The organism is Nocardioides marinquilinus, from assembly GCF_039543705.1.
Classification (GTDB): Bacteria; Actinomycetota; Actinomycetes; order Propionibacteriales; family Nocardioidaceae; genus Nocardioides; species Nocardioides marinquilinus.
In genome coordinates this window covers 1-95,901 of sequence record NZ_BAABKG010000008.1, presented here as the reverse complement: position 1 = coordinate 95,901, position 95,901 = coordinate 1, and the positions used below count along the sequence as shown (strand labels likewise).

Annotated in this window: 78 protein-coding genes, 1 rRNA gene and 2 pseudogenes; 49 read left to right on the top strand and 32 right to left on the bottom strand. The window is 74.1% G+C overall.

Features of this window, described 5'->3' with window-relative positions; genetic code table 11:
• Window position 1 precedes the first annotated feature (1 nt).
• Window positions 2–118 (top strand): 5S ribosomal RNA (rrf, locus tag ABEA04_RS22895).
• Between the two features lie 187 nt (window positions 119–305).
• A complete protein-coding gene (locus ABEA04_RS22890; protein ID WP_345464662.1) occupies window positions 306–689 on the top strand; it encodes a single-stranded DNA-binding protein in 384 nt (127 codons plus the stop codon).
• On the opposite strand, the gene ABEA04_RS22885 is transcribed toward ABEA04_RS22890, so the two are convergent.
• Complete coding sequence (locus ABEA04_RS22885; protein WP_345464659.1) at window positions 649–1,791, bottom strand: DUF1015 family protein; 1,143 nt, start codon at window positions 1,789–1,791, stop codon at window positions 649–651. The genes ABEA04_RS22890 and ABEA04_RS22885 overlap by 41 nt on opposite strands.
• Before the next feature lie 58 nt (window positions 1,792–1,849).
• Between ABEA04_RS22885 and ABEA04_RS22880 the strand changes: the two genes are divergently transcribed.
• The 12 genes from ABEA04_RS22880 to ABEA04_RS22825 all read left to right on the top strand — a co-directional run bounded on the left by ABEA04_RS22880 (window position 1,850) and on the right by ABEA04_RS22825 (window position 15,323).
• Entirely contained in the window at window positions 1,850–2,869 is a 1,020-nt protein-coding gene (locus tag ABEA04_RS22880; RefSeq protein ID WP_345464656.1) for an HAD-IIA family hydrolase, read from the top strand.
• A 9-nt stretch (window positions 2,870–2,878) separates the two neighbouring features.
• Window positions 2,879–3,097 carry a hypothetical protein gene (locus tag ABEA04_RS22875; RefSeq protein WP_345464653.1) on the top strand — a complete coding sequence of 73 codons (219 nt, stop codon included), beginning with the start codon at window positions 2,879–2,881 and terminating at the stop codon, window positions 3,095–3,097.
• Between the two features lie 22 nt (window positions 3,098–3,119).
• The gene (locus ABEA04_RS22870; protein ID WP_345464649.1) at window positions 3,120–3,959 is read left to right on the top strand and encodes a TlyA family RNA methyltransferase; all 840 of its coding nucleotides are present in this window, start codon (window positions 3,120–3,122) and stop codon (window positions 3,957–3,959) included.
• The gene (locus ABEA04_RS22865; protein ID WP_345464646.1) at window positions 3,956–4,915 is read left to right on the top strand and encodes an NAD kinase; all 960 of its coding nucleotides are present in this window, start codon (window positions 3,956–3,958) and stop codon (window positions 4,913–4,915) included. Before ABEA04_RS22870 ends, ABEA04_RS22865 begins: the two co-directional genes overlap by 4 nt.
• Window positions 4,912–6,600, top strand: coding sequence for a DNA repair protein RecN (recN, locus tag ABEA04_RS22860; RefSeq protein WP_345464643.1), 1,689 nt, complete (start codon window positions 4,912–4,914; stop codon window positions 6,598–6,600). The genes ABEA04_RS22865 and recN overlap by 4 nt, the downstream gene beginning before the upstream one ends.
• A 37-nt stretch (window positions 6,601–6,637) precedes the next feature.
• Window positions 6,638–8,329 carry a CTP synthase gene (pyrG, locus tag ABEA04_RS22855; protein ID WP_345464640.1) on the top strand — a complete coding sequence of 564 codons (1,692 nt, stop codon included), beginning with the start codon at window positions 6,638–6,640 and terminating at the stop codon, window positions 8,327–8,329.
• A complete protein-coding gene (locus ABEA04_RS22850) occupies window positions 8,326–8,943 on the top strand; it encodes an NUDIX domain-containing protein (protein ID WP_345464637.1) in 618 nt (205 codons plus the stop codon). The genes pyrG and ABEA04_RS22850 overlap by 4 nt, the downstream gene beginning before the upstream one ends.
• 56 nt (window positions 8,944–8,999) lie before the next feature.
• The gene (gene ald, locus ABEA04_RS22845; protein WP_345464634.1) at window positions 9,000–10,127 is read left to right on the top strand and encodes an alanine dehydrogenase; all 1,128 of its coding nucleotides are present in this window, start codon (window positions 9,000–9,002) and stop codon (window positions 10,125–10,127) included.
• A 25-nt stretch (window positions 10,128–10,152) separates the two neighbouring features.
• Window positions 10,153–11,097: a site-specific tyrosine recombinase XerD gene (xerD, locus tag ABEA04_RS22840; RefSeq protein ID WP_345464631.1), complete on the top strand. Its 945-nt coding sequence runs from the start codon at window positions 10,153–10,155 to the stop codon at window positions 11,095–11,097.
• A 20-nt stretch (window positions 11,098–11,117) separates the two neighbouring features.
• On the top strand, window positions 11,118–11,828 hold the full coding sequence (locus ABEA04_RS22835) for a DUF2314 domain-containing protein (RefSeq protein WP_345464629.1): 711 nt from the start codon (window positions 11,118–11,120) through the stop codon (window positions 11,826–11,828).
• 86 nt (window positions 11,829–11,914) lie between these two features.
• Window positions 11,915–12,568, top strand: a complete 654-nt coding sequence (locus ABEA04_RS22830; protein ID WP_345464626.1) for a hypothetical protein — start codon at window positions 11,915–11,917, stop codon at window positions 12,566–12,568.
• 175 nt (window positions 12,569–12,743) lie between these two features.
• Window positions 12,744–15,323, top strand: a complete 2,580-nt coding sequence (locus tag ABEA04_RS22825) for a DEAD/DEAH box helicase (RefSeq protein WP_425577067.1) — start codon at window positions 12,744–12,746, stop codon at window positions 15,321–15,323.
• 63 nt (window positions 15,324–15,386) lie between these two features.
• On the opposite strand, the gene ABEA04_RS22820 is transcribed toward ABEA04_RS22825, so the two are convergent.
• Together ABEA04_RS22820 and ABEA04_RS22815 are read right to left on the bottom strand one after the other, a co-directional pair.
• The gene (locus ABEA04_RS22820) at window positions 15,387–16,061 is read right to left on the bottom strand and encodes an ion channel (protein WP_345464623.1); all 675 of its coding nucleotides are present in this window, start codon (window positions 16,059–16,061) and stop codon (window positions 15,387–15,389) included.
• Between the two features lie 4 nt (window positions 16,062–16,065).
• The gene (locus ABEA04_RS22815) at window positions 16,066–16,722 is read right to left on the bottom strand and encodes a DUF1707 SHOCT-like domain-containing protein (RefSeq protein WP_345464620.1); all 657 of its coding nucleotides are present in this window, start codon (window positions 16,720–16,722) and stop codon (window positions 16,066–16,068) included.
• A 79-nt stretch (window positions 16,723–16,801) separates the two neighbouring features.
• Here ABEA04_RS22815 and ABEA04_RS22810 point away from each other — a divergent pair, with 79 nt between their 5' ends.
• The 3 genes from ABEA04_RS22810 to ABEA04_RS22800 are packed head-to-tail and all read left to right on the top strand — an operon-like array spanning window position 16,802 to window position 18,499.
• Entirely contained in the window at window positions 16,802–17,779 is a 978-nt protein-coding gene (locus tag ABEA04_RS22810) for an NAD(P)/FAD-dependent oxidoreductase (RefSeq protein WP_345464618.1), read from the top strand.
• Between the two features lies 1 nt (window position 17,780).
• Window positions 17,781–17,993 carry a ferredoxin gene (locus tag ABEA04_RS22805; RefSeq protein ID WP_345464615.1) on the top strand — a complete coding sequence of 71 codons (213 nt, stop codon included), beginning with the start codon at window positions 17,781–17,783 and terminating at the stop codon, window positions 17,991–17,993.
• A 2-nt stretch (window positions 17,994–17,995) separates the two neighbouring features.
• A complete protein-coding gene (locus ABEA04_RS22800) occupies window positions 17,996–18,499 on the top strand; it encodes a pyridoxamine 5'-phosphate oxidase family protein (RefSeq protein WP_345464612.1) in 504 nt (167 codons plus the stop codon).
• A 7-nt stretch (window positions 18,500–18,506) separates the two neighbouring features.
• On the opposite strand, the gene ABEA04_RS22795 is transcribed toward ABEA04_RS22800, so the two are convergent.
• Entirely contained in the window at window positions 18,507–19,133 is a 627-nt protein-coding gene (locus tag ABEA04_RS22795) for a TetR family transcriptional regulator (RefSeq protein ID WP_345464609.1), read from the bottom strand.
• Window positions 19,134–19,272: 139 nt separating this feature from the next.
• Here ABEA04_RS22795 and ABEA04_RS22790 point away from each other — a divergent pair, with 139 nt between their 5' ends.
• From ABEA04_RS22790 to ABEA04_RS22780, 3 genes are read left to right on the top strand one after another with little or no spacing between them, the layout of a single operon-like run.
• Window positions 19,273–20,550, top strand: coding sequence for a glycosyltransferase family 4 protein (locus ABEA04_RS22790; protein WP_345464607.1), 1,278 nt, complete (start codon window positions 19,273–19,275; stop codon window positions 20,548–20,550).
• A complete protein-coding gene (locus ABEA04_RS22785; protein WP_345464604.1) occupies window positions 20,537–21,304 on the top strand; it encodes a class I SAM-dependent methyltransferase in 768 nt (255 codons plus the stop codon). The genes ABEA04_RS22790 and ABEA04_RS22785 overlap by 14 nt, the downstream gene beginning before the upstream one ends.
• A gap of 5 nt (window positions 21,305–21,309) precedes the next feature.
• On the top strand, window positions 21,310–22,413 hold the full coding sequence (locus ABEA04_RS22780; RefSeq protein WP_345464601.1) for a prenyltransferase/squalene oxidase repeat-containing protein: 1,104 nt from the start codon (window positions 21,310–21,312) through the stop codon (window positions 22,411–22,413).
• 18 nt (window positions 22,414–22,431) lie between these two features.
• Here ABEA04_RS22780 and ABEA04_RS22775 read toward each other — a convergent pair whose 3' ends face one another.
• From ABEA04_RS22775 to ABEA04_RS22765, 3 genes are all read right to left on the bottom strand, one after another.
• Window positions 22,432–23,082, bottom strand: a complete 651-nt coding sequence (locus ABEA04_RS22775; RefSeq protein ID WP_345464675.1) for a class I SAM-dependent methyltransferase — start codon at window positions 23,080–23,082, stop codon at window positions 22,432–22,434.
• Window positions 23,083–23,173: 91 nt separating this feature from the next.
• Window positions 23,174–24,430 (bottom strand): alpha/beta hydrolase, encoded by a 1,257-nt coding sequence (locus tag ABEA04_RS22770; protein WP_345464598.1) that lies wholly within the window; start codon window positions 24,428–24,430, stop codon window positions 23,174–23,176.
• Window positions 24,431–24,515: 85 nt separating this feature from the next.
• Window positions 24,516–24,968, bottom strand: a complete 453-nt coding sequence (locus ABEA04_RS22765; protein ID WP_345464595.1) for a hypothetical protein — start codon at window positions 24,966–24,968, stop codon at window positions 24,516–24,518.
• A gap of 100 nt (window positions 24,969–25,068) precedes the next feature.
• Between ABEA04_RS22765 and ABEA04_RS22760 the strand changes: the two genes are divergently transcribed.
• From ABEA04_RS22760 to ABEA04_RS22750, 3 genes are read left to right on the top strand one after another with little or no spacing between them, the layout of a single operon-like run.
• The gene (locus ABEA04_RS22760) at window positions 25,069–25,719 is read left to right on the top strand and encodes a SatD family protein (RefSeq protein WP_345464592.1); all 651 of its coding nucleotides are present in this window, start codon (window positions 25,069–25,071) and stop codon (window positions 25,717–25,719) included.
• Window positions 25,716–26,429, top strand: coding sequence for a hypothetical protein (locus tag ABEA04_RS22755; RefSeq protein WP_345464589.1), 714 nt, complete (start codon window positions 25,716–25,718; stop codon window positions 26,427–26,429). Before ABEA04_RS22760 ends, ABEA04_RS22755 begins: the two co-directional genes overlap by 4 nt.
• Window positions 26,430–26,451: 22 nt before the next feature.
• Window positions 26,452–26,964: an MOSC domain-containing protein gene (locus ABEA04_RS22750; RefSeq protein ID WP_345464586.1), complete on the top strand. Its 513-nt coding sequence runs from the start codon at window positions 26,452–26,454 to the stop codon at window positions 26,962–26,964.
• On the opposite strand, the gene ABEA04_RS22745 is transcribed toward ABEA04_RS22750, so the two are convergent.
• Entirely contained in the window at window positions 26,901–27,308 is a 408-nt protein-coding gene (locus ABEA04_RS22745; protein ID WP_345464584.1) for a nuclear transport factor 2 family protein, read from the bottom strand. The two genes, ABEA04_RS22750 and ABEA04_RS22745, sit on opposite strands and share 64 nt — an antisense overlap.
• A 136-nt stretch (window positions 27,309–27,444) precedes the next feature.
• Here ABEA04_RS22745 and ABEA04_RS22740 point away from each other — a divergent pair, with 136 nt between their 5' ends.
• Window positions 27,445–28,440, top strand: a complete 996-nt coding sequence (locus ABEA04_RS22740; RefSeq protein WP_345464582.1) for a 5-oxoprolinase subunit C family protein — start codon at window positions 27,445–27,447, stop codon at window positions 28,438–28,440.
• Here the strand turns inward: ABEA04_RS22740 and ABEA04_RS22735 are convergent.
• Both ABEA04_RS22735 and ABEA04_RS22730 read right to left on the bottom strand, forming a co-directional pair.
• The gene (locus ABEA04_RS22735) at window positions 28,427–29,446 is read right to left on the bottom strand and encodes a GNAT family N-acetyltransferase (protein ID WP_345464580.1); all 1,020 of its coding nucleotides are present in this window, start codon (window positions 29,444–29,446) and stop codon (window positions 28,427–28,429) included. The two genes, ABEA04_RS22740 and ABEA04_RS22735, sit on opposite strands and share 14 nt — an antisense overlap.
• A 19-nt stretch (window positions 29,447–29,465) precedes the next feature.
• Window positions 29,466–30,806, bottom strand: coding sequence for a DNA polymerase IV (locus ABEA04_RS22730; protein WP_345464672.1), 1,341 nt, complete (start codon window positions 30,804–30,806; stop codon window positions 29,466–29,468).
• A gap of 217 nt (window positions 30,807–31,023) precedes the next feature.
• Between ABEA04_RS22730 and ABEA04_RS22725 the strand changes: the two genes are divergently transcribed.
• Together ABEA04_RS22725 and ABEA04_RS22720 are read left to right on the top strand one after the other, a co-directional pair.
• Window positions 31,024–32,010, top strand: coding sequence for a DUF4192 domain-containing protein (locus ABEA04_RS22725; protein ID WP_345464577.1), 987 nt, complete (start codon window positions 31,024–31,026; stop codon window positions 32,008–32,010).
• A 104-nt stretch (window positions 32,011–32,114) separates the two neighbouring features.
• A complete protein-coding gene (locus ABEA04_RS22720) occupies window positions 32,115–33,587 on the top strand; it encodes a glutamate-cysteine ligase family protein (RefSeq protein ID WP_345464574.1) in 1,473 nt (490 codons plus the stop codon).
• 41 nt (window positions 33,588–33,628) lie between these two features.
• Here ABEA04_RS22720 and ABEA04_RS22715 read toward each other — a convergent pair whose 3' ends face one another.
• The gene (locus tag ABEA04_RS22715; protein ID WP_345464571.1) at window positions 33,629–34,132 is read right to left on the bottom strand and encodes a hypothetical protein; all 504 of its coding nucleotides are present in this window, start codon (window positions 34,130–34,132) and stop codon (window positions 33,629–33,631) included.
• Between the two features lie 119 nt (window positions 34,133–34,251).
• Here ABEA04_RS22715 and ABEA04_RS22710 point away from each other — a divergent pair, with 119 nt between their 5' ends.
• From ABEA04_RS22710 to ABEA04_RS22700, 3 genes are read left to right on the top strand one after another with little or no spacing between them, the layout of a single operon-like run.
• Window positions 34,252–34,644 carry a universal stress protein gene (locus ABEA04_RS22710; RefSeq protein WP_345464568.1) on the top strand — a complete coding sequence of 131 codons (393 nt, stop codon included), beginning with the start codon at window positions 34,252–34,254 and terminating at the stop codon, window positions 34,642–34,644.
• A gap of 3 nt (window positions 34,645–34,647) precedes the next feature.
• Window positions 34,648–35,505 carry a VOC family protein gene (locus ABEA04_RS22705; RefSeq protein WP_345464566.1) on the top strand — a complete coding sequence of 286 codons (858 nt, stop codon included), beginning with the start codon at window positions 34,648–34,650 and terminating at the stop codon, window positions 35,503–35,505.
• A gap of 28 nt (window positions 35,506–35,533) precedes the next feature.
• Complete coding sequence (locus tag ABEA04_RS22700; protein ID WP_345464563.1) at window positions 35,534–36,094, top strand: AAA family ATPase; 561 nt, start codon at window positions 35,534–35,536, stop codon at window positions 36,092–36,094.
• Here ABEA04_RS22700 and ABEA04_RS22695 read toward each other — a convergent pair.
• Entirely contained in the window at window positions 36,091–36,996 is a 906-nt protein-coding gene (locus ABEA04_RS22695; protein WP_345464560.1) for an alpha/beta fold hydrolase, read from the bottom strand. The genes ABEA04_RS22700 and ABEA04_RS22695 overlap by 4 nt on opposite strands.
• 75 nt (window positions 36,997–37,071) lie before the next feature.
• On the opposite strand from ABEA04_RS22695, the gene ABEA04_RS22690 reads away from it, so the two are divergent.
• The 4 genes and pseudogenes from ABEA04_RS22690 to ABEA04_RS22675 all read left to right on the top strand — a co-directional run bounded on the left by ABEA04_RS22690 (window position 37,072) and on the right by ABEA04_RS22675 (window position 41,516).
• On the top strand, window positions 37,072–37,653 hold the full coding sequence (locus ABEA04_RS22690; protein WP_345464557.1) for an HhH-GPD-type base excision DNA repair protein: 582 nt from the start codon (window positions 37,072–37,074) through the stop codon (window positions 37,651–37,653).
• Between the two features lie 613 nt (window positions 37,654–38,266).
• A pseudogene (locus tag ABEA04_RS22685) lies at window positions 38,267–39,358 on the top strand (RNA polymerase sigma factor); the annotation flags it as partial.
• Between the two features lie 830 nt (window positions 39,359–40,188).
• Window positions 40,189–40,929 carry a thermonuclease family protein gene (locus tag ABEA04_RS22680; protein WP_345464555.1) on the top strand — a complete coding sequence of 247 codons (741 nt, stop codon included), beginning with the start codon at window positions 40,189–40,191 and terminating at the stop codon, window positions 40,927–40,929.
• 143 nt (window positions 40,930–41,072) lie between these two features.
• On the top strand, window positions 41,073–41,516 hold the full coding sequence (locus tag ABEA04_RS22675; protein ID WP_345464553.1) for a DUF5994 family protein: 444 nt from the start codon (window positions 41,073–41,075) through the stop codon (window positions 41,514–41,516).
• 97 nt (window positions 41,517–41,613) lie between these two features.
• On the opposite strand, the gene ABEA04_RS22670 is transcribed toward ABEA04_RS22675, so the two are convergent.
• Complete coding sequence (locus ABEA04_RS22670; RefSeq protein WP_345464550.1) at window positions 41,614–41,952, bottom strand: STAS domain-containing protein; 339 nt, start codon at window positions 41,950–41,952, stop codon at window positions 41,614–41,616.
• A 336-nt stretch (window positions 41,953–42,288) separates the two neighbouring features.
• Window positions 42,289–42,477, bottom strand: coding sequence for a hypothetical protein (locus ABEA04_RS22665; RefSeq protein WP_345464547.1), 189 nt, complete (start codon window positions 42,475–42,477; stop codon window positions 42,289–42,291).
• A 124-nt stretch (window positions 42,478–42,601) separates the two neighbouring features.
• Here ABEA04_RS22665 and ABEA04_RS22660 point away from each other — a divergent pair, with 124 nt between their 5' ends.
• Window positions 42,602–42,769, top strand: a complete 168-nt coding sequence (locus ABEA04_RS22660) for a hypothetical protein (protein WP_345464544.1) — start codon at window positions 42,602–42,604, stop codon at window positions 42,767–42,769.
• A 6-nt stretch (window positions 42,770–42,775) separates the two neighbouring features.
• On the opposite strand, the gene ABEA04_RS22655 is transcribed toward ABEA04_RS22660, so the two are convergent.
• Complete coding sequence (locus ABEA04_RS22655) at window positions 42,776–43,618, bottom strand: EamA family transporter (RefSeq protein WP_345464541.1); 843 nt, start codon at window positions 43,616–43,618, stop codon at window positions 42,776–42,778.
• Window positions 43,619–43,712: 94 nt separating this feature from the next.
• Window positions 43,713–43,940: a DUF7455 domain-containing protein gene (locus tag ABEA04_RS22650; RefSeq protein ID WP_345464538.1), complete on the bottom strand. Its 228-nt coding sequence runs from the start codon at window positions 43,938–43,940 to the stop codon at window positions 43,713–43,715.
• Between the two features lie 341 nt (window positions 43,941–44,281).
• Between ABEA04_RS22650 and ABEA04_RS22645 the strand changes: the two genes are divergently transcribed.
• The gene (locus ABEA04_RS22645; RefSeq protein WP_486348282.1) at window positions 44,282–46,345 is read left to right on the top strand and encodes a DNA gyrase/topoisomerase IV subunit B; all 2,064 of its coding nucleotides are present in this window, start codon (window positions 44,282–44,284) and stop codon (window positions 46,343–46,345) included.
• A 12-nt stretch (window positions 46,346–46,357) separates the two neighbouring features.
• Window positions 46,358–46,885 (top strand): GNAT family N-acetyltransferase, encoded by a 528-nt coding sequence (locus ABEA04_RS22640; RefSeq protein ID WP_345464535.1) that lies wholly within the window; start codon window positions 46,358–46,360, stop codon window positions 46,883–46,885.
• Here the strand turns inward: ABEA04_RS22640 and ABEA04_RS22635 are convergent.
• The 6 genes from ABEA04_RS22635 to ABEA04_RS22610 form a co-directional block, all read right to left on the bottom strand.
• Entirely contained in the window at window positions 46,860–47,909 is a 1,050-nt protein-coding gene (locus ABEA04_RS22635; protein ID WP_345464532.1) for a zinc-dependent alcohol dehydrogenase family protein, read from the bottom strand. The two genes, ABEA04_RS22640 and ABEA04_RS22635, sit on opposite strands and share 26 nt — an antisense overlap.
• A 25-nt stretch (window positions 47,910–47,934) precedes the next feature.
• The gene (locus tag ABEA04_RS22630; RefSeq protein WP_345464529.1) at window positions 47,935–48,153 is read right to left on the bottom strand and encodes a hypothetical protein; all 219 of its coding nucleotides are present in this window, start codon (window positions 48,151–48,153) and stop codon (window positions 47,935–47,937) included.
• Window positions 48,154–48,186: 33 nt separating this feature from the next.
• Window positions 48,187–48,681, bottom strand: a complete 495-nt coding sequence (locus ABEA04_RS22625; protein WP_345464526.1) for a beta-class carbonic anhydrase — start codon at window positions 48,679–48,681, stop codon at window positions 48,187–48,189.
• Between the two features lie 153 nt (window positions 48,682–48,834).
• The gene (locus ABEA04_RS22620) at window positions 48,835–50,610 is read right to left on the bottom strand and encodes an MFS transporter (protein ID WP_345464523.1); all 1,776 of its coding nucleotides are present in this window, start codon (window positions 50,608–50,610) and stop codon (window positions 48,835–48,837) included.
• Window positions 50,607–51,365, bottom strand: coding sequence for an LppX_LprAFG lipoprotein (locus ABEA04_RS22615; protein ID WP_345464519.1), 759 nt, complete (start codon window positions 51,363–51,365; stop codon window positions 50,607–50,609). The genes ABEA04_RS22620 and ABEA04_RS22615 overlap by 4 nt, the downstream gene beginning before the upstream one ends.
• Before the next feature lie 42 nt (window positions 51,366–51,407).
• Entirely contained in the window at window positions 51,408–53,879 is a 2,472-nt protein-coding gene (locus ABEA04_RS22610; RefSeq protein WP_345464516.1) for a DNA gyrase/topoisomerase IV subunit A, read from the bottom strand.
• Between the two features lie 147 nt (window positions 53,880–54,026).
• Here ABEA04_RS22610 and ABEA04_RS22605 point away from each other — a divergent pair, with 147 nt between their 5' ends.
• From ABEA04_RS22605 to ABEA04_RS22595, 3 genes are all read left to right on the top strand, one after another.
• Window positions 54,027–56,726, top strand: a complete 2,700-nt coding sequence (locus tag ABEA04_RS22605; RefSeq protein WP_345464513.1) for a bifunctional acetate--CoA ligase family protein/GNAT family N-acetyltransferase — start codon at window positions 54,027–54,029, stop codon at window positions 56,724–56,726.
• A 69-nt stretch (window positions 56,727–56,795) separates the two neighbouring features.
• Window positions 56,796–57,407 (top strand): DUF5998 family protein, encoded by a 612-nt coding sequence (locus ABEA04_RS22600; protein ID WP_345464510.1) that lies wholly within the window; start codon window positions 56,796–56,798, stop codon window positions 57,405–57,407.
• Window positions 57,408–57,426: 19 nt separating this feature from the next.
• Window positions 57,427–58,542, top strand: a complete 1,116-nt coding sequence (locus ABEA04_RS22595) for an alkaline phosphatase family protein (protein WP_345464507.1) — start codon at window positions 57,427–57,429, stop codon at window positions 58,540–58,542.
• Between the two features lie 14 nt (window positions 58,543–58,556).
• Here the strand turns inward: ABEA04_RS22595 and ABEA04_RS22590 are convergent, their stop codons facing one another.
• The 3 genes from ABEA04_RS22590 to ABEA04_RS22580 form a co-directional block, all read right to left on the bottom strand.
• Window positions 58,557–59,330: a hypothetical protein gene (locus ABEA04_RS22590; protein ID WP_345464504.1), complete on the bottom strand. Its 774-nt coding sequence runs from the start codon at window positions 59,328–59,330 to the stop codon at window positions 58,557–58,559.
• A gap of 76 nt (window positions 59,331–59,406) precedes the next feature.
• The gene (locus ABEA04_RS22585) at window positions 59,407–60,072 is read right to left on the bottom strand and encodes a thymidine kinase (RefSeq protein ID WP_345464501.1); all 666 of its coding nucleotides are present in this window, start codon (window positions 60,070–60,072) and stop codon (window positions 59,407–59,409) included.
• Between the two features lie 36 nt (window positions 60,073–60,108).
• The gene (locus ABEA04_RS22580) at window positions 60,109–60,285 is read right to left on the bottom strand and encodes a DUF6104 family protein (protein ID WP_345464498.1); all 177 of its coding nucleotides are present in this window, start codon (window positions 60,283–60,285) and stop codon (window positions 60,109–60,111) included.
• A gap of 48 nt (window positions 60,286–60,333) precedes the next feature.
• Between ABEA04_RS22580 and ABEA04_RS22575 the strand changes: the two genes are divergently transcribed.
• On the top strand, window positions 60,334–61,668 hold the full coding sequence (locus ABEA04_RS22575) for a serine/threonine-protein kinase (protein WP_345464495.1): 1,335 nt from the start codon (window positions 60,334–60,336) through the stop codon (window positions 61,666–61,668).
• Between the two features lie 3 nt (window positions 61,669–61,671).
• Here ABEA04_RS22575 and ABEA04_RS22570 read toward each other — a convergent pair whose 3' ends face one another.
• The 6 genes from ABEA04_RS22570 to ABEA04_RS22545 form a co-directional block, all read right to left on the bottom strand.
• Window positions 61,672–70,383 (bottom strand): Ig-like domain repeat protein, encoded by an 8,712-nt coding sequence (locus ABEA04_RS22570; protein ID WP_345464492.1) that lies wholly within the window; start codon window positions 70,381–70,383, stop codon window positions 61,672–61,674.
• Window positions 70,380–76,463 (bottom strand): carboxypeptidase regulatory-like domain-containing protein, encoded by a 6,084-nt coding sequence (locus tag ABEA04_RS22565; RefSeq protein ID WP_345464489.1) that lies wholly within the window; start codon window positions 76,461–76,463, stop codon window positions 70,380–70,382. Before ABEA04_RS22565 ends, ABEA04_RS22570 begins: the two co-directional genes overlap by 4 nt.
• Window positions 76,456–79,200, bottom strand: coding sequence for a carboxypeptidase regulatory-like domain-containing protein (locus tag ABEA04_RS22560; protein ID WP_345464486.1), 2,745 nt, complete (start codon window positions 79,198–79,200; stop codon window positions 76,456–76,458). The genes ABEA04_RS22565 and ABEA04_RS22560 overlap by 8 nt, the downstream gene beginning before the upstream one ends.
• Window positions 79,201–79,202: 2 nt before the next feature.
• Window positions 79,203–81,635 carry a carboxypeptidase regulatory-like domain-containing protein gene (locus tag ABEA04_RS22555; RefSeq protein WP_345464483.1) on the bottom strand — a complete coding sequence of 811 codons (2,433 nt, stop codon included), beginning with the start codon at window positions 81,633–81,635 and terminating at the stop codon, window positions 79,203–79,205.
• Between the two features lie 205 nt (window positions 81,636–81,840).
• Window positions 81,841–83,721, bottom strand: a complete 1,881-nt coding sequence (locus ABEA04_RS22550) for an ATP-binding protein (protein WP_345464480.1) — start codon at window positions 83,719–83,721, stop codon at window positions 81,841–81,843.
• Window positions 83,722–83,792: 71 nt separating this feature from the next.
• Window positions 83,793–85,460: an eCIS core domain-containing protein gene (locus ABEA04_RS22545; RefSeq protein WP_345464477.1), complete on the bottom strand. Its 1,668-nt coding sequence runs from the start codon at window positions 85,458–85,460 to the stop codon at window positions 83,793–83,795.
• A gap of 138 nt (window positions 85,461–85,598) precedes the next feature.
• On the opposite strand from ABEA04_RS22545, the gene ABEA04_RS22540 reads away from it, so the two are divergent.
• From ABEA04_RS22540 to ABEA04_RS22530, 3 genes are read left to right on the top strand one after another with little or no spacing between them, the layout of a single operon-like run.
• Window positions 85,599–86,189 (top strand): Pvc16 family protein, encoded by a 591-nt coding sequence (locus tag ABEA04_RS22540; protein ID WP_345464474.1) that lies wholly within the window; start codon window positions 85,599–85,601, stop codon window positions 86,187–86,189.
• Window positions 86,186–86,701 carry a septum formation family protein gene (locus ABEA04_RS22535; protein ID WP_345464471.1) on the top strand — a complete coding sequence of 172 codons (516 nt, stop codon included), beginning with the start codon at window positions 86,186–86,188 and terminating at the stop codon, window positions 86,699–86,701. The genes ABEA04_RS22540 and ABEA04_RS22535 overlap by 4 nt, the downstream gene beginning before the upstream one ends.
• A 32-nt stretch (window positions 86,702–86,733) precedes the next feature.
• Entirely contained in the window at window positions 86,734–87,123 is a 390-nt protein-coding gene (locus tag ABEA04_RS22530) for a DUF4280 domain-containing protein (protein ID WP_345464468.1), read from the top strand.
• 812 nt (window positions 87,124–87,935) lie between these two features.
• Here the strand turns inward: ABEA04_RS22530 and ABEA04_RS22525 are convergent.
• Window positions 87,936–89,003, bottom strand: coding sequence for a helix-turn-helix domain-containing protein (locus ABEA04_RS22525; protein ID WP_345464465.1), 1,068 nt, complete (start codon window positions 89,001–89,003; stop codon window positions 87,936–87,938).
• A 188-nt stretch (window positions 89,004–89,191) separates the two neighbouring features.
• Here ABEA04_RS22525 and ABEA04_RS22520 point away from each other — a divergent pair, with 188 nt between their 5' ends.
• The 6 genes and pseudogenes from ABEA04_RS22520 to ABEA04_RS22495 all read left to right on the top strand — a co-directional run.
• On the top strand, window positions 89,192–90,766 hold the full coding sequence (locus ABEA04_RS22520) for a phage tail sheath family protein (protein ID WP_345464462.1): 1,575 nt from the start codon (window positions 89,192–89,194) through the stop codon (window positions 90,764–90,766).
• A 106-nt stretch (window positions 90,767–90,872) separates the two neighbouring features.
• Window positions 90,873–91,349 (top strand): phage tail protein, encoded by a 477-nt coding sequence (locus ABEA04_RS22515; RefSeq protein ID WP_345464459.1) that lies wholly within the window; start codon window positions 90,873–90,875, stop codon window positions 91,347–91,349.
• Entirely contained in the window at window positions 91,346–91,888 is a 543-nt protein-coding gene (locus tag ABEA04_RS22510; RefSeq protein WP_345464456.1) for a hypothetical protein, read from the top strand. The genes ABEA04_RS22515 and ABEA04_RS22510 overlap by 4 nt, the downstream gene beginning before the upstream one ends.
• Before the next feature lie 21 nt (window positions 91,889–91,909).
• Window positions 91,910–92,083 (top strand): DUF6760 family protein, encoded by a 174-nt coding sequence (locus ABEA04_RS22505; protein WP_345464451.1) that lies wholly within the window; start codon window positions 91,910–91,912, stop codon window positions 92,081–92,083.
• A 29-nt stretch (window positions 92,084–92,112) separates the two neighbouring features.
• On the top strand, window positions 92,113–92,592 hold the full coding sequence (locus ABEA04_RS22500) for a phage tail protein (RefSeq protein WP_345464449.1): 480 nt from the start codon (window positions 92,113–92,115) through the stop codon (window positions 92,590–92,592).
• 1 nt (window position 92,593) lies between these two features.
• Window positions 92,594–95,901: pseudogene (locus tag ABEA04_RS22495) on the top strand (hypothetical protein); the annotation flags it as partial.

Genomic DNA, 95,901 nt, shown 5'->3' with positions numbered 1-95,901 from the left:
TTACGGCGGCCACAGCGGCAGGGAAACACCCGGTCCCATACCGAACCCGGAAGTTAAGCCTGCCAGCGCCGATGGTACTGCAACCGAAAGATTGTGGGAGAGTAGGACGCCGCCGGACAAACATTCCCAAGAGGGCGACTCGTGACGAGTCGCCCTCTTGGTGTTTTTCGGACCACTCGCGGTGGCCGAAAATGTCCCCGAACCGTCCACAAGGGCGCTCCGCGCCGCACTTCTCCACAGCCGCTCGAGGTGACGAGCCGGATTGTCGGTGCCGCGCCGCAGGCTGGCGTCAGGAGGTGAGTGCGATGACAGCACCACAGATGGACGCCGGCCCCACCGAGACCCTTCACGCGGCCGGCAGCAACGAGGTCAGGCTGGTCGGGCGGCTCTCGGAGCCGGCCCAGGAGAAGGAGCTGCCGAGCGGCGACCTGATCGTCACGTTCCGCGTGGTCGTGCCGCGACCACACCGGCGCGGGCGGACGGCGCGCGGAGCCGCGGTCGACGCCCTCGAGTGTGTCGCCTGGCTCGCGAAGCCGCGGCGAGCGGCCCTGAGGGCCGGCGCCGGTGACACCGTCGAGGTGGTCGGCGCGTTGCGCCGCCGGTTCTACGGGGCGGGCGCGGTCCGCGTCTCCCGCACCGACGTGGAGGTCAGCTCGGTGCGGGTGGTTCGTCGCGCCACGAGCGGATGAAGGCCCCGAAGGCCGGTTTCGGCTGGAACGAGGTCGCCTTCTCCGGGAACAGGCGTCCGGCCTCGACGACGCCTTGCACCTGGTCGACCGTCGGGGCCGGCAACAGCACCGCCGTGCCGTGACGGGGTGTCACGTGCTCGAGGGTGTCGGTGACGCTGTGGTGGTACGAGATGCGCGTCGGGCCGTGACCCAGGGCGGGCACAAGCGCGTCGTGCAGCACCTCGACCTCGACCTGGTCGCCGGCCGGCTCGACGCGCACCACCAGCCAGCTCTCGCCGTCGGTGGCGACGAGGTGTCCGGGGCCGAGGGCGGCGACGGCGTCGTCCGGTGCGGCGGGCCACGCGCTGATGCCCAGCGACGCTGCGGCCGAGGCCACGTCGCGCACCGACGTGCCGACGAGCACCCGGTGGATCGCCCCCAGGAAGAGCGGGGTGTCGTCCTGGTCGACGACCATCGCGAGGCCACGGTCCGCGGGCCCCCCGGGCGCCCGCTGCTGCAGGCGCAGGTAGGCGGCGTAGCGGTGGTGGCCGTCCGCGATGACGGCCGACGTGGGGCCGAGCAGCTCGTCGACGCGGCACAGCACCTGGTCGTCCGTGATCGCCCAGATGCGGTGGGCGTGGTCGACGCGGTCGGTGAACTGGTGGTCGGCCGGCGCGTCCGCACGCACCTGCGCCAGCAGGGCACGCAGGGGCGCGGGGGAGTGCTGCACTAGCAGGATCGGCGCCGGGTTGACCTGCATCTGCTCCATCCGGTCGGCGAGGTCGTCGGCCTGGGCGGGGTAGATGCCCTCGTGCGGCAGGATCGCGCGCGGTGTCGTGCCGGTCGCGCGGCGCGAGACGTCGACGGTGCCGACCAGGGCCCGCACGGTGATCCCGCTCGCGGTGTACTCGTGCAGGTACAGCGCCGGCTCGGCGTCACGCACCAGCTGGCCGCGTTCCTCCCACTGGCGCAGCCGCTTGGCGACGTCGCGGTACGGGCGGGCGAGGGCCCGCGCCGACGCCGGGTCGCCGACCCGTGCGGGGGCGAGCCGGATCGCGCGGAACGGCGCCAGCCGCAGGGGTCCCGCCGCGTAGGGCGGGGTCACCACGGCGGCGCTCTCCATCCGGGCAGCCTACGAGGGGCCGCTCCGTCACGTGTCCCCCGTAGGCCACACTGGTCCCGTGCTGTCGGCCTCTGACGGTCCCCTGTGGGACGCCTACGACCTGGCCATGCTCGACCTCGACGGGGTCGTCTACATCGGCGGCGACGCGGTGCCCGGCGCCGCCGAGCACCTCGCCGCCGCCCGGGAGGCCGGGCTGCGGCTGGCGTTCGTGACCAACAACGCCTCGCGGCCGCCGTCCCGGGTCTCGAGCCACCTGACCGAGCTCGGCGTCGAGGCCGAGGAGTCCGACGTGGTGACCTCCGCCCAGGCGGCCGCCAGCGTGCTGCGCGAGCGGCTCGGTGAGGGTGGGCGGGTCGTCGTGCTCGGTGGCGAGGGGCTGCACGAGGCGGTGACCGCGGCCGGGCTCGAGCCGGTGGCGGTCGACGCCGAGGCCGACGCCGTGGCCACGGGGTACGGGCCCGAGGTGGTGTGGGCCGACATCATGCGGGCGGCGGTGCGCATCCGTGACGGCCTGTGGTGGGTGGCGAGCAACACCGACATGACGATCCCGACCGCGTTCGGCGTGGCACCGGGGCACGGCGTGCTGGTCGAGACGCTGCGCCGCTTCGCCGAGGTCGAGCCGGTCGTGGCCGGCAAGCCGGCGCGGCCGCTGCTCGACGAGACGGTGCGGCGGGTGGGCGGCCGTCGTCCGCTCATGGTGGGCGACCGCCTCGACACCGACATCGAGGGCGCCGCCAACGCCGAGGTCGACTCGCTGCTCGTGCTCACCGGCGTGACCGGCCTGCCCGAGCTGGTGGCCGCCCGGCCCGAGGAGCGACCCACCTTCATCGGGGCCGACCTCGCCGCCCTCGGCACGGCGCATGCCGCGCCCCAGGACGACGGCGGGCGGTGGTCGCTCGAGGGCTGGGAGGCGTCGGTCGACGACGGGCGGCTCCGGGTGAGCGGCGACGGCGACGCCGACGACTGGTGGCGGGTCGTGGCGGCCGCGGCCTGGGCGTGGCGCGACGAGCACGACGCCGAGGTCGACACGGACGGCGTCGAGCCGCCGCGCTCCGGCACCGACACCGCCGGCCGGTAGCGTGGCGGCGTGACCGAGCACGCTGCCGACTCCTGGGCCGACGACGACGTCGAGGGCGCCGAGGCTGCCGAGGCTGCCGAGCGACCGGCGCAGACCGGCGTCGAGGACGTCGACGCCGTGGTCGACGCCGTGGCCGGGCTCGACGAGCTCGACCCGGCCGAGCACGTGGCCGTCTTCGAGGCCGCCCACAGCCGGCTGCGGGCCACCCTCGACGCCCCCACGGGCTGAGTCGGGTCGGACACCGACGACCGTGCCCCCACGGAGGCTGCGCCTGGACGCCGAGCTGGTGCGGCGCGGGCTGGCGCGCTCGCGCGAGCACGCCAGCGAGCTCGTCGCGGCCGGCCGCGTGAAGGTCGCCGGAGCGCCCGCCACGAAGCCGGCCACCGGCGTGACGACCGACGTCGCCATCGTCGTCGCCGAGGACGACGCGCGACCCGACTACGTCTCGCGGGGTGGGCACAAGCTGGCCGGGGCGCTCGACGCCTTCGAGCCGGCCGGGCTGCGGGTGGAGGGTCGACGCTGCCTCGACGCCGGGGCGTCGACCGGCGGCTTCACCGACGTGCTGCTGCGTCGGGGGGCGCGCGAGGTGGTGGCGGTCGACGTCGGCTACGGCCAGCTGGCCTGGTCGCTGCGCAGCGACGAGCGTGTGGTCGTCCGCGACCGGCAGAACGTACGCGCCCTCGACCTCGAGGTCACCGGCGGGCCGGTCGACCTGGTGGTCGGCGACCTGTCGTTCATCTCGCTGCTGCTGGTGCTCGACCCGCTGCTGGCCGTCACCGACGACGACGGCGACCTCGCGCTCATGGTCAAGCCGCAGTTCGAGGTGGGCAAGGAGCGGGTCGGCAAGGGCGGTGTCGTGCGCGACCCGGCGCTGCGCGCCGAGGCGGTCGTCGCCGTCGCCGAGGCCGCGGCGTCACGCGGGTGGGGAGCGCGTGCGGTCACCCGCAGCCCGCTGCCCGGGCCGTCGGGCAACGTGGAGTTCTTCCTCTGGCTGCGACGCGGTGAACCCGTCGTCGACCACGAGGCCGTCGCGGGGGCTGTGCACGAACCCCCGGGGGTGTCGGCGTCGGGTGAGAGGCTGAGGACGTGACCGAACCCGAGAGCCCGCGCCGCGTGCTGCTGCTGACCCACACCGGGCGTGCCGAGGCGCGCGAGGTGGCGACGGCGGCGCTCGACGCGCTCGTCTCGAACGGGCTGCTGGTGCGGGTGCCGGCCATCGAGCTGAAGGACCTCGGCGTCGACCCCGACCGCCCGGGGGTCGAGTGCGTCGACACCGAGCACGGCGCGGGCGACGGGTGCGAGCTCGCCCTGGTCGTCGGCGGCGACGGCAGCATCCTGCGGGCCCTCGAGCTGACCTACCACGCGCGCACCCCGGTGCTCGGCGTGAACCTCGGGCACGTCGGCTTCCTCGCCGAGGCCGAGCCCGAAGAGCTCGACGCGATGATCGAGGCCATCGTGCACCGGCGCTACGCCGTCGAGGACCGGCTGGCGCTCGACGTCCGCGTGGTGCACGACGGCGACACGCTCTTCCGCACCTTCGCGGTCAACGAGGCCAGCGTCGAGAAGGGCGCCCGCGAGCGCATGCTCGAGGTCGTCGTCGAGATCGACGGCCGGCCGCTGTCGCGCTGGGGCTGCGACGGCGTCGTGTGCGCCACCCCCACCGGTTCGACGGCCTACAACTTCAGCGCCGGCGGCCCCGTCGTGTGGCCCGAGGTCGAGGCGCTGTGCCTGGTGCCGCTGAGCGCCCACGCCCTGTTCGCCCGCCCCATGGTGGTCGGCCCCAGCTCGGTCATCGCCATCGAGACCATCGCCCGCACCGACGGCACGGGCGTGCTGTGGTGCGACGGGCGCCGCACCGTCGACCTGCCGGCGGGCACGCGCGTCGAGGTGCGACGGGGCGAGCACCCCGTGCGGCTCGCCCGGCTGCACCAGGCGCCGTTCACCGACCGGCTGGTCGCCAAGTTCGGGCTGCCCGTGGAGGGCTGGCGCGGCATCGGCGAGCGGCGGCGACGGCGCGACGACGCGGTGGCGACGGTGCTCCCGTGATCGAGGAGATCCGCATCAGCTCGCTCGGTGTCATCGACGACTCCGTGCTCGAGCTCGGCCCCGGGCTGAGCGTCATCACCGGCGAGACCGGCGCGGGCAAGACCATGGTCGTCACCGCGCTCGGGCTGCTGCTGGGCGGCCGCGCCGACAGCGGCGCGGTGCGCACCGGCGCCGCCCGCGCCCGGGTCGAGGGCGTGGTGAGCGCCGACGCGCTGCCCGAGTTCACCGCCGCCGTCGAGGACGCCGGCGGCACGGTCGAGGACGGCGTCGTCGTGCTCGCCCGCAACGTCGCCGCCGAGGGGCGCTCGCGCGCCTTCGTCGGCGGGGCGTCGGTGCCGGTGGCCACGCTGACGGCGGTCGCCGAGCCGCTGGTGGCCGTGCACGGCCAGTCCGACCAGCACCGCCTGCTGCTCCCGCGTCGCCAGCGTGAGGCCCTCGACCGCTTCGGCGGTGCGACCACGACGTCCCTGCTCGCCGCCTACGGCGAGGTCTACCGGGCGCTCGAGGTGACCGTCCGCGAGCTCGACGAGGTCAGCGCCTCCGCCCGCGAGCGGGCCCGCGAGGCCGACCTGCTGCGCTTCGGGCTCGGCGAGGTCGAGGCGGTCTCGCCCGAGCCGGGGGAGGACGCCGTCCTGGCCGCCGACGAGGCCCGCCTGGGGTTCGCCGACACCCTGCGCACCGCGGCCGAGCAGGCGCGCGAGGCCCTGTCGAGCGAGTCCGGCTCGCCCGACGCGCTGGCGGCGGTCGCCGCGGCGCGCAGCAGCCTCGAGGCGGTCCGCGACCACGACGACCAGGCCGCCGAGCTCGCCGACCGGCTCGCCGAGATCGTCTACCTCGTCTCCGACGTCGCCGCCGACGTCGCCTCCTACGCCGCCCAGGTCGAGTCCGACCCCACGCGGCTCGCCACCGTCTCCGAGCGCCGCGCCGCGCTCACCGCGCTCACCCGCAAGTACGGCGAGACCGTCGACGAGGTGCTGGCGTGGGCCCAGGAGTCGGCGGTCCGGCTGCTCGACCTCGACTCCACCGACGAGCGCATCGCCCACCTCACCGTCGAGCGCGACCGGCTGCGCGGCGAGCTCACCACGGCCGCGGCGGCCCTCACCGCCGCGCGCACCGAGGCCGCCGGGCGGCTCGGCCGCCAGGTCACCGACGAGCTGACCCTGCTGGCCATGCCGCACGCCGTCCTGACCGTGGCGGTGACGCCCGTCGAGCCCGGCCCGCACGGGGCCGACGACGTCGCGCTGCTGCTCGCCGCCAACCCCGGGGCCGAGCCGCGGCCGCTGGCCAAGGGTGCCTCGGGCGGCGAGCTGTCCCGCGTGATGCTGGCCGTCGAGGTCTCGCTGGCCGGCACCAGCCCGGTGCCCACGTTCGTCTTCGACGAGGTCGACGCGGGTGTCGGCGGTGCCGCCGCGGTCGAGGTCGGACGCCGGCTGGCCGAGCTGGCCCGCACCGCCCAGGTGCTGGTGGTCACCCACCTGCCGCAGGTCGCGGCCTACGCCGACCGGCACGTGCTGGTGCGCAAGTCCAGCGACGGCTCGGTCACCAGCTCGGGGCTGACGGTGCTCGACGACGCCGGCCGTGAGCGCGAGCTCTCCCGCATGCTCGCCGGGCTCGCCGACTCCGACACCGCGCTGGCCCACGCGCGCGAGCTGCTCGACCACGCGCAGGCCGCCCGCGGTTCGTGACCGGTCGGGCGAGGTGCCTGGGATAGGGTGGAGTTCCGTGAAGGCCCCGGTCGAGCAGTCCAAGCACGTCTTCGTCACCGGCGGCGTCGCGTCGTCGCTCGGCAAGGGACTGACGGCCTCGAGCCTCGGTCGTCTGCTGCGCTCGCGCGGGCTGCGGGTGACCATGCAGAAGCTGGACCCGTACCTCAACGTCGACCCCGGCACGATGAACCCGTTCCAGCACGGCGAGGTCTTCGTCACCGACGACGGCGCCGAGACCGACCTCGACATCGGTCACTACGAGCGCTTCCTCGACACCGACCTCGGCGCGATCGCCAACGTGACCACCGGCCAGGTCTACGCCAGCGTCATCGCCAAGGAGCGTCGCGGCGACTACCTCGGTGACACCGTGCAGGTGATCCCGCACATCACCAACGAGATCAAGGACCGCATCCTCGCGATGGGCGGACCCGACATCGACGTGGTCATCACCGAGATCGGCGGCACCGTCGGCGACATCGAGTCGTTGCCGTTCCTCGAGTCCGCCCGTCAGGTGCGCCAGCAGATCGGGCGCGCCAACTGCTTCTTCCTCCACGTCTCGCTGGTGCCGTTCATCGGGCCGTCGGGCGAGCTGAAGACCAAGCCCACCCAGCACTCGGTGGCCGCGCTGCGCCAGGTCGGCATCCAGCCCGACGCCGTCGTGTGCCGCGCCGACCGTGAGCTGCCCGACTCGATCAAGCGCAAGATCTCGCTGATGTGCGACGTCGACGAGGACGCCGTGGTGTGCGCCGCCGACGCGCCGTCGATCTACGACATCCCGAAGGTGCTGCACCGCGAGGGCCTCGACGCCTACGTCGTCCGCCGGCTCGACCTGCCGTTCCGCGACGTCGACTGGACGGCGTGGGACGACCTGCTGCGCCGGGTGCACCACCCGAGCGAGGACGTCACCGTCGCCCTGGTCGGCAAGTACATCGACCTGCCCGACGCCTACCTCTCGGTGGTCGAGGCGCTGCGCGCCGGTGGCTTCGCGCACGAGGCGAAGGTGCGGGTGCGGTGGGTGCCGTCCGACGAGTGCCAGACGCCGGCCGGCGCGGCCCGCCACCTGCACGACGTCGACGCCGTGGTGGTGCCGGGCGGCTTCGGCATCCGCGGCATCGAGGGCAAGCTCGGGGCCCTCACCTACGCCCGCACCCACCAGATCCCGACGCTCGGCCTGTGCCTGGGCCTGCAGTGCATGGTCATCGAGTACGCCCGCTCGGTCGCCGGGCTGGAGAAGGCGGCGTCCACCGAGTTCGACCCCGACTGCCCCGAGCCGGTCATCGCCACGATGGACGAGCAGAAGTCCTTCGTCGAGGGCGCCGGCGACCTCGGAGGCACCATGCGTCTCGGCCTCTACCCGGCCGAGCTGCGCACCGGCAGCGTGGTGCGCGAGACCTACGGCGAGGCGCGCATCGAGGAGCGGCACCGCCACCGCTACGAGGTCAACAACCGCTACCGCGACCAGCTCGAGGCGGCCGGCCTGGTGTTCTCGGGCACCAACCCCGACCTCGACCTCGTCGAGTTCGTCGAGCTGCCGCGCGAGGTGCACCCCTACTACGTCGCCACCCAGGCCCACCCCGAGCTGCGCTCGCGCCCCACGCGCGCCCACCCGCTGTTCGCCGGTCTCGTCGGCGCGGCCATCTCACGCCAGCGCGAGCTGCGCTTCCCGCTCGACGAGCGGGGCCTGCGGGCGCGCGCCGAGGCGCCGTGACCGACACCGGTCCCGACGCCGACCCCGACCCCGACCCCGAGGCCGGCACCCTCGCCGACGTCCCGCAGGCGTGGCCGGTGGCCGGGTCGACCGACCTGCACCGCGACGGCTGGGTGGTGGCGCTGCGCGCCGACATCGTCGAGACCCCCGACGGGGGGCAGGCGCGGCGGGTCGTGATGGAGCACCCGGGCGCGGCCGTCGTCCTCGCGGTCGACGACGAGCGGCAGGTCGTGGTCCTGCGGCAGTACCGCCACCCCGCCGGACGCCGGTTCGTCGAGCTGCCCGCCGGTCTGCTCGACGGCGACCCGGGGGAGGAGCCGCTCGACGTCGCGCGCCGCGAGCTGCGCGAGGAGGCCGGCCTCGAGGCCACCGACTGGACCCACCTGGCCTCCACCTGGCCCTCGCCCGGCATCAGCGCCGAGGTGCAGCACCTCTTCCTGGCCCGCGGGCTCCGCGAGGTCGACCGCGACTTCGAGCCCGAGCACGAGGAGGCCGACATGGAGCTCGTACGGGTGCCGCTCGACGCGCTGCGCGACGCCGTCCTCGAGGGGCGCGTCTCCGACGGCCCGCTGGTGCAGTGCGTCCTCCTGGCGGGGGCGCGCGGCCTGCTGTGACGGTGTGAGAAGGTCGCCGGGAACGTGCACCAGCCCGGCCGGAGAGAGGTAACCCCGTGAGGATCGGCGTCCCGAAGGAAGTCAAGAACCACGAGTACCGGGTGGCCATCACCCCGGTCGGCGTGCACGAGCTGACGGCCCACGGTCACGACGTGCTGGTGCAGGAGGGCGCGGGCCTCGGCTCCCAGATCGAGGACGCCGAGTACGTCTCCGCCGGCGCGACGATCGTGGCCACGCCCGAGGAGGCGTGGGGCACCGACGGCGGCGTCGACATGGTGCTCAAGGTCAAGGAGCCCGTCGCGGAGGAGTACCACCGCATGCGGGAGGGGCTGACGCTGTTCACCTACCTGCACCTCGCCGCGGACAAGCCGCTGACCGAGGAGCTGCTGTCCCGCAAGGTCACCGCGATCGCCTACGAGACGGTGCAGCTGCCCTCGGGCGGGCTGCCGTTGCTCTACCCGATGTCGGAGGTCGCCGGCTGCCTGGCCCCGCAGGTCGGCGCGCACGCGCTGCTCAAGGCGCAGGGCGGTCGCGGTGTGCTGATGGGCGGCGTCGGCGGTGTCGCCAACGCCAAGGTCGTCATCATCGGCGCCGGTGTGTCGGGCCAGAACGCGGCCAACATCGCGCTCGGCATGGGCGCCGACGTCACGCTGCTCGACACCGACCTCGACAAGCTGCGGATGTCGTTCTGGCGCTACGACAACCGGGTGCACGGGCTGGCGTCGTCCAAGCTGGCCATCGAGCAGCAGGTCACCGCGGCCGACATGGTGATCGGCGCGGTGCTGATCCCGGGCGCCGCGGCGCCGAAGCTGGTGAGCAACGAGCTCGTCTCGCGCATGAAGCCCGGCTCGGTGCTCGTCGACATCGCCGTCGACCAGGGCGGCTGCTTCGAGGACACCCGCCCCACCACGCACTCCGACCCGACCTACCCGGTGCACGGCTCGACGTTCTACTGCGTGGCCAACATGCCGGGCGCGGTGCCGAACACCTCGACCTACGCGCTCACCAACGCCACGCTGCCCTACACGGTGGCGCTGGCCGACCGCGGCTGGGTCGAGGCGTGCCGCGCCGACCACTCGCTCGCGCTCGGCCTGAACACCCACGACGGCCGGCTGACCAACGGGCCCGTCGGCGAGGCCGTCGGCATCGAGGCGGTCGACCTCGACGCCGTCCTCGCCGGCTGAGCCAGCGAGGGACGGACCAGCGCGGGTGGACGCCGTCGCGCGGGCCGTGCGCACCTACCTCGACCACCTCGCGGTCGAGAAGGGGCTGGCGGCCAACACGCTCACGTCGTACCGCCGCGACCTGCGCCGCTACCAGGCCTACCTGGCCGACCGGGGCGTCGAGACCCTCGACGCCGTCGACGAGGCCACCGTGACGGCGTTCCTGGTGCGGCTGCGCGAGGGGGACGCCGACCACCCGCAGCTGGGCGCGTCGTCGGCCGCGCGCACCGTGGTGGCCGTGCGCGGGTTCCACAGGTTCGCGCTGGCCGACGGGTTGAGCGCGCACGACCCGGCCGCCGCCGTCCGCCCGCCGACGCCGGCCAAGCGGCTGCCGAAGGCGCTGCCGCTCGCCGACGTCGAGGCGATCCTCGACGCCGCCGGCGCCCCCGGCACGAGCCTGGCGCTGCGCGACCGGGCGCTGCTCGAGGTGCTCTACGGCACCGGCGCGCGCATCTCGGAGGCCGTGGGGCTCGACGTCGACGACCTCGACCCGGTCGACCACACGGTGCTGCTGCGCGGCAAGGGCGGCAAGGAGCGGGTGGTGCCGGTCGGCTCGTTCGCCCGCGAGGCCGTCGAGGCCTACCTGGTGCGCGGACGCCCCGAGCTGGCCACGGCCCGCTCGAGCGCGGGCGCGCTGTTCCTCAACGCGCGCGGCGGGCGGCTGTCGCGGCAGTCGGCCTGGGCGGTGCTGACGCGGGCGGCCGACCGGGCCGGCGTCACCCGCGACGTCTCGCCCCACACCCTGCGCCACTCCTTCGCGACGCACCTGCTCGACGGCGGGGCCGACGTCCGCGTGGTGCAGGAGCTGCTCGGCCACGCGTCGGTGACCACGACTCAGGTCTACACGCTGGTCACCGTCGACAGCCTGCGCGAGGTCTTCGCCGCGGCCCACCCGCGCGCCCGCGACGACGGCCTGGCCCCGCACGCATGAGGCGGGTCAGGGCGAACCTGGTGCCGCACGACGACCCGGCGATCGAGGTCGCGAGCCGTCGGGCGCGGGAGACGTTCGGCTACTTCTGGCGCGAGGTCTGGTGGGAGCGCCGCCGCATCGTCGGCGGTCTCGACCTCGCCGCGGTCAAGGCCGCCTTCGTCGAGGGCGACGCCGTCGAGCACCTGTGGGTGGTCGACGTCGACTTCGACGGCCTCACGGTGACCGGCACGGTCGTCAACGAGCCGCTCGACCTGACGGGGGTGCGACCCGGCGACCGGGTGGACGTCGAGCTCGACGAGGTCGAGGACTGGCTCTTCGCCGTCGACGGCCTCGCCCACGGCGGCTTCACGATCGCCGCCATCCGCGCCGGTCTGGGGCGGCTCGCGCGACGTCGGCACGACCGGGCGTGGGGGCTGCGGTTCCCCGACGAGGTGCTGCTGGTGCACGGGCAGAGCGCCGACCCCGCCCGGTTGGACGACCACCCGCTGTGCCTGGCCTCGCGCGCCGACCTGGCCGCCACGCTGCAGGTCGACCGCTCGCTCGCCATGGAGCGCGACGAGGACGGCTTCACGCTGCTGCACCGCGAGGCCATCGCGGGCGACGCGCCGCTGGTCGTGCTGCTGCTCGCGTTCGGCGCCGACCCGGCCGCGCGGAGCCCGCGGGGACTCACCGCCGAGGAGCACGCCGAGCGGCTCGGGTGGACCCGCGTGGTGGAGGCCATGCACGCGTGAGGAGTGGGGCCCGGGCCACCGGGGAACGGTCGTGACCGGCCGCCCGTCAGACTGCAGTACCCGAACCGGCAAGGAGCCACCTCCCCATGAACCGAACCCTGACCGCCACGATCGCCGGCCTCGTGCTCGGCGGCGCCCTGCTCACCGGGTGCGGCGGTGACGACGAGGGCGAGGCCGACGACCCCGGCACCGAGACCTCCACCTCGGTCACCGAGAGCACCTCGGAGTCCGCGCCCACCGAGGACACCTCCACCGAGGCCACCGACCCGAGCGAGCCGGCGGAGACCGGCGGCACCGACGACACCGACGACACCGGCGGCACCGACGACACCGACGTGCCGGAGCCGACCGACGGGCCCGAGACCGACGACACCGAGGGACCCGACGACGGGCCCGCCAACCCCGAGGCCGCCGAGTTCTGCCTCGCGTTCGAGACCGCCTTCGACGCCATCGAGGAGCTCGGCGAGGACTTCTCCGGTGAGCCGGGCGACCAGGTGCCGCCCGCGGTGATCGACGCGCTGCGCACGTGGGGCGACGACCTCGCCGACGCCGACCTGCCCAGCGACCTGAGCCCCGACGCGCGCGCCGGCGTCGACGTCCAGGTGCAGCTGCTGCAGTCGATCCCCGACCGGCTCACCTTCGGCGAGCTCGACGGCCTCGAGTCCGACCTGTCGCCGCAGGAGTCGAAGCAGGCCAACGCGACCACCGAGTACGCCACCACCACCTGCGACCTGTTCTGATCTAGGACGGGCGGCCCTCCGCGAGGCACGAGCGGAGGGCCGGTCCCGGCCAGGTCGAGCAAGCCCCGCGGGCGAGGAACGAGGCCGCGACGGGCGGGTCGAGACCACCGGTCGTCAACGCGACCGCGACCCGGGCGTCGTCCCTCGACCTCGGCCCGGCTGCGAGACTGACCCCGTGGCCGTGGACACCGACTGGGACGCCGTCTACGACGCCATCACGACCCACGCGGCCGGCCAGGGCCTTGAGCTCTATCCGCACCAGGACGAGGCGGTGCTCGAGATCCTGGCCGGCAGCAACGTCGTCCTGGCCACGCCGACGGGGTCGGGCAAGTCGCTGGTGGCGCAGGCCGCGCACCGGGCCGCGCTGGCCAGCGACCGGGTCTCGTTCTACACCGCGCCGATCAAGGCGCTGGTGAGCGAGAAGTTCTTCGACCTGTGCCAGGTCTTCAGTGCCGACGACGTCGGCATGCTCACCGGCGACGCCTCGGTCAACGCCGACGCCCCGATCATCTGCTGCACGGCCGAGGTGCTGGCCAACCTGGCGCTGCGCGAGGGTGCGGCGGCCGACGTCGGCCTGGTGGTGATGGACGAGTTCCACTTCTACGCCGAGCCCGACCGCGGCTGGGCGTGGCAGGTGCCGCTGCTCGAGCTGACCGGTGCGCAGTTCGTGCTGATGTCGGCCACGCTCGGCGACGTCACCGAGCTGGCCGCCGACCTGACGCGACGCACCGGCCGCGAGACCGCGGTGGTCGACCAGGCCGAGCGGCCGGTGCCGCTCAGCTTCAGCTGGGCGCTGACGCCGCTGGCCGAGACGCTCGAGGAGATCGTCACGACCCGGCAGGCGCCGGCGTACGTCGTCCACTTCACGCAGAAGGACGCCGTGGAGCACGCGACGTCGCTGCTCAACGCGCCGTGGCTCGGCAAGGGCTCGTCGCCGGCGGCCGAGGCGATCCCGCCGGGGTTCCGGTTCGGGGCCGGGTTCGGCAAGACGCTCTCGAAGCTGCTGCGGCGGGGGATCGGCGTGCACCACGCCGGGATGCTGCCGCGCTATCGGCGGCTGGTCGAGCAGCTGGCGCAGTCGGGGCTGCTCACGGTCATCTGCGGCACCGACACGCTCGGGGTCGGCATCAACGTGCCGATCCGCACCGTGCTGTTCACCGGGCTGGCCAAGTACGACGGCAGCCGCTCGCGCATCCTGCGCACCCGCGAGTTCCTGCAGATCGCCGGCCGCGCGGGGCGGGCGGGGTTCGACACGGCGGGCTACGTCGTCGTCCAGGCGCCGGAGCACACGATCGACAACGAGCGGGCCAAGGCGAAGGCGGCGGCCAAGAACGCCAAGGACCCCAAGAAGAAGTCGAAGGCGCAGCTGCGCAAGCCACCCGAGGGCAGCGTGGTGTGGACCGAGCAGACCTTCGACAAGCTGGTCGCGGGGGTGCCGGAGCCGCTGGTCTCACGCATGCGGGTCGACAACGCGATGCTGGTCAACGTGCTCTCCCGCGAGGAGGACGCGTTCGGCGTGCTGCGGCGGCTGCTCACCGACAACCACGAGCCGCGCAAGCAGCAGCTGCGGCTGGCCCGGCGGGCGGTGCGGCTGGTGCGCTCGCTCATGGTCTCCGGCACCGTGGTGCGCCTCGACGACCCCGACGAGCACGGACGGCGCTACGTGCTGGCCGACGACGTCCCCGACGACTTCGCGCTCAACCAGCCGCTCTCGCACTTCGCCCTGGCCGCGCTCGACCTGCTGGACCCCGAGTCGGAGGACTACACCCTCGACATCGTCTCGGTGATCGAGGCGACGCTCGAGGCGCCGCGGGCGATCCTGTTCGCGCAGCAGCACGCCGCCCGCGGCGAGGCGATCGCGGAGATGAAGGCTGACGGGCTCGACTACGACGAGCGCATGGCGCTGCTCGACGACATCACCTGGCCGCAGCCGCTGGCCGAGCTGCTCGAGGGCACCTACGAGATCTACCGCGAGCGGCACCCGTGGCTGCGCGAGGACGCGCTGGACCCCAAGTCGATCGTGCGCGAGCTCTACGAGCAGGGGATGTCGTTCACCGACTTCTGCTCGCGCTACCAGCTGGCCCGGGCCGAGGGGCTGGTGCTGCGCTACCTCACCGACGCCTACCGGGCGCTGCGGCAGACGGTGCCCGAGGCGCACCGCACGCCCGAGCTGGACGACCTGCTCGAGTGGCTGGGCGAGGTGATCCGCCAGACCGACTCCTCGCTGCTCGACGAGTGGGAGGCGCTCACCGACCCCGACCGTGCCTCGCGCACGGTCACCGAGCACGAGCCGCCCACCTCGCCGCGGCCGATCTCGAAGCAGGAGCGGGCGTTCACGGTCATGGTGCGCAACGCGATGTGGCGCCGCGTCGACCTGGTAGCCCGAGACGACCTCGACGGCCTGATGCGCCTGGAGCGCGAGGCGGCCGAGCGCACCGACCCGCCGCGGGAGGTCGTGATGACCCGCTCGTCGTGGGACGAGGCCATCGAGGGCTACTACGCCCAGCACGAAACGGTCGGCACCGACGCCGACGCGCGCGGACCCGAGCTGCTGCGCACGACGCCCGCGACCGGCGTCCCGGCCGGAGTGGACGACGACGCCCCGCCCGCGCGGCTCTGGCACGTCGTCCAGACCCTCGCCGACCCCGCCGGCGACCGCGACTGGGTGATCGAGGCGACCGCCGACCTCGACGCCTCCGACGCCTGCGGTGAGCTGGTGCTCGCCACCACCGCCCTCCGCTGCCTCACCGACTGACCCGTCGGACATGTCTGACGGGTCAGCGCAATCCCGGTCGACCCGTCGCTTATAAGCGACGGGTCAGCCTCGGCGGGCGGTGAGACCGACGAGGCGGGCGACGACGAGGGCGACGTAGAAGACGCCGGCGACCTGCTCGAGCATGACGAAGGAGCGGGCGTGGTCCTGGATCGGGTAGACGTCGGAGAGGCCGACGCTGGTGAGGGTGGTGAAGGAGAGGTAGAGCAGGTCGAACCAGGCGCGGTCGCCCTCGCCGCTGTAGCCGACGAACGAGCCCGGCCAGACCACCTGCACCGCCGCGTAGACGTAGGCGAAGGCCCAGGCGACCACCGTGAAGGCGGCGCCGGTGGCGAACAGCTCGTCGCGGGTGACCTTCTCGTCGTGGAACAGGTAGCGGATCAGCGCGTAGGACACGAAGGCGTAGAACGGCACGTGCAGCGCCGCCGAGACCAGCACGATCCAGTCGACGCCGGCGAAGAACGCCTCGAGCACGCTGAAGACCATCGCCGGGGCGCCGAAGCCCACCGCGACGTAGGACAGCGTCGGGGTGCGACGCACCGCCCAGGTGGCGACGAGGACGACGGCGACCTGCACCGCGCCGAGCACGGCCCGGCCGGTCGTCGAGCCGTCGAGGAAGGGGTAGGCGAGCACGGCGAGCAGCTGCAGCGCCAGCAGCAGCGCCGACGGCTGGCCACGCACCTCGCCGTGGTCGCGCGTCGTCGCGCTGAGCAGGCTCACCGGTTCACCGGAGCCCGCGGCGACGCCGCTGCTTGCGCTGCCGGCTCTCGAGCCGGGCCCGCTCGTCGGCGACGATGCGGGTGCGTCCGGCCACGGTGAGGCCGACGTTGAGGCCGAAGGCGCCCATGACGACCAGCGGCCACAGGAACGACGGCGCCCCGGTGATCGCCCACAGCACCCAGGCGATCGCCGAGGCGGTGGCGAGGATGACCAGCGACGCGCGGCGCCGCTCGCGCCACGCCTCGAGGGCCTTCGCGTCGAGCTCGGCGGGGCTGCTGCGCACCAGCTCGCCGGGCCCGCGCAGCCGGTCGGGCACCAGGTTGCGGGCCGCCCGACCGACGTCCTCGCGCGAGCGCGGCAGCGAGGCCGGCAGCCCCGAGAGGCCCGACAGGCCGCCGGGCACACCGCCTGCGAGCCCGCGCGGCCCCGCCGACGGCACCAGGTCGGCGACCAGGCGTGGCAGCTCGCCGAGCGTGCGCGCGGCGGTGGCGGACGTCGTGCGCGCGTCGAGCTCGTCGTGGGTCAGCCGACCGTCGGCGAAGGCGTCGGCGAGCGCGGCCACGATGCGCTCACGGTCGGCGTCGGAGGCCCGCAGCTCGGCGTTGTCGCGGCGGCGCGGGTCGTGCGGGAAGGCGGCCCAGAAGTCGCCACCGCTCACCACGCCGACATCCTAGGGAGCCGCGCGAACCCGCGCCCGTCGTGCCGGACACGGCGTGCCGGTCCGTGGCAGGATCGCGACCGTGAGCGAGCCCACGGTCGAGACCGACCTGGTGGTGATCGGTGCCGGTCCCACGGGACTGTTCGCCGCCTACTACGCGGGGTTCCGCGGCCACCGCGTCGCCGTCGTCGACTCGCTGCCCGAGCTGGGCGGCCAGATCACCGCGATGTACCCCGAGAAGGCGATCCTCGACGTCGCGGGCTTCCCGAGCGTCAAGGGTCGCGACCTCGTGGCGGGCCTGGTCGAGCAGGCCAACACCGCACGCCCCGACTACCTCCTCGACCGCACCGCCAGCACGCTCGCCACGGACGACGACGGCGTCACCGTCGGCCTCGACGACGGCACGCAGGTGCGCGCGGGCGCCGTGGTCATCACCGCCGGCATCGGCAAGTTCTCGCCCCGCCCGCTGCCGGCCGGCGAGGAGTGGGTCGGCCGCGGGCTCGAGTTCTTCGTGCCCAGCTTCGCCCCCTACGCCGGCAAGGACGTCGTCATCGTCGGTGGCGGCGACAGTGCCTTCGACTGGGCGCTCCACCTCGAGCCGATCGCCGCCACCGTCACCCTCGTGCACCGCCGCGACGCCTTCCGCGCCCACGAGCGCACCGTGCAGCAGGTGCGGCAGACCTCGGTCGAGATCCTCACCAAGGCCCAGGTCAGCGCCGTGCGCGGCAACGGCGTCGTCGAGAGCGTCGAGATCACCGGGCCGGACGGCGTCCACGAGCGGCCCTGCCAGGCGGTCGTCGCCGCCCTCGGCTTCGTCGCCGACCTCGGGCCGCTGCAGGAGTGGGGCATCGCGGTCGAGAAGCGGCACGTCGTGGTCGGCCCGTCGATGCAGACCAACCTGCCGCGGGTCTTCGCGGCCGGCGACATCACCGAGTACGACGGCAAGGTGCGGCTGATCGCCGTCGGCTTCGGCGAGGCCGCCACCGCGGTCAACAACGCGACCGTGGCGATGGACCCGAGCGCGAAGGTGTTCCCGGGCCACTCCAGCGAGGGGAGCTGAGATGCGGATCGAGGTCGACCTCGACCTGTGCGAGTCGAACGGGTTGTGCGAGTCGATGGCGCCCGAGGTCTTCGAGCTCGACGACGACGACTACCTGCAGCTCGCCACGCACGAGGTCACCGAGGAGAACCGCCGCGGCGTCGAGCGGGCCGTGGCGGCCTGCCCGCGGGCCGCCATCTCGCTGGTCGACGGGCCTGTCGGCACGGGCGGCTGAGCGTGGCCAACCAGCGCGCCCAGGTCGTGATGGACGACGCCGAGGTGACCGCCTTCCTCGCCGCCCAGCGCAGCGCCACCTGCGCCACGCTCGGCCCGCAGGGCCGTCCCCACCTCGTGGCGATGTGGTACGCCGTCCTCGACGGGCAGGTGTGGATCGAGACCAAGGCGAAGTCGCAGAAGGTCGTCAACCTGCGCCGCGACCCGACGCTGTCGCTGCTGGTCGAGGCCGGGCACACCTACGACCGGCTGCGCGGCGTCTCGCTCGAGGGCCGCGGCGTCGTCGTCGAGGACGACGAGGTGGTCTGGCGGGTGTGCGTCGACCTCTGGGAGCGCTACCACGGGCCCTACTCCGAGGAGGTCCGCCCGCTGGTCGAGCTGATGGCCCGCAACCGGGTCGCCGTCCGGCTCGACGTCGACCGGGTGCGCTCGTGGGACCACCGCAAGCTCGGCCTCGACCCGATGCCCCTCGGGGGGACGACGGCCGCCGCGGTCGACGAGGGCTGAGGGCCCGTCACTCCCGCAGCAGCAGCTGCACCGCCGTCTCGAGGTGGGCGGCGGTCTCGGCGGCGCTCGAGCGGCCGGTGACCCAGGCGACCAGCGCGGCCAGCCACACGTCGCCGATCACGCGGGCGATCGCGTCGTCGTCCGCGGGGGAGCGGGGCGACCGGGGCTGCATCGCGCGGGTGAGGATGCCGGCCAGCAGCGTCTCGACGACGCGGATCTCGGCCGCCACGGAGGCGTCGGCCGAGACGAACGCCCGGGTGAGCGCCTCGATGAGCCGCGGGTCGTCGTGCAGGCCGCGGGTGGTGCGGCGCATCACCCAGCCGACCCGGTCGGCCGGCGTCGCGCCCGGGATCGCGCCGAGGCCACGGAACCCGGCGTCGGCCCGCTCGAACTCGCGCGCGAGGGCCGAGACCAGCAGGTGCACCTTGGAGGGGAAGTAGCGGTAGAGCGTGCCCAAGGCCACGTCGGCGCGCTCGGCTACGGCGCGCATCTGGACGGCGTCGAAGCCGCCCTCGCGGGCGAGCGTGACCGTGGCGTCGAGGATGCGCGCGTGCCGCTCGCGCTGCGCCGGCGAGTCGAGGTCGGCGGCGGACAGCGAGCCGGTGCTCGGCGCGGTGCTCGAGGTGGTGGTCATCAGGAGGGGGCGGGGGTCGCGGACGGTCGTGGCGGAGGTGCCGGAGGCGCCGTCTAGGCTAACGCTGCCGGGCCGAGGAAGAACACGTTCCAGTTCGCGCGGCTCTCTCGCCCCACCACCGGAAGGGTCCGCGCTGCCGATGCGAATCGCCATGCTGTCCTACCGCAGCAAGCCGCACTGCGGCGGCCAGGGCGTCTACGTGCGCCACCTCAGCCGCGAGCTCACCGCGCTCGGCCACGAGGTGGAGGTCTTCTCGGGCCAGCCCTACCCCGAGCTCGACGAGGGCGTCGCGCTCACGAAGGTGCCGAGCCTCGACCTCTACCGCGAGCCCGACCCGTTCCGGGTGCCGCGACCGCGCGAGTTCCGCGACCGCATCGACGTCGAGGAGTTCCTCACCATGTGCGTCGGCGGCTTCCCCGAGCCGCGCACCTTCTCCAAGCGCGTCAGCCGGCTGCTGGCCGAGCGCGCGGACGAGTTCGACGTCGCCCACGACAACCAGGTGCTCGGCACCGGCCTGCTCGACGTCGAGGGCTACGGCCTGCCGCTGGCCACCACGCTGCACCACCCGATCACCTTCGACCGGCGCATCGACCTCGCCGCCGCCCCGAGCCGCTGGCGCCGCCTGACCCTGCGCCGCTGGTACGGCTTCCTGCGCATGCAGGGCCGGGTGGCGCGTCGCGCCCGGCTGGTCATGACGCCGTCCGAGGCCTCCAAGCGCGACATCGCCACCGACTTCGGCGTCGACCCGGCCCGCATGCGCGTCATCCAGCTCGGGGTGGACGACGTGTTCCGGCCGCCGGCCTCGCCCGCGACGCGCGTGCCCGGCCGCATCCTCGCGATGGCCAGCGCCGACATGCCCGTCAAGGGCATCGCGACGCTCCTCGAGGCCTTCGCCAAGCTGCGCACCGAGCGCGACGTCGAGCTGGTGCTGGTCACCAAGCCGCAGGCCGGCGGTCGCACCGAGCAGCTCATCGAGCGGCTCGGCATCGGCGGCGACGTCCGGTTCGTGCACGGTGTCAGCGACGCCGAGCTCGTCGAGCTGATGGGCTCGGCGCAGGTGGCGTGCGTGCCCTCCCTCTACGAGGGGTTCTCGCTGCCGACCGCCGAGCTGATGGCGTGCGCGACGCCGCTGGTGGTCTCGCGCGCGGGCGCCATCCCCGAGGTGGTGGGCCCCGACGGCGAGTGCGCCGACCTGGTCACCCCCGGCGACGTCGACGAGCTGAAGGATGCGCTCGGCCGGCTGCTCGACGACCCCGAGCGACGCGCCCGTCTCGGCGCCGCCGGACGTCGCCGCGTCGAGCGGCTGTTCTCGTGGCGGGCGGTCGCGGTGAAGGTCGCCGAGGCCTACCAGGACGTGATCGACGACTACCGGGCCGAGCAGGCCGAGGAGAAGGAGCGCCCCCGTGCTGACCGTTGACTTCGACCGCCTCGGCCTCCAGCCCGGCGACCGCGTGCTCGACATGGGCTGCGGCGCGGGCCGGCACGCCTTCGAGATGTACCGCCGCGGGGCCGACGTCGTCGCCTTCGACCAGGACGGCGACGAGCTGGCCGGCGTCCTCGAGCTGTTCGGGGCGATGAAGGAGGCCGGCGAGGTGCCCGACGGCGCGCAGGCCGACATCAAGCAGGGCGACGCGCTGTCATTGCCCTTCGCCGACGGCGAGTTCGACCGGGTGGTGGCCGCCGAGGTGCTCGAGCACCTGCACGACGACGTCGGCGCCATCACCGAGCTGGTGCGGGTGCTGCGGCCCGGCGGCACGCTCGCGGTCTCGGTGCCGCGGTGGCTGCCCGAGGTGGTCAACTGGCGGCTCTCCGACGACTACCACAACGCCGAGGGCGGCCACGTCCGCATCTACACCGACCACGAGCTGATCGACAAGGTCACCAAGGCCGGCGCGCCCAACGACGGCGGGCCGGGCACGGCCATGGCCTACGAGGGGCGCGGCTACGCCCACGGCCTGCACTCGCCGTACTGGTGGATCAAGTGCGCGGTCGGCGTCACCAACGACGACCACCCCGCCGCGCGGGCCTACCACCGGCTGCTGGTGTGGGAGATCATGAAGCAGCCGCGCGCCCTGCGCCTGGCCGGCCGCGTGCTCGACCCGCTGATCGGCAAGAGCCTCGTGCTCTACTTCCGCAAGCCCGTGCGGCTCGGGTCTCCCACCGGTGGCTGAGGTCGATGGCTGACCGGCTGCCGCACGTGCGCGGCGTCCTGACCGCCGAGCAGGTCGCCGACACCGCGGCGTCGATCGCGGCGATGCAGGAGCCGTGCGGCGCGGTGCCGTGGAGCGTCGGCGAGCACGTCGACATCTGGAACCACGTCGAGGCCGCGATGGCGCTGCTGGTCGGCGGTCAGGTCGAGGCGGCCGAGCGGGCCTACGCCTGGGTGCCCACCATGCAGCGCGCCGACGGGTCGTGGCCGATGAAGATCGTGGCCGGCGAGGTCGAGGACGACCGTGGTGAGACCAACATGAGCGCCTACCTCGCCGTCGGCGTGTGGCACCACTGGCTGGTGCGGCACGACCTGGGCTTCGTGCAGCGCTACTGGCCCTCGGTGCGGGCCGGCCTCGACTGGGTGGTCACTCAGCAGGTCGGGTTCGGCGGCATCAACTGGACGCCGACCGAGCGGCTCTGCCTGCTCGCCGGGTCGTCGTCGGTCTACCACGCGCTGCGCGCCGGCGTGGCGCTCGCCGACCTGCTCGACGACCCGCAGCCGGAGTGGGAGCTGGCCGGCGGCCGGCTCGGCCATGCGCTGCGGCACCACCGCGACGTCTTCGCCGACAAGTCCACCTACTCGATGGACTGGTACTACCCGGTGCTCGGCGGTGCCGTGCGCGGCCCGGCGGCCCGCGCGCTGCTCGACGCCCGCTGGGACGACTTCGTCACCCCCGGCCTCGGCATCCGCTGCGTCGACACCAACCCCTGGTACACCGGCGCCGAGACCTGCGAGCTGGTGCTCGCCCTCGACGCGGCCGGCGACCACGAGCGGGCACTGGAGGTCTTCGCTGACGTGCAGCACCTGCGCGAGGACGACGGCCGCTACTGGACCGGCTGGGTCACCGGTGAGGCCAACCCCGACTTCCCCGACGGCGTCCACTGGCCGGTCGAGCACACCACCTACACCGCGGCCGCCGTCGTCCTCGCCGCCGACGCGCTCGGCGAGACCTACGGCCACGGCACGCCCGGCTCGGGCATCGTGCGCGGCACCTCGCTCGCCCCGCCGTTCGCCGAGCTCGGCCTCGAGTGCGGCTGCGACGTCGACGAGGCCGCCGCGCGGCGCTGAGCCGCCCCCCGGCCCTGCTCAGCCGACGGGGTCGCCGGGGGAGCCGGCGGTGCGGCGCAGCACGCGCATCGAGCCGAGGGCCTCGACCTCGGTGAAGGCGCCGCCCGCGAGGGCGCGCAGGTAGACCTCGTAGGGCGGGCGGCCGCCGTCGGCGGGGTCGGGGAAGACGTCGTGGACGACGAGCAGCCCGTCGGCCATCACCCAGGGCGCCCAGCCCGCGTAGTCGGCGTGGGCGGGCTCGCGGCCGTGGCCGCCGTCGACGAACAGCAGGCTGAGCGGGGTGCGCCAGTGGGCGCTGACGGTGCGGCTCTCACCGACGACCGCGACGACGACGTCCTCGAGACCGGCGTCGTGCACGGTGCGCCGGAAGCGGGGGAGGGTGTCCATCAGCCCGACCTCGGGGTCGACGAGCGAGGCGTCGTGGTGCTCCCATCCGGCCTGGTTCTCCTCCGAGCCGCGGTGATGGTCGACCCCGAACAGGACGCCGCCCGCCCCGGCGGCCCGGACGGCGGCGCCCAGGTAGACCGCCGACTTGCCGCAGTAGCTGCCCACCTCGAGCAGCGGGCCGTGCGGCGCCCGCTCGACGCCGCGCCGGAACAGCAGCAGCCCCTCGTCGTCGGGCATGAACCCGGTGGCCGCCCGCGCGTGGGCCAGCAGCCCGTCGTCCATCTGCACCCGCCGACCCTAGTGAGGTCGACCCGTCGCCTATAAGGGACGGGTCAGCGTCAGGTTCGTCGACCCGTCGCCTACGAGGGACGGGTCAGCCGGCTTGGGCGGTGTGGTCGCGGCCGGCGCGCCAGGTGTTGAGGTGCCAGTGCAGGTAGCGGTCGATGGCGCGGACGACGTGGGCCGAGCGGATGGAGGGGAAGATGTCGAAGGCGTGCTGGGCGCCGGGCAGCTCGGCGTAGACCACCGAGGCGTCGGAGACCTCCCGCAGCCGCTCGACGAACCGCCGGGCCTGGCGCACCGAGACGAGGGTGTCGTCGCGTCCGTGGAGGACGAAGAAGTCGGGGGCGTCGGGCCGGATGCGCAGCAGCGGGGAGGCGGCCTCGAACGGCTCGTGGTCGTCGTCGAAGCGGCGACGCAGGACCCGCGGGCCGAGGAAGCCGTCGCGCATCTGCGTGGCCGACCGCAGCCCGCTGGCGCCGGCGAGGTCGTAGACGCCGTAGTGGGGGACGGCGCAGCGCACCGAGGTGTCGGCGTCCTCGAAGCCGGGCTGCCACACGGGGTCGTTGGGGGTGAGGGCGGCCAGCGCGGCGAGGTGGCCGCCGGCCGAGCCGCCGGTGATGGCGACGTAGTCGGGGTCGCCGCCGTAGTCGGCGACGTGCTCCTTGACCCAGGCCAGCGCGCGCTTGACGTCGACGATCTGCGCCGGGAACGGGTCGCGCGGAGCGAGCCGGTAGTTCGGCGCCACGCACACCCAGCCGCGGGCGGCGAGGTGCTGCATCAGCGGGATGCCCTGCTGGTCCTTCGTGCCCATCGTCCAGGCCCCACCGTGCACCTGCAGCAGCACGGGCGCCTTGCCGTCGGGGAACCCGGCGACGCCGTCGGCCGGCCGGTAGACGTCGAGCAGCCCCCGTCGTCCGTGGTCGGCGTAGGCGATGTCGCGCTCGACGCGGACGCCGGGCTCGCGCACCCGGAACGGGTAGGCCAGCCGGCGCCACGGCGTGGCCAGCTCGGCCGGCGTCGGCTCGTGGTCGAGCCGGGCGTGGTAGTCGTCGCCCAGGCCCTCGACCAGCGCCTCCTCGGCGAGGTCGCCGGCCCGGCGGGCGGTCGAGACGAGGTGGGCCAGCCCCGCCGCGCTCACCCCCGCGAGCGCCAGGCCACGCCAGTCGCGGCGCCGCGCGGTGAGGTGCGTGGCGGCGTCCGCGGCGGTGAGGGCCAGCAGGTGCGGCGCCAGCTCGTCGGTCAGCCAGCCCGCGACGAACGCCGGGACGGCGGCGCGGTAGCCCCGCACGGGGCGGAGGGCGTTGGCCACGAGGGCGGCGACGACGGTCTGGCGGTGCACGAACCCCATGGAGGCGATCCTACTGGCGAGTAGCCTCGCGTTCGACGATCGGGCGGGCTGCGGCGGTGTGTCTGGACCAGTCGTCGGGCGTCGGTCACTCGAAGTCGAGCGTCATCGGCTCGCCGTCGGACTGTCGGGTGCCGATGCAGCGCTGGGTCTCGAGCAGCCACACGCCGTCGCGGCGCACGACGCCGAGGTAGCACCGACCCTGGTCGAAGGTCAGGCTGACGGTGACCGCGTCGCCGTCGCTGCCGCCCTCGGCGGTGCGGTCGAGCTGCACGCCGTCGGCGTCGAGCACGGTGACGGTGTCGACCATGTACTGGTCGACCGCGTGCGGGAAGGCGTCGCAGCCGTCGCCCCCGCCGAGGCCCGACCCGGGGGCGACCAGGTCGTCGAGCGCGTCGCAGTCGTGGGCGTTGTAGGCCGCGAGGTAGGCGCGCACGGCGGCCTCGGGGGTGTCGGGCCGGGTGCCGCAGCCCGCCGCGAGCGCGAGGACGCCGACGACCGCGACCGCCGCCACCGGACGGACGACGGGTGGCGGGCGCACCGCGCGAACCTACCGGGCCGGCCCCGTCCATCCCCGATCCGACGTCCGCCACGATGAAGCCGAGGTCTTCATCCAGGCACGATGAAGGTATCCTCTTCATATGAAGCTGATGAAGCGCACGGATGTCGTGGTGGTCCTCGGCGACTTGGTCGGGTCGCGCCGCGCCACCGAGCGCGCCGCGCTGCACCACCGTCTCACCGGGGTGCTCGACGACCTCAACGAGCGGTGGGGCAGCGACCTGCGGGTCACGGCCGGCGACGAGTTCCAGGGCACGGTGCCCACCCTCGGCGCGGCGTCCGCGGTCGCCCTGGCGGTGCGCCTGGCGCTGCTGCCCGAGCACGACGCGCGGCACGGCATCGGGGTGGGGCAGCGCCGTGTGCTCGACCCCGGCACCGGCATCGAGGACGGTCCGGCCTGGTGGGCCGCGCGCGCGGCGATCGACGACGCCCACGCGCTCGCCGGGCGCGCGGCCACGCGGGCGGCCCGCACCGTCGTCCGGGTGGCCGACGGGACGGCGGTCGCGGCCGGCCCCGACGGTGCCCTGAACGCGGCGCTGCTGGCGCGCGACGAGCTGGTCGGGCGCCTCGACGCCCGGTCGCTGTCGGTGCTGCGTGGTCTGCTGTCCGGGCGCACGCAGAAGGAGATCGCGGCCGACGAGGGCGTCTCGCCGTCGGCGGTCTCCCAGCGGCTGCGCCACGACGCGCTGGGCGTGGTGATGACGACGAGCTCGTGGTTGGAGGCGGTGCGGTGAGCTGGCTGGCGCTGCTGCTCGTCGGGCTCGGGCTGACCGACCTGGTCTTCTCACTGACCCGGCGGCCCTGGGCCGGCCAGGTCGCCGGCGCGGTGTCGGTGCTCGTGCTCGGTCCGCTCGCCGGTCTCACCACGGCCGGTGGCGTCGTCGCCTGGCTGCTGCTGGCCGTGGCGGTGGCCGGGTGGGGCGTCACGGTCACGGTGGGCTTCGCCCGCGGGTGGGCGTGGCTGCCGCTCGGCTGGCTCGGGATCGTCCTCGCCCTCACCCTCGCCGTCTCGGGCGCGGCGGCGCCGGTCGACGGCCCGCTGGGGGCGTGGCTGGCCGACCTGCCGGTGCTCGACGGCGACCCCGGCCGTGCCCTGATGGTCGCCGGTGCCGTGCTGGTGCAGCTGGTCACCGGCAACGTGGTGGTGCGGCTCGTGCTCGAGGTCAGCGGCACCTCGCACCCGACGCCGGGGGCGTCCTCCCTCAAGGGCGGGCGGCTGCTCGGGCCGATGGAGCGGGTCGCCATCCTCGGGCTCGGGCTGGCCGGCGAGCTGACCGCCGCGGGCGTGGTCGTGGCCGCCAAGGGCCTGCTGCGGTTCCCCGAGCTGCAGGCCGCGGCCGGCGGTGCGCCCGGCCCGGGCATCCACGACGTCACCGAGTACTTCCTCGTCGGCAGCTTCGTCAGCTGGTCGGTCTCCCTCGGCACGCTCGCGCTCGTGGCGTGAGCCGGGTGCGAGCATGGACGCCGTGACGCAACGGGTGGTCGGTCTGCACGTGGCCAAGGGGCGGCGCCTGCCGACCCGCGAGGTCGAGCGAGTCGAGGTCGAGACCGGACGCGGCATCGTCGGCGACCGCTACCACGGCGCCAAGCACCGTCACGTCAGTGTGCAGAGCCTCGACGACCTCGCCGAGGCCACGCGTCTGCACGGCGCCGACGTGCCGCCCGGGCTGACGCGGCGCAACGTGACGCTCGACCACGGCGAGGTGCCCCGCACGCCGGGCGTGCGGCTGCGCGTCGGCGACCCGGCGACCGGTGTGCTGCTCGAGGTGGTGCGCGTCGCCGCGCCGTGCAAGCTGCTCGACGACACCATCGGCCCCGGCGCCCAACAGGCGCTGCGCCGCCGCGGCGGCACGATCTTCCGGGTGCTCGAGGGCGGCACGATCGCCCTCGGCGACGAGGTGGTCGTGCTCGAGGCTCAGGACGCCGCGGGCTCGGCCGGGCTGACGGGGTCGGCCGGGTCGGCGGCCTCGGCGACGTAGCTGGTGATGGCCACCACGGTGGCGCCCTCGAAGTCGAGGGTGTCCTGGGAGGCCACCACCGTCGTCCCGGTGAGGTCGACGTAGCGCGTGACGGTCTCGACGGTGACCGAGGCGCCGTCCTCGACCACCTCGACCCGCAGCAGCTCGGCGACGGTGTGCGCGAGGTCGCCGAGCAGGCTCTCGCACGCCACGACCGTCGCGTCGCGGTCGAGCGCCGGCCGGCCGTCGACGATCCAGCGCAGGTCGGGGTCGAGGCGGTCGTAGACCTCGGCGAAGCGGTGGGTGGCGAACGCGCGGGCGAGCTCGGTGCGCGTCAGGACGGGTGGGGCGGCGTGGACGGGCATGCCACTCCGACCCGCGCGGGACGACGGAATCATCGGCCCCGTCGTCCACAGCCCCTGTGGGCGAGGCTGTGGAGGATGAGCCCGTCCTGTGGACTGAACCGGTTCGGTCTGTGGAGGGTGTTGTGGGACCGGAGGAATGTCGGAGCAGTTCGCCGGAATCCCTTGCGGGGCAGCGGATCCGGCACGTAGAACTCTCCCTACCAAAGCCGCGGCGGCCCTCCGGGGAAGCCGAGGCGGCGGGGATCAGACCAGCTCGAGATCCATCCCGCGGGGCGACCTGCGGCGCCGGCCCGGTGACGGGGACGGCGGGATCAGCCGAGAGGGTCGGGTCGCTCGGAAGCGTCACCCCACTCCGAGCGAGACAGGTCAGGCACGAAGACCCGCACCACGAGGCGACTCGTGGCGTCGGCCCGGTGACGGGGACGGCGGGGTCGGAGCGCGTGGCCGGTCGCCCGGACGTCACTCCGTCGGCTCTGCCGGGGGAAGCCGGGCACGCCCCGGCGCGCCCTGCGACGTCACGGTCGACGGCGCCGCCCGTGGCCACGCCCGCGCCGAGCGGCTGCCGGCCGGGGCCGAGCTGCGCCTCGGTCCGGTGCGCGACGGCGTCCGCTGCTGGGTGGCCGTCGGCGGGGGAGTGGCCGTCGCGCCGGTGCTCGGCTCGCGGGCCACCGACACGCTCGCCTGGGTCGGGCCGCCCCGGGTCGAGGCGGGCGCCGTCCTGCCGCTGGGCGAGCCGTCCGGCCCGCCGGCCGCCGTCGACGTCGTCCGCCCGGCGCGGCCCGGGCCGCTGCGGCTGCACCCCGGCCCGCGAGCCGAGTGGTTCGGCGAGCCGGACGACGCCGTCCGCCGCACGTGTGCGACGCGGTGGGTCGTGGCGGACGCCGACCGGGTCGGGGTGAGGCTGCGCGGCGAGCCGCTGACCCGGCTCGGGCCGTACCGCGACGCCGAGCTGCCCAGCGAGGGGATGGTGCTCGGGGCGGTGCAGGTGCCGCCTGACGGGCAGCCGGTGGTCTTCCTCGCCGACCACCCGCCGACGGGCGGCTACCCGGTGGTGGGCGTCGTCGACGCCGCCGACCTCGCCCGGTGCGCCCAGCTGCGCCCGGGCGACCCGGTGGCGCTCAGACCCGCTTGACGAACTCGGTGGCCGCCTCGACCGGCTCGAAGCCCATCTTCTCGTTGATCGAGACCATGAAGTCGTTGCTCTCGGCGTTCTGGGTGATCACGCGCTGCATCTGCGGGTGGGCCTGCTGCATCGCGCGGAGGTTGACCACCTTGACGGCGAGGCCGAGCCGGTGGCCGCGGTGCTCGCGGTGCACGAAGGTGCCCCACTGCGAGACGTCGGTGCGGTTGCTCGGCACCGCGATGGTGGTCTGCGCGGCGACGGTGCCGTCGTCGGCGATCGCGAGCGTCTCGTACATGGTGCGCCCGGCCGAGAGCAGCGAGTCGAGGTTGGCGCGCCACCGCTCCGGCGTGATCACCTCCTCCTCCCAGTCGACGGCGCCGGTGGGCGCGTCGACGGCGAGCTGGCCGTGCAGCACGAGCATCGACTCGAGCAGCTCGTCGGGCACCTCGTTCACGAACGTCTCGATGCGGTAGCCGGCGTGGCGCTCGGCCGCCTCGGCCGCCCAGGCGTCGAGGTCGGCGTCCGGCACCGGCAGCGTGAGGTGGCGGACGATCTCGACGTTGGCGAAGTCGTATCCGGCGGCCTCGGCGAAGCGCCGGTGGCGGTGCTGGGTGATCTGGTCGAACGGCAGCTTGGTCTCGGCCATCAGCTCGGTGCGGCCGTGCTCGCGCGCGACCGCCTCGACGGCCTCGAGCAGCGCCCGGCCGTGGCCGCGGCCCTGCTCGGCCGGGTCGACGGCGACGCCGAGCCAGCACTTGGACGTGTTGTCCTCCAGCGGCATGAACAGCACCGCGCCGCCGACCATGCGGCCCTCGACCCAGCCGCCGTAGAGCCGGCCGTCCTCACCGGGGTCGGGCTGGCGCCAGATCGCGGCCATCTCGCTCCACGACCAGTGGGGCGACCCCTCCCGGCCCGCGAGCAGGGCGCGCCGCTCGAGGTCGTACGACGCGCGCAGCGTCATCTCGTCGGCCGGGTCGATCTGTCGCACCTCGAGGGTGGCGGGCTCGCTCGTCACGGCGTCGGACGCTACGACCTCAGACGTCGTCGGGCACCCGGTTTTCGGCCCGGTGCAGCGCCGGGTCGTCGATCGGGAACGACCGCACCGGGCCCGGCGGTGTCGCGGCGGTCTCGAACCGCACGGTCACCACGCCGCGCCCCGAGCCCCACACCCAGCCGGCGCCGTGCTCGTCGTGGACGACGTCCTGGCCCGGCACCCACACCGAGCGGGCGCGCACCGTGGGCGGGGTGGCGGCCAGCTCGGCCAGCTCGGCGTCGTCCGGGTCGGGCTCGGGCTCGCCGAACAGGTCGTCCTGGATCCAGTCGGCCAGCCCCGAGACCCCGACGCCGAGCAGCCGGACGCCGCCGGAGGTGTCGAGGTCGGCCAGCAGCCCGCGCGCCAGGCGCGCGACCGTCGTCGTGCTGTCGGTGGGCTCGTTGAGCGTGGTCGAGCGGCTGAGCGTGGTGAAGTCGTGCAGCCGCACCTTGATGCTCACCGTGCGTCCCGACAGCCCGTGCTTGCGCAGCCGGGCCGCGACCTCGCCGGCCTGGCGGGTCAGCAGGCCCTCCATGAGCCGGCGGTCGGTCAGGTCGGTCTCGTAGGTGCCCTCGGCGCTCACCGACTTCGCCTCGCGCTCGGCCACCACCGGCCGGTCGTCGAGGGCCCGCGCGAGGTCGTGCAGGCCGGTGCCGTGCGCCCGGCCGACCAGCCGCACCAGCTCGTCGAGGCTCACCGCCTCGAGGTCGGCCACGGTGACGATGCCGGCCCGTCGCAGCCGCTCGGCGGTTGCCGGCCCCACGCCCGGGATGACGGTCGCCCGCATCGGGCGCAGCAGCTCCTGCTCGGTGCCGGGCGGCACCACCACCAGCCCGTCGGGCTTGTCGAGGTCGCTGGCCACCTTCGCCACGAACTTCGAGGTGGCCACGCCCACCGACGCCGTCAGGCCGCCGGTCACCTCGTGCACCCGCGCGCGCAGCCGCTGCGCGAACGCGGTGACGTCGGCGACCTCGAGTCCGACGGGCGCGCCGTCCTCGGTGGCCTGCTCGAGGTCGACGAACGCCTCGTCGAGCGAGAGCGGCTCGACCAGCGGCGAGACCTCGCGCAGCAGCCCCATCACCGCGCGGCTGGTCTCGCGGTAGGCCTCGAAGCGGCCGCCGAGGTAGGCCGCGTGCGGGCAGCGCGAGCGGGCCTCGCGCGTCGACATCGCCGAGTGGACGCCGAACCGCCGGGCCTCGTACGACGCCGTCGCGACCACCCCGCGTCCGCCGACCCCGCCGACGACGACCGGCTTGCCCCGCAGCGACGGCTTGTCGCGCTGCTCGACGGCGGCGAAGAACGCATCGAGGTCGAGGTGCAGCACCGACGCCTGCGTGCGCACCCTCACGCACGTGACGGTATCCGCCCCGGCTGACCCGTCAGACATGTCTGACGGGTCAGCGTCTCCGGGCAGGTCGACCCGTCAGACATGTCCGACGGGTCGGCGTGGGGTGTGGAGATGTCCCGGAACCGTCCACAGGCGGGGCTCGCGACGGGGTTGTCCACAGGTGGCGGAGGGGGAGGGGTGGGGCGTCCGCGGCCCGGAGACGAGTCCGGGCATGAAGCGACGACCCGACCGCCACCCGTCCGCCCGCACCGTGCTCACCGCCCGCAGTCCCGACGACCTCGTCGCCGTGGCCTCGGTCGTGCTGGGGTTCTGGCCCGAGGAGTCGATCGTGATGCTCACCTTCGACGCCGTCCGGCCCTTCCACGCCCGCGTCGACCTGCCCGGCCCCGCCGACCCGCCCGAGGCGGCCCGGGAGGTCGCGGCGATGCTCGTCGCGCCGGCCGTGCGGCACGGCGTCGGGCGCGTCGTCCTGCTGGTCTACTCCGACGACGCCGAGCGGGCCGCCACCGCCCACGGAGCCCTGGCCGAGGCGTTCGCCGGCGCGGGCATCGACGTCGTCGAGGCGCTCCGCGTCGGCGGCGACCGCTGGTTCCCCCTCGACGCCGGGCCGGCCCACGCCGGTGCGCCCTACGACGTCTCCGACCACCCGTTCGTGGTGCAGTCGGTCGTCGAGGGCCGCGTCACCCACGCCAGCCGCGGCGCCCTGGCCCGCACCCTCGACACCGACCCCCGCGGCCTCGCCCGGGTGCGGGCGCGCCTGGCATCTCTGCGCGAGGCGGACGACGTCGTGGCCGAGTCGGCCTGGGCGGCCGGAGTGGTGGTCGCTCACCTCGACGCCGGCACCGCCGCGCCCGACGACGAGGCGGCACGGCTGCTCGTCGGCCTCGGCGCGGTGCCGGTGCGCGACGCCGTCTGGTCGGTGCTGACGCGCGAGCGCGCCCGCGAGGCGGTCGAGCTGCTCGCCGACCTCGTGCGACGCGCCCCCGACGAGCACCGGGCGCCGGTCGCCGCGCTGCTCGCGTGGGCCGCCTGGCAGTCCGGCGACGGCGCGCTCGCCTGGTGCGCGGTCGACCGGGCCCGGGCCGTCGAGCCCGGGCACGGCCTCGCCGGGCTGGTGGCCGAGGCGCTGACCCACGCCGTCCCGCCGAGCGCGACCGACCCCGACCCCGGCCGGCGGGCCGGGCGCGACGCCGGCTGAGGTGCCGCGCGCGACGCCGGCTGAGCGCCGGATCAGCGGCCCGTGCCGCGATCCACCCCCCGTGAGGGCTGCTGCCCGGGCCGCTCACGCCCTAGGGTCGCGGCATGGGCGAAGAGGTCGACCTCCAGGAGTTCACCCCTGCCGACCGCACCCGGCACCGCGAGAAGGTCAGGCGCTGCCTCGACGTCTTCGCGCGGATGCTGCGCGAGGCCGCCTTCGACACCGACGACCCGATGACCGGGCTCGAGGTCGAGCTGAACCTGGTCGATGAGGCCGGCGACCCCGCGCTGAAGAACGCCGAGGCGCTCGCCGCCATCGCCGACCCCGACTTCCAGACCGAGCTCGGCCAGTTCAACATCGAGATCAACGTGCCGCCGGCCAAGCTGCGCGAGAGGGGCCTGGAGACCTTCGAGGACAACCTGCGCCGCAGCCTCAATGACGCCGAGCAGAAGTCGGCCAAGGTGGGCGCGCACCTGGTGATGATCGGCATCCTGCCCACGCTGGACGACGGTCACATGGGCCTGCACAGCATCAGCGCCAACCCGCGCTACCGGCTGCTGAGCGAGCAGATCCTCAACGCCCGCGGGGAGGACCTCGCCATCGCGATCAACGGCGACGCCGTGGGCGGCGAGCGGCTCGACACGACGTCCGACTCGATCCTGCCGGAGGCGGCCTGCACGAGCACCCAGCTGCACGTGCAGACCTCGCCCGACCAGTTCGCCGGCTACTGGAACGCCTCGCAGGCGATTTCGGCGATCCAGCTGGCCGTGGGGGCCAACTCGCCCTACCTGATGGGCCGGCAGCTGTGGCGCGAGACGCGCATCCCGCTGTTCGAGCAGGCCACCGACACCCGCAGCGAGGAGCTCAAGGCGCAGGGGGTGCGGCCGCGGGTGTGGTTCGGCGAGCGGTGGATCACCTCGGTCTTCGACCTGTTCGAGGAGAACGTGCGCTACTTCTCCGCGCTGCTGCCGATCACCGACGAGGAGGACCCGCTCGCGGTGCTGGACGCCGGCGGCACCCCGTCGCTGTCAGAGCTGCGGCTGCACAACGGCACCATCTACCGCTGGAACCGGCCGGTCTACGACGTCAACGACGGCGTCCCGCACCTGCGCGTGGAGAACCGGCTGCTGGCGGCGGGGCCCACCGTGGCCGACACGATGGCCAACGCCGCCTTCTACTTCGGGCTGGTGCGGGCGCTCGCCACCAGCGAGCGGCCGCTGTGGTCGCAGATGTCGTTCAGCGCCGCCGAGGAGAACTTCCACGTCGCCGCGCTGCACGGCATCGACGCCCACGTCTACTGGCCCGGCGTCGGGCAGGTGAGCGCCACCGAGCTGGTGCTGCGGCGGCTGCTGCCGCTGGCGCGCGAGGGCCTCGACGCGTGGGGGGTCGAGGCGGCGACGTCCGACCGGCTGCTCGGCATCATCGAGCAGCGCTGCCTGCTCGGCACCAATGGCGCGGAGTGGTTCGTGCGCGAGATGGGACGCCGCTCCGACCAGCCGCGCTTCGACGCCCTGCGGGCCACGCTGCTCGACTACCGCGAGCGGATGCACAGCAACGAGCCCGTGCACACCTGGTAGCGGCCACGTCACCGCCGCCTCACCGCCGCCTCACCGCAGCCTCACCGCAGTCGGACCCACGCCCGGCCGGCGTCGCTGCCCGGGTCGCGCCAGGCGCGCCGGCCGACGACCACCATCGCGAGGGCGACGCCCAGCTCGGCCGACGCCGTGCGCGCCGCCCGGTGCCAGGCGAGGTCGAGCTCGTGCGGGTCGAGCGGCCCGGGCCGGGTCAGCCACACCAGCGGGCCGGGGTCGCGGCACCGCTCGCGCTCGCGGCCGGCGCGCAGCACACGACCCAGCAGGGCCTCGACGACGTCGACGCGCAGCGCGTGGTCGAGCCGGTGGTGCTCGAGCCCGCCCTCGAGCGGCAGTGAGACGACCGGACCGCCGGGCTCGCCGGGCTCGCCCGCGTGGAGCGCGGGCGGGTAGTGCCGCCGCGGCTCGGTGGCCGCGTGCAGCCCGACCGCCGCGCGCAGCCCGCGGAGCAGCGCGCGCGACGCCGGGTCGGGCACGCCGAAGGCCGGCGGGGGACGGGCGCCGGGGGTCGGCGGTCGGGTGGTGGGCACGCGGCCACCCTGCCGCACCGGGCGGGTGCGGTCGGCCGTCCTCCACAGGCTGCGCCGACGCGCCCGGGCACCCGTGCGGCTCTCCCCGCACCCCCCGCGGCGGCGGTAGCCTGCCCGCCATGTCGACCGTCGTCGTGGGATACGTGCTCAAGCCCGAGGGTGAGGCGGCTCTCGACGCCGCGATCGAGGAGGCGCGTCGGCGCGGCGCCGAGCTGGTCGTCGTCCACTCGCACCGTGCCCGCGGTGACGCCGAGCCCGACCTGACGCCGGTGCGCACCCGGCTCGAGGCGTCGGGCCTGACCTTCGACCTGCGTCAGCTCGAGCGCGGGCTGGAGGCCTCGGAGGACCTCGTGAGCATCGCCGAGTCCACCGACGCCGAGCTGATCGTCATCGGGCTGCGGCGCCGCACCCCCGTCGGCAAGCTGATCCTCGGATCGAACGCCCAGCGCGTGCTGCTCGACGCCCACTGCCCGGTGCTGGCGGTGAAGGCCGACGAGACGACGGCGGACTGAGTCGTGGAGCGCACCTTCCCGCACGGCGTCCCGAGCTGGGTCGACACGATGCAGGACGACGTCGACGCCGCCCTGGCCTTCTACGGCGGCCTGTTCGGCTGGACCTTCACCGACGCGATGCCGCCCGACGCGCCCGACCGCTACGTGGTCGCCGCCCTCGACGGCCGCGACGCCGCTGCGATCGGCGGCCCGCGCGAGCCCGGTGCCCCGACGCCGCCGGCCTGGGCCACCTACGTGGCCGTCGACGACTGCGACGCCACCGCCGAGCGGCTCGTCGGCCTGGGCGCCCGGCTGGTCTCGCCGCCCGAGGACGCCGGCCCCGGTGGCCGCACCGCCACCGTCGCCGACCCCGAGGGTGTCGAGCTGCGGCTGTGGCAGGCGCGCCGACGTCTCGGCGTGCAGGTCGCCAACGAGCCGGGTGCGTGGAACTTCAGCAACCTGCTCAGCGCCGACCCCGACGCGGCCGCCGCGTTCTACGGCGACGCGTTCGGCTGGGACGTCGTCGACCAGGGCTGGGCACGCCAGATCCAGGTGCCCGGCTACGGCGACCACCTCGAGTCCACCGTCGACCCCGACATCCGCACCCGCCAGGCCCACGCGCCGGAGGGCTTCGCCGACGTGGTGGGCGGCATCGTCGACCTCGACGGCGCGCCCGACGCGGCCGGCCCCGACGACCCGGGCGCGCGGTGGCACGTCACCTTCACCGTCGCCGACCGCGACGACGCCGTCGCGACCGTCGAGCGGCTGGGCGGCACCGCCGTCGCGCCCTACGAGACCGACTGGGTGCGTGCCTGCGTGGTCCGCGACCCGCAGGGCGCGCTGTTCACCGTCAGCCAGTTCGCCCCGAAGGAGTGGGGCTGAGCCCCGCCCGGGCGCACGAGGCCCTCGCGTGATCGTCTGGCTCAACGGCACCTTCGGCGTCGGCAAGACCACGACCGCCCGGCGACTGGTCGAGCGCGACCCGCGGCTGCGCCTGTTCGACCCCGAGTGGGTCGGCTACCTGCTGCGCGAGCACCTCGCCGACGTCCCGGTCGACGGCGCCGTCGTCACCGACTTCCAGCAGTGGCCGTCGTGGCGACGGCTGGTGCCGGTGGTCGCCGACGAGGTCGCCACCGCGACCGGGCAGCCGCTGGTCGCCGTCCAGACCGTGCTGGTCGAGGCCTACTGGCGCGAGCTGCGGGCCGGCCTGCGCGCGCGGGACCACGAGGTGCTGCACGTCGTGCTGACCGTCGCGGACGACGAGGCGGTGCGACGCATCGAGACCGACGAGGTCGAGGCCGGGGCCGTGGCGTGGCGGCTGCGCCACCGCGAGGTCTGGGCCGCGGCCCGCGGGTGGATGACGGCCGCCGCCGACCTGGTCGTCGACACCACCGACCGCACCCCGGACGACGTCGCCGCCACCGTGGCCGCGGCGGTAGACCGTCACCTCGGCGGGCCGGCGGACCGCTAGCGCAGGGTCGCCACCAGCTCGGTGAGCATCGGCACGGCCGAGCCGAGCGCGAGCGAGAGGTGGCCCTCGCCGGGCAGCAGGTGGGCCCGCGCGTCGGGCAGGTGCGCGGCCAGCCAGGCGCCGTGGGCGGGCGGCACCATGAGGTCCTCGTCGCCCTGCCACACGAAGGCCGGCACCCGCACGTCGGCGAGGTCGAAGCCCCAGTCGCCGACGAAGGCGAGGTCGTCGTCGAGCCAGCCGTCGACCCCGACGCGCAGCGCCTCGTCCATCGAGGCGGTGACGTCCTCGCCGTACGCCGTCCCACGCTCCCCGCGGACAGCGGCGCGGTCGACCTCGGGCAGCAGGGTGCTCATCGCCTCGATCAGCTGCTCGGGCGTCGCGCCGCGCACCTCGACCGCCATCGTCTCGAGCCACGGCCGCAGCGCCGCCTCGCCGCGGCGCGCCAGGCCGAACTCCTCGACGTTCTCGGCGCCCATGCCGGCCAGGAAGTCGAGGTCGGGCTCGGTGGCCGGGGCCGCGCCGGCGATCGACAGGACGCCGGCCACCCGGTCGGGCAGGAGCGCCGCGGTGGCGAGCGCGTGCGGCCCGCCGCCGGACAGCCCACCGGTCACGCACCGCTCGACGCCGAGGTGGTCGAGCAGCGCGGCCACGTCGGCGGCGACGTCGGCCACCCGGCGTCCGGGCAGGCGGGTCGAGCCGCCGTAGCCGGGCCGCGACAGCCTGACGACCCGGACGCCGACCTCGTCGGCCGCGGCGCCGAAGTGCCGGTCGCGCGTGGCCGCGCTCGGCGTCCCGTGGTGGAAGACCAGCACCGGCCGGTCGTCGCGGCCGTCCGTGGTGCCGTCCGTGGTGCCGTCGGTGTAGTCGAGCGAGCGTCCGTCGGGCAGCCTCAGCGTCTCCACCGGGCGATCGTAGGCAGGGCGGGGGGTCGCCGGGAGCCGACCGGGCGTCGCTCGCCCTCGGGCAGGATGGATGCCATGGCGATCCACATCACCGGCGACGAGGCGGCCGACCAGATCCTCACCGAGAGCAGCTTCGCGCTGCTCGTGGGGATGATGCTCGACCAGCAGTACCCGATGGAGCACGCCTTCCGCGGTCCGGCCAAGGTCGCCGAGCGCTTCGGCGGCTTCGACCCGCGCGCCGTCGCCGAGGCCGATCCCGAGGAGTTCGCGGCGCTGTGCGCGACGCCGCCCGCCATCCACCGCTTCCCGGGCTCGATGGCCGCGCGGCTGCAGGAGCTGGCCGGCATCGTGGTCGAGACCTACGACGGCCACGCCGAGCGGATCTGGACCGAGGCGGCCGACGGCAAGGACCTCGCCAAGCGCCTGCAGGCGCTGCCGGGCTTCGGGGCCCAGAAGGCCAGGATCTTCACCGCGCTGCTGGCCAAGCAGCTGGACGTGCGGCCGACCGGCTGGGAGAAGGTCGCCGGCGACTACGCCCTCGACGGCTACCGCTCGGTGGCCGACGTCGTCGACCCCGACAGCCTGCAGAAGGTACGGGAGTTCAAGAAGGAGAAGAAGGCCGCGGCCAAGGCGGCCTCCGGCGCGAAGCCGGCCTGAGGTCGGCGTCGGGCCGGGCGTGAGGGTCGCCACACCGCGCCGGGACGCGCCCGCGCGATGCTGCCCGCATGCGCGGCGGGTTCGGTGCGCATGGCAGTATGGAGAACAGCTCTTGACGACACCGGCGTTTGTCGCGCCTTGAGTCGGCTCCGGCGGTCCGATGGCCGCCTGGGCGTCCCGTTCCACGTTTCCGTTTCGCAGTCCGTGCCCCGTTCCACGAGAGGTGTTCGTGTCCTCGAACGCACGCTTGATCCCCGCCGCCGTGCTGGCGCACCCCGCCGTCCTCGCCCTGGTCGAGGAGGCCACGCCGACGGGACGATTCAGTCCCGAGCAGGTGCGGCGGGCCAGTGAGGAGGCGGCCGTCGAGCCGCAGCACCTCAAGGCGCTGCTGGCCCACCTCAGCTCGTTGGGGCTGAGCGTCGAGCTGCCCACCGCCACCGGCGTGGCGGCCGCGACGGCGCGCAAGACCGCCACGGCCACCGCCAAGAAGGCTCCGGCGAAGAAGGCGGCGTCCTCGGCGACGAGCGAGACGGCCGAGGCGCCCGCGAAGAAGGCCCCGGCCAGGAAGACCGCGGCGAAGAAGGCCCCGGCAGTCACGACCGCGGTCGCAGCCGCGGTGGTCGGCCCCGACGGCAAGAAGACCCTCCCCGACGTCCCCGACGAGCAGTTCGAGGAGGACGTCAAGGCCGACCCGACGATCAAGGAGGCCGAGGAGGAGGCGACCTCCACCTCGACGTTCGTGGTCTCGGCGGCCGACGAGACCGACGAGCCGGCGCAGCAGGTCATGGTGGCCGGCGCCACCGCCGACCCGGTCAAGGACTACCTCAAGCAGATCGGCAAGGTCCCGCTCCTCAACGCCGAGATGGAGGTCGAGCTCGCCAAGCGCATCGAGGCCGGCCTGTTCTCGGAGGAGAAGCTCGCCAAGGGCGGCAAGATCACCCCGAAGGTCCACGAGGAGCTCGAGTGGATCTCCGAGGACGGACGCCGCGCCAAGAACCACCTGCTCGAGGCCAACCTGCGTCTCGTGGTCTCGCTGGCCAAGCGCTACACCGGCCGCGGCATGCTCTTCCTCGACCTGATCCAGGAGGGCAACCTCGGCCTGATCCGCGCGGTCGAGAAGTTCGACTACACCAAGGGCTACAAGTTCTCGACCTACGCCACGTGGTGGATCCGCCAGGCCATCACCCGCGCGATGGCCGACCAGGCCCGCACCATCCGCATCCCCGTGCACATGGTCGAGGTGATCAACAAGCTCGCCCGCGTGCAGCGCCAGATGCTGCAGGACCTCGGCCGCGAGCCCACGCCCGAAGAGCTCGCCAAGGAGCTCGACATGACCCCCGAGAAGGTCATCGAGGTCCAGAAGTACGGCCGCGAGCCCATCTCGCTGCACACGCCCCTCGGTGAGGACGGCGACTCCGAGTTCGGCGACCTCATCGAGGACTCCGAGGCGATCGTCCCGGCCGACGCCGTCAGCTTCACGCTCCTGCAGGAGCAGCTGCACGCCGTCCTCGACACGCTCTCCGAGCGTGAGGCCGGCGTGGTCTCCATGCGGTTCGGCCTCACCGACGGCCAGCCCAAGACGCTCGACGAGATCGGCAAGGTCTACGGAGTCACGCGCGAGCGCATCCGCCAGATCGAGTCCAAGACCATGAGCAAGCTGCGCCACCCCAGCCGCTCGCAGGTCCTGCGCGACTACCTCGACTGAGGGCTGCTGCTCTGAGCGCCGTCCAGCAGGTCGATGCCGCCGGTGGGTCCGTAACCGCAGGACCTCTCGGCGCCGCGACGGTAAAGATCGTGCGCCGGAGGTTTCGGCCTGGAGCGACACCGGGCACCACCCCGACGACGCGACTTCGGTCGCGGGGGTCAGGGCATCGGGGACGCGGTGCCCAACGCGAACGCCCCGTCCCGCCCTTGACTCATCTCGGGTAGGGCGGGGCCTCGCCGTGTCCGGCGGGTAGCCCGTGCGGGCTATCCCCAGGGCCGGTGCGCCACGGCTAGCGTGCGCAGTGCGCCGACCCCCAGCGGCGCGTTTCGCGCCCCGCGCCCGTTCTCGGCCAGAGGGGCGCGCTCCTGTCGTGCGACGCGGGAGGACGCCGCGCTCACACGCGGAACCGACGGTGCGGGTGGTTGCGCCTCGATCGGTGCGGGAACCGGTGGTGAGCGTGTCCGCTGCAGCCCCGCGGCGGATGCGTCAGGCGGCCCGCGGTGTCGGATCCCCACCACGGGCCGCCGACCCCCACGCTTGGGTGCGCCGCCCCGATGCGTTCGGTCGGGGCGGCGCGGCGGCTGGTCACCCCTACGGAGTGGATGCACCACCCGAACGTGGTGAGTCACCCAGCGACTGAACCAGACCCTCGCAGAGGACGGCGGGCGCGGGGACCACCCCGGCGGTGTCGTGGGACGGCCCGCCGGCCGTGGGTCGCCTCGACCGAGGACGACGGCCGGCCGCGACGCGGGCGGCCGGCGCTCACCCCTTCGGCCCGACCTGGCCCGAACGCCTGCGGGCGCGGGCCTGCGGCGCCTACGGTCCGCCCCGTGAAGCGAACCCTCTCCCTCCTGGCCGCCCTGGCCGCGGTCGTCGCCCTCGCCGTGGCGTCGCTGGCCGCGGCGCCCCCCACGTCGTCCGCCCTCTCCGCCCCGGGCACCTCGGCCCGGGCCGGCGACATGGACTGCGGCGACTTCGCGACCCAGGCCGCGGCGCAGCGGTTCTACGTGCGCCACGGCGGGCCGCGGTCCGACCCGCACAACCTCGACGCGGACGGCGACGGCATCGCCTGCGAGTCGAACCCCTGCCCGTGCTCGACCGCCACCGGGCCCGGCCCCGACCCGACGCCCGACCCGGCGCCGTCCACGTCGGTCAAGGTCGAGCGGGCGAGGGTGGTCAAGGTCGTGGACGGCGACACCGTCGACGTCCGCATGAAGCGTGGCGGCAAGCGTCACCGCGTCCGCATCCTCGGCATCGACACCCCGGAGGTCTACGGCGGTCGCGAGTGCTGGGGCCCGGAGGCCTCGAGCGCGGCCAAGCGGCTGCTGCCGGTCGGTACCCCCGTCGTGCTGCGCTCCGACCGTACCCAGGACCTGCGCGACCGCTACGGGCGCCTGCTGCGCTACGTGGAGAAGGCGCGCACGAGCACCGACGTCGGCAAGTTCCAGGTGCGCCACGGCAACGCCCGGGTCTACGTCCACGGCGACAGGGCCTTCCGCAAGGTCGGGGTCTACCGCACCGCCCAGGGGCTCGCCAGGCGCGCCGGCCTCGGCCTGTGGGGCGGCTGCTGACCCGCTGTCGGGCCGTCCGGCGTCCCGTGCCCTCCCCCCCCGCGCGGGCGGGGGCGCCCCGGCGCGCCGGGCTGTAGGGTCGGGGCAACCCACCTGTTACGCGCGCTCGTCGAGCCAGTAGGGCAGGACGAGAGGCGCACGTCATGACGACGCTGCCCGATTCCACGCCCGCGCCGTCCGGCTCCGACCAGCCACTGCGGCTGCGCCTCGGTGAGATCACCAGCGACGGCGGCGACGGCGCCTGGTGGCCCCGCTCGCGCGACCTGCAGGTCGAGGCCGCCCGGCTCGTCGACGAGTTCCCGGTCGAGGCCGGCCGCATCAACCGGCTGCTGATGTCGCGACCCGACTGGGACGACTCCGTCACCGGCGGCCACGGCGTCCGTCGGATCCGGGCCGCGCGCGGCGTGGTCAAGGTCGGGTCGTTCCCGCGCGACGACACCAGCCTGATGATCCTGGCGATGGCGAACGGCGGCCGCGTGCACCTGCAGGTCATCCCCGCCGACATCGACCCCGACCGCGGCGAGCGCCTGCTCGCCGCGGCGGGCTCCCTCTCGGTGCGCGATCAGCTCGACGCCGCGCACGGGTAGCCGGCAGCCGGGTCGCTGACGACGACCCGGTCACGATCGTGCGCAGCGGCCCCCGGGGGGAGGTCCCTGCGCACCGTCGGCCCCGCCTCGCTGCGGTCTACCCCGGCGAGGCGGGGTCCCCCTCGGCCTGCCCGGCCGAGGTGGGGGAGAGCACGTGCAGCAGCCCCATCAGCTCGAGCGCGCGGCGCACCTGGCCGGTCGGCGGCGAGGTGGTGAGGGCGATGTCCTGCGCCCGGGCGCGCTTCCAGCCGCTCAGCAGGACGCCGAGCCCGACGGAGTCCATGTAGGTCACCTCGGAGAGGTCGACGAAGATCGCGCGCGGCCCCCCGGCGAGCGCCTCGAGCAGGTCGACCCGCAGGTGGTGCACCACCTCGAGGTCGATGTCACCACGCCAGGCCAGCGTCACGGTGCGGTCGTCGGACGGGTCTGCTGTCACGGGGTGCCTTCGGGAGGGGCGGGTCGTCTCGCCCGCCGTGCAGCCGGCGGGACGCGGGACCCGAGTCGCAGCACCGTTCGGCGTCACGATCATCACACCCCCGCCAAGCGGCGCTCGTCACGAGCAGACCCCCCGAGGGGTGGTTTGCGCACCACCCCTCGGGCGGGCACCAGACGGGCAGCACCATCGGCTCGCGACTGGGGGGTAACGAGCCGCACGGGGCCACGGCGTCCTCGGACGCCGGACGCGAACGCCCCGCCCCGCCCTCGTCATCTCGGGTAGGGCGGGGCCTCGTCGTCCTCGGACCTCGGCCGGAGTGCCCCGGACCGACCGGTCTCAGGGCTGCCGCGGCTCGATCGCCTCGGCCGCCACCCATCCCTGGCGCACGTAGGGGCCCGCGCCGTGCGCGCTGATGCCGAGCTGGGCGACGATGACCCAGCCGAGCCACTGCCCGCGGTGGTCGCGGTGCCAGCCGAGCAGCAGCCCGGGCGACGGCTTGTCGTCCCAGGTCCGGATGTCGCGCACCCAGACATGCTCGGCACGGGGGAACACCGACCCAGGGTAGAACAGGTGATCGATTGTCGGCACGCCCGGAGGTCTACCCGGTGGGTGAGGCGGACGACGTCCACGGGGGCGCACAGTGCGCGGCATGACCCGTGCTCCGCTGCTCTCCGTCGTCCTGGTCGCCCTCGCGATCGTGCTCGTCGTGGTCGCCCTCGTGCGCGACGGCAACAACATGTGGATCGCCCTCGCCGGGACGGCGTGCGCCCTGGCCGCGACGGTCGTGGCGACGACCTCGCGCCGCCACCGCACCTGAGGCGCCTCAGGCCGCGGCGATGAGGGCGACGGCCGCGGCGCACAGCACCAGGCCGACGCCCTGGGTGCCGTGCACCCGCTCGCGCAGCAGCCAGGCCGCCAGCAGCACCGTGACGCCGGGGTAGAGCGAGGTGACCACGGAGGCGAGGGTGAGCAGCCCCGTCTGCGTGGCCAGCAGGAACAGCCCCGACGCCGTCGCCCCGAGGACGCCGCACACCAGGCCCAGCGCGGCGGCCGGCTCCCGCGGCACCCAGGCCTGCCGCAGCGCGAGGGCGACGGCGACCACCACGACGCCGCCGACCACCTGGTTCAGCGCGAGCGGCAGGAAGCCCGACTCCTCGGGCACCTGGCCGACCGCCGCGAACAGCACGCCGAACCCGGTGCCGGCCAGGACGCCGTCCAGCAGGGCGGTGCCGCGGCTCGTGCGGGCCTCCCCGGGCGCGGGGGCGGGCTCGCGCGCCACCAGCCAGATCGCCGGCAGCGCCGCCGCGATGCCCAGCCAGGCCAGCAGCGCCGGCCGCTCGCCGCTGGCCACGCCGACGACGACCGGCACCAGGGCGGCCCCGACGCCCGAGACCGGCGCGACCACGCCCATGCGTCCGCCGGACAGGCCGCGGTAGAGGAACGCCGTCCCGACGCCGTTGCCGATGCCGGCCAGCACCGCCCAGCCGACGTCGGCGCCCCGCGGGTCGCCCCCGACCACGAGCGCCAGCAGCAGGACGGCGCCCGCGCCGCCGACCTGGGAGAGGAACGCCACCGTCCAGGGGCTGACGCGGCGCGAGGCCAGGCCGCCGACGAAGTCGGACAGCCCGTAGGTCAGGGCCGCGCCGAGGGCGAGGACGACGGCCATCCCCGCAACCTAGGCGAAAACGCCGAGACGGCCCCGGGGTGTCCCGGGACCGTCTCGGTGGAGCTGTCGTGGTGGAGCGTGAGGGGCCTGACCCTCAGCGCTCACCGCCCTGTGCCGCGCCGGGCGTGCCGGCCAGCTTGTGCGTCTCGTCGACCACCGTGGTCGCCACCTCGCGCAGCTTCTCGCCGTGCTCGCGGGCGTGGTGGGCGCAGAAGAGCAGGTCGCCGCCGCTGAGGAGCTCGACGCGAAGGTAGGCCTGAGCACCGCAGCGGTCGCAGCGGTCCTCAGCGGTCAGGGTGCTGGGAGCGGTTGCCGTCGTCATCGTGGCCTCATCTCTCGTTCGTCCGATGCCTTCTCCAACGTATCCAGGGCTGACAATCTTCCCTGGGGTGGGTGGGTCCGGCGACGCCTCATCTGATCACCTTGGTCATGCCCCCGGCAGCGGTTTCCATGCTCTGGACCGTGGTCTCGCTCTCGCTGGTCCAGACCGGGTGCTGCCGAGCCGTGCGGTGGTGCCTCGTGCAGGGAGCATCGGCACGGGGAGCGCCGACCTTGAAGCTGCGACCCATCGTGGCGCGGGCTGCCGGGCGTGCCGACGTCCCGTCACGGCGTGTCGCTAGTAGATTCGACGTCGCACGGCCCACGGATTTCAGGAGCACCACGATCGCCGACAACACCTACAACGCCGCCCACCTGCTCGTGCTCGAGGGGCTCGAGGCGGTGCGCAAGCGACCGGGGATGTACATCGGCTCCACCGACACGCGCGGGCTGATGCACTGCCTGTGGGAGATCATCGACAACGGCGTCGACGAGGCGCTCGCCGGCGCCGCCCGCCGCGTCGAGGTCACCCTGCACCCCGACGGCTCGGCCGAGGTCTACGACGACGGGCGCGGCATCCCCACCGACAAGGAGCCCAAGACCGGGCTGCCCGGCGTCGAGGTGGTCGCCACCAAGCTGCACGCGGGCGGCAAGTTCGGCGGGTCCTCCTACGTGGCCACCGGCGGCCTGCACGGCGTCGGCCTGTCGGTGGTCAACGCGCTCTCGGCGCGCATGGACATCGACGTCGACCGCTCGCCGACGCAGCAGGGCCTCAGCTTCCGCCGCGGCGTCCCCGGAGTCTTCGACGGCGAGGGCCCCGACGCGCCGTTCACCCCGCGCAGCGGCCTGACCCGCAAGGGCGGGCGCGTCGGCAAGGGCCGCTCGGGCACCCACATCCGCTTCTGGCCCGACCGGCAGACCTTCACCAAGGACGCCGGGTTCCGCCGCGACGGCCTGCTCGGCCGGGCTCGGCAGACCTCCTACATCGTGCCGGGCCTCGACCTCGTCATCCGCGACCTCACCGGTGACGAGCCGTTCGAGGAGCACTTCAAGCACGACGGCGGCATCGCGGAGTTCGCCGACTACCTCTCGCGCGGCGAGCCGGTCACCGACGTGCTGCGGCTGCAGGGCAAGGACACCTTCACCGAGACCGTCCCGATGCTCGACGCCCAGGGCACGATGACGCCGCAGGACGTCGAGCGCGAGCTGTTCGTCGACGTCGCGGCCCGCTGGAGCAACGACTACGACAGCGAGATCCGCTCGTTCGTCAACGTGATCGCCACGCCGAAGGGCGGCACGCACGTCAGCGGCTTCGAGGCCGCGCTCACCAGGACCTTCAACGAGACGATGAAGGCCGCGAAGGTGCTGCGCGTCAACGACCAGGACGTCATCAAGGACGACGTGCTCGAGGGCCTCACCGGCATCGTCACGGTGCGGTTGGCCGAGCCGCAGTTCGAGGGCCAGACCAAGGAGATCCTCGGGACGCCGGCCGCTCGCTCGATCGTGCGCAAGGTCGTGGCCGCCGAGCTGAAGGACTTCCTCACCTCCACCAAGCGCGCCGAGAAGGCGCAGGCCCGGCAGCTGATGGAGAAGGTGCTGGGGGCGTCGAAGACCCGCATCGCGGCCCGGCAGCACAAGGAGACGCAGCGCCGCAAGAACGCGCTGGAGTCGTCGTCCCTGCCCTCGAAGCTGGCCGACTGCCGCTCCGCCGACAACGACCGCACCGAGCTGTTCATCGTCGAGGGCGACTCAGCCCTCGGCACGGCCAAGCTGGCCCGCAGCTCGGAGTTCCAGGCGCTGCTGCCGATCCGCGGCAAGATCCTGAACGTGCAGAAGGCCTCGGTGGGCGACATGCTCAAGAACGCCGAGTGCGCCTCGATCATCCAGGTCGTCGGCGCGGGCTCGGGCCGCACCTTCGACCTCGACGCCGTGCGCTACGGCCGCATCATCTTCATGGCCGACGCCGACTCCGACGGCGCGCACATCCGCTGCCTGCTGGCCACGCTGTTCTTCAAGTACATGCCCGAGCTGATCACCGCCGGACGGGTCTACACCGCCGTGCCGCCACTGCACCGCATCGAGATCTCCAGCCCGAAGAAGGGCCAGGACAAGTACGTCTACACCTACTCCGACGACGAGCTGCAGCGCAAGCTGGCCGAGCTGAAGAAGCGCAACGTGCGCTGGAAGGACCCGGTGCAGCGCTACAAGGGCCTCGGTGAGATGGACGCCGACCAGCTGGCCGAGACCACCATGGACCCCCGTCGACGCACCCTGCGCAAGCTCACCGTCGACGACGCCGACGCCGCCGCGTCGGTCTTCGAGCTGCTCATGGGCTCCGAGGTCGCCCCGCGCAAGGAGTTCATCGTGCAGGGTGCCTACGAGGTCGACGTCGAGGCGCTCGACGCCTGAGGCGGGTCGACCGTGACGATCGAGGTGGGCGCCGGCGACCGGCCGGGCGTGTGGCCGGTCTACGACGCGGTCTTCGGCGACCAGCCCGACGAGGCCACGTGGCGTGAGGCCGTGTGGGACCGCCACGTCGCGCGCGACGGGTTCCGGCTGGCGGTGGCGGTGGCCGACGGGTCCGACGGGTCCGACGGGTCCGACGGCGGGTCGCTCGACGGGTTCGGCTACGGCTACACCGGCGAGCACGGCCAGTGGTGGACCGACCAGGTCGCGCGCACGCTGCCGCGCGACGTCGCGACGGCGTGGCTGGGCGGGCACTTCGAGCTGGTGAGCATCGGCGTGCTGCCGCGGGCGCGGCGGCGGGGCCTCGGACGGGCGCTGATGCGGGCGCTGGTCGACGGGGTGCCGCACGAGCGGCTGCTGCTGATGACCACCGACGACGCCGGCGACCCGGCGCGGCGTCTCTACGCCGCCGAGGGCTGGACGGTGCTCGGGCCGGGCGTGGGCGAGCACACCGTCGTCATGGGACGCGCTGCGGCTCGATGATCGTCATGCCTGCCACGGGCGTGCGGTCGAAGACCGGCAGCAGCGCGGCGGCGTCCTCGAGGGTGACGGTGCGCTCGACGAGCCGCTGCGGCTGCAGCGTGCCGGCCTCGACCAGGCGCAGCAGCTCGGGGTAGTCGGCGGCGGCCATGCCGTGGCTGCCGAGCAGGTCGAGCTCCCAGGCGATGACGCGGTCCATGGGCACGCGGGGGTGGCCGTCGACCGGCGGCAGCAGCCCGACCTGGGCGAGCCGGCCGCGGCGGCGCAGGCTGCGGACGGCGTCGGCGCTGGTCTGCTCGCTGCCCACCGCGTCGACGGCCACGTGGCTGCCACCGCCGGTGAGGTCGGCGACGGCGGCCGGGACGTCGGTGGTGGCGTCGGCGACCAGCACCTGCTCGGCGCCGAGGTCGGTGGCGACGGCGAGCGCGTCGGGGTTGCGGTCGACGGCGACGACCCGGGCGCCGAGCGCGTGGGCGATCATCACGGCGCTCAGCCCGACGCCGCCGGCACCGATGACGGTGACCCACTCGCCGGCGTCCAGGCGGGCGCGGGCGACCAGCGCGCGGTAGGCGGTGGCGAAGCGGCAGCCGAGCCCGGCCGCGGTCGGCAGGTCGACGCCGTCGGGGAGCGCGACCAGGTTGGCGTCGGCCGCGTGCAGCGCCACCAGCTCGGCGAAGGAGCCCCAGTGCGTGAAGCCGGGCTGCTGCTGGTCGGGGCAGACCTGCGCCTCGCCGGCGCGGCACCACGCGCAGCGGCCGCAGCCGCACACGAACGGCACCGTGACCCGCTGGCCGACCCGCCAGCGGACGATGTCCGGGCCGGTCTCGACGACCTCGCCGGCCAGCTCGTGGCCCGGCACGTGCGGGAACGCGACGCCGTCGTCGTGCCCGGCCCAGGCGTGCCAGTCGCTGCGGCAGAGCCCGGTCGCCCCCACGCGGACGACGACGCCGTCGGCCGGGCAGGAGGGGTCGGCGACCTCACGCACCTCGGGACGGGCGCGGGCGGCGTCCACGAGCAGAGCGCGCACGGTGGGTCCTCTCGGGGGTGCGTGGTCAGGGCCAGAGGGAGGTCTCGGTGGAGCCGTCGTCGTAGGTGCAGGTGAAGCCGGGCGGGCTCCACGTCCAGGCGTAGGAGACGCTGTCGTGCACCGAGCCGGTGGCGTCGCTCAGCGAGCACGCCGACTCCATGCGCCACCAGCCGACGCGGTAGTAGGCCGTGGCCACCACCGGGAGCAGCACGACGACGAGCAGGACGGCGACCCACCTCATCATCGGTCGAGGATGCCAGCCGGGCCCGGTCCGCCCTCAGACCTGGCGCTCGAGCAGCCCCGTGTCGACGTCGTAGAGGAACCCGCCGACCGTGACCGAGTCGGGCACGAGCGGGTGGCTGGTGACGCGGTGCACGTCGTAGGCGAGCGTCTCGAGCTGGTCGGAGACGACGTGGAAGCGCTGCCAGGTGACGTCGAGGCCCGCGGACTCCGCGACGCGGCGGCGCAGCTCGGGCTCGGTGGCGCCGGCCACGGCGCAGCGGGTGTGCGGCACCACGAGCACACGCTCGACGCCCAGCAGGTGGACGCCGAGCACGATCGCCTCGAGCGCGGCGTCGGTGACCCGGCCGCCGGGGTTGCGGAAGATCTTGGCGTCGCCGGGGGAGAGGCCGACCATCCCGAGCGGGTCGATGCGGGAGTCCATGCACGTCACCAGCGCGACGCCGGCGCGGGCCACGCCGTCGAACCCACCGAGCTCGAAGGTCTCGGCGAAGGCGGCGTTGGCGGCGAGCAGGTCGTCGAAGTCGGCCACGGCCGCACGCTAGTCGCCGTCCCGTCACCCGCGGGGGTGGGGGTCAGCGGGGCGTTCTCGGCCGGTTCCTGACGTTCTCGGCCGGTGCAACGGCTGAGAACGTCAGGAGTCACCGGATCACCGGTGACTCCTGCCGCCGGGCCGAGCCGGCGCTCAGCCGAGGCGCTGGAGGGTGGCGCCGGTGTCGACACCGCGGGTGGGGGCGCCGCGGAACAGGACGAGGGCGAGGACGGCGGCGAGGAGGGCGAAGGCGGCGGCGCCCTGGAAGACGGCCTGCTCCTGCAGGACGCCGAGGGCACGCAGGCACGCGCGGCTGGCGGCGTCGTCGACGCAGGCGCCGGGCGGGTTGGAGTCCTTGGCCTCGTTGAGGCGGCGCAGGCCCCACGTGGTGAGCACCGAGATGCCGACGAGCATGCCGACCATGCGGGCCACGACCACCAGCGCGCTGGCGACGCCGTGGGTGTCGGCGCGGGTGGTGGCGAGCATGGCGGCGTTGACCGGGGCGAGGGCGAGGCCGAAGCCGAGGCCGCCGAGCACCAGCGGCACGTTGGAGACGAACGACTCGAGGCTGGTCTCGCCCCACGTCGACATCCACCAGAACGCCGCCGACGAGACCACCATGCCGACGGCGGTGATGAGCCCGGCGGGCAGCCGCCGCACCAGGAGGCCGCCGATCACGGCGCCGATCGGCAGCGCGACCAGGAAGCGCAGCAGCACGAGGGCGGCGTCCAGCTGGGAGTCGCGGAAGACGGTGGTGCGGGCGAAGAGCGGGATGTCGACCAGCGCCGCGATCAGCGCCCAGCCCACGAGCACGCTCACCGCCAGGGAGCCCCACGCCGCCGTGGCGCCGAGCGCACCGCGGGGCACGACCGGGTCGGAGGCCCGGCGCAGGTGCACCACGAGCGCGACCACGGCGACCGCCGAGCCGGCCAGCAGCCACGGTCCCTGCGGCGAGAACACCGAGACGGCGGGGTCGGCGGTGGCGAAGGCGAGGACGACGCCGGCGAGCGCCAGCGCCAGTAGCACCGCCCCGGTGAGGTCGGCCGCGACCAGGCTGCGCCCCCACGAGCGGACGTCGAACAGCGGGCGCCGGGCGAAGACGCACCGCAGGCAGAGGACCACGAAGGCGCCGGCCGCGAGCAGGCCGACGGGCCAGGTCCAGCGGCCGCCGTCCTCGATCACCGGGATGAAGTACTCGCCCCACGTCAGGTCGGTGTAGAGCGAGCCCGGCGGTCGCACCGTGAGGTAGCCGGCCACGAGGGCCACCAGGAGCGCGAGCAGCCCGAGGAGGTCGGGCAGGCCGCGGCGCCCGTCGACGGGCTCAGGGTCCGTGGTGGCGTCGTCGCGGGTGCGCAGCGCGCGGACGACGACCCACAGCAGCACGCCGGCGGCGGCGTTGATGGCGAAGATGCCGCGCCAGGAGGTGAAGGCGAGGACGGCGGCGCCGAAGAGTGGGCCGAGCACGCTGCCGAACTCCTGCACGGCCGAGACCAGCCCGAGCGGCAGGCCGCGGCGCTCGACGGGGTAGAGCGCGCCGACCAGCGCCATCGTGGCCGGCACGAGCCCGCCGCCGCCGACGCCCTGCAGGAACCGGCCGAGCACCATGCTGGGCAGGTCGTAGGCCAGCGCGGTCACCACCGACCCGACCGCGAAGGTCACCAGGGACGCCGTCAGCACCGGCACCGGGCCGCGCAGGTCGGCGATGCGCCCGATCAGCGGCAGCATCGCCACGTAGCCGAGCAGGAAGCCGGAGACGATCGGCGCGGCCTTCTGCAGCTGCTCGACGCTGATGCCGACCGAGCCCATCATGTCGGGCAGCGCGAGGACGACGACGTAGGTGTCGACGGCCGCGAAGGCGACCGCGACGGCGCAGAAGACCAGCAGCGCCCGCGAGCGGGTGTCGAGCGCCGCCGCGGGCGCCTGGCTCATGGCGCGGTGATCTCCTTCGTGACGTCGTACTCGGAGATCGAGATCGTGTAGGTGAGGTCGTCGACGCCGCTGAAGAACTCGCCGGTCAGCTCGGCCTCGCGCAAACGGCCGTCGCCGTCGATGCTGAACGTCGCGTCGAAGGAGTCGCCGGGCGAGCAGGGCAGGATGTTCTTGATCGCCTCGCCGGGCACCGTGGCGGTGTAGGGCGTGATGACGAGCTCGTTGTCGCTGGCGGCCCGCTGCGACTCGCCCTCCTCGAGGCCCTCGGCGGAGGTGAGGACGTTCGAGACGCCGGAGTCGGGGTCGAGCAGCATCGCGGGGTCGGGCGCGCAGATCGACTCGGGGTCGAGCTCGTCCCAGCCGACCACGGGCAGCTCGACGTAGAACTTCGCGTCGACCGCGATCACCTTCACCTCGGCCGTGATGCCGTTGAAGGTGCCCTCGGCGGTGCCCTCGAAGGCGGGGGCGGTGGTGATGGTGCCCTCGGCGCGCTTGAGGAAGGCGTCGGCGTCGGGGGAGTCGTCGGTGGCGAGGGACAGGGTGACGCCCGAGGTGCTGTCGAGCTGCTTCTTGGCGAAGGCCATGACCTCCTCGGGGGTCACCTCGTCGTCGCCGTCGGCGTCGGCCGAGGTGTTCGACGACGGCGACTCGTCGTCGCCGCTGCAGCCGGCCAGGCCGAGCGAGGCGACCAGGCCGAGGGCGACCAGGGGAGCGGTGAGGGCGGCGCGGCGCCGGGGACGGCGGACGGTCGTCATGGCGCCCAGGGTGTCACAGGTACCCGCGCCGTCCGGGGCGACTCACGAAGCCCGCACCACGGTGGCCACGGGCGCGCCGCAGGCGGCGATCGGCTGCGTGCCCGGCACCCCGGAGCCGTCGCGGCGTCCGGTGGCCGGGGGCAGCTCGACCGGCGCTCCGCTGGCCGCGGCGGCCCGGGCCGGCGCGCTGCCGACCCAGGCCAGCACGAGGGTGTCCTCGCCCTTGAGGAAGCGGTGGCAGCGCACCCCGCCGGTCGCGCGGCCCTTGGCGGGGTACTCCTCGAACGGCGTCACCTTGAGCGAGCCCGCGTCGGTGCCCGGCAGCGCGGTCGAGGCGCCGGACGACGTCACGACCACCGAGCCCTCCGGCGCGGCGGGGTCGACGACGCCGAAGAAGACGACCGTGCGGTCGGGAGCCAGCCGGACGCCGGCCATGCCGCCGCCCGCCCGCCCCTGCGGTCGGACCGCCGAGGCGCCGAAGTGCAGCAGCTGGGCGTCGGAGGTGACGAAGCAGAGCGTCTCCTCGCCGGTGGCGAGCTCGACCGCGCCGACGACCTCGTCGCCGTCCTTGAGCCCGATGACCTCCCACTCGTCGCGCCCGAGCACCTCGGGGTTGACCCGCTTGACGACGCCGTCGCGGGTGCCGAGCGCGAGGCCGGGCCCGCCGGTGCGCAGCCCGCACAGCGCGAGCGCGCGCTCGCCGGTCTCGAGCGGCAGCATCTCGGTGACCGGCAGCCCGCCCTGCAGGTTGGGGTCGTTGGCGCTGGGTGGCAGCGCCGGCAGGTCGAGCACGCCGAGCCGCAGCAGCCGCCCGCGCGAGGTGAGGACGCCGATCTCGCCGCGCGCCGTGGTGGCGACCGACGAGACGACGACGTCGTGGTTGGCGCGGGTCTCGCCCCGGCCGACCTCGCCGTCGCCGGTGGTGCGGGCCAGCAGCCCGGACGACGACAGCAGCGCCAGGCACGGGTCGTCGGCCACCTCGAGCGGCGCCGCTGCGGCCGAGACGGCGGCGGTGCCGGCCGACTCGAGCAGCACGGTGCGGCGCGGCGTCCCGAAGGTCTTCGCGACCTCGGTGAGCTCGTCGGCGACGACCTTCCGCAGCAGGGTGTCGTCGGCCAGGATCGCGTCGAGCTGCTCGATGGTGCGCTCCAGCTCGGCCTTCTCGGTGTCGAGCTCGAGGCGGGAGAACCGGGTCAGCCGGCGCAGCCGCATCTCGAGGATGTAGGTGGCCTGCGGCTCGCTGAGGTCGAAGACGTCCATCAGCCGGCCGCGGGCGGTCTCGGCGTCGTCGCTGGAGCGGATCAGCTGGATGACCTCGTCGATGTCGAGGATGGCGACCAGCAGGCCCTCCACCAGGTGCAGCCGCTCGGCGGCGCGGGCGCGGCGGTAGGTCGAGCGGCGGCGCACGACGTCGAAGCGGTGCGCCAGGAAGACCTCGAGCAGCTCCTTGAGGCCGAGGGTGCGGGGCTGGCCGTCGACCAGGGCCACGTTGTTGATGCCGAAGGTGTCCTCCATCGGCGTCTGGCGGTAGAGCTGCTCGAGCAGCGCCTCGGGCACGAAGCCGTTCTTGACCTCGATGACCAGCCGCAGGCCGTGCTCGCGGTCGGTGAGGTCCTTCAGGTCGGCGATGCCCTGCAGCTTCTTGCCCTGCACCAGCGTCTTGATCCGCTCGACGACCTTCTCGGTGCCCACGCCGTAGGGCAGCTCGGTGACCACGATGCCCTTGCGGCGCCCGACCGGCTCGACCCGCGCGGTGGCCCGCATGCGGAAGGTGCCGCGGCCGGTCTCGTAGGCGTCGCGGACGCCGTCCAGCCCGACGATCTTGCCGCCGGTGGGCAGGTCGGGGCCGGGCACGACCCGCATCAGGTCGTCGACGGTGGCCCGGGGGTGGGTGATCAGGTGCTTGAGCGCCTGCACGACCTCGACCAGGTTGTGGGGCGCGCAGTTGGTGGCCATGCCGACCGCGATGCCCGTCGTCCCGTTGACGACGAGGTTGGGGATGGCGGCCGGCAGCACGACCGGCTCGAGCTCGCGGCCGTCGTAGTTGGGCCGGAAGTCGACGGTGTCCTCGTCGATGTCGGCGGTCATCGCCACGGCCGGCGGGGCCATGCGGCACTCGGTGTACCGCATCGCCGCGGGCGGGTCGTCGGGCGAGCCGAAGTTGCCGTGGCCGTCGATCATCGTCAGCCGCATCGACCACGGCTGCGCCAGGCGCACCAGGGCGTCGTAGATCGCGCCGTCGCCGTGCGGGTGCAGCCGGCCCATGACCTCGCCGACCACGCGCGCGCTCTTGACGTGACCGCGGTCGGGGCGCAGGCCCATGTCGTTCATCGTGTGCAGGATGCGGCGCTGCACCGGCTTGAGGCCGTCGCGGGCGTCGGGCAGGGCGCGGGAGTAGATGACCGAGTAGGCGTACTCGAGGAACGAGGTGCGCATCTCCTCGCCGACGTCGATGTCGAGGATGTGCTCCTCGAAGTCGTCGGGAGGCGGCTGCTGGGTCTTGCCACGGGCCATGGGGGCATTCTCGGCCAGCCGCCCACCCGGCCGCCGCGGGGCTCGCCGATGAGCCCGGACGGCGCCGCCGGCTGCCCCGGGCTGGCCGCGCTGCTGCCCGAGCACGCGTGGCCCCCGCCGCTCGACGGCCGCCGGTAGCCTGACCCCGTGAGCGCGACCCCCACACAGCCGCGCCGGGCACCGCGGCACTGGGAGGCCGACGTGCTGCTGCGCGACGGCCGCACCGCCCACATCCGGCCGATCCGCGCCGAGGACGCCGACCTGCTCGTCGAGTTCTACGCCCGGGTCAGCGACCGGTCGAAGTACTACCGCTTCTTCAGCCCGATGCCGACGCTCTCCGAGCGCGACGTCACGCGGTTCACGCAGGTCGACCACGACCAGCGGGTGGCGCTGGTGCTGCTGCTGCGCGGCCGCATGATCGCCGTCGGACGCTTCGACGTCGTGGGGCCCGGCGAGGCCGAGGTGGCCTTCCTGGTCGAGGACCGCCACCACGGCCGCGGCATCGCCCAGCTGCTGCTCGAGCACCTCGCGCAGGCCGCCCGCGAGCGCGGCATCGAGCGGTTCACCGCCGAGGTGCTGCCCGACAACAGCCGCATGATCAACACCTTCCGCGACGCCGGCTACCGCGTCGTGAGCGGCTACGAGGACGGCGTCCTGTCGCTGGAGTTCTCCATCGACCCCACCGACACCTCGATCGGCGTCATGCGCAGCCGCGAGCACCGCGCCGAGGCGGCCTCGATCGAGCGGTTCTTCAACCCGCGCTCGGTCGCGATCATCGGCGCCAGCCGGCGGCAGGACACGATCGGCCAGGCGTTGGTGCGCAACCTGGTCACCGGCGACTTCACCGGCCGCGTCTACGCGGTCAACCCGAGCGCCGCCGCGGTCTCCGGGCTGCCGGCGTTCAAGACCGTGGGCGACATCCCCGACGAGGTCGACGTCGCCATCGTGGCCGTGCCGGCCGAGTCGGTCACCGACGTCGTCCTCGACTGCGCGGCCAAGGGCGTGCACGGCATGGTCGTGATCTCCTCCGGCTTCGCCGAGACCGGCGAGGAGGGCCGGCAGCGGCAGCGGCACCTGGTGGGGCTCAGCCGCTCCTACGGGCTGCGGCTGATCGGCCCGAACTGCCTGGGTGTCATCAACACCGACCCGGCGGTCTCGGTCAACGCCTCGCTCTCCCCGGTGATGCCGCCGCGCGGACGGGCCGGGTTCTTCTGCCAGTCCGGCGCGCTCGGTTCGGCGATCCTCGAGAAGGTGCAGAACCGCGGGCTGGGGCTGACCACGTTCGTCTCGGCCGGCAACCGCGCCGACGTCTCGGGCAACGACCTGCTGCAGTACTGGGAGGAGGACGACGCCACCGAGGTCGTGCTGCTCTACCTCGAGTCGATCGGAAACCCGCGCAAGTTCTCGCGCATCGCCCGGCGGGTCTCGCTGCGCAAGCCGATCATCGCCGTCCGCTCCGGCCGCACCACCCAGGGCGTGCCGATGGGCCACGCCGTGCGGCGCATCGCGGCGCCGCCCGAGGCGCTCGACGCGATGTTCCGCCAGGCCGGCATCGTGCAGGTCGACACGCTCGAGGAGATGTTCGACGTCGCCCAGCTGCTGGCCCACCAGCCGCTGCCGCGCGGCCGTCGCGTCGCCGTCGTCGGCAACTCCGACGCCCTCGGCCTGCTCGCCGCCGACGCCGCCTCGGCGGTCGGGCTGCACGTGACCCGCTCGGTCACGCTGAACGCCGAGCCGAGCGCCGAGGACTTCGAGGACGCCCTGGACGACGTCATCGACGACCCCGAGGTCGACTCGGTGGTCGCGGTCTACATCCCGCCGCTCAACGTCTCGGGCGAGGACGTCGCCAACGTGCTCGCCGCGGTGGGCGAGCAGTCCGACAAGCCCCTGGTCTCCAGCTTCCTCGGCGCCGAGGGCGTGCCGGTGCTGCTGCGGGTGCCCGACGTGGCCGGCGCCGCCGCCGGCCGCGGGTCGGTCCCCAGCTACCCCGCCGTCGAGGCGGCGGTGCGGGCGCTGGCCCACGTCGTCGACTACGCGGTGTGGCTGCGCAACCCCGACGACTCCGCGGCCGACATCGGCGAGGTCGACACCGTCGCGGCGCGGCGGGTGGTCTCGCAGGTGCTCGCCGCCCACCCCGAGGGCGCCGACCTCGGTCGCGACCAGATGAGCGCCCTGCTGGCCGGCTACGGCATCGAGGTCTGGCCGTCCGTGCCGGTCGAGACGCTGCGCCAAGCGCAGTCCGCCGGACGCCGCCTCGGCTGGGACGTCGTCCTCAAGGCCACCGCGGAGGGGCTGCGCGAGCGGCCCGACCTGGCGCACGTGTGGCGCAACATCGGCTCCTCGGCCGAGATGCGCAGCGCGTGGGAGCAGCTGACCGCCGTCCGCTCGCCCGACACGGCCGGGTTCGTGGTGCAGAAGACGGCCCCGGCGGGCGTGCCGGTCGCCATCCGCAGCATGGAGGACCCGCTGTTCGGCCCGGTCGTCTCGTTCGGCATCTCCGGGCCCGTCATCGACCTGCTCGCCGACCGGTCCTACCGCATCCCGCCGCTGACGGCGCGTGACGTCGCCGAGATGGTGCGCGAGGTGAAGAGCGCGCCCATCCTGTTCGGCTACCGCGGCGCCGAGCCGGTCGACGTCGCCGCGCTCGAGCGGCTGGTGGGCCGGGTCGCGCAGCTGCAGAACGACCTGCCGCAGCTGAGCACCTTCGAGGTCTCGCTCGCCATCGTCGGCACCGACGGCGTCAGCGTGCTCACCGCGCGCGGCCGGGTCGAGCCCGTCGCCGACCCCCGCTACGACAGCTTCGTGCGCCGGATGTCGACGCCGGCCGGCGACACGCTGCCGGAGTGAACCGGCGTCCCACGGCGGCATCGAGAGGCCCGGGCGGTGCCGCGGCGTGTCCGGTGGCACACTGACCCGGTGCGACCAGCCCGCCGCCTCGACGACCGCCCCGGTGACGCCGACGACCAGGTCAACCGCGCCCGCGAGCTGCGCCGGGCCGTCGACCGCACCGGCTACTACCCCGAGGTGGTCGCCGACGCCGTCGACGGGGCCGTGGCGGGGGAGCGGGTCATCTCCTTCTACGTGCACCACGAGCCGACCTTCGAGAACGACGAGGTGCGCCGCCACCAGTCGGTGATCGTGCTGACGCCGAGCCGGCTGATCCTGGCCCACACCGACGAGCACGCGGGCGACGACCTGCTGCCCGAGCCCTACACCTCCACCTCCACCGAGGCGGTCAGCCTGAGCGCGGTGAAGTCGGTGGTCGTCACCCGCATGACGGCCAACCCCACCGCCGGCCCGCGCCCGCCCGCCGAGGCCGTGATGACCATCGGGTGGGGCGGGGTGAGCCGGGTAGACCTCGAGCCGGCCGGCTGCAACGACCCCGAGTGCGACGCCGACCACGGCTACACCGGCGTGCTCGCCTCCGACGACTTCTCCCTGCGGGTCTCCGCCGCGGCCGACGGCGGCGACGCCGTCACCGGGCTGCTGTCGTTCGCCGCCTCGCTCTCGGCGCGCACGCAGCACTGAGCCCGGGTCGGACGGGCTGATGGACTTCGTCGAGCCGGCCTACGGACGCCGCTCGCTGGCCGACGTGATGCCCGCCGTGGCCGCCGCCCTCGGTGCGCGCTGCGGGACGCCGCCGTCCGGGCTCGAGCTGCCGCCGGCGGCGGCCTACGTCGTCTTCCTCGTCGACGGGCTCGGCGCGCGCCTGCTCGAGCGGCACGCCGACGCCGCGCCCTACCTCGCGGGCCTGCTCGCCGAGTCGGCCCCGGGGACGGCGGGCGTGCCGTCGACGACCGCCACGAGCCTGACCTCGCTGGGCACCGGGCTGCCGCCGGGTGCGCACGGGCTGGTCGGGTTCACCGCCCGCGTGCCGGGCACCGACCGGCTGCTCAACCACCTCGCCTGGGACGCCGACGTCGACCCGCTCGAGTGGCAGCCGCACCCCACCGCCTACGCCGCGCTGGCGGCGTCCGGGGTCGACGTCACGGTGGTCAACAAGCGCGAGTTCCGCGGGTCGGGCCTCACCGTCGCCTCCTCGCGCGGCGGCACCTGGGTCGACGCCGACAAGGTCGGCGAGCGCATCGCGGCGGCGGTGGCGGCGTCGTCCACGCGCCCCTCGGTCACCTACCTCTACGACGGCGACCTCGACTGGACCGGCCACCGCTACGGCGTCGCCTCCGGCCAGTGGCTGCAGCAGCTGGCGATGGTCGACGCCGAGGCCGAGCAGCTGCGCGAGGCGCTGCCCGCCGACCGGCGGCTCGTCGTCGTCGCCGACCACGGCATGGTCGACTCCCCGGCCGCGAGCCGGGTCGACGTCGACGACCACGCCGAGCTCACCGACGGCGTCGCGCTGCTGGGCGGCGAGGCGCGCTTCCGCCACCTCTACTGCCGCCGCGGGGCGGTCGACGACGTGCTCACCACCTGGCGGGCCTTCCTCGGCGAGCGGGCCGAGGTGCTGACCCGCGCGGACGCCGTCGCCCGCGGCTGGTTCGGACCGGTCGACAGCAGCGTCGCCCCGCGCCTCGGCGACGTCGTGGTGGCCTGCCGTGGCGACCACGCCGTCTTCTCCAGCGAGCGGTTCCGCTACGAGACGACGCTCGTGGGGCTGCACGGCTCGCTCACCGCCGACGAGATGCTCATCCCGATCGTGGTGGGCTGAGCGCCCGGTCGGGCTCAGCGCAGGGTGATCAACCGGATCGGCAGGTTGGTGATGGCGTTCATCGCCCCGCCGCTCAGGTTGCACAGCATCACCACGGTCGAGGAGGGCGAGGCGACCTGGGTGCCGTAGAAGAACACCCCGTCCTGCATCGGGGCGCGCACCGAGACCACGACGGCGTCGCCGGCCTCGGCGCTGCCGCCGATGGTGACGGTGAAGTCCTCGCACCGGCCGTTCGAGACCGCCCCGGCCGGCACCGAGACGGAGCCGGTGGCGAGCCCGCCGGCGAGGTCGGCGGCGGTGAGCGAGTCGTTGACGACGCTGCCCCCGCTCACCACGTTGTCGCCCAGCTCGGAGGCGCCGACGGAGTCGGCGGCCAGGTCGGCCGCGGTCACCGACCCGTCGAGGATCTCGTCGCCGTCGACCGAGCCCGCCTGCAGCTCGCTGCCGCCGACCGCGTCGACGGCCAGGTCGGCCGCGGTCAGGCTGCCGTTGCTCACCTCGTCACCGGTGAGCGACTGGTCGAGGACGTCGAGCGGGCCGAGGGAGCCGTCCTTGACGGTGCCCCCGGTCACCGACCCCGAGGCGAGGTCGTCGGCCTTGACGGCGCCCGGCGCGATCCTGGCGCCCGTGACGGCGTTCGCGCCCAGGTCGACGGTCCTGACCTGGCCGTCGACGATGTCGGAGGAGCGGACGGTGGCGGCGGCGTAGGCCGTGCCGGTGCCGAGCGCGACGACGAGGGCGAGCAGCGAGCAGGTGTTGGCGAAGGTGAGATGACGGGTCAGGCTCATGGCGGTGCTCCGATGCGGTGGGGGCTGGTCCCTCCACCCTCCTCGTCCGGGCCGCGCCCGGCATGACACCAACGAGTCAGAGACCGAACGGCAGCGGCTCCGGGGCCAGGCTGACCGCCCGGGCACGGGCGGCGGTGAGCCGGCGCCGGTGGTGCTGGCGGCAGAGCACCTCGTAGGCGACCTCGGGCGGGTGGCCGGGCGTGGCGACGGCGTCCTCGACGTCACCGACCACGATCACCTCGCCCTCGACGACCATCACCCCGTCCTCGGTGCGGGCGTTGTGGGTGGCGCGCTTGCCGCACCAGCACAGCGCCTCGACCTGCAGCACGTTCATCCGGTCGGCGAGCTCGACCAGCCGGCGGCTGCCGGGGAACAGGTCGGTGCGGAAGTCGGTGAGGATGCCGAAGGCGAAGACGTCGATCTGCAGCTCGTCGACGACCTTGGCCAGCTGGTTCACCTGCTCGGCGGCGTAGAACTGCGCCTCGTCGCAGACCAGGTAGTCGATGCGCTCGCCGCGGGTCAGGGCGTCGACGACGTAGCGCCAGAAGTCGAGCTCGGGGGTGACCTCGACGGCGGAGTGGGTCAGGCCCAGCCGGCTCGACAGGATGGACTCACCGGCGCGGTCGAGGGTGGTGAAGATGCGCCCCACCAGGCCGCGGGCGGCGTGGTTGTGGTTCGTCTGCAGCGCCAGCGTGCTCTTGCCGGAGTCCATCGTGCCGGTGAAGAAGTGCAGTTCCGCCACGGGGCGTCATCCTGTCACGCCGGCCGCGGACGCGCGTCAGTCGTCGGGGTCGTCGAGCCGGGCCAGCCAGGTGGCGAGCCGCTCGACGGGGGTCTCGAACTCCGGGTGGGCGTCGGTGAAGGCCTGCAGCTGCTCGGCGACCCAGGCCAGGGTGACCTCCTCGTCGCCCCGGCGCCGCACGAGCTCCTCGATGCCGCGGTCGGTGAAGTACATGGCCCCAGTGTCCCAGCCGGACGGCGGCCCGGCGCCTAGGGTGTCGGCGTGCAGCCCTACCCGACGGTCGGCTCGGCCTTCGGGCGCTACGACGTCGTCCGCGAGCTCGGCCGGGGCGGCATGGGTGTCGTCTACGCCGCCCGCCACCGCGACGTCGGTCGCGAGGTGGCCCTCAAGCTGCTCGCCCCCGAGCTGGCCGACGACCGCGCCTACCGCACCCGCTTCCTGCGCGAGGCCCGCACGCTCGGCCGGCTCGACTCGCCGCACGTCGTCCGGCTGCACGACGCCGGCGAGCAGGACGGCTGGCTGTTCATCGTCACCGAGCTGCTGCCGGACGGCGACGTCGACGCCCTCCTGGCCGCACGCGGCCCGATGCCACCGGCCCTCGCGCTCGACCTGGTCGCGCAGGTCGCCGACGGCATCGCCGACGCGCACCGGGTGCAGGTGCTGCACCGCGACGTGAAGCCGTCGAACGTGCTGCTGCAGCGTCGCGACGACGGCTCGCTGCGCGCCGTGGTCTGCGACTTCGGGGTCGCCACCGCGCTCGACCTCGACCACACCCGCACCGCCGGCCTGGTCGGCACCGTCGGCTACCTGGCGCCCGAGCGGCACGAGGGCGCCGACGCGACCGTGGCCTCCGACGTCTACTCGCTCGGCTGCGTGCTCTTCGCCGCCCTCACCGCCCGCCAGCCCTACGTCGGCACCATCTCGCAGGTCGCGCTCGGCCACCTGCAGGGCCCGGTGCCGCAGCTGCCCGCGGGCCACCCGGCCAAGCGCGCCGTCGACCCGGTGCTCGCCCGCGCCCTCGCCAAGGACCCCGCCCGCCGCCACCCCAGCGCCGAGGCGTTCGCGGCCGCGGTCCGGGCGGTCGGCTCCACCCCGGAGCACGGCCCCGGGCGCTCGCGACGCGGCCTGGTCGCCGTCGCTGGCGTGGCCGCCCTGGCCGTCGCAGGGGTCGTGGCCACGCTGGTGCTGGTCGGCGGGGACGACGACCCCGACCGGGGCGGCGCGGGCCGTGGCGCCGCGTCGTCCTCGACGCCGTCGGCGGGATCGTCCTCGGCGTCGAGCGCGCAGCCGGGCTCGCCGGAGGCGTCGACGCCGGCCGTCTCGCTCGACCTGACGCTGACCGCGGAGAGCGAGACCGTCGACCCCGCCAACCCGATCCGGCTGGCCGGCACCTACGCCGGTCGCGACGGCACGACCCTGCAGGTGCAGGTGCGGGAGGACAGCCGCTGGAACGACTACCCGATCCTCTGCACGGTCGCCGACGGCCGCTTCGAGACCGGCGTGCGACTGGCGAGCGGCGGCGTCAACCTCATCCGCGTCAAGGACACCACGCTCCCCGGCGTCTTCTCGCCGCCGGTGCGGGTCGTCGTCGGGTAGGGCTCAGCGACCCACGACCGGGATGCCGAACGTCTGGCCCGCGCCGACCCGCACGCCGATCCGGAACCCGGCCAGCTTCTTCGGCACGTTCACGTAGGCGTACCAGGTGTAGACGCCGTTGCGCACGCTCGTGGCGACCATCGCCGGCCCGTCCTTCCACGACCCGTTGGGGCCGCCGAAGCGCACGCGCGGGGTCTCGCCGGTGCTCACCGCGCGCACCTGGATGCGGCTGCCTGGCTTGACGACGAAGCGGTTCCTGGCGTCGAGCCGGGCGCCCTGCACCCACTCCTGCAGCTCGCGGTAGGTCTTGACCACAGTGGTCTCGTTGCCGGCCCGGTCGACGGCGACCGCGGACACCCGGCGGGTGGTGCGGTCGACCTTGGTCACCGGGGCGCGGCAGGGACGGGCCAGGCCGGAGAGGGCGTCGTCCGCCGTGCAGTAGGGCACGGGCGTCTTGTCGAAGTAGACGCCGCCCTGCTTCACGTTGGGCACCGCGAGGGTCGGCCTGACCCGGTCGATGCGGATCACCGGGATCACCACGGTGTCCTGGCCGCCGTTGGCGCCGGTCGCGGTGAAGGTGCGGTCGGCCTCGCGGCTGTGGTCGCCGTCGCCGAGGGTGACGTCGCGCGGGCAGGTGATCTTCACGCCCGACGGGCCGCTGCAGCTGAAGTCGACGTCGACCGGCTTGGCGATCCACCCGTCGACGGCACCGGGTCGCAGCACGAAGCTGAGCCGCGGCAGGGGCCGATCCAGGGACGTCGAGCGGCTGCTGTAGCGCTGGTCGCCGAGGTACTTCGCGGTGACCGTGAACTCGTCGTCGGTGGGCCGCACCAGGTTCCAGACCGCCTTGAGGTCCGTGCCGAGCGGCACGACCGTGGAGACGTCGGGGGCCGTGTCGCCCGTCAGCACGAGCTCGACCGAGCCGCTGGGGTCCTGCACGCCGGTCTTCTCGACGGTCGCGGTGATGGCGAGGTTGCGCGCCTCGCCACCGCGGGTGGTGATGGCGAGCGAGATGCCCGAGGGCGCCTTGGCGACCACGACCGTCTGCGGGTCGGACTCGCTGCCCTCGTAGGCGAGGGCGGAGGTGGCGTCGGGCACGAACTCGGCCGCGATCTCGACCTCCTGCGCAGGCAGGTCGGGCGTCCAGCTCGACGTGGCGCGGCCGTCCCTCACGGGGACGCCGCGCTGGACCACGACGCCGTCGACGGTGAAGTCGACCGTGCCGGTGCCGTCCGCGGCGTCCGGGGCCGTGGGGGTGGGCCGAGGGGCGCTCACCGTCGCGGTCAGCGGCAGCGGCTGCCCGGCGACCGGGTTGGCGCCGACCTGCAGGGTCGTGGTGCTGTCGTTCAGCCCGACGACCAGGTTGTACAGCTCGGGCTGCGCGACCTTCTTGTAGTAGCGGTTGCCGTCCTGGTCGAGGGTGACGACGCAGGGGCCCGTCGCCTCGAACCGCACGACCCGGCCTTCGTTGGTGCAGGCTCCGCTCGTCTCCATGTCGACCGGCAGGCCGGCGGTGGTGACCACGCCGCTCAGGTCGCGCTGCCCGCCCACGGTCGTGTGGTCGAACGGGTCGGGGACGGGCCTGACGATGGTGTGCTGCAGCCGGTCGACCAGGAAGTCCGCGGTGCGGGGGCCGGCGCCGAGCAGCGACGTCGTGCTCGGGGCCCACTGCCCGCGCTGCGTGTCGCCGGGCTTGAAGGTGGCGGTGACGCGGTAGTTGCCCCAGTCGAGGCACTTGGGGAAGACCACGCTCGCGACGCCGACGGTGACGCCGCCCGGGCGCTCCTCGGTCGCCAGCATGGTGTCGGTCATGGTGGTGGGCGGCGGCCCGTCTTTGCAGGGCTCGGTGCGGGGGTCGGTCGGGGTCCCGGTCGAGGACTGCCGACCGAGCGAGAAGACGACCGAGCCGACCGGCACGGTCGCGGTCGTGCCGAACGTGAGGCCGGTGACCTCGGCGGTCAGCGTGGTCTCGGTGGTGATGGTGGCGTTGGTGGGCACCGACGGCAGCGTGATGGCGGTGGGGCTGCGGCGCACCGGGATGCTGAACGCGACCGCGGTCGAGCCCTTCCAGTCGGGCCTGGCGGGGTCGTCGCTGTAGAGCGGCTCGACCCGCAGCTGCACCCGGCAGGTCCGGGTGACGGCGTCGGCCTCGGGGCCGGTGGCCGGCCAGTCGTTGAAGTGCACCAGGCCGTCGCCGCTGTCGAAGTAGCAGGGGTCGTCGGTGACGGGGGTCGTCGGCGGCACCTCGCTGACCACGGGCAGCGGGTCGTGGTCGGGACCGGCGGTGACCTCGGCCTGCGGGTCCCACGTGCTGCCGGCGTAGCCGACGACGTCGCCGGTGGGTCGCTGCGAGGTGAAGGCGAGCTGGCCGGCGTTCGCGGTGACGGTGAGCGAGGTCGAGGGCGAGGTGCCGAAGTTGACCCCGTTCGCGGGCACGAACGTCACCGAGACGCTGCGGGCACCCTGCTGGCGGGGCTTGAAGCCGATCTCGGCCGTGCCGGTCGAGGTGCTCGGGACGGAGACGACGCCGGTCTGACCCGGCACCCCGGTGAAGCGGAACTCGCCCCGGAGCGGCAGGCGGTCGGGGGCCGGGCCGACCGAGGTGGCGCGGAGCGTGACGTTCTCGCCGACGACTGCGGGGGTGGAGCCGACCCGGGCCAGCGTGACCGTCGTGGGCGCGGTGACCACGGCGAAGCGGACCATGACCGGGGGCGCGGGCTCGTAGTCGTCGTCGCCCGCCTGGTCGAAGCGAACGCGGCAGGGGCCGGCCTGCACGAGCACGATGCCGTCGTCCCCGTCGGGCACGCAGTAGACGCCGGGCGGGGGGTCCTGCCGGTCGATGTCGTCGAGGTCGACGGTCTGCGGGAGGTCGCCCGCGTCGTCCTGGGTGACGGTGGGGACTACCTCTGCGCTCGAGCCGCCGCTGGTGGTGAGCACCGGGGTCCAGGTGATGCCGACGTAGCGGGCCGTGGCGTCGGTCGGCGTGACCGGGACCAGCCGCTGGGAGCCCTTGCCGACGGTGAACTCCAGGGACGGGGTCGGGTCGGTCAGCGGTGCGGCGCCGCGCTGCACCTCGTAGCGGGGTGCGGAGGTGGTGCTCGGCGTGAAGTGCTCGACGAGCCGGTAGCGGCCCGCGTGCTCGGGGAAGGCACGGAAGGTGCGGATGTTGCCCAGCCAGGTGTCGCTGCGGGCCGAGACCGCCTCCTGCTTCCAGGTGCCGTCACCGCCGAGCGCGGGGTCGCTGTAGTGCAGCAGCCCGGTGGTGCCGCTGCCGCTGAAGCTGCCGCTGCGCTTGACGTCGCGCACGACCGTCTTGAGGTCGACGGGGGCGCCGACCACGAGCCCCTGCGTCGGGGTGCGCTCGAAGCTCACGTCGAGGGGGATGCGGCTCGCCGTGGCCGTCACGAAGACGGGCGAGGACGGCAGGAAGCGGGTGAGCACGCCGGTCTGGTAGGCCGCGAGGTGGCACGGACCGGCCTTCGTGAAGGTGACCGTGAGGCCGGTGACCGTGCAGAACTCGCCCACCTGCGCGCCCGGCGCGGGGGGCGTGGTGCCCGGCTGCTGGTCGTCGGGCACCGGGAAGGTGCCGCTGGGCGGGTCGCCGGCGCGGGTGTCGAGCACCAACCGCACCGCGCCCTGGCCGGTGCCCGCGGGAGCGAAGGTGACGGAGTCGGCGACGTAGGGGCTCAGCTGCCCGGCTGTGGGCGTGAAGGTCGTGACCTGCCCGGCGCGCACGACGTCGAAGCCGGCCGTGCGGTCGGCGGTGAGCAGCTCGTAGCGGGCGCCCTGCGCGGGCGAGAGCGTCGCGGTGAGCTGCTGGCGGCCCGAGGACGGCGGCGTGTAGGTGGCGAGCGCGGTGCCGGTGACCCCGGGTGAGGAGGTGGCGTCGGTGCCGTCGAGGCCGAAGGCCAGGGTGCCACCGACCACCGAGGTGGTGCCGGCGGCGGCCAGGCGCTTGTCGACCGCGGTGACCGTGACGACGACGGGCTCGCCGTAGGTCGGCGTCGCGCTCGTGCTGACGCGCAGCGCCACCGGCCGCTTGTGGATGGTGAACGCGACCGGCACCTCCGTGGCCGGGTCGAAGTCCGGTGACTGCCCGGCCTGGTTCAGCAGGACGACGCAGGGGTCGACGCGCGAGAAGGTCACCTGGAAGGTCAGCGCGCCCGTGCTCGACACGGCGCACGCCGGCGGCGGGACGACACCGTCGCCGTCCGCGGGCAGGGCCTGCACCGTGGCCGTCACCGCCTGGTCGGAGCCGCCGGCGGTGACGGTGAGGGTCGTGGGCTCGTCGAGGTAGACGTCGCGCACGAGCGCCGGGTCGGGCGTGATCACCTGTTGCGCGGCCTTGACCAGCAGCGTGTCGGTGTCGGTGGCCTTCGTGAACGCACGGGAGCGGTTGTGCGTGAAGTTGGCGGTGAAGACGAGCCCATCGCTGGTGGGCAGCTTCGGCGTCCGCAGGGTCGCAACGCCGTTGACGTAGTTCAGGGTGAAGGGCGAGCCCGCCAACCCGGGCACGGTCAGCGTGCCGGTGCCGTTGCCGAGCACCGGCGCACTGCGGCGGGTGTCGGTCGCGGTGACGGTGACAGTGATCTGGTCGCCGAACGCGGGGGTACGGCTGCTGAAGGAGAGGTCGAGCGTCACCGGACGGCGGCGGACCGTGACCGGCTGCTCGAGCGGCCCCGCCGGGAGGTAGTGGGTGTCGCCGTCCTGGCTGAGGCGGATCGTGCAGGTGTCGTCGGCGTTGTCGGCCGCGCCCGCGTTCTTGAACGTGATCACACCGGACGCCGCGGTGCACACCGTGGTGTCGGCGGTCGCGACCGTGCGCGCGCCGGTGGACTCGCCCGGGGTGATCTGCGGGGTGTAGGTCTCGTCGGGGTAGGCGACGGCCGGCACCGGGTGGTCGGCGTCGGGGGAGAAGGCCAGCGACTGCGGCGCCTTGTTGACCGCGATCGTGCGTTCGAGCGTCTCGGGGGCGGCGTACACCGAGGGGTTCGCGGGATCGTTCGGATCGGCGGGGTCGGCGGGCGCGAAGTCGAGGTCGACGCCGTAGCTGACGCCCGCGGTGCCCCGGAAGGTAGCCGTGACCACGCCGCTGGTCGTGGTGGTGGTGACCCCGCCCGGCGGCGCGGGCGTGACCGACGCGGTGCCGGTGCCCCGGGTGACGGTGGCGCCGCTGAGGTGGTCGACGGCTCGCGCGGAGACCGTGATCGTCTCCAGGTGGTAGGGGCGGAGCGGCGTGGGGCCGGTGGAGGTGGGCGTCGGGGTGATGGTCACGTCGACGAGGTCGACGGCCCGCAGGGCGGCCCGGTAGGTCGGGCTGGCGGTCGCGGCCACGGGGTCGTGGTCGTCGTCGCCGGCCGCCGTCGCGCTCAACCGGCAGTCACCGGTGCTGTTGAACCGCACGTCGACATGGGTGACCCCGTCGACGGTGTGCTGGCTGGGGGTGCACGACAGCGGCGTGAGCGAGGTGACGGTGGCCAGCTCGCCGGACGGCGTCACGTGCACGGCGTCGTGCCAGGTCTGACCGACCCGCAGCTCGTCGTCGGGGTCGGGGGTGGTGAAGGTCATGGTCTGGGCGGCCTTGCCGAGCGTGATGGTGCTGCTGCCCGTGACCGTGTCGTACACCATCGAGAGCGAGGGCTGGAACCGAGCCGAGGCGGTGATGTCGGCCCGCTTCGGGGCCGAGAACGGGCCCCGCACGAAGCCAGTCACCGGCCAGGTCGTGACGTCGGGGGTGACCGGGTCGGGAGGGGTGAGGTCGCTGACCCGCACCCAGCCGGTGCCGGCGAGCGGGGCGTCGTCCTTGCCGTAGGCAATGGCTTTGACAGAGACCTGGCCGAGGCGGCGGGGGGCGGTGGGGTCGGGGACGAAGGCCAGTCGGGGGGTGCGCAGCGCGAGCTCGACGGACGGGTCGGTGGCCGTCGTCGAGACGTACTGCTTGTAGACGGCGCTGGTGGGCACGGTGACCCGCAGCTTGCAGGTGCCCGCGGTCTTGGCCGTGACCGTCGTGCTGTCGGCCGCCGTGCAGACCGAGGTGGTGAGCGAGTCGAAGGTGGCGGTGTTGCCCGTGGACGAGACGACGGTCGGGGTGAGGACGTCGAGGGCCTGCGGCTGCGACGGGAAGGTCACGCTCACCGTCTGGGTCGCCTTCGTGACCGTCTGAGCGCCGCTCGAGGCCGTGCCGGCGCTCTGGTCGGTGGTGACCGGCGCCGAGGCGGTGATGGTGCAGGTGCCGCCCTTCTTCAGCTGCACGTCGAACGTGCCGGCCCGCGGCTGGCACACGGTGTTGTCGGAGCTGGAGAGGGTGACCCCCTCGGCGCTGTCGAGCGTCACCTGCACCGACCAGTCGTCACCGAGGGCGACGAGGGGCTCGGTCGGCGCCGCCACCGCGAGCACGGGGGTCAGCTTGATCGGAATGAAGGTGACGGTGCCGACGCCGTCCTCGTAGACGTCGTTGCCCGCGACCGTCACGCTGACGGTGCACGCCTGACCGGCCTTGAGGGGCCGGACGCCGATCGTGCTGCTCGCGACCGGCGCACCGGAGGCGTCGACCGGGGTGCAGGCCGTGCTGTCGGCGGGCACGACGCGGAACGTGGGCGTCGCGAACGCGTCGGTGTTGCCGGTGCTCGTGCTCGTGTTGACCGCGGGCTTGTAGGTGCGGCGGACCTGGCGGGTCGCACCCGCCGCCACGACGTTGATCGTCTGGGTCGTCTTCTGCACCGTGACGGTCGCGGCGGGCGTGGCGGTGGCCGTCTCCTGGTCGTCGGTCACGGGTGCGGTGGCGGTGATGGTGCAGGTACCGCTCTTCTTCAGCTGCACGTTGAACGTGCCGGTGCGGGGCTGGCAGACGGTGTTGTCGGCGCTCGTCAGCGTGACGCCGGTGGCGTTGTCGACGTTGACGTCGACGGCCCAGTCGGTGCCGAGCGCGGTGAGGGTGCGGCCGGGGCCTGCGACGCTCATGAGGGGGGTGAGCTTGACCGGCGTGACCTCGACCTGCGCGGTACCGGCGTTGTAGGTGCCGTTGCCGGTCACCGTGACGGTGATGGTGCACTTCTGGCCGGCCTTGAGCAGGCGGACACCGACGGTGCTGCTGGTGACGGCGGCGCCGGTGGCGTCGACCGGCGTGCAGACGGCGCTCTGGCCCGGTGCGCTGTAGCTGGGCGTCGCGAAGGCGCCGGTGTTGCCGGTGCTCGTCGCCGTGTCGACGACCGGCGCGTAGACGCGGCGGGCCTGGCGTGTGCCGGGCGCCACGACGGCGATCGACTGGTCCTGCTTGGCGACGGTGAACGTCACGGCGGCAGAGGTCGTCGTGTTCTCGTCGGCGCTGGTCTGGCCGACCGTGGTCGCGGTGATGCTGCACGGACCGGTGCCGACGAAGGTGACGGTGCGGCCGCTCGCGGTGCAGACCCCGGTGGTGCTCGAGGCGAGGGTCGGCACCAGGGTGCCGGTGGTCGTCACCTCGACCGGGGTCCAGGCGACGCCGACGCGCTGGGTGCCGGTCGGCGGTGTCACGGTGATGATGGGCGTGCCCTTGGACGGTGTGCGGTCGACGGTGGTGGCGCCGGCGTCGTACTCGGCGTTGCCTGGCACGGACACGTTGACAGTGCACGGCTGGTTGACCTTGACGTAGGTCACCTTGCCCGCGTTCAGCGAGCAGTTGGCGGTGTGGGCGGCCAGGATCGACAGCGTCGGGGTGTTGCCGGTGCCGGAGGTGACGCTCACGGCGTAGGGCGTCTGCGTGGTCACCGTGGCGGGCACGGACGCCGTGACGGTCTGGCTGCGCTTGGTGACGGTGAAGTCCTGCCGCTTCTCGGCGCCCTCGTAGGCGGGGGACTGGTCGACGGTGGCGACCACGGTGCAGGAGCCGACGCCGGTGAAGGTGACGGTGTCGTCGGCCGTGGTGGCGGTGGGGGTGGTCTGCTGGTCGACGAGCGTGCAGGCGCCGGCGTCACCGGTGACCGCGAGGGCGGCGGCCTCGCCCGACGGCGTCGCGACCGCCGACGGCTTCCAGCCGGCGTCGTTGACGTTCCTCGCCGACGGGGGCGGGGCGGTTCCCCACGCGATGGTGCGCGGTTGCCGGGTGATCGCGATCGCGGGTGTGGTCTCGAGGACGGCGCCGTCGTAGGTGGTGCCGCCGGTCACCTCCGCGCGCACCGTGCACGTGCCTGCCTTGTCGAAGCTGACGACGGCGTCGACGGTGCTGTCCGATCGCGAGCAGGCGTCGGCGGGGCTGCCGGTCACCGTGAGCGTGACGGTCTGACCGGTGCCGGTGGTGCGTGGCGAGGGCTGCCACGTGGTGCCGGTGGCCTGTGTGGTCGGGGCCGCGTTGGTCCAGCTGAGCTGCTGGGTGCGCTTGGTGATCGTGAAGGTGCGCTCGGCCTTCGGCTTCGGGGTCTCGGTCGAGGCGGACGCCGTGGCCGTGACCGTGCAGGTGCCGGCGCCGGTGAAGCTGACCACGCCCGAGCTGGTCGTCGAGGACAGCGTGCACGCGGTGGTGGGCGTGGCCTCGACGGCGAGCGTGACGGTGGAGGCGTCGGAGGCGGTGGGCGACGGCGTCCAGTCGGGGTCGCCCACCAGCTGCGCCATGGCGGGCAGCGGGGTGGCGAACGAGACGGTCACCGGGTCGGCCGCCCCCGCGGGGGGCGGGGCCATCAGCGCGGCCGCGACCGCCCCGGCCAGCGCGGCGAGGGCCGCCACGCGCAGGCGGCCGCTCACGGTCCGGCCGTCGCTTGGAGCTCGACGGTGTAGGCCTGGCCGGGATCGGTGATGTCGACCGTGTCGGAGTCACCGCTCGTGTCGGGCATGACGCCCTCGACCAACCACGCGCCGTAGGGCAGGTCGATGGTCGTGCCGGCGGCCCCGACCTCGCCGGAGAAGACCGGGGTCGGGTCGGCGCCCGGCTCGGCGGAGGTGACCTGCACCTGCGCCACCTCGTCGCCGACCAGCCCCGTCACGCTGATGGCCAGCGACGTCGTCTGCTCGGCGAGGGTGAAGTCGGTCGCCGGGCCGCCCGTCGCGCAGTCGCGCGGCGCGGCGTCCCACCACTCGGCCCGCACGTCCTGCAGCACCGGCGTGCAGGTGTAGGTGCCTGCGGGCACGTACACCGTCGAGCCGGTCAGCGGCAGGCTCTGGTCGAGGCCGTTGCCGGTGACGCGCAGGGTGCTGCCAGGGCCGGGCACGGGGTGCCCGGGCTGGGCGGTCGCGGCATAGGTCCACGTCAGCGGCGCCGAGTCGACCTGGAAGGTGATCGTCACGTCGGTCGCGTCCGGTGGCAGCCAGATGCCACCGCCCCCGCATCCCGGGCCGGACGCCGCAGAGCTGGTGATGCCGGTGATGCGGCCGAAGTGGATCTCGTCGCCGGGGCTGTTCATGGTCAGCTCGGCGTCGTAGCACCCGAACCGCACCTGGGTCGGGGTCGGCGTCGTCTGGATGCCGACGGTCTGGGTCGACTCCCACGTGCCGGCCCGCGGGGTGAGGGTGGCGGTGGCGCCGGCGAACGTCTCGCTCGTGCCCCCGACCGTCACCGTGGTCGAGACGAGGGCCGCGGTGGCGGTGAGGTCGAGCGTCTCCTCCTCGCCGTCGGTCAGCGTGACCGGGGAGGCGGGGACGGTGAAGCCGGGCTCGGTGACCTCGACCGAGTAGCTGCCCGCCGTCACGTCGTCGAAGGCGTAGACGCCGTTCTCGTCGGTCTCGGTGGTCGGTCCGCCGGGCACCAGGGACACCGTGGCTCCCGCCACCGCGGGGGGCGAGGTGATGCCGGGCCGGGGCTGCTCGGTGACGACGCCTCCGAGCGTGGCGCGGTTGCGCACAACGTCGACCGCGATGTTCCGGACCGGCGTGTCGCCCCCGGTGCTGTCGTCGAGCTCGACCTCGGCGCTCTGCACGAGCGGGTAGATCGCCGAGCCCTCGACCTTGACGTACCACAGGCCGGGCAGGACGCCGTCGCCCCCGTTGAAGGTGTAGCGACCGTCGCTGTCGGCGTCGGAGGCCGTCTCGTCACTGGCGGGCGCCGGGTCGACCATCGCCGGCGTGCGGCTCAGCCACACCGTGGCGGCCGTGTCGCCGGCGATCGGCTGGCCGTTCTGGTCGCGCAGCGTGATCTCGACCGGCACGCGGGCCGCGAACAGCCGCAGCTCGGGGGTGACCGAGCTGCCGTCGACGACCTGGACGACGCGGTTGGACTCGGCGTTGGACTTGAACCCGTAGCCGGTGGGCGGGCTCGGCACGTCGAGCAGGTACCAGCCGGCCTCCGGACCCTCGTCGTCCTCGGTGGTGCCGGCGAAGGTGAACTGGCCGGTGTCGGTGGTGGTGGTCGTCAGCAGCGGCTTGCCCGGGTTGGCGACGCCGCAGGCCGCGGCCTGCACCGTGCAGAGCTGCGCGGTGACCGTGCGGCCCGCGACCGCATACTGCTGCGAGGGCATCTCGCCCGGCTCGGTGCGGACGGCGGCGAGGTCGCCGGAGATCGTGCCGAGGCGGGTCAGCCGGATCGTGCAGCTGATCATCCGGCCGGCCTCGACCGTGACGACTCCGGTGTTCGTGCCCTCGCAGTTCATCTGAACGGTGCCGCTCGCCGCGGCGTCGCCGAAGTCGAAGCCCGGGGCCTTGACGTAGAACCTGGCCTGCGCGCCCGGCGGCAGACGGGGGAAGTTGCGCGTGCCGTCGACCTGGGTGCGCAGCGGCACGGTCACGCCGTCGTGGCTGAGGGTGACCAGCGCGTTGTTCACCGGCTGGGCGTCGGCCTGGGAGCTGTCGAGGACGGTCACCGTGATGGAGCCGCGCTCCTTCAGGTTCGGGTTCGACAGCGTGCAGGGGCCGCCGCGCGTGCAAGTGAGCGTGGCGGGGGTGGAGACGACGTCGGGGTTGCTGAAGGTCAGCGTGTAGGTGCCGGGCATGGCCGTGTCGGTGGGCACGTCCTCGTCCCGGTCGGGGACGTTCAGCCCGTCCGGCACACCGGCGCCGAGGGTCGACTGGTCGTCCCAGGCCAGCTCGTAGGTCGCGACGCCGGCGTCGGCGGTCTTGGTCGGGTTGTAGACCAGGCTCGCCTCCACCGTGCGACCGCTGGTGGAGGACACGGTGACGGCGATGTCGCCGGGTACCGCGTCGTCGGCTCCCTCGACCGTGACCTCGTTGGTGACCGAGATCGGCGCGGGCAGCATCATGACGGTGCTGAGGACCCGACCGGTCTGCAGGTAGTAGTCGCTCTGCGCGAACGGGTACCAGCCGGACGCCGTGACCGAGACAGAGGGCATCCGGGTGGTCACGAACGGAGCCGGCATGACACCGCGGGCGTCGGCGGTTCCGGGGCAGGTGGCGTCCCGGGGGTCGTTGTCGTCGGCGACCTTCACGATGCTGAAGCAGCCCTGGTCGTTCGTGGTGACGTCGACCTGCTGGTTGGCAGCGGGGTCGAGCGTGCCGGCCTCGGTGAGCGTGCTCGGGTCGAAGCGGGTGCCGCCGACCACGGTCACCGCAGCGTCCTTGACCCCGACGGCGCGGGTGGCCGCGGGTTCGCTGATGTCGTACCCCACGACCTGAGCGAGGAAGTCGGCGACCGGGTCGGTGAGGTCGAGCGTGGTCTCCTGCAGGTCGTCGTAGCCGACGACGAGCGTCTCGGCGCGGCTCCCGCTGTGGGTGCCGAGCTTGGAGGTGCCGCTGATCCGGTACTCGCCCGGGGTGAGGCGGTTGACGACGACGCGCCCGTCCTCGGTCGTGGCCCGGCTCTCGACGACCACGTCGGAGTCGACCCGTGTCAGGGTCACCTCGGCGTCGTCGGAGTCGACCAGCGCGCCGGAGCCGTCGGTGTCGCCCTCGCCCGGGGGCTGTCGCACGACCAGTGAGACCCGGCCGAGGCGGTTGAGCTCGAAGTTCACCTGCTCGGCACCGGAGTCGAGGATGAGCTGAGCCTCGCCGCCGCCGACGAACTCGGTGTTGGCGGGGACGGCCAGGACCTTGTACGGACCGGGACGCGGGGCCTCGATGAGGTAGCGGCCGTCGGCGTCGGTGACGGCGCACCAGCGGGTGCGACCGGTCTGGCCGCGGTCGACGGAGCGGGCGGGCAGGCAGGCGTCGGGGTCGGCCTTGGCGGCGTCGTCGTTCGCTGCCCCGTTGGTGATGGCGTCGGAGCACGGGGGCAGACCACCGGTGGCGGTGGCGGCGAGCAGCCAGACGCACGACTGCGTCGGGTTGGCGATCCCGTCTCCTGACGCGGGCACGGCCAGCGAGACCACGCCGGTCACCGACGGCACCGGCGTCAGCTCGACGAGGGGCGCGGTGACGCGGCGGTTCTCACCGACCTCGACGCGCACGGTGCGGTTGAGGTAGCCCGGGGCGGCGATCTCGATGGTGTAGAGACCGGGGCGGAGACCGCACTGCTCGCCGGCCTGGTCGAGCGGCTTGCAGGTCGCGTCGTTGGGCAGCAGGAAGCCGCCGTCGGCGGCGAACCGATCGGAGAAGTCGGTGCCCTTGAGGGTGGCGGTCACGCAGGTCTCGCGCTCGGCCTTCGTGGCCAGACGGCCGTCGGTGCAGGTGGGGATCGCCTTGCCGGTGTCGACGTCGACGACCTCGCCCTCGATGCGGGAGGTGCGCGGCAGTGGGCCGTCGGGCAGCTCGGAGAGCACGATCTGCATCGGGTCGCCGTCGTCGCCGGCCTCGACGCGCACGGTGCGCTCGACGGTGATCCGGTTGAAGTAGGAGGCGGTGAGCGTGTAGACGCCGGGCGCGACCACGTCGAAGGCGAAGCTGCTGCGACGCTCGCCGTCGACCACCACCACCGAGCTGCTGGTGGCCTTGTAGCTGTGCTCGGGGTTGACGAGCGTCAGGCCCACGCCCGAGAGCGGCGTCGCACCGCGGGGGAGGGTGTCGGAGCGGCGCGCCGCACGCACGGCCTTGGTGGTGGCCAGCTCACGCGACAGACCCCACATGGTGCCGTCGACGCGGCCGTTGATCGACTCGAGCCGGGTCGGGTCGAGGACGAGCGAGGAGTCGCCGCGCTGCAGCTCGAAGCCGATGCTCGCGGTCTGGTAGCCGGTGGCCGCGATGGTGAGGGTGTAGTTGCCGGGCACCGGCAGCGAGGGCAGGTAGAAGCGGCCCTTCGGGTCGACGGTCAGCGTGGTGGCGGTGCGGGTGAGCTCGTCACCGTCGGTGACGGTGACGGTGGCCCCGCCGAGCGCGGAGCTGGAGCCGTCGAAGCCGGCGGCGGTGACGTCGCCCTCGACGAGCGCGACGCCGGCCGTGAGCCGCAGGTCGGCCGTGGCGGTGCCGAAGGAGTCGAGCTGGACGACGCGCGCCTCGCTGCTCATGTCGCGCCGGGTGGCGGTGACGACGTAGGTGCCGGGGGCCGAGAGGCCGTCGATCGACCAGGTCCCGGCGCCGGGTCCGTCGGAGGTGCTGCTGGTGGTCAGGGTGTTGGTGCCGTCGGTGATGACGACGGTCGCGCCGCCGACGGCGCCGCCCGGACCCGTGACCGTGCCGCGCAGGGAGCCGGTGCCGGGCTCCATCTCGAACTCCAGCGGCTCCTTGGCCGCCTCGGAGGAGCTGTCGACGACGTAGCGCTGGGTCTGGAAGCCGGGCTTGCTGAAGGTGAGCAGGTAGTAGCCGGGCGCCTTGACGTTGCCCATCGCCCACGCGCCGTCGGTGTCGGTGTCGGTGCTGCGCGCCTCGGGCGCCTCGCTCGGGCTCGCGGTCGTGAACGCGGCGGCCGGTCGCTTGCCGTCGCCGTCGAGGTCCTCGTCGTCGACGCCGATGCCGGAGGCGCCCTGCGCCTCCTCGTCGACCAGCGAGGTGCTCTCCATGCGCACGGTCACGCCGGGCTGGTCGACCACGGTGCCGGCCAGCTGCAGCGGGGGCGCGGGCTCCTCGCCCTCGGCGTCCTCGCCAGCACCGTCCTCGCCGGCGTCCTCACCGGCGTCCTCACCGCCGTCGTCACCGGCGCCCTCGGCGGCGGCGTCGCCGGCGTCGCTGCCCGCGTCGGCGAGCGCCGCGGTGTCCTCCTGGGACTTCTCGCGCTGCGCCTGGCTGATCTTGGCCACCAGCAACCCGGCGCCGCCGAGCCAGACCGCGACGACGCAGAGGATGGCGACGGCCTTGAGACCCCAGGGGCCGAAGACCGCGCGCTGCTCGAGGCTGCCCTGGGCGTGGCGCACCGACTCGGGGGTGCTGGCGGTGACGCGGAAGGCGTGGCGCGCGCCGTAGCCGAGCAGGCGCGGCCGGTTGATGCGCGCGCGTCCGGTGACGCGCACCTCGCCGTCGGGCGGTACGACGACGTTCGGCCTGCGGAACTTCACCCGGCCGTGGCGCGGGTGGGTGACCTTGAGCGCCACCTGGGCGTCGGCACCGCCGGTGTTGCGCAGCACCGCGGTGATCTTCTTCGACGAGATGGCGCGGAGGTCGCCGGGCTCGAGCTCGATCGTCAGCCGCGAGCGCGGACTGACGACCAGCGTGGACTCGGCCTGGGCCGGACGGCTGCTGGCCGCGTCGGTGCGTCCGGTGACCGGGTCGACCGCCAGCGCGGTGACCACCAACGGGTAGGACGCCGGCAACGTGCCCTGCGGCGGGGTGAGCTCGAGCTCGACGACCTCGGCGGCTCCGGGCGCCAGGGGCAGCGTGCGGGCGGGGACGCCGAGCCAGCTCGGGTCGACGCCGACGGCGGTGACGACGATCGCGCGCTCGGCGGTGGCGCGGTTGGTGACGCGGACCGGCACGCGCAGGGTCGAGCCCGACGCCGCGCGCAGCGTGGGGACGACGGCGACGTGCGGTGACGAGGCGCCCTCGGGCACCCGGCCCCACCGGGTCTCACTCATCGGACACCTTGACGCGCACGTCGTTCTCCTTGCTGCCGTCGACGGTGAAACCGAAGGCGTCTCGTCCCTCGAGCGGCAGGAACGCACCGCCGGAGGCGCGGCGCACCGCGATGAGGTAGGTCTGGGGCGCGTCGACGTCGTCGAACCGGAAGCTGCCTGCGCCGTCGGTGATGGTCGTCGTGCGGTAGGGCTCGCCGTCGGGGTACTGGCCCGACTGGTACAGCTCGACGATCCAGCCGCGACCGGCGTTCTCGACGATGCCGACGATCGAGGCCGCGACCCCGAGCTCGAGGTCGTAGGTCTCGTCCTGGCCCGGGGCGACGGTGATGATCTGGGTGACGGGCGCGACGCCGCTACGGCTGGTCTGCAGCGTGTAGGTGCCCGGCGGGACGGTGTCGAAGCGGTACTGCCCGGCGAGGTCGTCGGGCACGGTGGCCGTGGTGACGGTGTAGGTGCTGGTGTTCGAGATCAGCTGGACGACGGTCTCGCCGACCGGCCGGGCCGTCTCCCCCTTGGCCGGGGGCTGGCTGACGGTGCCGTCGATGGTGGCCGTCGAGCGGGTCATCTCGACCGTGATCAGCCCGCCCTCGTTGACCACGCCGGCGAGCCCGTCGGAGCTGAGGTTGCCCTGCCCGTCGAGGCCGACGGCCACGGTCTGCGAGGCGAGGTCGTCGCGGCTGAAGGTGATCGTGTACTCACCGGGCACGGCGAGCCCGTCGACCGACCAGGCGCCCTCCTGGACGCCGGTCTCGTCGTCGCCGGGCACGGTGGCGGTCTGCACGGTCTGCGTGCCGTCGGTGACGGTGACGAGCACGCCCGCGACCGACGTCCCGACGTCGTCGGTGGGCGTCTCGAGGCTGACCTGGCCGGCCAGCGACCCCGACGACTTGTCGAGGTCGAGGGTGATGCCGCCGAGCGCCTGGCTGTCGTTGAGGGTGACCGTGAGGGTCTCGGAGGCGTAGTCGTCCTTGCTGACCACCAGGGTGAAGGTGGCCGGCGTGGGCAGGTTGCGCAGGGTGAACGAGCCCACCTCGCCGCGGCTGCCGGCACTCTCGGCGGTCAGCGTCTGGGCCGAGACCGATGTCTGGCCGGTCGAGGCGGTGACAGTGGCGTCCTCGAGCGGCGCCCCGCCGGAGGTGATGAGCCCGGTGAGGACGCCGTCGCCCTTGCTCAGCGTGATCTCGACCCCGGTGCGCTCCTCGCCGGCCGAGACGTCGATGCGCTGCGTGGAGGTGGCGTAGCCCTCCTTCTCGACCACCAGGTCGTAGACGTTGGGCGAGGGGACGTCGCTGAGCTCGAAGCTGCCGTCGTCGCCGATCGGCACCGACTTGATGGTGGCGCCCTGCTCGGCGACCGCGGCGGTGGGACTGATCGGGTCGCCCGTGGTGCCGGGGGTGCCGGACGCGCCCGGTGGCAGCGGGGTGCCGGCGGTGTTGGTGGCGGTGGCACCGGCCAGCGGCAGCTTGAGGGTGATGGTGGCGGCCGAGACGTCGTCGCCGACCACCGTGCCTGCGATCGAGGACGGGACGCCGCCGAGGGTGACGTCGAGCGCGGCCTGCTTGCCGCCCGGCTCGAGCTTGACGGCCTCGGCGTCGGCGGGGTCGACGGCCTGCGGGTACCACAGCTGCACGAAGCCGGCGCCGCGGAAGGTGACCTTGTACTCGCCCGCGGGCAGCTTGCCGATGCGCCAGGCGCCGTTCTTGTCGGTGGCGGTGGTGGCCAGCGCCAACTCGGTGTCGTCGGCGGAGAAGACGCCCACCGAGACGCCGGCGACGGGCTTGCCCGAGGTGAGCAGGTTGACCTTGCCGCCGATCTCGGAGCTGCCGGTGCCCGAGCCCGCGGCGTCGCGAGCGGCGGCGATCTGCAGCGCGAGGTTGCGGTCGGCGGCCGACTGGCCGACGATCGCCGACAGCGAGCTGGTGATGACGATGGCGAAGACCGTCAGGGCCACCAGCAGGCCCAGCAGGGCGATCGGGCCGCGGGTGAGCATCGGCCGCTGGATGAAGGTGGCCAGCCCCATCGGCGGGATGTCCTCGCCGATGAGCGCGGGGGCCTTCTTGCGGCGCTTGAGCGCGAGCTTCTCGGCCGGGGTCGGCGCGACGGCCTTCTCGGCGAGGGCGGCGTCGGCGTCGTCGACGGCCTGCGCCTGCGCGGGGTCGAGGATGCGCAGCTCGAGCGGCCGGATGACCGGGTTGCCCATCAGCGGACGACGCGCCTTGGCCCGCAGGTCGACCATCGCGTGCTCGCCGGGCGCGAGGTCGACCAGCGGCGGGGTGAAGGTGAAGGTGACCTTGCCCTCGGCGTCCTGGCCGTGCGGACGGCCGACGAGGTTGGTGTTGCCCTCGTTGGCCACCAGCAGGCTCAGCCGCGCGGCGCGGCCGGCGGAGGTGGCGAGCGGGTCGACGCGCAGGGTGACCGAGGGGCGCTCGGGCACCGAGAAGACGATCTCCTCGACGGCGGACTCGTGCGGCGGGGTGACCTCGCGCACCTGCACCGAGACCCGCCGCTCGCCGGCGTTCATGCCGGCCGGCACCGCCATGTCGAGGACGACGGTGCGGGTCTCCTCGGGGAACAGCGTGATCTCGCCGTCGGGCAGGTTCACCCACGACGGGTCGGCGCCGAGCACGCGCACCGCGTAGCCGCCGATGACGTCGCCGGTGTTGCTGATGGTGACGCTGATCGGCTGGCTGACGCCCGGCACCAGGTCGAAGTGCCGGGGGAAGACCTCGACGCGCACGGCTACCGCCCGCCGTCGGTGAGACGCAGGTCCTGGTAGCTGGTGAGCCCGGCGATCACCCGGACCATCGCGGTCTGCTGCTGCAGCGGCATGCCAGCGGCGTCGACGCCGGTCACCGTCACGCTGTAGGTGCCCGGCTCGAGGCCCTCGACGCGGAAGCCGCCGTCGCCGTCGAGGCTGCCCGGCCCGCCGCTGGTGGCGGTGACGATGTTCAGCCCGTCGGTGAGGGTGATGGTGGCGCCCTCGAAGGCGCGACGCTCGGGGCCGGTCACGTTGCCCGCGATGCCGCCGAGCTCGTTGTCGAGCGTGACCTCGAGCGACTCGGCGGGGCCGGCGTCGCCGAGGCTGAGCGGCACGGTGGTCGGGGCGTAGCCCTCGGCGGTGAAGGTGAGCGTGTAGTCGCCCGGGGCGGTGAGGCCGCTGAGGCTGAACCCGCCGACGTCGCCGGTGGTGAGCGTGGTGGTGGCGGGGATGACCACGACCGGGTCGGTGGTGCCGTCGGTGGTGCCGTCGGAGGTCGTGGTGCCGGTGGGGTCGATGCCGCCGACCGTCACCGAGACCCCGCCGATGCCGACGCCGTCGCGGCCCTTGACGTGGCCGGTGACGCTGCCGGTGCCGGCGGTGAGCACCGCGGAGACGTCGCTGCGGCTGGTGCCGGCGCCGAGCTCGACGGTCTGGGTGGTGCTGCCGTAGCCGTCGGCGGTGAAGGTCAGGGTGTAGGTGCCGGGGGTGGGCAGGTTGGGGATGGTGAAGGCGCCGAGCGGCGCGACGGTCGGGGTGATGACCGTGACATCCAGGCCGTCGACGACGGTGCTCACGGTGACGCCACCGAGCGGGTTGCCGTCGCTGTCGGCGACCGAGCCCGAGACCTGCCCGGCGTCGGCGTCGGGGACGATGCTCGGCTGCAGCCGCTGCTCGCCGCCGTTGACCGTGGTGGTGACCGTCTTGGTCTTGTAGCCGGCGGCGCTGAAGCTCAGCTCGTAGGTGGCCGGGGCCAGCAGGCCGGTGAGCTCGTAGGTGCCGTTGCTCGTGGTCAGCGAGGCCATCACGCCCTGGCGGTTCGGGACGTCGAGGGCGCGCGCCTTGACGGTGACCGGCACGCCGCCCGAGCCGAGGTCGAGCTCCTGGTCGATCGTGCCGGTGATGCTCGCGGCCTGGCCGCGCACCAGCACGTCGCGCAGGCCGTTGGTGGCCTGCGGGGCGACCTCGACGAGGTCGGCGCCGCGCTGGCCGGGGGAGCCGGGGTACCACAGCGGGTCGTAGCCCTCGGCGCTGAAGCGCAGCACGTAGGAGGTCGGGAACAGTCCGGCGATGCTGTAGCTGCCGTCGCTCTGGGTGGCCGCCGAGCTGACCTGCTTGAGGCCGTCGGGGGTCTGGCGCAGCACGTCGACGGTGATGCGGCCGACCGGCAGCTTGTTGCTGACCGCGAGCACGGTGCCCTCGATCGTGCCGCCCACGCCCGGTGGCACCTGGCCGTCCTTGGGCAGCGCACCCGGCGGGTCGCTGGCCGCGGCGGGGGTGAGGTCGTCGACCGCGTCGGCGGCGAAGAAGGAGGTGGCGGGCGCCTTGGTGACCGGGTCGCCGGCGAGCACGCCGCGCAGGCCGAAGAGGAAGACCGCCGCCCACACGGCGACGATCGACATCAGCACCAGCGCGGTGATCAGGCCGCGGCTGAGGATCGGGCGCTGCTTGAGGACGACGATCGCCTCGGCCGTGAGCTCGGGGGCCTGCTCGGTCTCCTCGGGCTCGGTCGCGGCGGGGGCGTCGGTGACGACGTCCGGCTCGCCGTCGGCGAGGGAGCCGTCGAGCTGCTGCTCGAGCTCGAGCATCGCCGGGATGCTGTGGGCACGCTGCGCGGTGAGCGTGACCTTGACCGCCCGGTCGACCTCGCCGCCGGTGATCATCCGCGGGCCCTTGACCGCGAGGATGGCGGGCACGGTGGCGCCGGGCTCGACCCGCAGGGTGCGCGGGCTGAAGCGCGCGGTGGACTTCGCGTCCTCGGTGACGGACTCGAGGGTGACGTCGAGCGCGGTGTTGCCGGGGTTCTCGACCTGGAGCAGGAAGCGCCCGCCGCGACGCGAGCGCAGGGTCGCGGGGCTGCGGTGCAGCTTGACGGCCGGCCGCGCCGAGACCGACAGATCGAGGTCGAGGTGCTGGGTGGGGGCGCCGGTGCCGTGCGAGACGGCCTCGACGGTGATCGGGTGGCTGCCGGCGGTCAGCGTGCTGGGGACCGTGACCTGCAGCGTGATGCGGCCGTTGGCGCCGGGGAACAGCGGCAGCAGTCGCGGCTCGGAGACGACGGTGGCGTCGGGCAGGCCGATCAGGTGGGCCGAGATGCCGTCGATCAGGTCGGCGTTGTTGACGACGTCGACCTCGATGGCCACGGTCGACCCGGGCTCGACCTGCACCACGCGGTGCTCGGTCGCGAGCCTCATCGCACGCTCCGGACGCCGGGCTCGCGGCGGCTCGGGGCAGGGCGGAAGCACGGACGTCGCGGGACGTCGGTGGTTGCGCAGCCGTGCACGGTGAGCCTTCCGAGAGAGCCGAGATCGATCGGACGAGCCGAGACTAGGAGCGCCCGAGCGGCCGCGTGGGCGAATCGGGGAAACTTTGCTCACCTCTTGAGGTGGACAACTGCTCTCAGCGGGACGCGTTACGCACCGCGGCCAGCCAGGGCCCGTACTGGGAGTCCTGGGTGCGGCGTCCGAGCTTGGTGAACTCGGTGGTCACGGCGCTGAGCACCTCGACCATGCCGACCTCGGTGCCGGCCGCCGCGGCGGCGAAGGCGGCGGTCAGCGCGGCGTTGCGGATGGACCCGCCGGTGAGGTCGAACTTCTCGGCCACGAATGCCAGGTCGAGGTCGGCGCGGGGTGCGCCGCCCAGCGAGCGGTCCCAGATGCGCTCGCGCTCCTCGGCGGTCGGCACGCTGAAGGCGACGGTGACGTGGATGCGGCGCAGGAACGCCTGGTCGATGTTGCCCTGGAAGTTCGAGGTCAGCACGACGACGCCGTCGTAGGTCTCCAGCCGCTGCAGCAGGTAGGAGACCTCCATGTTGGCGTAGCGGTCCTTGGCGTCCTCGACCTTCGAGCGGCTGCCGAACAGCGAGTCGGCCTCGTCGAAGAGCAGCAGGTAGTTGCCGGTGTGGGCCGCGGAGAAGATCTCCTCGAGGTTCTTCTCGGTCTCACCGATGTACTTGCTCACCAGCGCCGACAGGTCCACGCGGAACATCTCGAGGCCGAGCTCCTTGGCCACCACCTCGGCGCTGGTGGTCTTGCCGGTGCCCGACGGACCGGAGAACAGCGCGACGACACCGGGGGAGGGGTAGAGCGAGAGCCCCCAGTCGTCGTGCACCCGGCTGCGCTGGTGGTAGCGGTCGACCAGGTTGCGCAGCTGGCGCTCCTGGGACGGCGGTAGCACCAGGTCGTCCCACTCGACCCTCGGGACGATGCGGGTCGCGTGCTGCAGGAGGGAGCCCGTCGCGGTGCGCCGCAGCTGCTCCTCGGCGTCCGGGACGCCGGTCGAGACGTGCGCCGTGACCCACAGCTGCTGCGCCGTCGGGCGTCGGATCGGGGGAGCGGCGCTCGGGTAGACCGCAGCCCACTCGTCGTCCGTGACCGCCGGCGGGTCGGCAGCCACCTCGAGGAACGCCTGCTGCGGCAGGGACTCGAGGGGGAGCGGGCGGGACGAGGTGAGGGCCACGGGCAGGTGCTCCGCGCGCTCCAGCCACTCACGCCCCGCCGAGTCGAGCCGATCGCCGGTCTCCAGCACGAGGCCGGCGCCGACCAGGCTGGCCTGCCGCACGAGCGTGAGCCACTCGTCGTCGCTGGTGGGCACGCGTGTCGAGATGAACACGTCATGCCTCGTGAACCGCACCGCGGCCTGGCGGCGCCGCACGGGGTCCTCACCCACGACGAGCACCTTCTCGGAGGCGCCGAGGATCCGGTCGTCGTCGCCCTCGTCCGTCACGAACTCGGTTCCGGGCGGCAACGCTGGGTCGAGGCTCGGGTCGCCCAGCAGCGCCCACAGCACGCGGCGCGGCACCAGCACCTGCGCGCCGGCCATCGGGACGTCGGACTCCAGCGAGACGAGTCCGGCCCGCGTCAGGCGTGAGTTCGGAGCGAGGACGCCGAGCACCTCGGGGCCGAGCAGGTCGACGAGCAGCTGGACCGTCGGTCGCGCCGGGGTCCGCGCGGGGCGAACGAGCGTGCCCAGGAGCGTCAGGAGCCGCCCGTCGAGTTCGATCCCCGCGCACACGGCAAGGGTCTCGGCCTCCAGCTGGTCGAGCCCGACCGTGTGCACGACCGTCTGCAACGGTCCGGGCGTCGCGGCCGCCTGTCTAAACGCTTCACGTGCCCGCTCCACCTGGGCGCGGCCCAGGTCGACGTCGCCGGGCGACCGCACCTCGGTCACCGCGTGCTCGACGAGGGCAGTGGCGAGCATCGTCCAGTCCGCGACCACCTCGGGCGTGTTCGAGGTCGTCGACCGAGTCGTCTCGTCCGACCGGTCGTCGTCGTCATCCACGGGCTTGCGGTTGCTCACTCTCGTCGGTCGGCAGGGGCCGCCCTGCCGGTCGGGCTCGTCAGCTCGGTCTGCTACTGCTCGGGCTCGGGCTCGGGCTTGACGCCGAGGTACTCGGCGCGCCGCTTGAGCTCCTTGTAGAAGTCGTCGCCCCCGCCGTGCTTGCCAGCGGACTTCGTCGCCTTCTTGATGGAGGCCTTGGCGCCATGGTGGTTCTTCATGCCCTTCCAGCTCCACTTGCTGGTGGTGAAGACCTTGACGATGTGGGCCTCACCCTCCTTCAGGCCGCGCTCGAACTCGGCGACCATCTGCTGGTAGCGCGAGGTGGTGCCGTCGGGCTTCTGCTTCGACCAGAGCCTGATGTCGTCGTCACCGGCGAAGGTCTGCGCCTTGGCGAGCATCGAGTCGACACACCAGTCGGCCAAGTAGTGCTTCGAGTCGCGCAGCATCTGACCGCAGTAGCTGATCCACTGCTGTCGGTTGGTGTAGCCGAGGCTCATCTCGTCGCCACCCCCGGTTCCGGGATCGACGTGGTCGATGAGCTTGATGTTGCCCTGCGGCGTGTAGAACCAGTTCTCGAGGTTGCCGCTGTAGGCGCGGTCGCGATTTCCGAGCAGGAAGTCGATGGCGGTCATGTGGCCCAGGGCGGCCATGTGTCCCGGCTGCGTGAGCTTGTCGCGCAACCCCGTGGAGCTCGTCTGGTCCTCTGTGTCGCCCTCGCCCTTCGTCTTCGTCTTCGCTTCCTTCATGGCCGACGTGCCGGCGGCGAAGCTCATCGCCACCACGCTCTTGCCGGTCTGGGCGAGCAGGCCGCGCGCGTTGTCGGCGGCAGCCACCTCGGGCGACTTGCCCTGGACCGCGGGCAGGTTGGCACCACGGTCGGCCCAGGACCCGTCGAGGATCTCGTTCTGGGCCTTCATCCCGATCAGCTTGTACAGCTCGCCGCGGTCCTTGCTGTCGAGCGGCCGCTCGACCACGGACTCCGCGTCGCTCAGCGTCTGGTGGAGGGCGCCGGCGAGCATGCCGAGGGTGGCGGGCTGGTCGTCGGGCTTGACCACCAGGACGTCGTCCTTGCTGTCGCCGTCGAGGAACCAGACGTCCTTGTCGGCCAGGGTCCTGATCTGCCAGGCGTTCTGCATCGGCAGGCGCTTCTTCCGGTTGCCGACGCCCTCCCACAGGCGGTGCACGCGCCGCGCGCCGCCGCCCTGCTGCTGGGTGTGGGCGATCTCGTGGGCCAGCACCCGCTCGCCGGCGGCGGTGCCGGGGTCGAACTCGCCGGCGCCGAAGAAGATGTCGTTGCCGGTGGTGAAGGCGCGGGCCGAGACCGAGCGGTTCAGCTGCGCGGACTCACCGTCGGTGTGCACGCGGACGTCGGCCAGCGAGCGGCCGAACCCGGACTCCATGCGCGAGCGGACGTCGTCCGGCAGGGCCTGCCCGGTGCCGCGCTTGCTCTCGATGCGGCTGGTCAGGCCGTCGGAGATGGCGCCGCCCTCGTAGCCGACCTCCGGCGCGGCGGACGGCGCGGCGATGCGGGCGACGCCGTGGCAGCCGTCGTGGATGTGCGTCTCACCGGTCTCGCCGCCCTGCAGGCGCGAGATCACCTGGTCGGCGACCCGGTCGGCCTCCACCTCGGCGCGGTCGTCGGCTGCGCCGACGACGAGCGGTGCGGCGACGCGGCGGACAGGAGTGGCAGGCGCTGCCTGCTCGCGCTCGTCGGTCTCGGGATGGGCGAACTCGGCCATGGCGCGCACGGTAGGCACACGAGGCCCGGCCTGTCAGGGGTTCGGGTCAGGATTTGCCGGCCTGGTCCGGGTGGTCCAGACCAGTGGTCTGCGCCGTTTCGGGTACAGCGGAGCGGTCCGGGTGCCACACTCGCGCCCGTGTTCATCAACAACGTGGACAGCGGCCTGGAGCGCATGGTGCGCGACCGGCTGCCGTTGCCCGAGGACATCGGCGACGTCACCTTCGACGCCCCGACCTCCACGTGGTCGGCCCAGCTGTCCCGCATCACGGTGAGCTTCTTCCTCTACGACGTGCGCCGCAGCACGCTGCCCTCCCGCTCGGCCACCCTGCGACCGCAGGAGGGCCGCCAGGCCCTGCGCCGGCGTCCGCAGCCGATGGTCGAGCTGTGCTACCTGGTCAGCGCCTGGGCCGGCAGCTCGCGCGACGAGCACCAGCTGCTGGGCGACATGATCAGCCTGCTGGCCGCCACCGACTCCATCCCGCAGCCGCTGCTGCCGGACGAGCTCTCGACGCCGGTGCAGCTCTCGATGGGCGACGACCGCAGCCTCGGGCGCGAGCTGTGGGGCTCGATCGGCGGCAACCTCAAGGGGTCGGTCACGCTGCTGGCCACGGTCGGCGCCGACTCCTTCGACTGGGAGGAGCAGGCTCCGCCGGTCGAGCGCATCGCCGCGATGGCCGAGCGGATGGTCGAGCCCCCGACGTCGCGGTACACCGGCGCGCTGGCATGAGGCGTCGGCGCGGTCCCGCGCTGCTCGCCGTCCTGCCGCTGCTGGCTCTGCTCGGTGGCTGCGGCCTCTTCGACGGCGACGACGACACCGAGGCCGAGGACGTCTCGGTCTTCGACATCGAGCCCGGTCAGTGCTTCCTCGCCGAGGAGGACGTCGAGGCCGAGCTGAGCGACCTCAAGCGGGTCGACTGCGACCAGCCGCACGACCAGGAGTACTACGTCGCGGTCGACTACGTGCCCGCCGACCCCGAGGCCGACGCCGACGTCTTCCCGGGTGACGAGGCGCTGACCACCTTCGCCCAGGGCGCGTGCGCGCGGGAGTTCAAGCCGTACGTCGGCATCGACTACCTCGACGCCCCCGACCTGTTCTTCACCTTCCTGCTGCCCTCGCCCCGCTCGTGGCAGGAGGGCGACCGCTCGGTCGACTGCTTCATCATCGGCAACGGCCAGACGCTCGAGGGCTCGGCGAAGGACTCCGGCGGCGACCTGTCCGACGGTTCCGGCGACCAGTAACCCCTCCGACCCCCAGCAACGAGGAGACCACGATGCCCAACCCCGTCGTCGGCACGGCGATGGCGGCGTGCAGCTTCGGCGTCGCGCCGTCCACGCTGAACTTCCTGCCCACCTCGAAGGTGGTCATCGAGGGCAAGCCCGCGGGCACGATCATGGACTTCGCGCCGGGAGTGAACATCCCGCCGTTCGGGATGTGCAACAGCCTGGCCAACCCCACCGTGGCCGCGGCGACCGCGGCCGCGCTCGGCGTCCTGACGCCGATGCCCTGCGTGCCGGTGACCGTCGCGCCGTGGGCCCCGCCCGCGCCCAAGACGATGATCGGCGGCAAGCCGGCCCTCCCGGCGACCGCGATGTGCAACTGCGCCTACGGGGGCGTGATCACGATCTCGATGCCCGGCACCATGAAGACGCAGATCAACTGACCCGACCCACCCCACCGCACGGACCCCGAGCGTCTGCGCGGACCGTCGTCGAGACCCCCGAAGGTCAATGCGAACGCGCCCGCACGGACCCTGAGCCTGTCGAAGGGACGGCGCTCGCGAACGTCGTCGAGGTAGGGCCGGTGGTTTCGACGACGCTCGCTGGGGCTCGCTGCTCAACCACCGGAGTCGGCGCGACCCTCGCCGTCGACGCGCACCCGCCGCACGGACCCTGATCTTGTCTAAGGGACGACGGTCGCTGGGGCTCGCTGCTCGACCACCGGTGGTCGAGCAGGCCGAGCGTCTGCGCGAGGCCGTCGTCGAGACCCCGGAGGGTCATCGCGAAGGTGCCCGCACGGACCCTGAGCTTGTCGAAGGGACGGCGCTCGCGAGCGTTGCCGAGGTAGGGCCGGTGGTTTCGACGACGCTCGCTGGGGCTCGCTGCTCAACCACCGGTGGTCCGAGCAGGCCGAGCGTCTGCGCGAGGCCGTCGTCGGGACCCCGGAGGGTCAACGCGAGGGCGCCCGCACGGACCCTGAGCTTGTCGAAGGGACGGCGCTCGCGAGCGTTGCCGAGGTAGGGCCGGTGGTCTCGACGACGCTCGCTGGGGCTCGCTGCTCAACCACCGGAGTCGGCGCGGCCTCGCCGTCAACGCGCACCCGCCGCACGGACCCTGAGCCTGTCGAAGGGACGACGCTCGCGAGCGTTCCCGAGGTAGGGCCGGTGGTCTCGACGACGCTCGCGGGGCTCGCTGCTCGACCACCGGTGGTCGAGCAGGCCGAGCGTCTGCGCGAGGCCGTCGTCGAGACCGCGGCTCAGCCGGTGGGGCGGCGCACCCGGTCGGTCCAGACGAAGGGGCCGGGGAGCACGTGGGTGCCGGTGACGAGGTCGCGCATCAGGCCGGTGAGGTCGTCGGCGCAGCCGCTGGCGCCGCGGGCGAGGGCGGGCTGCTCGGCCAGGCCGAGGCAGACCTGCACCAGCCGCAGCCAGTGCTCGGAGTCGTCGGTGATGGCGACCTGGGCGCGGCCGTGCCGGGCGAGCAGGGCGCGCACCTCGGGGTGGCCGGCCACGCCGGGGGAGTCGGTGACGAGCGTCAGGTCGGGGCAGGCCCGGGCGTGGGTCGACTGCAGCCGGGCCACCAGCCGCAGGAAGCGCTCGAGGTCGAGGGCGCCGCGCCGGGTCAGCTGGGCGGGCTCCGCGAGCGCGGCGCGCAGCGCGGCGAGCAGCTGGATCGGCCCGAGCCGCACCGCCATGGCCGCCCCGTCGGCCTGGCTCGGCGCGTGCCGGGTGGCCGGCGTCGTCCCGGCCGGTCGTGAGCTGATCGCGAGCAGCCGCACGTCGCGCGCCACCACGACGCCGAGCACCGCGCCCACCTGCAGCGTCAGCCCGGGGCGGGTGGCGAACCGGTAGGTGCCGGCGCCGTGCGGGTGCACGCCGTAGCGCCGCCACGCCCGAGAGACCGTGCTGCGTCCGACGCCGAGGTGCTCGGCCAGCATCCGGCACGACCAGCGGCCGCCGGCGCGGGACGACGCGGGGGAGCGCAGCGTCGCGGCGACGATCGAGGCGTCGTCCACCTCGCGGCGCGGGCTCAGCGCCCGCTCGAGCAGGCCGTCGAGCCCCTCGTCGAGGTAGCGCGTGCGCCACTGGTGGGCGGTCTGGCGGCTCACCCCCACCGCGCCGGCCACCTGCGTCGGCCCCAGGCCGCGCGCCGAGAGCAGCACGACCCGCGAGCGGATGCCGAGCGCGCTCGAGGTGGCCGCCCACGCCGAGAGCTGCGGGACGTCGCCGGGGCGCAGGTCGAACCGGGTGCCGGCGCGGCCGCGCTCCGGGGCGGGGAGCACGTCGCCGTCCCACCTGCCGGCCGCCGCCCGGTCGTCGTCCACGCCGCGATCCTGGGCCACGGGCACCCCGTCTGTCCGCCGAACGCCGAGATTGCGTCAAGACGGTCTGGGACGCCTGATGGTCACTTGTGACTAGTTGGGGGCAATCCTCTGCGGCCACACCCCGAGGGGTTGAAGAGTCCGTCTCGCCAGAACGTGACGTGCGTTCTCCCAAACCGAAGTGAGATCCCATGCCTACCTACACCGCACCCGGTGTCTACGTCGAAGAGGTCCCGTCCTCGCAGAAGATCCTCGCCGCGGCTCCCACCGCGGTGGCGGCCTTCGTGGGCTTCACCGAGCTCGCCCCGACCGACGACCCCAACGACCCGCAGGGCCTCGCCCCGCGCCTGGTGACCAGCTGGACCCAGTTCGAGAGCCTGTACGGCGGCTTCGCCCCCGGCTGCATGCTCCCGCTGTCGGTCTACGGCTACTTCGCCAACGGTGGCTCGATCGCCTACATCTGCCGCGTGCCGAACACCGAGCCCGCCGGCGAGCCCTCGAAGGCCGCGCTGCCCGCCGCCGACCGCGCGCTGGGCCTGCCCGTCGCCGTCGAGAGCGTCGAGCCCGACGCCAACATCGCGATCCAGGTCTCCACCGACGACGCCGGTGACACCGACGACGAGGGTCCCGCCACGTTCACGATGACCGTCCTCGAGAACGGCGAGGCCGTCGAGACCTTCGAGAACCTCGACTTCGGCTCGGGTGACAGCAACGTCGCCACCAAGGTCAACGCGACCTCGACCAAGATCAAGGTCGAGCTCGACCTCGACAAGGACGCCGACCTGGAGAACCAGCTCGAGCTGGTCAAGCCCGGCGTCTACGACCTCGAGAAGGCCGCCCCGACCCCGGTGCCCGTCACCGGCCGCAAGTTCGCCGGCTCCGAGTCCGCCCGCAACGGCATCAACGGCCTCGCCGTGGCCGAGGACGTCACCATGGTGATCGTCCCCGACCTGATCACCGCCGCGACCAAGGAGGACGGCAGCGTCGACCTGGGTCTGTGGAAGGCCGTGCAGACCGCGCTCATCTCCCACTGCGAGCAGAACGGCAACCGCATGGCCGTCCTCGACTCGCCTCCGGGGATGAACCCGCAGCAGATCAAGGAGTGGCGCAGCGAGGTCGCGATGTACGACTCCGCCTACGCCGCCCTGTACTACCCCTGGGTCAAGGTCGAGAACCCGATCGGCGTCGACGGCGACACCGAGATCCTCATCCCGCCGTCCGGCCACATCGCCGGCGTCTGGGCCCGCACCGACGACACCCGCGGCGTGTGGAAGGCCCCGGCCAACGACACCATGCGCGGCGTCCTCGACATCGAGCGCTCGGTGACCCAGAACGAGCAGTCGCTGCTCAACCCGATCGGCATCAACTGCATCCGCCCGTTCGGCACCCGCGGCATCCGCATCTGGGGTGCGCGCACCCTCAGCTCGGACACCGACTGGAACTACATCAACGTCCGCCGCCTGTTCAACATGGTCGAGTCGACGATCCTCGAGGGCACCCAGTACGCCGTCTTCGAGCCGAACGACATCTCGCTGTGGGAGGGCGTCAACCGCACCGTCAGCGGCTTCCTCCGCGGCCTGTGGACCGCCGGCGCCCTCACCGGCGTCTCGGCCGACGAGGCGTTCTACGTCAAGTGCGACGCCGAGACCAACCCGCCGGAGTCGGTCGACGCCGGTCTGCTCGTGGTCGAGGTCGGCATCGCGCCGGTCAAGCCCGCCGAGTTCGTGGTCTTCCGCATCAGCCAGAAGAAGCAGGTCTCCGGCTGAGCCGGCTCGACCGGTCCTGCCGGTTGAGCCACCCGTCCGTCTCCACCACACTTATCCCACCAAGCCCACCGGCCCCTCCGGTGGGCAGACAAGGAACAGCTAGCTGATGAGCGATTCGCTGATCGCGACCGACCCGATCGTCGCGCAGAACTTCTACCTGGAGATCGCGGGGGAGAACATCATCCTCACCGGCGTCTCCGGCCTGGACGTCGAGGCCGACGTCGTCACCATCCAGCAGGTCGGCGCCACCGGCCGTGCCGAGGCCGTCAAGACCCGCGGCAACGTCAACAAGGCCGCCGACCTGACGATCACGCGCATGGCCCCCATGGACGCCATGGCCGACCCGATCTGGACCTGGTTCAACGACATCCGCACCAAGGGCTTCAGCGGCTCGGCCCGCACCGCCACCCGCAAGGACGGCTCGATCGTGCTCTACGACGGCGCCTTCACCGAGGTCGGCCGGTTCAACTTCTTCAAGGGTTGGCCGAGCAAGATCGCGACCGACGCGGTGAGCACCGACTCGAACGACGCCGTCAAGGAGACCATCACCCTGGTCATCGAGAGGCTCGACCGCGTCAAGTGAGCTCTCTGCGAACGGAGTACGAGTTCACGTTGCCGCGTGGCTACGTGGACGACGACGGTGGTGTCCACCGCAAGGGCGTCATGCGCCTGGCGACGGCTCGCGACGAGCTGGCGCCGCTGCGCGACCCCACCGTCTCGGGCCCCGACGACCCCCGGCTGACGATCCTGGTCCTGACCAGGGTCATCACGAGGCTGGGGCAGGTCGAGCTCATCAACTCCTACGTGATCGAAGGACTCTTCGCCGTCGACCTGGCGTTCCTCCAGGACTTCTACGGCGTGATCAACTTCGGCAACCAGGAGGAGTTCGAGGCCCTGATCGCAGCCCAGGAGCAGACGGCGCTCGTGGGGACGGCTCCGGCCGCCCCCGCGGCGCCGGCCGCTCCGGCCCAGGACGCCGCCCCCGCCGCCGACTCGCCCAGCGAGCCGGCGGACGGGGGCGGCGCCCCGGCGTCCCCGGCCTTCTCGGGTCCCCCCGACCCGGGTGCCGACCGCCCCAACCTGCGTCGCAGCGTCGAGGAGCTGCCGCGCCGGTCGTCGTAGGGGAGCGCTCGCACCGCGATGATGCGCTACCCCAGCGACGCGCTGTGGCAGGAGATCGCCTACCTGGCCTATCACCTGCACTGGTCCCTCGACGACCTGCTCGACCTCGAGCACATGGACCGGGTCCGGATGGTCCGGGCGGTCGTCAGCCTGAACGAACGAGCCTGGCAGGTGGTACGTGACTATGGTCGGTGAGTCGATCGACGCGACGGTCGGTGAGCGGCGTGTCTGAGAGTGCTGCCGAGCAGCCCCTGGGCGGTGACCTGCCCATCGCCAACCGGTTCCTCTTCGAGCTCGACGGCGTCGAGATCGGGGTCTTCAAGGAGCTGACCGGCCTGCAGGTCACCGTCAGCGTCGACGAGATCCGCGAGGGCGGCCAGAACGGCTTCAGCCACCGCGTGCCGGGCCGGATGACGTGGCCCAACGTCGTCTTCCGCCGTGGCGTCACCTCCAGCAACGCCCTGTTCGAGTGGTTCCAGAAGTCCTCCGGCGAGGGCTTCGCCGGCGCCGGCAACAAGCTCACCCGCTCCACCGGCGCCATCACCGCCCTCGACCACATCGGCACCCGGCTGCGCGCCTGGGAGCTGATCGACGTCTTCCCGGTGCGCTGGAAGGGGCCCGACTTCAACGTCCAGAGCATGGACCCCTTGGAGGAGGAGCTCGAGATCACCCACCACGGCTTCCGCGCCAAGACCCAGGTGTGACGTGACCCGACCCCCCGATCCCGACGCCCCCCTCGCCACCGCGCCGTGGCTCGGCACCGCCGTGCGACGGCGCTTCCGCATGCCCGGACCCCCGGTGGGCCGACCGCTGCCCTCGCGCATCGGCACCCTGACGTCCGCCGTCTCCCGCTTCGCGGCCGCGACCTCCCGCCCGGTCGAGGTGCGCCGCTCGCTCGCCGGCCCCGCGCCCGGCGTCCGCCCGCCCCGGTGGTGGAGCGGCTGGGAGCCCGAGCCCGCGGCCCCGCTGCCGCCCGCCGTCCCCGGCTCCACCGCGCGCCGCTCGGCGCTGGTGCAGCGCGTGGCGTCGTTCCGCGAGATCGGCCCGCCGCCCGGTGTGGACGCCGCCGCGCCCGCCGCGAGCGAGGCCGCCAGGTCGACCGGATCGACCGGGCCGACCGGTTCGACCCCGTCGACGCAGGGCCCGGCCGGGGTCACGAGCACCCCTGGCCCGTCCGCCTCCGTGGCGTCCGCGCCGTCCGCGCCGTCCGTGCGCGCAGTCGCGCTGCGCCGCACCCCGGCGTGGCTGACGCCGGCGCGTGAGATCGACGTCGAGACGCTCCCCGAGCGCAAGCTGCCCCGCGCCGCCCACGCCGTGCCCCACGAGGACACCTACACGCCCGGGGGCATCCTCGGCGGCCTCACCGGCGAGGCGGTGCGCGTGCGTCGCCACGCCGAGGTGCAGGCCGCCGGCGCGGTGTTCACCCCCAGCGACGCCGCCCGGCTGCAGGCCGTGCGCCGCGCCACGGCCCCGCCGCCCGAGCCCGCCCCGCCCGTGCGCCGGGCCCCGGCCGCACCTGCCCCCGCACCCGCTCCGCCGGCTGCCCCGACGGCGTCCGCGACGTCTGGACCGGCCGCGACCGTGGCCCGGACGACGGCGCCTACCGCCGCGCCCACCCAGCCCGACCCCGGCCCCGGCCCTGACGCCGGCCCCGGCGCCGGTGGACCGAGCGCGACCGGCCCCAGCGGATCCGGCGGATCCGGCGGATCCGGCGGATCCGGCGGCTCGGGTGGCTCGAGCGGGTCCGGCGGGTCCGGCGGCGGGTCCGGGCCGGCACCGACGCCGACGTCCGGCCCGGCCGCCCCGTCCCCGTCCGCGGCCGCGCCGCCCCCCAGCCCGGCCGCCCCCGAGGCCGCGGTGCGTCGCTCCACCACCCCGGACGCCCCGACCACGCCGTCGAGCGCCCCGACCACGCCGTCGAGCACACCGTCGAGCACGACCGCTCCGTCCGGTGGGTCCGGCGCGGTCACGTCGTCGGCGCCCACCACGGGGGGCGCCGCCCCCGCGCCCGGTGGCGCCGCCACGACGCCGGTCATCGCCCGCACCGCGGTCGACGCGGCCGCCCCGGCCGCCCCGTCGGCGCCCGCCGCCGCCACCCCTGCCGCTCAGACCGCCGGTCCGACCGCGCCACCGGCAGCCGCCCCGAGCCCGGCCCCGCTGCGTCGCCGCGCCAGCTGGCAGCTCGGCGAAGGAGCCGGACGCTTCGGTCACGCGATCCGCCGCCAAGCCGTGGCTGCCGCCGGCGGCCACCGCTGGGCGGGCTCGGCCCCGGCCGGACCGTCCGCCACCGCGCCCGTCGCCGCCCCCGTACGACGCGCCGCCGCCGGCCTGCGCACCGAGACCGGGTCGCGCCCGCTCACGCCCGCCGTGAGCGCCGCCGAGCCGATCGCCGCCGCGGGCTCGGTGCTCATCGACCGGGCCGGCGCCACCGGCGCCTCGGCCTCCGTGAGCCGCCGCGACCTCTGGTCGGCCGGCAGCGTCGTCATGCGCCAGGCCGGACGCAGCGCCGGTCTCGCCGTCTCACCCGCCGGGTCCCGCTCCGTCGCCGCCCCGGTCGCCCGGCGCACCCCGGCCGCCCCGTCGGCCCCGTCCTCACCGTCCTCACCGTCCGCACCAGCGGCGCGCGCGACCGGCACCCCCGCCGCGCCGGCCACCCCGAGCACGCCGACCGCCGCCCCGGGGTCTCCGACCGGGACGGGCACTCCCAGCGCCCCCAGCACCCCCGGCGCGCCGACGTCCTCGCCCGTCGCGTCGGCGTCCGCGCCGTCGGCCCCGTCCGCGCCCAGCGTGCGTCGCACGGCCACCGACGCGGCGACGCCCACCGGCCCGGCCGCCCCGCCGACGTCTCCGACGCCGACGGCCGGCGGCCCCACCGGTGCGACTGCGCCGACCGCACCGACCGCACCGACCGCGCCGATCGCCCGCACCACGGCCCCCGGCGCTCCGGGCGCTGCGACCGCCACCGGCTCCGTCTCGAGCCCGGACGCCGGCCCGGCCGTGTCGCCCGCCGTGACCGGGCTCCGTCGTGCCCTCGATCCCACCCTGCCCGCCAGCTCCGCCGGCTCCGCCACCTCCGTGAGCGGTCCCGGTGCCGCGACGGCACCGGGCGCCACCGCGAGCCAGGTCCTCGACTCCGGCAGCACCGGCGGTGACGCCGCCGCGACGCCGCTGCTGGCGCGCAGCACTGCCCGCCCGATGCGCCGGCTGTGGCGGGGCGACCACGTGATCGCGCCCGCCACCGACGTCCGTCGCCAGGTCGCGAGCGGTCGTCCCGGCGCCCCCGCGACGCCGATCGCCACGGCCGCCGCGACCCCGCTGCGCCGCCGCGCCGACGAGGCGGCCGCCCCGGGCGCGCCCGCGCCCGCCCGCCCCTCGCCCTCGGCGCCCCCGGCCGCCTCGACGGCCCCGGCCGCCCCGATGGCCCCGAGCGCCCCGACGGCTCCGGCGGCGGCGTCCCCGACGGCCGCCCCGGTGTCCGGCACCTCGTCCGCCGACCCCGCCGGCCCCACCCCGGCGGTCGCCCGTCGCCGGGTCGCGGACGGAGCCACCCCGGCCGCAGCCGCCGCAGCCGCCGCAGCTCCGACGGCCCCGACGGCCGCCACGTCCGCATCCCGGACCACCCCGGCCGCCGGCTCACCCGCCGGCGGCGGCGCCCCGGCACCGGCCGCGACGCCCCACCAGGCGGCAGCGGCGGCGGCTCCCTCGGGCGCGGGCGTCACCGCCGTGACCGCACCGGCCATCGTCCCCGTGCTCGGCGGCGCGACGGGTCTCGGCGTCCGTCGCAGCGTCGCCATGCCCGACCTGCTCACCGTGCGCCGCCACGCCCGCCACCGCATCGACGAGGCCCGGCCGCTGGCCAGCGCCGTCACCGCCGGCGACGACATCCGTCCGGCGGCGGCGAGCGCCACCGGCGCGTCCCGCCCCGCCGCCGGCGCGGCGACCACGCGGCGCCCCGGATCGCCCGCGGCCCCGTCGGCCCCGTCGGCCCCGTCGGCCCGCTCGACGCCGGCCTC

What these genes read in the sequence shown, in the direction of transcription:
- ABEA04_RS22760 (WP_345464592.1), top strand. Translation starts at nt 25,069, where the DNA reads ATGAAGCTGATGAAGCGCACGGATGTCGTGGTGGTCCTCGGCGACTTG.
- ABEA04_RS22610 (WP_345464516.1), bottom strand. Translation starts at nt 53,879, where the DNA reads ATGGCCCGTGGCAAGACCCAGCAGCCGCCTCCCGACGACTTCGAGGAG.
- ABEA04_RS22740 (WP_345464582.1), top strand. Translation starts at nt 27,445, where the DNA reads ATGTCGGAGCAGTTCGCCGGAATCCCTTGCGGGGCAGCGGATCCGGCA.
- ABEA04_RS22590 (WP_345464504.1), bottom strand. Translation starts at nt 59,330, where the DNA reads ATGAGCCTGACCCGTCATCTCACCTTCGCCAACACCTGCTCGCTGCTC.
- ABEA04_RS22890 (WP_345464662.1), top strand. Translation starts at nt 306, where the DNA reads ATGACAGCACCACAGATGGACGCCGGCCCCACCGAGACCCTTCACGCG.
- ABEA04_RS22885 (WP_345464659.1), bottom strand. Translation starts at nt 1,791, where the DNA reads ATGGAGAGCGCCGCCGTGGTGACCCCGCCCTACGCGGCGGGACCCCTG.
- ABEA04_RS22775 (WP_345464675.1), bottom strand. Translation starts at nt 23,082, where the DNA reads ATGGACGACGGGCTGCTGGCCCACGCGCGGGCGGCCACCGGGTTCATG.
- ABEA04_RS22725 (WP_345464577.1), top strand. Translation starts at nt 31,024, where the DNA reads ATGAAGCGACGACCCGACCGCCACCCGTCCGCCCGCACCGTGCTCACC.
- ABEA04_RS22620 (WP_345464523.1), bottom strand. Translation starts at nt 50,610, where the DNA reads ATGAGCCAGGCGCCCGCGGCGGCGCTCGACACCCGCTCGCGGGCGCTG.
- ABEA04_RS22520 (WP_345464462.1), top strand. Translation starts at nt 89,192, where the DNA reads ATGCCTACCTACACCGCACCCGGTGTCTACGTCGAAGAGGTCCCGTCC.
- ABEA04_RS22720 (WP_345464574.1), top strand. Translation starts at nt 32,115, where the DNA reads ATGGGCGAAGAGGTCGACCTCCAGGAGTTCACCCCTGCCGACCGCACC.
- ABEA04_RS22630 (WP_345464529.1), bottom strand. Translation starts at nt 48,153, where the DNA reads ATGATGAGGTGGGTCGCCGTCCTGCTCGTCGTCGTGCTGCTCCCGGTG.
- ABEA04_RS22505 (WP_345464451.1), top strand. Translation starts at nt 91,910, where the DNA reads ATGCGCTACCCCAGCGACGCGCTGTGGCAGGAGATCGCCTACCTGGCC.
- ABEA04_RS22690 (WP_345464557.1), top strand. Translation starts at nt 37,072, where the DNA reads ATGGCGATCCACATCACCGGCGACGAGGCGGCCGACCAGATCCTCACC.
- ABEA04_RS22795 (WP_345464609.1), bottom strand. Translation starts at nt 19,133, where the DNA reads ATGACCACCACCTCGAGCACCGCGCCGAGCACCGGCTCGCTGTCCGCC.
- ABEA04_RS22830 (WP_345464626.1), top strand. Translation starts at nt 11,915, where the DNA reads ATGAACCGAACCCTGACCGCCACGATCGCCGGCCTCGTGCTCGGCGGC.
- ABEA04_RS22780 (WP_345464601.1), top strand. Translation starts at nt 21,310, where the DNA reads ATGGCTGACCGGCTGCCGCACGTGCGCGGCGTCCTGACCGCCGAGCAG.
- ABEA04_RS22565 (WP_345464489.1), bottom strand. Translation starts at nt 76,463, where the DNA reads ATGAGTGAGACCCGGTGGGGCCGGGTGCCCGAGGGCGCCTCGTCACCG.
- ABEA04_RS22655 (WP_345464541.1), bottom strand. Translation starts at nt 43,618, where the DNA reads ATGGCCGTCGTCCTCGCCCTCGGCGCGGCCCTGACCTACGGGCTGTCC.
- ABEA04_RS22580 (WP_345464498.1), bottom strand. Translation starts at nt 60,285, where the DNA reads ATGTACTTCACCGACCGCGGCATCGAGGAGCTCGTGCGGCGCCGGGGC.
- ABEA04_RS22710 (WP_345464568.1), top strand. Translation starts at nt 34,252, where the DNA reads ATGTCGACCGTCGTCGTGGGATACGTGCTCAAGCCCGAGGGTGAGGCG.
- ABEA04_RS22650 (WP_345464538.1), bottom strand. Translation starts at nt 43,940, where the DNA reads ATGACGACGGCAACCGCTCCCAGCACCCTGACCGCTGAGGACCGCTGC.
- ABEA04_RS22595 (WP_345464507.1), top strand. Translation starts at nt 57,427, where the DNA reads ATGGACTTCGTCGAGCCGGCCTACGGACGCCGCTCGCTGGCCGACGTG.
- ABEA04_RS22770 (WP_345464598.1), bottom strand. Translation starts at nt 24,430, where the DNA reads ATGGGGTTCGTGCACCGCCAGACCGTCGTCGCCGCCCTCGTGGCCAAC.
- ABEA04_RS22555 (WP_345464483.1), bottom strand. Translation starts at nt 81,635, where the DNA reads ATGAGGCTCGCGACCGAGCACCGCGTGGTGCAGGTCGAGCCCGGGTCG.
- ABEA04_RS22745 (WP_345464584.1), bottom strand. Translation starts at nt 27,308, where the DNA reads ATGCCCGTCCACGCCGCCCCACCCGTCCTGACGCGCACCGAGCTCGCC.
- ABEA04_RS22535 (WP_345464471.1), top strand. Translation starts at nt 86,186, where the DNA reads ATGAGGCGTCGGCGCGGTCCCGCGCTGCTCGCCGTCCTGCCGCTGCTG.
- ABEA04_RS22515 (WP_345464459.1), top strand. Translation starts at nt 90,873, where the DNA reads ATGAGCGATTCGCTGATCGCGACCGACCCGATCGTCGCGCAGAACTTC.
- ABEA04_RS22675 (WP_345464553.1), top strand. Translation starts at nt 41,073, where the DNA reads ATGACGACGCTGCCCGATTCCACGCCCGCGCCGTCCGGCTCCGACCAG.
- ABEA04_RS22545 (WP_345464477.1), bottom strand. Translation starts at nt 85,460, where the DNA reads ATGGCCGAGTTCGCCCATCCCGAGACCGACGAGCGCGAGCAGGCAGCG.
- ABEA04_RS22660 (WP_345464544.1), top strand. Translation starts at nt 42,602, where the DNA reads ATGACCCGTGCTCCGCTGCTCTCCGTCGTCCTGGTCGCCCTCGCGATC.
- ABEA04_RS22790 (WP_345464607.1), top strand. Translation starts at nt 19,273, where the DNA reads ATGCGAATCGCCATGCTGTCCTACCGCAGCAAGCCGCACTGCGGCGGC.
- ABEA04_RS22805 (WP_345464615.1), top strand. Translation starts at nt 17,781, where the DNA reads ATGCGGATCGAGGTCGACCTCGACCTGTGCGAGTCGAACGGGTTGTGC.
- ABEA04_RS22530 (WP_345464468.1), top strand. Translation starts at nt 86,734, where the DNA reads ATGCCCAACCCCGTCGTCGGCACGGCGATGGCGGCGTGCAGCTTCGGC.
- ABEA04_RS22615 (WP_345464519.1), bottom strand. Translation starts at nt 51,365, where the DNA reads ATGACGACCGTCCGCCGTCCCCGGCGCCGCGCCGCCCTCACCGCTCCC.